At 62.0% G+C, this 115,343-nt stretch carries 88 protein-coding genes and 1 other RNA gene (1 of these 89 only partly in view); 47 read left to right on the top strand and 42 right to left on the bottom strand.

Going from position 1 to position 115,343, the window contains the following annotated elements:
* The 4 genes in view from G453_RS0109840 to G453_RS0109825 are tightly spaced (at most 31 nt apart) and all read right to left on the bottom strand, a layout consistent with a single transcriptional unit that may run on beyond the window.
* A protein-coding gene (locus G453_RS0109840; RefSeq protein ID WP_051272199.1) for an ATP-binding protein crosses the window boundary here: on the bottom strand, positions 1-1,003 show its 5' portion. 356 nt of this gene lie to the left of the window's left edge; the window shows 1,003 of its 1,359 coding nt (coding positions 1-1,003); the start codon lies at positions 1,001-1,003; its stop codon lies off the left edge, out of view.
* 31 nt (positions 1,004-1,034) lie between these two features.
* Entirely contained in the window at positions 1,035-1,433 is a 399-nt protein-coding gene (locus G453_RS23285; protein WP_051272196.1) for a PilZ domain-containing protein, read from the bottom strand.
* On the bottom strand, positions 1,430-2,170 hold the full coding sequence (locus G453_RS0109830) for an OmpA family protein (protein ID WP_027190935.1): 741 nt from the start codon (positions 2,168-2,170) through the stop codon (positions 1,430-1,432). Before G453_RS0109830 ends, G453_RS23285 begins: the two co-directional genes overlap by 4 nt.
* Positions 2,160-2,915 carry a motility protein A gene (locus tag G453_RS0109825; protein ID WP_027190934.1) on the bottom strand — a complete coding sequence of 252 codons (756 nt, stop codon included), beginning with the start codon at positions 2,913-2,915 and terminating at the stop codon, positions 2,160-2,162. The genes G453_RS0109830 and G453_RS0109825 overlap by 11 nt, the downstream gene beginning before the upstream one ends.
* A 42-nt stretch (positions 2,916-2,957) precedes the next feature.
* Here G453_RS0109825 and G453_RS0109820 point away from each other — a divergent pair, with 42 nt between their 5' ends.
* On the top strand, positions 2,958-3,812 hold the full coding sequence (locus tag G453_RS0109820) for a purine-nucleoside phosphorylase (protein WP_027190933.1): 855 nt from the start codon (positions 2,958-2,960) through the stop codon (positions 3,810-3,812).
* Between the two features lie 609 nt (positions 3,813-4,421).
* On the opposite strand, the gene G453_RS0109815 is transcribed toward G453_RS0109820, so the two are convergent.
* The 15 genes from G453_RS0109815 to G453_RS0109745 form a co-directional block, all read right to left on the bottom strand.
* Entirely contained in the window at positions 4,422-4,835 is a 414-nt protein-coding gene (locus G453_RS0109815; RefSeq protein ID WP_027190932.1) for a hypothetical protein, read from the bottom strand.
* A 2-nt stretch (positions 4,836-4,837) separates the two neighbouring features.
* Positions 4,838-5,167, bottom strand: a complete 330-nt coding sequence (locus G453_RS0109810; RefSeq protein WP_156920869.1) for a hypothetical protein — start codon at positions 5,165-5,167, stop codon at positions 4,838-4,840.
* Complete coding sequence (locus G453_RS0109805) at positions 5,167-5,916, bottom strand: flagellar basal body-associated FliL family protein (protein WP_051272193.1); 750 nt, start codon at positions 5,914-5,916, stop codon at positions 5,167-5,169. Before G453_RS0109805 ends, G453_RS0109810 begins: the two co-directional genes overlap by 1 nt.
* 36 nt (positions 5,917-5,952) lie before the next feature.
* Entirely contained in the window at positions 5,953-6,336 is a 384-nt protein-coding gene (locus G453_RS0109800) for a chemotaxis response regulator CheY (protein WP_027190929.1), read from the bottom strand.
* Positions 6,337-6,417: 81 nt separating this feature from the next.
* Positions 6,418-7,212 (bottom strand): FliA/WhiG family RNA polymerase sigma factor, encoded by a 795-nt coding sequence (locus G453_RS0109795; protein WP_027190928.1) that lies wholly within the window; start codon positions 7,210-7,212, stop codon positions 6,418-6,420.
* A complete protein-coding gene (locus G453_RS0109790) occupies positions 7,154-7,981 on the bottom strand; it encodes a MinD/ParA family protein (protein ID WP_027190927.1) in 828 nt (275 codons plus the stop codon). Before G453_RS0109790 ends, G453_RS0109795 begins: the two co-directional genes overlap by 59 nt.
* Before the next feature lie 14 nt (positions 7,982-7,995).
* On the bottom strand, positions 7,996-9,102 hold the full coding sequence (locus tag G453_RS23280; protein WP_084502219.1) for a flagellar biosynthesis protein FlhF: 1,107 nt from the start codon (positions 9,100-9,102) through the stop codon (positions 7,996-7,998).
* Positions 9,092-11,188: a flagellar biosynthesis protein FlhA gene (gene flhA, locus G453_RS0109780; protein WP_027190926.1), complete on the bottom strand. Its 2,097-nt coding sequence runs from the start codon at positions 11,186-11,188 to the stop codon at positions 9,092-9,094. Before flhA ends, G453_RS23280 begins: the two co-directional genes overlap by 11 nt.
* 18 nt (positions 11,189-11,206) lie before the next feature.
* A complete protein-coding gene (gene flhB / locus G453_RS0109775) occupies positions 11,207-12,280 on the bottom strand; it encodes a flagellar type III secretion system protein FlhB (RefSeq protein ID WP_027190925.1) in 1,074 nt (357 codons plus the stop codon).
* A 6-nt stretch (positions 12,281-12,286) separates the two neighbouring features.
* Positions 12,287-13,072 carry a flagellar biosynthetic protein FliR gene (gene fliR / locus G453_RS0109770; protein WP_027190924.1) on the bottom strand — a complete coding sequence of 262 codons (786 nt, stop codon included), beginning with the start codon at positions 13,070-13,072 and terminating at the stop codon, positions 12,287-12,289.
* Positions 13,073-13,273: 201 nt separating this feature from the next.
* Positions 13,274-14,158 carry a M23 family metallopeptidase gene (locus G453_RS0109765; protein ID WP_027190923.1) on the bottom strand — a complete coding sequence of 295 codons (885 nt, stop codon included), beginning with the start codon at positions 14,156-14,158 and terminating at the stop codon, positions 13,274-13,276.
* Between the two features lie 246 nt (positions 14,159-14,404).
* Entirely contained in the window at positions 14,405-15,166 is a 762-nt protein-coding gene (locus G453_RS0109760) for a tRNA lysidine(34) synthetase (RefSeq protein ID WP_235731735.1), read from the bottom strand.
* A 199-nt stretch (positions 15,167-15,365) separates the two neighbouring features.
* Complete coding sequence (locus G453_RS0109755; protein WP_027190921.1) at positions 15,366-15,767, bottom strand: PRC-barrel domain-containing protein; 402 nt, start codon at positions 15,765-15,767, stop codon at positions 15,366-15,368.
* A gap of 167 nt (positions 15,768-15,934) precedes the next feature.
* A complete protein-coding gene (locus tag G453_RS26230) occupies positions 15,935-16,576 on the bottom strand; it encodes an amphi-Trp domain-containing protein (protein ID WP_051272186.1) in 642 nt (213 codons plus the stop codon).
* 480 nt (positions 16,577-17,056) lie between these two features.
* A complete protein-coding gene (locus tag G453_RS0109745; RefSeq protein ID WP_043645282.1) occupies positions 17,057-17,548 on the bottom strand; it encodes an acyl-CoA thioesterase in 492 nt (163 codons plus the stop codon).
* Between the two features lie 137 nt (positions 17,549-17,685).
* Here G453_RS0109745 and G453_RS0109740 point away from each other — a divergent pair, with 137 nt between their 5' ends.
* Positions 17,686-19,347: an MBL fold metallo-hydrolase gene (locus tag G453_RS0109740; RefSeq protein ID WP_027190919.1), complete on the top strand. Its 1,662-nt coding sequence runs from the start codon at positions 17,686-17,688 to the stop codon at positions 19,345-19,347.
* Between the two features lie 64 nt (positions 19,348-19,411).
* Here G453_RS0109740 and G453_RS26225 read toward each other — a convergent pair whose 3' ends face one another.
* Complete coding sequence (locus G453_RS26225) at positions 19,412-21,340, bottom strand: PAS domain S-box protein (protein ID WP_051272183.1); 1,929 nt, start codon at positions 21,338-21,340, stop codon at positions 19,412-19,414.
* Positions 21,341-21,635: 295 nt separating this feature from the next.
* A complete protein-coding gene (locus tag G453_RS23265; protein WP_043645279.1) occupies positions 21,636-22,763 on the bottom strand; it encodes a hypothetical protein in 1,128 nt (375 codons plus the stop codon).
* A gap of 198 nt (positions 22,764-22,961) precedes the next feature.
* Here G453_RS23265 and G453_RS0109725 point away from each other — a divergent pair, with 198 nt between their 5' ends.
* The 9 genes from G453_RS0109725 to G453_RS23260 all read left to right on the top strand — a co-directional run bounded on the left by G453_RS0109725 (position 22,962) and on the right by G453_RS23260 (position 36,542).
* Positions 22,962-23,726, top strand: a complete 765-nt coding sequence (locus G453_RS0109725) for a biotin--[acetyl-CoA-carboxylase] ligase (RefSeq protein WP_051272180.1) — start codon at positions 22,962-22,964, stop codon at positions 23,724-23,726.
* A gap of 32 nt (positions 23,727-23,758) precedes the next feature.
* Positions 23,759-27,460: a pyruvate carboxylase gene (locus G453_RS0109720; RefSeq protein WP_027190917.1), complete on the top strand. Its 3,702-nt coding sequence runs from the start codon at positions 23,759-23,761 to the stop codon at positions 27,458-27,460.
* Between the two features lie 108 nt (positions 27,461-27,568).
* On the top strand, positions 27,569-31,117 hold the full coding sequence (locus G453_RS0109715; RefSeq protein WP_051272178.1) for a PEP/pyruvate-binding domain-containing protein: 3,549 nt from the start codon (positions 27,569-27,571) through the stop codon (positions 31,115-31,117).
* 147 nt (positions 31,118-31,264) lie between these two features.
* Positions 31,265-31,522 carry a type II toxin-antitoxin system HicA family toxin gene (locus G453_RS29015; RefSeq protein WP_084502216.1) on the top strand — a complete coding sequence of 86 codons (258 nt, stop codon included), beginning with the start codon at positions 31,265-31,267 and terminating at the stop codon, positions 31,520-31,522.
* Entirely contained in the window at positions 31,519-31,863 is a 345-nt protein-coding gene (locus G453_RS0109710) for a type II toxin-antitoxin system HicB family antitoxin (RefSeq protein WP_027190915.1), read from the top strand. The genes G453_RS29015 and G453_RS0109710 overlap by 4 nt, the downstream gene beginning before the upstream one ends.
* Before the next feature lie 81 nt (positions 31,864-31,944).
* A complete protein-coding gene (locus tag G453_RS0109705; RefSeq protein WP_027190914.1) occupies positions 31,945-33,930 on the top strand; it encodes a YgiQ family radical SAM protein in 1,986 nt (661 codons plus the stop codon).
* A 491-nt stretch (positions 33,931-34,421) separates the two neighbouring features.
* The gene (locus G453_RS0109700; protein ID WP_027190913.1) at positions 34,422-34,676 is read left to right on the top strand and encodes a hypothetical protein; all 255 of its coding nucleotides are present in this window, start codon (positions 34,422-34,424) and stop codon (positions 34,674-34,676) included.
* A gap of 35 nt (positions 34,677-34,711) precedes the next feature.
* Positions 34,712-35,875, top strand: a complete 1,164-nt coding sequence (msrB, locus tag G453_RS0109695) for a peptide-methionine (R)-S-oxide reductase MsrB (protein ID WP_027190912.1) — start codon at positions 34,712-34,714, stop codon at positions 35,873-35,875.
* Positions 35,876-35,885: 10 nt separating this feature from the next.
* The gene (locus G453_RS23260) at positions 35,886-36,542 is read left to right on the top strand and encodes a YceI family protein (protein WP_051272174.1); all 657 of its coding nucleotides are present in this window, start codon (positions 35,886-35,888) and stop codon (positions 36,540-36,542) included.
* A gap of 81 nt (positions 36,543-36,623) precedes the next feature.
* On the opposite strand, the gene G453_RS0109685 is transcribed toward G453_RS23260, so the two are convergent.
* Together G453_RS0109685 and G453_RS0109680 are read right to left on the bottom strand one after the other, a co-directional pair.
* Positions 36,624-37,043, bottom strand: coding sequence for a hypothetical protein (locus G453_RS0109685; RefSeq protein ID WP_027190911.1), 420 nt, complete (start codon positions 37,041-37,043; stop codon positions 36,624-36,626).
* 178 nt (positions 37,044-37,221) lie between these two features.
* Complete coding sequence (locus G453_RS0109680; RefSeq protein ID WP_027190910.1) at positions 37,222-38,520, bottom strand: M23 family metallopeptidase; 1,299 nt, start codon at positions 38,518-38,520, stop codon at positions 37,222-37,224.
* Between the two features lie 192 nt (positions 38,521-38,712).
* Here G453_RS0109680 and G453_RS23255 point away from each other — a divergent pair, with 192 nt between their 5' ends.
* The 7 genes from G453_RS23255 to G453_RS0109645 all read left to right on the top strand — a co-directional run bounded on the left by G453_RS23255 (position 38,713) and on the right by G453_RS0109645 (position 49,119).
* Positions 38,713-39,858 (top strand): efflux RND transporter periplasmic adaptor subunit, encoded by a 1,146-nt coding sequence (locus tag G453_RS23255; RefSeq protein ID WP_169725312.1) that lies wholly within the window; start codon positions 38,713-38,715, stop codon positions 39,856-39,858.
* Positions 39,855-42,935 carry an efflux RND transporter permease subunit gene (locus tag G453_RS0109670; protein WP_027190909.1) on the top strand — a complete coding sequence of 1,027 codons (3,081 nt, stop codon included), beginning with the start codon at positions 39,855-39,857 and terminating at the stop codon, positions 42,933-42,935. The genes G453_RS23255 and G453_RS0109670 overlap by 4 nt, the downstream gene beginning before the upstream one ends.
* 197 nt (positions 42,936-43,132) lie before the next feature.
* The gene (locus G453_RS0109665) at positions 43,133-44,074 is read left to right on the top strand and encodes a delta(1)-pyrroline-2-carboxylate reductase family protein (protein ID WP_027190908.1); all 942 of its coding nucleotides are present in this window, start codon (positions 43,133-43,135) and stop codon (positions 44,072-44,074) included.
* Between the two features lie 183 nt (positions 44,075-44,257).
* On the top strand, positions 44,258-45,943 hold the full coding sequence (gene ettA, locus G453_RS0109660; RefSeq protein ID WP_027190907.1) for an energy-dependent translational throttle protein EttA: 1,686 nt from the start codon (positions 44,258-44,260) through the stop codon (positions 45,941-45,943).
* A 415-nt stretch (positions 45,944-46,358) separates the two neighbouring features.
* Positions 46,359-47,075, top strand: a complete 717-nt coding sequence (locus tag G453_RS0109655; RefSeq protein ID WP_043645273.1) for a DUF6125 family protein — start codon at positions 46,359-46,361, stop codon at positions 47,073-47,075.
* Between the two features lie 7 nt (positions 47,076-47,082).
* Positions 47,083-48,657 carry a sigma-54 interaction domain-containing protein gene (locus G453_RS0109650; protein ID WP_027190905.1) on the top strand — a complete coding sequence of 525 codons (1,575 nt, stop codon included), beginning with the start codon at positions 47,083-47,085 and terminating at the stop codon, positions 48,655-48,657.
* A 123-nt stretch (positions 48,658-48,780) separates the two neighbouring features.
* Entirely contained in the window at positions 48,781-49,119 is a 339-nt protein-coding gene (locus G453_RS0109645) for a hypothetical protein (RefSeq protein ID WP_027190904.1), read from the top strand.
* 537 nt (positions 49,120-49,656) lie between these two features.
* Here G453_RS0109645 and G453_RS0109635 read toward each other — a convergent pair.
* Entirely contained in the window at positions 49,657-51,273 is a 1,617-nt protein-coding gene (locus G453_RS0109635) for an FAD-dependent oxidoreductase (protein ID WP_027190903.1), read from the bottom strand.
* 154 nt (positions 51,274-51,427) lie between these two features.
* Here G453_RS0109635 and G453_RS0109630 point away from each other — a divergent pair, with 154 nt between their 5' ends.
* The 9 genes from G453_RS0109630 (at position 51,428) to G453_RS0109590 (ending at position 62,024) form a co-directional block, all read left to right on the top strand.
* Positions 51,428-52,741, top strand: coding sequence for an O-acetylhomoserine aminocarboxypropyltransferase/cysteine synthase family protein (locus G453_RS0109630; protein ID WP_027190902.1), 1,314 nt, complete (start codon positions 51,428-51,430; stop codon positions 52,739-52,741).
* A complete protein-coding gene (gene rsmA / locus G453_RS0109625) occupies positions 52,738-53,523 on the top strand; it encodes a 16S rRNA (adenine(1518)-N(6)/adenine(1519)-N(6))-dimethyltransferase RsmA (RefSeq protein ID WP_027190901.1) in 786 nt (261 codons plus the stop codon). The genes G453_RS0109630 and rsmA overlap by 4 nt, the downstream gene beginning before the upstream one ends.
* Positions 53,524-53,772: 249 nt before the next feature.
* Positions 53,773-54,045: an HU family DNA-binding protein gene (locus G453_RS0109620; protein WP_027190900.1), complete on the top strand. Its 273-nt coding sequence runs from the start codon at positions 53,773-53,775 to the stop codon at positions 54,043-54,045.
* A 328-nt stretch (positions 54,046-54,373) separates the two neighbouring features.
* Positions 54,374-54,574, top strand: a complete 201-nt coding sequence (rpsU, locus tag G453_RS0109615; protein ID WP_027190899.1) for a 30S ribosomal protein S21 — start codon at positions 54,374-54,376, stop codon at positions 54,572-54,574.
* The gene (locus G453_RS0109610) at positions 54,574-55,020 is read left to right on the top strand and encodes a GatB/YqeY domain-containing protein (protein WP_027190898.1); all 447 of its coding nucleotides are present in this window, start codon (positions 54,574-54,576) and stop codon (positions 55,018-55,020) included. Before rpsU ends, G453_RS0109610 begins: the two co-directional genes overlap by 1 nt.
* Positions 55,021-55,394: 374 nt before the next feature.
* Positions 55,395-57,767 (top strand): endonuclease MutS2, encoded by a 2,373-nt coding sequence (locus G453_RS0109605; RefSeq protein ID WP_027190897.1) that lies wholly within the window; start codon positions 55,395-55,397, stop codon positions 57,765-57,767.
* A 67-nt stretch (positions 57,768-57,834) separates the two neighbouring features.
* Complete coding sequence (gene dnaG, locus G453_RS0109600) at positions 57,835-59,574, top strand: DNA primase (RefSeq protein ID WP_027190896.1); 1,740 nt, start codon at positions 57,835-57,837, stop codon at positions 59,572-59,574.
* Positions 59,571-61,343: an RNA polymerase sigma factor RpoD gene (rpoD, locus tag G453_RS0109595; protein WP_027190895.1), complete on the top strand. Its 1,773-nt coding sequence runs from the start codon at positions 59,571-59,573 to the stop codon at positions 61,341-61,343. Before dnaG ends, rpoD begins: the two co-directional genes overlap by 4 nt.
* Positions 61,344-61,550: 207 nt before the next feature.
* On the top strand, positions 61,551-62,024 hold the full coding sequence (locus G453_RS0109590) for a VOC family protein (protein WP_027190894.1): 474 nt from the start codon (positions 61,551-61,553) through the stop codon (positions 62,022-62,024).
* Between the two features lie 103 nt (positions 62,025-62,127).
* Here the strand turns inward: G453_RS0109590 and G453_RS0109585 are convergent, their stop codons facing one another.
* The 3 genes from G453_RS0109585 to G453_RS0109575 form a co-directional block, all read right to left on the bottom strand.
* On the bottom strand, positions 62,128-62,310 hold the full coding sequence (locus tag G453_RS0109585; protein ID WP_027190893.1) for a hypothetical protein: 183 nt from the start codon (positions 62,308-62,310) through the stop codon (positions 62,128-62,130).
* Between the two features lie 193 nt (positions 62,311-62,503).
* On the bottom strand, positions 62,504-63,961 hold the full coding sequence (locus G453_RS0109580; RefSeq protein ID WP_027190892.1) for a sigma-54-dependent transcriptional regulator: 1,458 nt from the start codon (positions 63,959-63,961) through the stop codon (positions 62,504-62,506).
* 41 nt (positions 63,962-64,002) lie between these two features.
* Entirely contained in the window at positions 64,003-65,910 is a 1,908-nt protein-coding gene (locus G453_RS0109575; protein ID WP_235731734.1) for a hybrid sensor histidine kinase/response regulator, read from the bottom strand.
* A 354-nt stretch (positions 65,911-66,264) separates the two neighbouring features.
* Here G453_RS0109575 and G453_RS0109570 point away from each other — a divergent pair, with 354 nt between their 5' ends.
* The 9 genes from G453_RS0109570 (at position 66,265) to G453_RS23245 (ending at position 78,701) form a co-directional block, all read left to right on the top strand.
* Complete coding sequence (locus G453_RS0109570) at positions 66,265-67,641, top strand: glutamine synthetase family protein (RefSeq protein ID WP_027190890.1); 1,377 nt, start codon at positions 66,265-66,267, stop codon at positions 67,639-67,641.
* Between the two features lie 87 nt (positions 67,642-67,728).
* Positions 67,729-68,829 carry an acyl-CoA--6-aminopenicillanic acid acyl-transferase gene (locus G453_RS0109565; protein WP_027190889.1) on the top strand — a complete coding sequence of 367 codons (1,101 nt, stop codon included), beginning with the start codon at positions 67,729-67,731 and terminating at the stop codon, positions 68,827-68,829.
* Between the two features lie 219 nt (positions 68,830-69,048).
* Positions 69,049-70,617: an ABC transporter substrate-binding protein gene (locus G453_RS0109560; RefSeq protein WP_027190888.1), complete on the top strand. Its 1,569-nt coding sequence runs from the start codon at positions 69,049-69,051 to the stop codon at positions 70,615-70,617.
* 225 nt (positions 70,618-70,842) lie between these two features.
* Entirely contained in the window at positions 70,843-71,814 is a 972-nt protein-coding gene (locus G453_RS23250; RefSeq protein ID WP_235731733.1) for a carbohydrate ABC transporter permease, read from the top strand.
* Complete coding sequence (locus tag G453_RS0109550) at positions 71,814-72,674, top strand: carbohydrate ABC transporter permease (RefSeq protein WP_027190887.1); 861 nt, start codon at positions 71,814-71,816, stop codon at positions 72,672-72,674. Before G453_RS23250 ends, G453_RS0109550 begins: the two co-directional genes overlap by 1 nt.
* Entirely contained in the window at positions 72,671-73,792 is a 1,122-nt protein-coding gene (locus G453_RS0109545; protein WP_027190886.1) for an ABC transporter ATP-binding protein, read from the top strand. The genes G453_RS0109550 and G453_RS0109545 overlap by 4 nt, the downstream gene beginning before the upstream one ends.
* Positions 73,789-74,910 carry an ABC transporter ATP-binding protein gene (locus G453_RS0109540; RefSeq protein ID WP_156920868.1) on the top strand — a complete coding sequence of 374 codons (1,122 nt, stop codon included), beginning with the start codon at positions 73,789-73,791 and terminating at the stop codon, positions 74,908-74,910. The genes G453_RS0109545 and G453_RS0109540 overlap by 4 nt, the downstream gene beginning before the upstream one ends.
* 114 nt (positions 74,911-75,024) lie before the next feature.
* Entirely contained in the window at positions 75,025-76,005 is a 981-nt protein-coding gene (locus G453_RS0109535; protein ID WP_027190884.1) for a radical SAM protein, read from the top strand.
* Positions 76,002-78,701, top strand: coding sequence for a molybdopterin-dependent oxidoreductase (locus G453_RS23245; RefSeq protein ID WP_043645265.1), 2,700 nt, complete (start codon positions 76,002-76,004; stop codon positions 78,699-78,701). The genes G453_RS0109535 and G453_RS23245 overlap by 4 nt, the downstream gene beginning before the upstream one ends.
* Before the next feature lie 212 nt (positions 78,702-78,913).
* Here G453_RS23245 and G453_RS23240 read toward each other — a convergent pair whose 3' ends face one another.
* The 9 genes from G453_RS23240 to G453_RS0109485 all read right to left on the bottom strand — a co-directional run bounded on the left by G453_RS23240 (position 78,914) and on the right by G453_RS0109485 (position 89,264).
* The gene (locus G453_RS23240) at positions 78,914-80,167 is read right to left on the bottom strand and encodes a phenylacetate--CoA ligase family protein (protein ID WP_043645260.1); all 1,254 of its coding nucleotides are present in this window, start codon (positions 80,165-80,167) and stop codon (positions 78,914-78,916) included.
* A 33-nt stretch (positions 80,168-80,200) separates the two neighbouring features.
* Positions 80,201-80,998, bottom strand: coding sequence for an ABC transporter ATP-binding protein (locus G453_RS0109520; protein WP_156920872.1), 798 nt, complete (start codon positions 80,996-80,998; stop codon positions 80,201-80,203).
* A 66-nt stretch (positions 80,999-81,064) separates the two neighbouring features.
* The gene (locus G453_RS0109515; protein ID WP_051272169.1) at positions 81,065-82,249 is read right to left on the bottom strand and encodes an ABC transporter substrate-binding protein; all 1,185 of its coding nucleotides are present in this window, start codon (positions 82,247-82,249) and stop codon (positions 81,065-81,067) included.
* A gap of 32 nt (positions 82,250-82,281) precedes the next feature.
* Positions 82,282-83,331, bottom strand: coding sequence for a branched-chain amino acid ABC transporter permease (locus tag G453_RS0109510; RefSeq protein ID WP_027190881.1), 1,050 nt, complete (start codon positions 83,329-83,331; stop codon positions 82,282-82,284).
* Position 83,332: 1 nt separating this feature from the next.
* Positions 83,333-84,220 (bottom strand): branched-chain amino acid ABC transporter permease, encoded by an 888-nt coding sequence (locus G453_RS0109505; protein ID WP_027190880.1) that lies wholly within the window; start codon positions 84,218-84,220, stop codon positions 83,333-83,335.
* 1 nt (position 84,221) lies between these two features.
* Entirely contained in the window at positions 84,222-86,114 is a 1,893-nt protein-coding gene (locus G453_RS0109500; protein ID WP_027190879.1) for an AMP-binding protein, read from the bottom strand.
* A gap of 7 nt (positions 86,115-86,121) precedes the next feature.
* On the bottom strand, positions 86,122-86,904 hold the full coding sequence (locus G453_RS0109495; RefSeq protein WP_027190878.1) for an ABC transporter ATP-binding protein: 783 nt from the start codon (positions 86,902-86,904) through the stop codon (positions 86,122-86,124).
* Positions 86,904-87,560: a CBS domain-containing protein gene (locus G453_RS0109490; RefSeq protein ID WP_027190877.1), complete on the bottom strand. Its 657-nt coding sequence runs from the start codon at positions 87,558-87,560 to the stop codon at positions 86,904-86,906. Before G453_RS0109490 ends, G453_RS0109495 begins: the two co-directional genes overlap by 1 nt.
* 1,008 nt (positions 87,561-88,568) lie before the next feature.
* Positions 88,569-89,264, bottom strand: a complete 696-nt coding sequence (locus G453_RS0109485) for an SOS response-associated peptidase (RefSeq protein ID WP_027190876.1) — start codon at positions 89,262-89,264, stop codon at positions 88,569-88,571.
* Between the two features lie 150 nt (positions 89,265-89,414).
* Here G453_RS0109485 and G453_RS0109480 point away from each other — a divergent pair, with 150 nt between their 5' ends.
* The 7 genes from G453_RS0109480 to G453_RS0109455 all read left to right on the top strand — a co-directional run bounded on the left by G453_RS0109480 (position 89,415) and on the right by G453_RS0109455 (position 100,679).
* Entirely contained in the window at positions 89,415-89,858 is a 444-nt protein-coding gene (locus G453_RS0109480; RefSeq protein WP_043645256.1) for a LexA family protein, read from the top strand.
* A 5-nt stretch (positions 89,859-89,863) separates the two neighbouring features.
* Positions 89,864-91,129, top strand: a complete 1,266-nt coding sequence (locus G453_RS0109475) for a Y-family DNA polymerase (protein ID WP_027190874.1) — start codon at positions 89,864-89,866, stop codon at positions 91,127-91,129.
* An 856-nt stretch (positions 91,130-91,985) separates the two neighbouring features.
* Positions 91,986-92,471: a hypothetical protein gene (locus G453_RS27900; RefSeq protein WP_156920867.1), complete on the top strand. Its 486-nt coding sequence runs from the start codon at positions 91,986-91,988 to the stop codon at positions 92,469-92,471.
* 504 nt (positions 92,472-92,975) lie between these two features.
* Complete coding sequence (locus G453_RS0109470; RefSeq protein WP_027190873.1) at positions 92,976-95,681, top strand: type I restriction-modification system subunit M; 2,706 nt, start codon at positions 92,976-92,978, stop codon at positions 95,679-95,681.
* Positions 95,672-96,913 (top strand): restriction endonuclease subunit S, encoded by a 1,242-nt coding sequence (locus tag G453_RS27155; RefSeq protein WP_084502213.1) that lies wholly within the window; start codon positions 95,672-95,674, stop codon positions 96,911-96,913. The genes G453_RS0109470 and G453_RS27155 overlap by 10 nt, the downstream gene beginning before the upstream one ends.
* A complete protein-coding gene (locus G453_RS0109460) occupies positions 96,910-99,963 on the top strand; it encodes a type I restriction endonuclease subunit R (protein ID WP_027190871.1) in 3,054 nt (1,017 codons plus the stop codon). The genes G453_RS27155 and G453_RS0109460 overlap by 4 nt, the downstream gene beginning before the upstream one ends.
* Before the next feature lie 32 nt (positions 99,964-99,995).
* Positions 99,996-100,679: a M48 family metallopeptidase gene (locus tag G453_RS0109455; RefSeq protein ID WP_205620061.1), complete on the top strand. Its 684-nt coding sequence runs from the start codon at positions 99,996-99,998 to the stop codon at positions 100,677-100,679.
* A gap of 1,069 nt (positions 100,680-101,748) precedes the next feature.
* Here the strand turns inward: G453_RS0109455 and G453_RS0109450 are convergent.
* The 5 genes from G453_RS0109450 to ssrA all read right to left on the bottom strand — a co-directional run bounded on the left by G453_RS0109450 (position 101,749) and on the right by ssrA (position 107,219).
* Positions 101,749-102,291, bottom strand: a complete 543-nt coding sequence (locus tag G453_RS0109450; RefSeq protein ID WP_027190869.1) for an ERCC4 domain-containing protein — start codon at positions 102,289-102,291, stop codon at positions 101,749-101,751.
* A 209-nt stretch (positions 102,292-102,500) separates the two neighbouring features.
* Complete coding sequence (locus tag G453_RS23235) at positions 102,501-104,345, bottom strand: hypothetical protein (RefSeq protein ID WP_051272163.1); 1,845 nt, start codon at positions 104,343-104,345, stop codon at positions 102,501-102,503.
* Positions 104,342-104,554 carry a helix-turn-helix transcriptional regulator gene (locus G453_RS0109440; RefSeq protein ID WP_051272160.1) on the bottom strand — a complete coding sequence of 71 codons (213 nt, stop codon included), beginning with the start codon at positions 104,552-104,554 and terminating at the stop codon, positions 104,342-104,344. The genes G453_RS23235 and G453_RS0109440 overlap by 4 nt, the downstream gene beginning before the upstream one ends.
* A gap of 877 nt (positions 104,555-105,431) precedes the next feature.
* On the bottom strand, positions 105,432-106,661 hold the full coding sequence (locus tag G453_RS0109430; RefSeq protein ID WP_027190866.1) for a tyrosine-type recombinase/integrase: 1,230 nt from the start codon (positions 106,659-106,661) through the stop codon (positions 105,432-105,434).
* A 207-nt stretch (positions 106,662-106,868) separates the two neighbouring features.
* Positions 106,869-107,219, bottom strand: a transfer-messenger RNA (tmRNA) gene (gene ssrA, locus G453_RS27150).
* Positions 107,220-107,343: 124 nt separating this feature from the next.
* Here ssrA and G453_RS0109425 point away from each other — a divergent pair.
* The 4 genes from G453_RS0109425 to G453_RS0109410 all read left to right on the top strand — a co-directional run bounded on the left by G453_RS0109425 (position 107,344) and on the right by G453_RS0109410 (position 113,049).
* Complete coding sequence (locus G453_RS0109425) at positions 107,344-107,904, top strand: helix-turn-helix domain-containing protein (RefSeq protein ID WP_027190865.1); 561 nt, start codon at positions 107,344-107,346, stop codon at positions 107,902-107,904.
* A gap of 11 nt (positions 107,905-107,915) precedes the next feature.
* Positions 107,916-109,580 (top strand): AMP-binding protein, encoded by a 1,665-nt coding sequence (locus tag G453_RS0109420; protein WP_027190864.1) that lies wholly within the window; start codon positions 107,916-107,918, stop codon positions 109,578-109,580.
* A 657-nt stretch (positions 109,581-110,237) separates the two neighbouring features.
* Positions 110,238-112,046, top strand: a complete 1,809-nt coding sequence (locus tag G453_RS23230) for a methyl-accepting chemotaxis protein (protein ID WP_169725311.1) — start codon at positions 110,238-110,240, stop codon at positions 112,044-112,046.
* 235 nt (positions 112,047-112,281) lie between these two features.
* Positions 112,282-113,049: a substrate-binding periplasmic protein gene (locus G453_RS0109410; RefSeq protein WP_027190863.1), complete on the top strand. Its 768-nt coding sequence runs from the start codon at positions 112,282-112,284 to the stop codon at positions 113,047-113,049.
* Between the two features lie 89 nt (positions 113,050-113,138).
* Here G453_RS0109410 and G453_RS26220 read toward each other — a convergent pair whose 3' ends face one another.
* Positions 113,139-114,893 (bottom strand): histidine kinase dimerization/phosphoacceptor domain -containing protein, encoded by a 1,755-nt coding sequence (locus G453_RS26220; protein ID WP_051272154.1) that lies wholly within the window; start codon positions 114,891-114,893, stop codon positions 113,139-113,141.
* Positions 114,894-115,343 lie beyond the last annotated feature (450 nt).

The following is a 115,343-nucleotide window of genomic DNA, read 5'->3' as shown; positions in this document are numbered from 1 at the left end:
TGAAGCCCATGGGCTCGCCCAGGCCCATGCGGATCTGCTCCTTGATGATGTCCACGCCGGCCTCGCCCTTGAGGCGCGCGATGGCGGCGGACACACCGTTCTCCACCTGGATGCGGGTGTTCACTTCCATGAGGAAGGGCTGGCCCGCCGGGGTGACGATCCATTCCCAGGTGCCCACGTTGTCGTAGCCGACCTCCTTGGCGATGGCCAGGGAGTAGCCGGTGATGTCCGTGATGACCTTGGCGGCGTCAAAGGAGTACCTGATCTGGTCCGGGGCGAATCCGGGGGCGATCTCCACGCGTTTCTGGCGGCCCGTGGACTGGATGGTGCAGTTGCGCGTGCCGAAGTGGGCTATGGAGCCGTGACGGTCGGCGGCGATCTGCACTTCCAGGTGGTTGAAGTTGAGGATGCGCTGTTCGATGAGCACGCCCTCGTCGTGGAACTGACGCTTGGAGTAGTTCCTGATGCGCCGGTACACGGTCTTGAAGTGGTCCAGGTTCATGACCTCTTCGATGCCCATGCCGCCGCCGCCCGCAGATGCCTTCACCAGCACGCGGGCGCTGTCGATTCCCTGTTCGGCCTGGAAGCGGAACAGGGAATCGGCGATCTCCTCGGCTTCCAGCTCGTCATAGACCGGCCGGTCCGAACCGGGCACGGTGGGTACGCCCAGGGAGCGGGCCAGACGCTTGGTGTTGATCTTGTCGCCCAGGGTGCGGATGACCTGCCAGCTGGGTCCGATCCAGACCATGGGGCGGGTGCGTTCGCTCACGCGCCGCGCGAAGCGGTAGTCCTCGGCGAAATAGCCGTATCCGGGGTGGACCGCCGTGGCTCCGGCGTGGTCGGCCGCAGACATGATCTCGTTGGCGTCGTGGTAGGAGCTGATGCGCAGCGTCTTGCCGCCGAGTTCGCGCGCCAGGGCCAGGTGCCCGGAGGCTTCGTCCTCGCGCGTGTAGACGCAAACAAAATCCAGGCCCAGCTTACGGCAGGCCTGGATGATGCGCATGGCTATCTCGCCACGGTTCGCAACCAATACGTTATGTCGTTTGCTCGTCGTCAATGTGGCTCCCGCCGTGTTTCAACTTGGATATGAGGTGCTTCTGGATCTCGAGCACCAGCTTGTCCAGGCGTTGCTCCTGGTGCTGGGTCAGGCCCGTGAACTTGAGGCCCGTGATCGCCTCGACATGCCTGGCCACTTCGGCCGACAGTCCCGCGATGATGGTGCGGTCCTTGATGAGGACGTCCAGTTTCAGAGCGTCCCCGGTCTTCAAAGCCCCAGCCGGGTCCTCAAGGGAGATGCCGCCCGCGCTGATGTCCCGCACAAGATACACCGCCTGAGTGGCGACGTCCTTGCCCAGAAGACCGGGCACCCGAGCCCGGTATGCCTGGCGCGGCAAGTCTGAGTCCGCTTCGTACGTGAATAACAGCTTGTTCATCCCTCAACCTGCACTTCCATGACAAAATCCAGTCGCCTGTTCTTGGCGCGGTATTCGTCGCTCGTGTTGGGGAGCAGCGGTTCTAAATCAGCTAACCCGGTGGATGTCAACCGATTCGCGGGGACCCCCTGCGACAGAAGAAATCGCAATGCTGCAACTGCCTGTAATGACGACACTTCCCAGTTGTTTTTGAATCGCGAATCCGGCGGGGGGGGCGTGTCGTCCGAATACCCCTTGATGTGTACGCGCTGGTCGGGGTGTTTGGCTATAAAGTCCTTGATGATCATAAGGCGCTGCTTGCCCAGGTCCGTCAGCTGCGTCACGTCCGTTTTGGCGAACATGCCGTCGATGGGCATGGAGATGGTCAGGCGCGGGCCGTCCAGTTTGGTCTGGATGTTGGATTCACCGCGCCCCTTGAAAAATGCGGTGAGGTCCTGGTGAACTTGGCGCTGGCGCAGGATAAGTTGTTCGCGCATGTTCACCTGTTCAAGCAGCTTCGACTTCATGGCGTCGGCGCCGGGCGTCTTCTTGGCGGGGCCAGCCTCCACGCGCAGACGCTGGCGGACGCTGTCCAGGGTCTCGTTGACGCTTTCCGGGCGCACTGTGGAAAGTGCGAACAAAAAGATGAAAAAGCTCATGAGCAGCATGGACAGGTCCGCAAGCGTCACCTGCCATATCTGGGGCATCTCCCCGTTGTCGTCGAGTTCGAGCTCGACCGGGTCCTGTTCAGCGGCCAAGGGTGCGCTCCTTGGGCGGGACGAAGGAGGACAGCTTGTCGCGCACCAGCAGCGGGTTGTTGTTCTGCAGGATGCAGCGCGCGCCCTCGAAGATGATCTCCAGGTTCAGCACCTCCTGCTGGGTGCGCGCCCGGAGCTTGCCCGCCACGGGCAGGAAAAACAGGTTGGACAACAGCGCCCCGTAGAACGTGGTGAGAAGAGCCACGGCCATGGCTGGCCCGAGGCTCTTGGGATTGTCCAGGCGGGCCAGCATCAGCACAAGGCCGATGAGCGTGCCGATCAGCCCGAAAGCCGGAGCGAATGTGCCCAGCGAGCGGAAAACCGTCTCGCCTATCTGGTGGCGTCTTTTCAGGGAGTGTATTTCGATGCGCAGGGTGTCCTGGATGATCTGCGGCCCGGCATTGTCCGCGATGAGCTTGCAGGCCTTTTTGAGCACCGCGTTGTCCGTGCGGATGTTCTCCAGGGCCAGGAGCCCCTCGCGCCGGGAAATCTCCGCGATGCGCACCATCACGTTGACCACTTCCTGAGCAGCCACCTTGCGCGACGCGAAAATCTTGAAGCCCGCGTTGAAGGCCTGTATCACCTCTTCCACGGGATGGCTCACGCAGATGGCCGCCAGCGTGCCTCCCAGCACGATCATGGCGCTGGGGGCATCGAGGAACTGGGTCAGGGAGCCGCCCATGAGGATTGCGCCCACAACCAGCCCCAGGCCGGTCGTCAACCCGACAAGCGTCGCGAAGTCCATTGCTTACCTCTTCAAACAACAGCAATTCTGAAGGCGCAGCACATGCAAGACAGGATCACGACGCAATACGCCGTCGACTGGATACGCGACCGGTTGCCGTCCGGCTTCACCCCGAAGAGCGCGATCGTGCTCGGAACGGGGCTCGGAGACGTGACTCACGCCCTGGATACGGTCGCAACCATCACCTACCAGGAGATACCCGGTTTTCCCCGCTCCACAGTGGAGGGGCATGCCGGGCAGCTTCTCGCCGGACGGTTGGCCGGGCTGCCCGTTCTGGTCTGGCAGGGCCGGTTTCACCTCTATGAAGGTTACTCCCCGGCACAGGTCTGCCTTGGCGTGCGCGTCTCGGCCCTGCTGGGAGCAACGATTCTCGTCGTCACCAACGCCGCAGGGGCGCTGGACCCGCTCTTCAGCCCAGGAGAGTTACTGGCCATCACCGACCATGTCAATCTTACCGGGAAATCATCGCTCGCCGGACCCAATATTGACGACTGGGGACCGCGTTTTCCGGATATGAGCCGGGTTTACTCGCAACGTCTGCTTGATCTGGCCGTTTCCGAGGCCATGCGCCTCGGTATCCGCCTGGAACGCGGCGTTTACGCGGGCGTACTCGGCCCACAACTGGAAACTCCAGCCGAAACCCGTATGCTTCGCCTGCTCGGCGCGGACGCCGTGGGCATGTCCACGGTCATGGAAGTCATCGCCGCCCGGCACATGGGCATGGAGGTGCTTGGATTGTCCTGTCTCGTGAACAAGAACCTGCCCGACTGCATGGCCGAAGTGACCCTCGACGAAGTCATCGCCGTGGCCGGGGTGGCCGGGAAGAAGCTGTCCGCGCTGGTGGAAGCCGTGGCCGGCGCGCTGGCTGGAGAGAGGGCGGATAGAAGAGAAGAGTAGCTGGGCTCCGCCCAGACCCGCCAGGGCTCTGCCCTGGACCCGCAAGGGGAGAAGCCTCCCCTTGACCCGGCTTTCCGCTTCGCGTCGTGTGCGGGAGGCTTGCGGCGGGACTGGGGGCTGTCCCGTTCGTGTCCTGGCGGGCGGGCTAGAACCGATTGGAAGACGATTCGTCGCCCGCCCGCCAGAACCCGACCAGGACAACCCCCAGCCCCTCTCGCTCCCAGGCTGCGTGCAGAAGGTGGACTTCGACGCCTCATGCTCCCAGCTCCGTCGAACGCACGCGCTCCCGTGTCAAAAATTCGTTCTGCCAGAATGAAAGCATGCTCTGCCACGATGAAACGTGAGTCAGGGCGAAGACGCATGTGATAGGTTGGGATCGTTGAATGCGACATAACCCGGCTACCAGCCCTCGTCGAATCCGGTGATTTCAAGAATAAAAAATCCCTGAAGCGCGGCTTTGCGCGCTTCAGGGATTTTATTGGGGCAAGAGTCTAAACTGTAGCAATACGTTACGCGAAGCTAATTGAGGGTCCAGGGGGATCATCCCCCTGGCGGGTCCAGGGCGGAGCCCTGGTGGGGTCTGGGGCGAAGCCCCAGCCTCTCCTGCCATTATCTCTGCGAAATAATCAACTCAACTTCGTCCTGCGTAAGTCCGGTGGCTTTGGCCAGTTCGCGTGCGGACTGGCCTTTTTTGAGTCCGTTCAGCACGACTTGGCGCAGAAAATCGGGCGAGCGGCTGATTTCCTCGGCCTGCTTGAGCAGCTTGCCCAGTTCACGGGCTCTGGCCGAGAGTTTGTCTTCCAGCCGGACGAGTTCACGCTGTCGGTCTTCGAAGGAGTCGATGAGTTCCTGTTCCATCTGGGCGCTGCGTTGCAGTTTGCCCATGAGTTCGGCCTGGTTTCCCTGGAGTGCGGAGAGCATGTCTTCGGAGCGGCGAAGCCGCGCGAAGAAGCCGACGACGAGGATGAGCAGCAGAAGTTCGCTGCCTGTGAGCACGATGAGAAGCCACTCCTGAAGCGACACTACTAGACCTTCCTGTTCACGAGATGCCCGAGCCACGGAGAGGACGAGGGCGGGGCGGCTTCTTCCTCCGGCTCGGCTTCCTGGTGGGCGTGGCGCTTGCGCTGGCGAAGCTCATGTTCTTCGCCGCGTTTGTTGTCCCTGTCTTCCTTGACGGCTTCGCTGCCATCCTGTTTTTCGACCTTCTGGACCTGCTGCTGCTGATTTTTCAGCGCCTCCTGGGCCATCTGCGCGGCAAAAATCTGCTGCGCCTCGGGATGGGCCTGCTGCGCCCCCGCGATTCCCTGAAGGTTGGGAAGCTGGGCTATGGAGGTGGCTATGTTGATGTCCGACATCATTTCACCAGCAGTTCTTCGAAGAGTATCTGGTCCACCTGTCCGACGTTGAGGTAGTTGTTCACGACGCCTTTGAGCTCCTCACGGAGGTGCTCGACGCCATCCTTATCGGTCAGCACGGCGAAAGATTTATTTTTTAAGTTATAATACAGACCGTCGCGCACGGCAAATGACTTGGCCTGGAGCTCGCGCTCCATCCTGGGGTCTTCCTTGTAGACCAGTTTGATCTTGAGGGTGAGCACCCGGGTTGCGCCCTTGGCGTCGACTGTCTCCACCAGGAACGGCTCCAGGGGGACGAAGACGTCCTGTGGTGGCGGCGGTGGCGGCGGCTCGACCGGTTTGGGCGGCTCGACGACGGGCGGCGGCGGTGGCGGCGGCGGTGGAGGGGCTTCGGCGCGCAGGAAGAACCACCACACAGCGAGGCCGATCAACAGCAGGAGCAGGCCGCCTCCGCTGATGACGATCTTTTTGTTTTTCCAGAGGGGCAGCCTGACCGGTTCCCCCAGGTCCTGCGGTTCCGAGGACGGGGGCATCTCCGGGGGCGGCGGTGGGGCTTCCTCTTCCTCGTCTTCCAGGAAGGGGGCGTCGTCGAGGTCGAGCTCCACCTTCTGGAGCGCGCGCGGAGAGCCGACGGCCAATTCGGTGTCGTCGAGCTTGGCCTTGGCCTGGTCGTCGCTTCCGGGAAGGGGGCCGCCCAGGCGGGAGCCTCCCGAAGCGTCTGAGCCGTCTGGCGGAGGAGGCGGGTGCATGGCTGGGGTGCGGCGGGGCCGTGGCCCCGCCGTTTATTATTTGTCGAAGATCTTGTCGATCTTCTGGCCCAGCGTTTCTGCTGTGAAGGGCTTGACGATGTAGTTGGAGACCTTGGCCTGCACGGCTTCGATGATGTTCTCCTGCTGCGCTTCGGCGGTGACCATCAGGAAGGGCATGTTGGCGAACTCTTCGCTGGCGCGGACTTTGCGCAGGAGTTCGATTCCGGGCATCTTGGGCATGTTCCAGTCCGAGATGACGAAGTCGATCTTGTCCTTGTTGAGGGTCTCCCAGGCGGTGGAGCCGTCGTCGGCTTCGATGATGTTGGTGAAGCCGAGTTGGCGCAGGATGTTCTTTATGATGCGCCGCATGGTGGAGAAATCGTCCACGACGAGTACGCGCATATCTTTGTTGTAGGCCACGATGTTCTCCTTTTGCGACCCGGCCGGGGAGCGCTGCTTCAGATTCTGGCGGCCCGGATGGGGTTGTGTTGCGTAAAGCTGCTACGCATCCACGATGCCGTACTGGGCGTTGAATTTGCCGCGCAGCTTGGCAAGTGCCTGCGAATGAAGCTGGGAAACGCGGCCCTCTGTGATGCCCATGACCTCGCTGGTCTCGCGCATGGTGAGTTCTTCCACGTAGTACAGGGACAGAACGAGCTGTTCCCTTGGCGTCAGTTCATCAATAAGCAGGGCCAGTTTGTCAACGATTTCTTTGAGTGCCGTCGATTTGTAAGGTTCGTTGTCGATCTGCTGCTGTTTGAAGGAGGTCAGGTTCTCGGTGATGGCGTCCAGGCTGAGGCAGAGCTGGCTTTGCATGGCTTCCATGGCCTGCGAGACTTCCTTGCGGGTGAGGCCGGTGGTTTCGGAGAGCTGCTCCACGCTTGGGGTCTCGTCGGAGACGGCCTCCAGCCTGCGGATGGCGTCGTCCACCACGCGCACGCGGTGGCGCTGTCCCCGGCTGAACCAGTCGAGCTTTCGCAACTCGTCCAGCATGGCGCCCTTGATGCGCGACTCCGCGAAGGTCTCGAACTTGATGCCCAGTTCCGGCTTGAAGCGGCCAAGGGCCTCCATGAGGCCCAGCGCCCCGGCGCTCAACAGTTCACCGAGCTCCACGCTGGGCGGGAGTTTGACCTTAAGACGCAGGGCCAGCAGCTTGATCTTGGGAGAGTAGTGCCTGACGATCTCCTGGCGATCCAGGGGAGAATAATCCTGCCAGGCCTTGGCTCCGGCCTCGAAGCTAAGCCACGGACTGCTCTTGGAAGAGGAGCTTTTTCCAGAAGAATTTGATGTTTCCATCGAGGTGCGCGTCGACGTCCCAGCTGGTGATTTTTCGCGCTATATCCGTGATCTTCAGGCTTGCCGGGGCCTGCGGGGCCATGTGGCAGAAAGGCACCTGTTTGATCACCGCCTGTCTCACCGTGGCATCATGCGGGATAAAGTCCACAAAATCCAGCGAAATTCCATCGAGAAAGTGATCGCACGCGGCGTAGAGTTTTCCAAACACCTGTTTGGCCGCCTTTTCACTGGGGGCCATGTTCACCACCACCCGGAAGCGATTCACCGCGTGGTTCAGGTGCATGACCTTCACCAGGGCGTAGGCGTCGGTGAGCGAGGTGGGTTCCGTGGTCAGCACCAGCAGCCGTTCGCGCGCGGCCAGGTTGAAATAAAGCACGTTGTCGCCGATGCCCGCGCCGGTATCCACAATAAGATAGTCGATCTTGTCTTCCAGGAAGTCCATGGCTTCCAGCAGCACGAGCTTCTGCCCCGTGGAGAGCGAGAGCATCTCGGCCACGCCGGAGGAGGCCGGGAGGATGTGGAAGCCGTAGGGCGTCTGGCACAGGACCTTCTGCAGGTTCATGCCTTTGTGGAACAGGTGGAACAGGTTCAGCTCCGGGGCCATGCCCAGCACCACGTCCACGTTGGCCAGGCCAAGGTCCGCGTCCAGGAGCACCACGCGCTTGCCCATTTTGGACAGGCTCACGGCCAGGTTGGCCGAGATGTTCGTCTTGCCGACGCCGCCCTTGCCGGAAGTGACGGAAAAAACCAGGGGGAGATTGCCTTGCATGGTCGGGTATCCGTTTACGCGGCCTGTTCCACGTGTGGGTTCGTCGCCTGGGCGCAGCCCGGCATCTGATGAGAGAAGAGCAGCCGCCACAGCGCCTGGGAATCGGCCTGGGCCATGGCGTCCACCACGCCGGGTCCGAAGGACAGCGCCGACGCTGGCAGGCCGGTCATCTGGGCCGTGTTGATCAGGCTGCCGAAAGTACCCGCTTCGTCCAATTTCGTCCAGATGATGCTTTTCACCAGATCCGCGCGGTGGCGCTCCCACACGGCCCGGTAGTGGGCCGGGGCGTAGTAGGGGGAGAGGGTCAGGTGTACGGCCACGTCGTCGCGGGGCAGGAGGCTTCTGTCCTTCAGCCACTGGTGCAGGGTCTGTCCGGGAGCCAGCGTGGGCAGGTCCACGAAGATTGCGTCAAAGTTCCGGCAAGCTAGGAGAACCTTGACGAAATCCTCGGGCTCGGCCGCTTCGGCGTAGGTCAGCCCGGAGAGCTCCGCGTAGCGCTTGAGGATGGCCTTGCCGCCGACCCCACGGCCGTCGCAGTTCAGCACGCCGATGCGCCGCGCGGGATCGGCACGCTTGGCGGCCAGGGCCATGCGGATGAGCGCGGTGGTCTTGCCCGAGCCGGAAGGCCCGGCTACCAGCTGGAATTTTTCGGGGAACGCGGAGAAGGGCTTCACGCGGGCCACTTTGCCGAGTTCCGCCAGCAGGGACACGGTCTTGCCGGTCTGGAGCTGGCGGAAGAGCCCCATGAGGATGGATTCGTCCACGCCTTCGCGCTCCAGATACTGCATGGCCAGCTTCTGGCGCGGGGGCAGGCTGTCCAGGTTCATGTGGGGCTTGAGGAGCGCGGAGAGGTGACCCTTCATCTCGCACCATTCCTGCTCCCAGCCGCCATGGCCGCCGGATGCCGTCTTGCCTGCGACGCCGGGCAGTCCGTCTTCGCCTGCGTCCGCGCGTTCGGCGGGGTCGTCCTCGGGTTCCACCGCAGCCATGATCTCGCAGACGGCCTTGCCGTTCTCGCGCTTGGTCTGGTTGGAGAGGATCACGGCGTCGGGGCCGAGTTCCTTCTTGATCTGGGCGATCACCTGTGCGGCGCTTGCGCCTCGAAACGTTTTAACCCGCATGGCTCATTCCTATTGTTGCAAGGGAGTGCAGCCTGATCTCAGCCGGGATTTCCGCCTGAGAGATGACCGGCAGCGTCGGAAGGAACCTATTCAAGAGCTGGGCCAAGTGGGGCCTGGTGACCGGAGAAACCAGCAGCACGGGCTGGCCTTCGCTTACGGCGGCCCGCTCCATGTTGCTGTTTATGCTTGAGATGATGGACTGCGCCGTGCCCGGTTCCATGGCCAGGTAGGACCCGTGGTCGGTGTGGCGTATGGCTTCCTGCACCAGCCCTTCCACCGCAGGAGAGAGGGTGAAGATGGGCAGGGTTGCGTCGCTGGTCAGGAAGGGCTTCACTATGGAGCGGCCCATGCGGGAGCGCACGTACTCGGTGAGCTGGTCCGGGTCCTTGGTGGCCAGGCCGTAGTCCGCCAAAGTTTCGACGATGGTCAGCATGTCGCGCACCGAGACGCTCTCGCGCACCAGATTCTGGAGCACCTTCTGGAGTATGCCCAGGCTCAAAACGCCCGGCACCAGCTCTTCCACGGCCTTGGGGGCGCGCTTGTGCAGGTTGTCCAGGAGGGCCTGCACTTCCTGGCGGCCCAGGAACTCGTGGAGGTTTCGCCTGAAGACTTCCGTCAGGTGGGTGGAGATGACCGTGGCCGGGTCCACCACGGTGTAGCCAGCCAGCATGGCCTCTTCCTTGGACGGTTCGGGAATCCACAGCGCGGGCAGGTTGAAGGCCGGCTCGCGGGTGTCCACGCCCTGGACGCGGTGCTTCACGTCGCCCGGGTCCATGGCCAGATAGTGGTCGATGAGGATCTCCGCCGAGGCCACCTCGTTGCCCTTGATGAGCACGGCGTACTGGCCGGGCTTGAGCTGGAGGTTGTCGCGCAGGTGCAGCGAGGGGATGATCACGCCCATGTCCAGGGCGAACTGGCGGCGGATGGAGCGTATGCGCGCCAGCAGGTTTCCGTTCTGGTCCTCGTCCACCAGGGGGATCAGGCCGTAGCCCACTTCCAGCTCCAGGGAGTCGAGCGGCAGGAGCTGCTGCACTTCCTCGGGGGTTTCCAGCTCCTGGGGGACGCCCTTTTCGGATTCCTGGCCTTCGGTGAGGATGTCCTTCTGCTTCTGGCTGACGCGCGACAGGAAGAACATCAGGCCCGCCAGGGATGCGAAGGGGAAGAAAGGCATGCCGGGCACCAGTCCGAACAGCAGCAGGATGCCGCTGACCAGCTTGAGGGCCTTGGGGTGGCCGGTGAGCTGGGCCAGGAATTCCTCGCCCATCTTGGCTTCGGCTGCGGCTCGCGAAACGATGAGGCCCGCCGATACCGAGATGATGATGGAGGGGATGATGGAGACCAGGCCGTCGCCGATGGTCAGGATGGTGTAGGTTTCGGCCGCGTGCCTCCAGTCCATGCCCTTCTGGAACACGCCGATGAGGAAGCCGCCCACGATGTTGATGGTGGTGATGAGCATGGTGGCTTTCACGTCACCGGAAACGAACTTGCTCGCGCCGTCCATGGCGCCGTAGAAGTCGGCCTCCTTGCGGATGGTCTCGCGGCGCTTGTTGGCCTCCTGCTCGGTGAGAAGGCCCGCGTTCAGGTCCGCCTCGATGGCCATCTGCTTGCCGGGCATGGCGTCCAGGGTGAAGCGTGCGGCTACTTCCGCGATGCGCGTGGTACCGGCGACGATCACGGTCTTGTTGAGCGAGAAGAGGATCAGGAACACCACCACGCCGATGACGTAGTTGCCGCCTACCACGAACTCGCCGAAGGCCCGGATCACCTGCCCTGCCGCACCCGTGCCCTCGTCGCCGTGCATGAGCACCAGGCGCGTGGAGGCCACGTTCAGGGCCAGGCGCAGCATGGTGGTAACCAGCAGGAGCGACGGGTAGATGGAGAATTCCAGGGGGGAGCTCATGAACATCGACGTGACAAGCACTACCAGGCTCACCGAAATCGACAGCGTGATCAGCATGTCGATGACGATGGTGGGCATGGGCACCAGCATGACGAACAGGATCAGCACCACGCCGCTGGCGAGCATGAGGTCGCCTTGCTTGGAGAACTTGGCGTAGTCGAAATTTACATCCAGTGATTTCGCCATAACTTTGACACCTTTTTCTTAGCGCGGGCCGCGGTTGCGGAACTTATCCAGTTGGGCCAGCATGGTGGCTACCGCCTGGAACAGGGCTTCGGGGATCATCTGCCCGACGTCGGCATCTTTATACAATGCCCGTGCCAGAGGCTTGTTCTCGCGGATGGGCACCCCGTTCTCCCGCGCTATTTCCTTGATCTTCTGGGCCATGTGGTCTGCGCCCATGGCCACCACGATGGGAGCCGGGGCCAGCAACGCATTGTACTGCAAGGCCACCGCGATGTGCGTCGGGTTGGTGATGACCACGTCCGCCTTGGGGACGTTCTGCAACATGCGCCTGCCCATGACCTGCATCATCTTCTGGCGCTGCTTCTGCTTGATCTCTGGGTCGCCCTCGGCGTTGCGGCGTTCGTCCTTGACTTCGCTCTTGGTCATCTTGAGGTTCTCTTCGTAGTCGTACCAGGTCCACCACACGTCCGCAGCAGCGATGAGCACCATGGGCACCATGGTGTACCAGAGCATGGTCAAAGCGTTGGAGAGAATGTAGGTCGCAAGGCCGTGGGCGTTGGTGTAGAACAATGGCATGAAGTTGCCGAATTCATTTTTCAGCACGACGTAGGGAGCGATGCCGATGGCGGCGGCCGAAGCGCACTGCTTCGCAAGCCGGATCAGTGTCTTGGGATCGATAAGGAGCTTCTTGATGCCTGCGACGGGGTTGAACATCTTGCCCCAGTCGAAGTTCTCCAGGTGATTGACCCACACCTTGCCCACCTGAAGCCGCATGACCGTGTAGGCGCAAATGGACAGGATGATAAGCGTGGGCAGGAGCATCTTGGCCATGCGCCAGCTCAGGTCCAGGAGCAGAGAATTGACGGTGGTGAAGGTGATCTGGAGCTTCATTCCCTCGGACAAATACCACCGAAAAATATCATTCATTTCGCGGTCGTAGATGCCGATGGTGTACTTGGTGGCCAGCATGCCGGCCATCAGGACCACCAGCTTGCCGAGCTCCGCGCTCTTGGGGACCGAGCCCTTCTTCCGGGCGTCACTGCGCCTTTTGCCCGTCGCTTGTTCTGTTCTTCCCGGTTCACGCTCGGCCATGTGCGCCTACCTTCCCGGAGCCCGGTGCATCACCGCCGTGAACATGGGGCCAAGCTCCATGATGTAGTCCCCCACGAAGTGGGACAGGGCGGTGAGGGTGAGGGTCATGAACAGAAATCCGACGCCGACCTTCAGCGGGAAGCCGATCTGGATCACGTTCATCTGGGGCGCGGCGCGCGACACCAGGGCCAGGGCCAGGTCCACCAGGAACAGCGAGGCGACGACCGGCGCGCTGATCTTGACGGCCAGCGAGAATATCTCGGCGGAGAACTTCAGCACGGAATCCGCCAGGCTGGGCGTGATGAAAAGCCCGCCCGGCGGCACCAGCTGGAAGCTTTCGGCCAGGCCGGTCAGCAGGAACAGATGCCCGTTCATGCTGAGGAACATCAGGATGGTGCACTGGTACATGAGCTGGGCCGTGACCGATTCGGAGGTGCCGGTCATGGGGTCCAGCACGTTCATCATGGCGAAACCCATGGAGAAGCCCACCATGTGTCCGCCGGTCATCACGGCGGCGAAGAGGAACCGGACGATGATGTCCAGCACCAGCCCCAGCACCAGCTCGCCCGCGAGCATGAGGATGAGGCCCAGGGTGTCCAGGGGCAGCAGGCTGCCCGGAAACGAGAGCCTGGGCCAGATGGCCAGGGAGAGCACCAGGCAGAACGCTCCCTTGACGGCGCCGGGGATGGGTCCGGCTCCGAAGAACGGCAGCAGGAAGACCACAATGCTTACGCGCATGAGGGTCAGGATGAAGCTGAAGAAGTCGGCTGCCTGGAGGTTGAAGAGTTCCATGGCGCACCGGAAAGCAATTCTCAGGCCAATGGCGCAGAGTCAGGAAGCGGCGGGCCGCAGGGGCGCGAGGAGCGCAGGGTGGTCGGCACGCAGGCGCGGGGCGTCACCGAAGTGGCGCATTCAGGAGGGAGTGCGGACGTCGAGGGCTCGGAATGCGCCGGAAGCCGGACGTCCGCGTGAGGCCCGGAAACACCCGTGCCGTCAAGGCAGGAATTTTTTCGGGTCTACGGGCACGCCGTGCAGGCGCACCTCGTAGTGCAGGTGCGGCCCGGTGGAGCGGCCTTCCTGCCCCACTGCGCCGATGTCCTGCCCGCGCGTCAGGCGCTCGCCGGTCTTCACGTCGATGCGCTGCATGTGGGAGAAGGTCGTCATGTAGCCGCCGCCGTGGTCCAGCACCAGGGCCAGGGACCCCTCGGCGTCTTCTCCGGCGAAACAGACGACCCCCGGCGCGGGGGCGCGTACCGGCGTCCCCGCCGGAGCCATGATGTCCACGCCCCGGTGGAACTCCTCCTGTCCGGCGAACGGCGAGAGCCTCATGCCGAACTCCGAGGAGATGACCCCCCGCACGGGCCACGCGTCCGGGGCAGCGCCCAGCGCGTGCGGTCCTGCGGCCAGCAGTTCCTGCGCTTCCTTGCCGTCCAGCGTGGCCAGACGCGCAGGCCGGTTGAGGGCGCGCAGGAAGGCTGCCTGGACTTCCATGCGGGTCAGCACGGTCTGGGTGTCGACCTTGGGCGGCGCGACATCCCCGGCGCTCTGGGCGGCCTTGCGGGCCTCCTTGTCCAGGTGGATCACCTCGCGCAGTTTGGAGTCCACTTCCTGGAGGCGTTTGACGCCCCCTTCGATCTCGGCGCCCTTCTCCGAGATGCGCTCCATGGTCTGGGCGCGGATCGCGGCCGCCTTGAAATGCTCCTCGAGCTCCTCCTCCTGGGAGGTGTGGGTCAATGACGCCGTGAGCCACCAGACGTTGCCCGCCGCCACCACGCAGAACAGCGCCGCAGCCACGGCCAGCAGCCGCCACCTGGGCGTGATGCGCGTGTAGTGGTTGTCCTGGTCGCGGAAGACCTCGAATCTGGATGAATTGGGCATCTGCCTTTACCGTACGGCCTCAAGCGGCATTACTGACTTTTCACGAAGGAAGGATGGAGCACCCTGATACCATGGGGGATTCCAAAGGGACGTGTCCCTTTGGCCGCCGGAGGCGTTCCTGTTCAGCCTTGTTGCGCATAGTGAGGATTGCGGCCTTGCGGTCCGTTCAAGCGCTGCCAACGACTCGTGCAAGAGAACCATTGGATTTTTTGGGAAACATAGTCATGGTTCCCACAAAAAGAAAAATTAGGCCGGGCGCAGGCCGCTGTCAAGCTGCCAGCGGGTGAGCGCGCCGAAGGCGTTGGCCCTGAATCGCTTGTCCTTGGCGAACATTTCCTTGAGCCAGCCCTCGAAGTCGGAGCGGCGCGTGTTGCCTGCGGACGGACAGGGGTTGGACCAGATGGGCAGGTCCCATTGCCTGGCGGCGCGCTTGATGTGCTCCTTCTCCAGGGTGAGCATGGGGCGGATCATCTGGAGCCTGCCCCCGAAGAACGGCTCGGACGCGGAGAGACCCTGGACCTTGCCGGTCTGGAACAGGTTCATGAAGAAGGTGACCACCAGGTCGTCGGCGTTGTGGCCGATGGCCAGGTGCGTCAGGCCGTATTGCTCGCAGAGCTGGAAGAGCCGGGTACGCCGCAGCATGGCGCAGTAGAAGCAGGCGGAAGCCTTGCGGTTCTCGGGGGAGTGCGCCTTGGGGCCGTGGTCGGTGACCTCGGCGTGCAGGGCCACGCCCTTGTCGGCGCACCAGTCGATGAGCGGCAGGTGCGAGGCCGCGTCGAAGCCGGGGTTCACGTGCAGGGCCAGGATGTCGAACTTGAAGGGCACGATGCGCTGGCGCAGGCGCAGGACGTTCAGCATGATGAAGCTGTCCACGCCGCCGGATATGGCCACGCCCACTTTCGAGCCGGGAGAGACCATCTCCAGCTGCTGCATGAGCTTGCCGGTCTGGCCCACGCAGACCTTCTGGGCGTAGGTGCCCTTTTCTTTCTTGATGCGTTTGAAAGACATGGAAATCCTCGTGCGGTGGTCGGGAAGGCAGCGGCGATGTACCTCTCGCAGGCGGGGATGGCAAGCGCAAGCGGTTTAGAAGACAAAAACGACGAGGCTGATCCAGGAGCTTGAAGGGTCCTGGCGTCAGGCCTCGTCGCGGGGGGCTGGCAATCGCGTCCTCCTGCCGCGCGCGGCAGGAGGACGCTGTCAGGTTCGATTACTCGGCGTACTTGAACTCAGGCATGGCCTTGACGGCTTCCTTGGTCGCGCCGGGCAGCACGATGCGCTTGTTCTGAATCTTGAACTGGTTGACGGGAATGACCACGTCGTGCTTCGCCATGCCCAGGAATCCGCCGGTGCTGACGATGGAGTAGGACAGGGCCTTGTCGGGCGTCACGATGATGTCCTCGATGACGCCGACTTTCTCGCTCGCCTCGTTGAAGACGTCCTTGCTCAGGATGTCCTTCTTGATGCTCCAGCCCTTGGCCAGGACCTTGATCTCGTCGGGGGTGATGCCGATGGTGCCGACGACCGGCGTGGTTTGGGCCAAGGCTGCGCCAGCAGCCAGGGAAAGCGACAGGATCATGGCCGCGACAACGGATTTGCAATAGAATTTCATGATTTTCTCCTCGGTTACAAGGTGCGATTTCGTCCGGCGCAAGCGGGGTGCCAGTCGTGGCCAATCTGATCCTGCAGAAGGGCAGGAGAGGGCGTCATTGCCCGCCGGACTGCGGGGGAGGCGTTTGGTGCGGCCCGCTTGTCCTCGGATGCGCCAGTGGCGGCTTCCTAGCTTGCGCCGGCAAATACAAGGCGGTTGTTCTGAACGATGAGTTGTTCCACGGGAATGACCATCTCGCGCCTTAGCTGGCCCAGGGCGTCGCCTGTTCCGATGACCGCCGAGGATACGGCCTGGTCCGGGGTCAGGATGAGGTCTTCCACGGTGCCGACTCTTTCGTTGGCGAAGTTGTAGACGTGTCGGCCCAGAAGGTCCTTCCTGGCGCGCGAGACGTTTGTGAAGAATATGTTCCCTTCACAGCTGAAGAACAGCCTCTCTTCGTTTGTGAGGACCGTCTCTTGTGCATTGACCAATGCGTTGGCCCCGCCGCCAGATACTGATGCCCCAGGACGGATTGATGCTGAATGTGCTTTCGAGGCGGCGTGGAAAGACGAATCCTTCCAGCGGAATTGCTCCGCTTCGCTATCCCACTTGAGTTCGATCACCAGCTTTTGTTTGCCCTTGCCGATGTCCGCCCGGATTTCGAACTCAAGATTCTCGGCCAGGGCCAAGGTCACGCCTGCCGCGCCTTCGCCGAGGCGGATGCTGCCATTTTTGAAGTCCCTCAGCATCCTTTCGAGCAGGACGGTCAGATCCGATCGGTGAATCCGTCCCTTGAGGGCGAGCCCTTTCTTCTTCGCGGTGTTCTTCATGGTGTTGCGTATTACAACAATCATGCCGCTTGTGGCGTTGTTCTAATGCATTAAAATGATGAAGCAAAAATATTGTGATGTTCCTGGTGGGCATGCATTTTTCACTCTGCAAGAGTCACGGAGTGACGAATTATCATGCAATGATAATCGCGCTGTTCGAACGCTAGGTGCGAACTGATGGGGGAGGCTGGTCCGGCTTGCGGCTGTGAAGACGAAAGTGGCCTGGACGCAAGGCTTAGGCAGAAGGGGGCGATGCCTGGAGGCGTGGCTGACGCAACGCCAGACTCGTCATGTGAAGTGGATTCAGGGAATGCTGCGGGCGGATGCAGTGAAAGCCCCCATGCAGGCCGACTGGACAATTGAATGCCCGTCGGGCTGCGCGGCTGTGAGGGCCGGATCAGAAGACTCCTTCGCTGCGCAGCATTCGCCGCACCTGTTCGGCGTCTCAACGATACATGCACACGTGAATGAGGGGCGACCCTAGCGCTCTGAGGGCAGCTCGCAGCAGCGGCGCATCTCGCGCCGTTTTTGGGCGGCGGCGTTGCGGCGGCGGTCCTCGTCGGTCTCCAGGATCAGCGGCGTGGCCGGGATGGGGCGCGCGTCCGGCCCCATGGCCACGAAGGTCAGGTAGGCGGTGGCTGTATGGCGCACGTCGCCGGAGAACAGGTTCTCCGACTCCACCCGCACGCCGACCTCCATGGAAGAGCGCCCCACGTGGTTCACCTGGGCCTTGAAGGTCACCAACTCCCCTACGCGCGACGGGGCAAGGAAGCTCACGCTGTCGATGGCCACGGTGACGGCGTTGCAGCGGCAGTGGCGCATGGCGGCCATGGCCGCTGCCGCGTCGATGTGCTTGAGGATGACCCCCCCGTGGATGGAGCCGTAGGGGTTGGCGTCCTGCGGGAGCATGGCCACGGACAGTTCTGTGTGGCTGGCCGCCACGGGCTTGCCAAGCGTCTGGGGTTCGTCCATATCCACCTCACTCGTGTCGCGCACATGAAAAGCATGAAAGGAAACGTGCAGTTGTTTTGAGCACGCCACCCTAGCCCAGGCCGGGGATACGTGCAATCGCGGCCTTGAGCCATCCTGGAGACCTGAAGGAGACGGCAATGGAACCTCGCTCGAATATCCCCGCGTGCGCGCCGGAAAGCGCCGTGGCCGACGCCCCCCTGTGCACCCTGGCCCGGCGCGAAGGCTCCTGGCTGGCGAGCTTCGTGGCCTGGTTCCCCGACAGGCCGGGCGCGCTGGCCGATCTGGCCGATCTGGCGGCGGGGCAGGGCGTCAACATCGAGCGCCTGCTGTTCGACCGTGGCCGCAACCCACACCGCGTGGAGCTTTCGCTTGCCGCAGCCCATGCCTCGCAGCTGGCGGCTGTGCTCGATTCGCTTGCCGCGCTGGGGCATCTGCCCGACGCCTCGCAAGCCTCCGGGGAAGCGCCCTCTGAGGAGGAACCCCTGTCAATCACGGACATGGCCGGGGTGCTCAGCTTCAAGGTGGCCGTGCAGAACCGTCCCGGCACGCTGGCCGCGCTGGCCGGGCGCTTCCGGGCGTTCGGGGCCAACGTCATCCATATGTGCTACGACATGGCCCAGGATCCGGACATGGCCGAGGCCTCCGTGGCCACAAGCGGGGCTCGCGAGGTGGCCGAACTCTTAAGCGAGCTGACGCGCGCCGGATATCATTACCATGTGCTGTGGCGCGGCGACCGGGATGCGGACGTGGACGAGGCCCTGGGTCTCTCCGGCGTGGAGGCGTTTCTTTTCAAGCTGCGCGCGGTGCTGCCGCCTGAGCGCATGAACAGCCTGGACGAGTTGTTCGGCACGTCGCAGGCGGTGCGTCAGGCCCTGGCGGAATTCAGGAGCGCTTCCGGCGTCTCGGGCGAGGCCCTGGCCGCCTCGGAGGTGTTCGCCAACATTCTGCGTCTGGCGGCGCTGGCGCTGGGCAGCACCGGGGACCGCTTCACCCTGCGCCTGTCCGGTCCGGTGCGCCTGAGCGAGCAGGTGGGCATGTACATGCTGTCCTGCCCGGAGGGGGCCAACAGCTACCTGTTGTGCCATCCTGGCGGCATGGCCATGCTGGACACGAATTTCGGAATCTATTTCGAGGACGTGATGGACTGGCTCGGCGCGCACGGGTTCGATCCCTCGCGTATCGACACGGTGCTGGCCACCCACCCGGACGCGGACCACGCGGGCTGGGCCGGGCGGCTCCAGGCGCAGTACGGGGCCAGGGTGCTCATGCACCCCGACGCCGCCCTGGTGTTCGAACAGGAGGACCGCACCTTGGGGCGCGGGCCGCTGGCTGGCATCAACCGACCCTTCACCCGTCTGGTGGGGCGGCTTTCCGGGCTGGTCGCGCCCGGAAATATCGAGGCGTTCGAGCCTGTGGGCCAGGACACTCCGGACATGATGGGCGGCTTCCGGGTGATCGGGCGCGCCAGCGTTGCCGACCTGGAGTTACTGGCGCTGGAGAGCCTCGGCGGGCACGCGGCGGCGCAGGTGTTCTACTTCAACCCGCAGCGCGGCATCATTTTCACGGGCGACTACCTGCTGGATGCGGCCAGCCTGTCGCCGCGCGACAGGGACGCGCTCTCGGTGCACAAGTCGCTTTTGACCAGCACCAACACGGATTCAGGGATATTCGCAAAGGAAATGGGGATGCTGCGCAACTTCATGACCGACGTGAGCCTGGAGCAGCACGCCAAGGGAGGCCGCGCCATGGTGTTTCCCGGCCACGGCGAGTTCTACGCCGTGGAGCAGGCGGGGTGGTAGGATGGCAATTGTTTGTGGGCAAACACCCGAAATACAGGAGGGCGCGTTGTTGGGTAGTGCGGCACTACTGGTTCGAAATGGGAAGAATAATGGTGAGCGTTGTTCCTGTCGTCGTTGATGTTGTGAATTCAATCCTGCCCCCGTGTGCCTTGACAATGAGTTGCGCGGAGTAGGTGCCAAGACCCGTGCCATGGTGTTTGCCGTAGGTGGTGTACTTTTCAAAAAAAATGTCACGAATCGATTCAGAAATTACGCCGAAATTGTGTATCGAAATGAATTGCTCGTTTTGATTCCTTTCCAAGGAAATGGTTACGGAACTTCCTTTTGGAGAAGCCTCGATTGCATTCTTGACTAAATTCATGATCGCATTTTCGATTAGAGATTCTTCTCCGAATAGCAATGTGTTGTTATCGTGCTTGCTGTTATCGAAAATTCCCGAGAATATTAACGATACTTGGTTTTCAATTGCTAAGTATTCGAGTGATAACTCGACGCTGCTCATGACATGGCGCAGGTCAAACCACTCGTTTTGTGGAAGATAGTCACCATTTTCCATCCTGATCATCTTTTCTGATGAATCAACGAGGCTGATTACTTGTCGGACGGCGTGCAAAAGTCCGGGGATCATCGCGCGCATGGAGTCGCTCAGTCGGCCTTTAAGGACAAGCTGGGCGATGCTGTGGAGCCCTATCAGGGGTGTTTTAATGTCGTGTCTTATGATGCGCTCGACGTTGTCCCGGAAGTGCTCTGCAAGTACCCGGTCAGTAATGTCTCTTCCAACGGATTGTATCTCAATTAGAGATCCTTTTTTGTCAAAAAATGCTCGATTTGAAAATTCTACCCACCGCACTTCTTTTCTGGAGTTCATTATGCGGTTTTCAATTATGACAATGGGGTTGTCCGGAGTGAGAGTGGCTATCTTGTTGTTTACATCCGGCAAGTCGTCCTCGAGGGCTACTGGTTGCCATTGGTTGCCCAGAAGTTCTTCACGAGTCTTGCCAACGAAGTTGCAATAGCTGTTGTTGACATATGTGAATCGACCATCTGGTGTGAAGCGGCTGACCAATTCTGTTTGGTCCTCAACCATGGTCCGATAGCGTTCCTCGCTATGCTGCAGTGCGTCTTTGACACGTTGCTGTGCCGTTATGTCTGTGAATATGCAGTGCGTTTTTAGAAAATCTCCGTTCTCATACAGCTGTACTCGCCCGTTGAATCTCGCGCGGACAATTCTCCCGTCCTTGGCGACGAGATTGAATTCAACACCATCGATCGTGTGATTTTGTTTGAATCTCGGGAAGGCGCATTCGAAGGCCTCGGTATGTCCTTCATCAAGAAACTCTCCGAACCAGTGGCCAAGCACCTCTCTTTTGGAATACCCAAGTGTACTCAGCCAAAGACGGTTCACCTCAATCAGATTCCCGTTTGCGTCCAGTGACTGGTAGGGGAGGGGGGCGTTTTCAAAGAGAAGGCGAAACTTGTTTTCACTTTCCCTGAGTGCGTTTTCAGCCCACTCGCGGTTGGAAATTTCTTGAAGGAGCTTTGCGTTTGTCTGTTTCTGAGCTGTGAGAAGAGATTGCAACTGTTCTGTATTGTCGAGAGCTTCTTGAGTACGACGATGTAATTCCAAAAGCACTCGAACTTTTGATAGAAGGATTTCCGGGTGATATGGTTTCAAAATGAAGTCGATCGCTCCAGATTTGTATCCTTGGAATAGCTGAATATTGTTTGAGTTGTACGCGGAGACAAATATAATTGGGGTGTGGGTGTTCTTGTGCTGTCTTCTGATTTCCTGGGCTAGCTGAAAACCGTCCATATTTGGCATCTGAACATCAAGAATTATCAGCGCAAAAGTCGTATCTCTTGAATGGATCAGGGCCTCTTCTCCTGATGTATCCTTCACAATCGCAATGTTGAGCGTGGAGAGGTATTTCTCCATGAATTTTATATCTATGAGCTTGTCGTCAACGATGAGAATGCTTGGCACGGCACTCATGTCGAATGCTCCTGTGTGATAAATGGTCCCAGCCATGGGCATCTTGGACCTCGCAGTGAGGCAGAAAGCATCTCAAATGGATTCAATCCGACCAGGAAATGTATTATATGTTATTGGGCGGATGCAGGTGCGCCGTTTTGTATTTGTTAGTGAGAAGCGTCATTTTCTGGGCTGTGTGATACAGGACTAGCGATTGCGTGTCGACATGCTTTCGTGTCTTTTGTGCCATGACTCGTGTTTATTATTGTGTGAATCGGGTGGCGTTGTCGTTCGGTGTGCTGTGAATCCTCCTCGCTTATTGGTGAGACTGGCTTGGTTTGTCAGTTCCTGCAAGCGCGTCACAGCGCATCTGCCGCAGCATCTCCCCGGACGCCTCCCCCATGTCGCGCTTGTCGTCGGGCAGGCGGACCTTCAGGACGGTCCGCAAGTCCCGCTTGGCCTTGGTGTAGAGTCCCGGATGGCCGTCCGCCGCAGCCAGCTTGAAGATCCGCGAGGTGAGCCGCTTGGCCTCCAGGCGCATGAGCAGGTCCACTTTCGTTCCGGGGCGCAGTTCGTCGTAATTGCCCGCCAGCATGTGCTCCACGGCGGCCATCTCACCCGCCTCGATGAACACCCTGGGCAGCCGTAGCCTGCGGCCCAGCGTCCTGGCCGGAACCTTTCCCAGCTTTTCGTGTCCGTGATGGCTCGGCCAGCCCTCCTGTGGGGTCAGGGCCTTGCCCAGGTCATGCGCCACGGCCATCCAGACCATGAGGGCGTCCCCGGCCAGCTGGTCCATCACCTGGCAGATGTGCCCGAACACGTCTTTGTCGTGATACTCGGGCGGCCCCGCAGGGACGTCGCAGCAGGCCAGCATTTCATCGAACCAGGGCGAGAGGCATCCGGCCAGCCGGAGAATCTCGAAAAACCGAGAGGGCTTGGGCGCGGCCAGGGCTTTTTGCAGCTCGCGCCCCACGCGCTCCGGGGCGTGGCTCTTCAGGCGGCCCTTCAGGGCGGCGGCGCGCATCTGCTCCAGGAGCTCGGGGCTCGGCGAGAAGTCCGGGAACTGGGCGGCGAAGCGCGCGGCCCGGAAAGCCCGCACCGGGTCGTCGTTTATGGACCACAGCGAGCATGGCCTGAGAACCCCGGCCTGGAGGTCGTTAAGTGCCTTGGGGTGGGCGTGGATCACGCCGTTTTCGTCCAGGGCGATTGCGTTTATGGTAAGGTCGCGCAGCTCCAGGTCCTTTTCCAGGGAGCCGCCTCTGGGCCATGCGTATTCGCTCCCGTCCAGGATGAACACGGGAAAGGACTTGCCGACAAGGCGGGCCGTGGGATACCGCCCTTGAAACAAATCTTGATCAGCGTGGTCGACAAGGTAGTCGCGGTCGGTGACGGGCCTTCCGAGCAGGAGGTCTCTCACCGCGCCGCCAATCAGGTATATTTCCATGGAGGTTTCTCATTCGTGGCGGAGCTTCATGGTCCCCAGGTTCCGGGGCCGGGCGTGCTCCTGTGGGCGCAGGGGCGAGAGGAACTGGCCGATCCGTTGGATCCTGTGGTTTTGGCGGGTTGCCATTCGATCTGGGAAGAGGATGCGCAGAGACTTGCGCCTTGGCAAGAAATTTCAGTTACCTGGTGTTCCTCCTGCGTGCAGGAGACCTGGTGGCTCTCGGAAGGCGGCCGCCGGGGCAGGGTGGTCGTGTGCGGGCGCTGCTCGTCCTCGCTGGACGTGGTGCGGCCCCTGGCCGAGAAACAAATGCTCGATCCGTGGGACTCCGTGCTGGCCGTCTCCCAGTGGGCGGGCAGGGGGCAGCTGCGGCGCGAATGGGATTCGCCGCCGGGCAACCTGTACGCGGCCCTGGTGCTGCCGCAGGTCCCCAAGGAGTTCGACAGCCTCCTGCCCTTGATGCTGGGCTACTGTCTGGCCGGATTCCTGCGCTCCAAGCGCATCCCCGTAGGCCTCAAGTGGCCCAACGATATTCTTTTGGGCAACGTGAAGATCGGGGGCGTCCTGGTTGAGGAGCGCCGGGGCGTGAGCCTTGCAGGCATCGGCCTCAACCTGACGAGCTCCCCCGCCGAGGTCAAGCTGCGCGAAGGGCACGCCGTGCCCGCCGGACATCTGCGGGCGGCGGGGCATTCTTTTACCCCCTTGAGCCTGTGGTGCGAACTTGTGGATTTTGTGAAAATCAGTTACGAAACCTGTCTTATTCAAGGCCCGCCCAGTAATGTGGCGGCCTTGGTCGAACCGCTCCTGTGCTGGCTGGGACAGGATGCCGTTATCCGGGAGGGCGCCGAAGCCCCCTGGACCGCGCGCATTCTCGGACTGGCCCCGGACGGGTCCCTCAGGGTCAAGCCCGCTGGCGGAGCGGGCGAGCGGCTTCTCACCTCCGGCAGCATCTGGCGGGCGTCATAGCCCGCACAAGCATCCAGGTTGGGTACATTTCAATGGGCGTGAAGACCTTTCAGGACGTTCTCAAGGAAATCCAGGGAAAACGAATCCTCGTAGCCAACCGCGGCATCACCGCGCGGCGCGTGCTGCGCTCCGTCCGGGAGCGCTTCCAGGCCGTGCCGGTGCTCACTGCCACCAAGGTGGACATGACCTCCCCCTCGGTGGCGGGCGCGCGCGAACTTATTCTCCTGGGCGAAGACCCCAGGGCCTATCTGGACCTGGACCTCATCATCCGTGAGGCCAAGGCCAAACGCATCGCGGCCATCCATCCCGGCTGGGGCTTTGCCTCCGAAGACCACGAATTCCCGAAGAAGTGCGCGGAAGCGGGCATCGTGTTCATCGGCCCCACTTCTGAGGCAATGAATCTCCTGGGCAACAAGGTTGCGGTGCGAAACGTCGCCAAGGCGCTCGGCATCCCCGTGGTGCCCGGCTCCGAGAACGCGGTCACCGTGCCCGAGGCCCGCGAGATCGCAAGCAGCATCACCTTCCCCATCATGCTCAAGGCCGAGGGCGGCGGCGGCGGGCGCGGCATCTACGTGGTGCACGAGCCCAAGCAGTTGGAGGAAGCCTTCTCCAAGGCGTCGGCCCTGGCCCAGGCCAGCTTCGGCAACCCCCGCCTGTATGTCGAAAAATACTTGCAGAGCGTGCGCCACATCGAGATCCAGGTCATCGCCGACAAGCACGGCAACGTCCTGGCCCTGGACGAACGCGACTGCACCGTGCAGCGCAACCACCAGAAGCTCGTGGAGATCACCCCGTCCCCCTGGAAGGGCATGACCGTGGAGCTGCGCGAGCAGCTCAAGGAGTGGTCCGAGAAGCTCATCAAGCACGTGGGCTACTACTCGCTGGCCACGGTGGAGTTCCTGGTGGAGCCCGACGGCACGCCCTACCTGATCGAGGTGAACACGCGCCTCCAGGTGGAGCACGGTATCACCGAGTGCCGCTACGGCATCGACCTGGTGGAAGAGCAGATCGCCGTGGCCTTCGGCTCCAAGCTGCGCTACAACAAATCCAACGCCAAGCCCTTCAACTGGGCCTTGCAGGTGCGCATCAACTGCGAAGACCCCCGCGCCGGGTTCACCCCCAACGCCGGGCTCATCACCCGCTACATCTCGCCCGGCGGCCCCGGTGTGCGCCTGGATTCGTGCATCTCCGCCGGATACGAGTTCCCCTCCCAGTACGACTCGGCCGGAGCGCTGCTCATGGCCTACGGCCGCACCTGGGACAAGGTCGTGGGCATCATGGACCGCGCGCTGCGCGAGTACATCGTGGGCGGCGTCAAGACCACCATCCCCTTCCACCTCCAGGTGATGGGCAACGCCCGCTTCCGCTCCGGCGATTACGACACCAACTTCATCGCCACCGCGCCCGAACTGCTGGACTACCGCGACGTGGAGCCCGAGCAGCTGCGCCTCTCCAAGCTGGTGGCCGAGATATCCGCCAAGGGCTACAACCCCCACGTGCAGCTGGGCGAGTACCGGGGTCGCCAGGACAAGCGCCTGGGCCGCTTCACTCCGGCCATGCCCATGCTGGATCACAAGTCCTGGGCCGCGCCCTATCCGCGCGGCGACCGCCAGGCCCTGCTGGACCAGATCCGCGACTCGGGCATCGTGCACTTCGTGGACACCACCACCCGCGACATCACCCAGTCCAACTCCGGCAACCGCTTCCGCCTGGCCGAGGACGCGCTGGTCGGCCCGTACCTGGACAACTGCGGCTTCCTGGCCCTGGAGAACGGCGGCGGCGCGCACTTCCACGTGGCCATGATGGCCAACATGACCTACCCGTTCACCGAAGCCGAACAGTGGAACTGCTTCGCTCCCAAGACCTGCAAGCAGATCCTGATCAGGTCCACCAACGTGCTCGGGTACAAGCCCCAGCCCAAGAACCTCATGCGCCTTACCGGCGAGATGATCTGCGAGCACTACGACATCATCCGCTGCTTCGACTTCCTGAACCACATCGAGAACATGCTCCCCTTCGCCGAAGTGGCGCTGAACTCCAAGGGCAACGTGTTCCAGCCCGCCATCTCGCTCAGCTGGGCCAAGGGCTTCGACGTGCACCATTACATGGGCGTGCTTGAGGACATCCTTGAAACCTGCGGCAAGGTCGCCGGGCTCTCCAAGAAGAAGGTCACGAAGATCATCACCCTGGGGCTTAAGGACATGGCCGGCGTGTGTCCGCCGCGCTTCATCTCCGCCCTGGTGACGGCCATCCGCGAGAAGTATCCGGACCTCATCATCGACTACCACCGCCACTACACCGACGGGCTGTTCGTGCCCGCCGTGGGCGCTGCCGCCAAGGCGGGCGCGCACATCGTGGACACGGCCATCGGCGCGTCCGTGCGCTGGTACGGCCAGGGCGAGGTGCTCTCCACCGCCGCCTACCTGGAAGACGAGCTGGGCCTGAAGACCAGCCTGAACAAGGAAATGATCCGCTCCTGCGGCTTCGCGCTCAAGCAGATCATGCCCTACTACGACAAATACACCGCACCCCACTTCCAGGGCATCGACTACGACGTGGTGGACCACGGCATGCCCGGCGGCGCCACCAGTTCCAGCCAGGAAGGGGCGCTCAAACAGGGCTACATCCATCTGCTGCCCTACATGTTGAAGTTTTTGGCGGGCACCCGGCGCATCGTGCGCTACCACGACGTGACCCCCGGTTCGCAGATCACCTGGAACACCGCGTTCCTGGCCGTGACCGGAGCCTACAAACGCGGTGGGGAAAGAGCGGTGCGCGACATGCTGGAAGTGCTCGACGCCACCAGCCAGCATCCCGACGAGTGCATCACCCCGGCCTGCCGGGACGACCGGCTCATGCTCTACGCGGACGCCAACGATGCCTTCCGCCAGCTGCTTCTGGGCAAGTACGGAAAGCTGCCCCTGGGCTGGCCGCCGGACTGGGTCTACGAGTCCGCCTTCGGCCCCGAGTGGAAGACTGCCGTGGAACAGCGCACCACGGAGTCGCCCCTGGCCGCCCTCAAGGACGTGGACCTCTCCGCCGAGTTCATCGCCCTGACCAAGCGCCTCCAGCGCGACCCCACGGGCGAAGAGTTCGTCATGTACCTGAACCACCCCGGCGACGCCCTGAAGACCATCGAATTCCGCACCAAGTATGGCGACCCCAACCGCCTGCCCCTGGATGTGTGGTTCGAGGGCCTGGAGCCCGGACAGGAGCTGTTCTTCGAGGACTCGCGCGGCAAGCCGCACACCTTCACGCTCCTGGACATCGCCGCCCCGGACCATCAGGGAATGAGCGTGGTGCGCTATGTGATGGACTCGGAAATCCTGTCCCATCAGGTCAAGGTGGCCGAGGCCGTGGGCGGCAAGTCCGACCTGTCCGTGGAGATGGCCGACCCCAGCAACCCTTATCATATCGCGGCCCCGTGCAACGGCGACCTGTGGGTCATGCACGTGAGCCCCGGCGATTTCCTGAAGCCCGGACAGGAAGTGCTCAACATCTCGGTGATGAAGCAGGAGAAGTCCATGCTGTCCCAGGTGGAGGGAGTGGTGAAGCGGGTGCTCAAGAACGCGGACTACTTCGAGGACAAGAAGATGGTCCCGGTGAAGGAAGGCGAGCTGCTGGTGGAGCTGATGCCCGTGGGCAAGGCCTGCCCCGGCTGCAAGGAGCCCCTGGCTACCGAGGACTTCCACTACTGTCCCTGGTGCGGTTACGGAATGGAGTATACGGATTAGGGGCGCGCGGCGGGTTTATCTTGCCCGCCGCCCCCTGTTTCTGATAGCGCGAAATTTATGAGGTTGGCGTCCTGGTGACGCCCTGTGGATATTCCAAGGAGGAATCGAATGGCTAAAGCCGCTCCCAAAGCTCCCGCCAAAGACAAGAAAGAGATAACCAAGAAGCTCATCCTCACCGGGGCCGACATTGCGGTCATTGGCGAGGAAGCCGAGCTGCTGGTGGGGGGCAAGAACTACAACACCGCCATCATCAGCCAGGTTGCTGGCATCCGTTCGCCCCAGTTCAGGGCTGTTTCCTCCATTGCCTTCCATAAGCTTCTCGACGAGACCAAGGTCAACGCGGCGCTTATCCGCCAGACCGTGGATCACGAATACAACCGCGTTGACTGGACCAGCGAAGAAGTCAACAAGGACCCGGAATTCCTGAAGCATTTCGTGCGCACCCTGGCCCAGGAAGTGAAGAACTCCGCCCAGGAGAAGGCCACGCTCATCAAGCTGCGCACCTTCATCAACAACGTGGTTGAAGGCTTCGCAACCTCTCCCGAGGGCATCGACCAGCTGCGCAAGAGAAGCGTGCTGGTGCAGGTGGCCATCCTCTGCGTGGAGATGCCCGAGGATGTGGCCGAGGCCGTGCGCAGCGCCTACCAGGACATCTGCAAGGACGCGGGCCTGGAAGACGTGCCCGTGGCCGTGCGCTCCTCCGCTGCGGGCGAGGACTCCTGCAAGAAGGCCTTCGCGGGCCTGCAGGACACCTACCTGAACGTCGTGGGCGACGACCGCGTGGTGGAAGCCTACCAGTGGGACTGCTCCTCCGCCTACAACCTGCGCTCCATGACCTACCGCCGCGAAGCCATCCTGGACGCCGTCCAGCTGGCTGAGCGCACCGGCGACGACACCATCGCCGAGACGGCCAAGCAGGAATGGGCCATTGAGAACACCTCCCTCTCGGTGTGCATCATGCGCATGATCAACCCCGTCATCTCCGGCACGGCCTTCTCCGCCGACACCTCCACCGGCTGCCAGGGCACCGACCGCAAGGACCTCGTGTCCATCGACTGCTCCTACGGCCTGGGCGAGGCGGTCGTTGGTGGCATGGTCACCCCGGACAAGCTCTATGTGTTCCAGGGCGACGACACCCGCGAGGTGGTCATCCGCTTCATGGGCTTCAAGGACAAGAAGATCATCTATGACGAGCGCGGCGGCACCAAGATCGTCCCCGTGGACGAGCTGGAAGCCTACCGCTGGGCGCTGTCCCTGGCCCAGGCCGAGGAAGTGGCCAAGGGCGTGCGTGCCATCTCGGCCGCCTATCGCGGCATGATCATGGACACCGAGTTCTGCATCGACCAGTCCGAGCGGCTCTGGTTCGTGCAGGCCCGGCCCGAGACCCGCTGGAACGAGGAATTCGAGCTGCACCCCAACACCATCTTCATGCGCCGCATGGAAGTGGACAAGACCGCCCTGGCGCGCGCCCAGGTCATCCTGGAAGGCAACGGCGCCTCGCGCGGCGCGGGACAGGGAACCGTGCGCTTCCTGCGCTCGGCCCTGGAGCTCAACAAGATCAACAAGGGCGACATCCTGGCCGCCGACCGCACCGACCCGGACATGGTCCCGGGCATGCGCGTGGCCTCGGCCATCCTGGCGGACGTTGGCGGCGACACCTCGCACGCGGCCATCACCTCGCGCGAGCTGGGCATCCCGGCGGTCATCGGCATCCAGCGCGCCGAGTTGCTGCGCTCGCTGGACGGTCAGGAAGTCACCGTGGACGGCTCGCGCGGCGTGGCCTATCGCGGCCTGCTGCCCCTGGTGGCCGTCGGCGGCGAGATGGACCTCTCCAAGCTGCCCAGCACCAAGACCAAGGTCGGCCTGATCCTGGCGGACGTGGGCCAGGCCCTGTTCCTGTCGCGCCTGCGCTCCATCCCGGACTTCGAGGTGGGCTTGCTTCGCGCCGAATTCATGCTGGGCAACATCGGCGTGCACCCCATGGCGCTTGAAGCCTACGACCAGGGCGTCCTCGGACAGCTGGTGGAGAAGAAACTCCAGGAGTACGAGCACAACCTGACCAAGGCCATCACCGAACAGATGGCTGCGGGCTACATCCCCATGGACCTGAAGCTGCGCCAGTACGTGGGTCTGGTCACCGGCCTGTCCAGGGAGCTCGAGAACCTCACCGAGCGCGAGGGCGCGCGCGGCACCGACGAGGTGCTGGCCATCCACCGCAAGCTGCGCGAGCTGGACAAGAAGCTCGACGAGTACCTGGGCAACGCCACCCGCCGCCTGGACGTGCTGAAGACCTCCATCAGCCTGGAAGACCACGTCGCGGTCATCATGGGCTACTGGGACGAGCTGAACGATCCCTCCACCCATGCCGAAGCCGTGAAGCGCCGCATGGAAGTGAAGGCCCACGTGGCCGAGCGCGCCCAGTCCGTGGCACACGAGCCGCTCATCATCGAGACCATCGAGAAGATCAAGGAGATGCGCGCCGAGATCGCCCGTCAGGTGGGCATCCAGCGCGACATGGAAGAAGTGCGCACCCTGCCCGCACGCATCGCCAAGCAGCTGCGTTCGCGCGGCTACCGCACCGGCAAGGAACTCTACGTCCAGACCCTGGCGCAGAACCTGTCGCTCTTTGCCATGGCCTTCTTCGGCAAGCCCATCATTTACCGCACGACCGACTTCAAATCCAACGAGTACCGCAACCTGGTCGGCGGCATGCTGTTCGAGAACTTCGAGGACAACCCCATGCTGGGTTATCGCGGCGTCTCGCGCAACATCCACGACTGGGAGATCGAGTCCTTCAAACTGGCGCGCGGCATCTTCGGCGGCAAGAACCTCCAGATGATGCTGCCCTTCGTGCGCACCCTGGAAGAAGCCCGCTCCATGCGCCGCTACCTGTCGCGCGTGCACCGCATGCGCTCCGGCGAGGACGGCCTGAAGCTGCACCTCATGAGCGAGATCCCCTCCAACGCCATCCTGGCCAAGGAGTTCATCGCGGAGTTCGACGGCTTCTCCATCGGCTCCAACGACATGACCCAGATGGTGCTGGCCACCGACCGCGACAACCCAAGCCTCAAGCACATCTACGACGAGGAAGACCCCGCCGTTGTGTGGGCCATCCTGGTGACCATCTTCACCGGCCAGAAGATGGGCAAGAAGGTCGGCTTCTGCGGACAGGGCGTGTCCAACAGCCTCATCCTTCGCGGCCTGGTGTCCATCGCTGGCATCGTCAGCGCCTCGGTGGTGCCCGATACCTACTACCAGACCAAGTTCGACATCGCGGCTGTTGAGGCTCTGAACATCCCCGTGTCCGGCCTTGGCGGCTGGGTGAGCGAGCAGCACCTGAATCGCCTGCACGAGATGCTTGTCTCCCACAAGTACGAGCACATCCTGAAGAAGTACAAGTCCTCCAAGGATCTGTCCGAATGGTACGAGGGCGAGCAGACCAGGCTTTCCACGCAGCTGCGCGACCACCTGGACACCCCCAAGGAGAACTTCTACCGCCAGGAGCTGGAGAAGTTCCGCGCCGCGTTCCACAAGCCTGTGATCTACGCCGCCTGGGACTGGGAAAGAACCGTCGCCGACGCCCTGTACCACGCCGGTTTCGAGGACTGGCAGGAGCAGGCCAAGGCTTTGGAAGAACAGCGCAAGAAGAAGTGGTAATCTGAGAGTGACGCCGCAGGCGAGAGCCTGCGGCGATCATGAGAGAATAGACAGCAAAAAGGCGGCTCCGCGAGGGGCCGCCTTTTTGCGTGCGTTGAAGAGCAGCGGGTATGTTGACTTTGTGCCAAATAGTGATACTATGATTGGGTGAACAGCCGAAATCGGAAAACGCTGCAAGCCCTGCTTACCAAGCCGGAACGAGGGGACATCCGGTGGAGCGACGTCGAGGCATTGCTGCTTGCTGTGGGATGCCGCAAGCTGGAAGGTGACGGGTCACGCGTCCGGTTCGTGTCTGAGGGTAAGCTGGTTTTGAGGCTTCACAGGCCGCACCCGGGGCCGGAAGTGGACAAAGGCGCAGTCAAGTCTATCCGGCGTTATCTGCAGGAGATGGGGATAAATCAATGAACGCTCTCCACCATAAACACTACTCTGGCGTCTTCGCCTACGAACCTGACGACGACACCTTCCACGGCGAGGTCGTCGGCATCCGGGATGTCGTCCATTTCTCCGGGCGCTCCATCGACGAACTGCGCGCCTCCTTCCAGGAGGCCGTGGACGACTACCTCGCCACCTGCGCCGAGATCGGCAAGCAGCCCGACAAGCCCTATTCGGGGCGGTTCGTGGTGCGCGTCTCGCCCGAGGTGCACCGTCTGGCCGAAACCGCCGCCAAGGCCAGCGGCAAGAGCCTGAACGCCTTTGCCTGCGAGGCTCTGGAGACCGCAGCCAGGAGCGTCCAGACCTCCTGAAGGTCGCCTGAAGCACTTTTGTCCACCTGATAAGGCGGCTTTCCCCTGGACGCGGCCGCGTCCGATGACCATACTCCCCCCATGTCGCGCACGCCTCTCACCCAACCCGATTTCCTCCCCATGACCCGCGCCGAGATGGACCGTCTCGGCTGGGACCAACTGGACATTCTTCTCGTCACCGGCGACGCATACGTGGACCACCCCTCCTTCGGCGCGCCGCTTCTGGGCCGCTGGCTCGTGGAGCACGGCTACCGGGTGGGCATCGTGGCCCAGCCACGCTGGGACGTCCCCGACGACGTGGCCGCCATGGGCCGTCCCCGCCTGTTCGCTGGCGTCACTGCCGGGGCGCTGGACTCCATGCTGGCCCACTACACGGCCTTCCGCAAGAAGCGCTCTGACGACGCCTACACCCCCGGCGGCAAGGCCGGAAACCGCCCCAACCGGGCGGTGATCGCCTACACCAACATCGTGCGTCGGGCCTTTCCGGGCATCCCGGTGATCCTGGGCGGCATCGAGGCCTCTCTGCGGCGCGTGTCGCACTACGATTTCTGGTCGGACTCGCTTCGGCGCTCGGTCCTGTTCGACAGCAAGGCCACGGCCATCCTCTACGGCATGGCGGACCAGTCCATCATCGACCTGGCCGAGGCCCTGGACTCGTCGCTGGAGGAGGGCGGCGACCTGCGCGCCGCCATGGCCTCTATCCAGGGCCTGGCCTTTGCCGGAAAGGCCGAAGACCTCCCGCCTGACGCCGACGTGCTGGAACTGCCGTCGCATGAATCCATGCTGGCCGACCGCACGCTGCTGGTGCAGGCCACCAAGCTGCTGGAGCGCCACGTGCACCAGGACCGCCAGATTGCCGTGCAGCCAACCGGCGACCGCCTGCTCATCCTGACCCCGCCCGGACCCGGCCTGGACGGCCCAGGCCTGGACAGGCTCTACGCCTTGCCGTTCTCGCGCCGGGCGCATCAGTCCTACACCGAGGCCATCCCGGCCACGGCCATGATCGCCACCAGCCTGAACACCCACCGGGGGTGCGCCGGGGGATGCTCCTTCTGCACCCTGGCCCTGCACCAGGGGCGGCGCATACGCTCGCGCAGCCGGGCATCGGTGCTGGCCGAAGCCCGGCGCATGGCCGCCCAGAAGGGGTTCACCGGCAGCGTCAGCGACGTGGGAGGCCCCAGCGCCAACATGTGGGGCGGGCATTGCGCGGGGGATACGTCCTCCTGCACGCGCCCAAGCTGCCTGACGCCGCGCATCTGCAAGCATTTCAAAGTGAACCAGAAGGACTTCGTGGAACTGTTGCGTGGAGTGTCCGGCCTGCCCGGAGTCAAGCACGTGCGTGTGGCCAGCGGCTGGCGCATGGATTTGGGGCTTGCCGACAAGACTGCGCTCGGCGTGATGATCCGCGAGTTCACGGGCGGGCAGGCCAAGGTTGCCCCGGAGCATCGCTCCGAGCACGTGCTGCGCCTGATGCGAAAGCCGTCGTTCACGCTGTTCGAGGAGTTCCTGCGCCTGTTCTCGGACGAGTCCCAGCGGGCGGGCAAGGAGCAGTACGTTGTGCCTTATCTCTTGAGCGCCTTCCCCGGCTGCACCGTGGAGGACATGCGCAGCCTGTCCGACTGGCTGGCCTCCAAGGGCTGGAAGCCGAGCCAGGTGCAGTGCTTCATACCGCTGCCCGGCACTGCCGCAGCCGCCATGTTCTTTGCCGGGACGGACATGGAGGGCAAGCCCATCCACGTGGCCGCCACCGACGCCGAGCGCCTGCAGCAGCACGGCATCCTGGCTCCGTCCAGGCCTGAGACCCCGTATGGAGGCGGACGGCGCGATGCACGCACCGGACGCGATGCACGCACCGGTCAGGGCGACGGGCGCGACGGGCGAACTGGACGCGATGACGCACGCGCCGGACGCGACGGGCGAAACGGGCGTGATGACGCACGCACCGGACGCGATGCACGCATTAGCCAGGGCGACGGACGTGACGCACGAAACGGGCGGGCAGGGGATCAGCGCCAGGGGCGGCGCGCCTCCGGAAGCGGACGCGGACCCAAGAGATCGGGAAAGTAAGGCGGTGGCAGTTGCCTCGCTGGATCGACCCGCGTGGTCGCGGCCAAGGCTGCCAAGTGCCGCGTCCTTGAAACACATGAACACGTCCTTCGAGGATAAATGCAATAATTTCGAAGTTTTTCCTTGAAATTAATACACATTTGAGGGCGTTGCCCGGTCGGCCCTGCGCCTGCTCATGCAGGCGCTGTCTGTTTGCGGTGGGTCGCCTGCGAGTTGATTTCATGTTCGCCGCGAAGGGGACCGGAAGCGCATCCGGTCCCCTTTCTTGTTTTATAAGGCGTAGAAATCACAAGGTTTGTCTTTAGGGCGCGCGCTTTCGTTCCTCGCAGGCCAGCGGTCTCTTTCAGGCCTTCCGCTTCTCGCTGCCAGTCATTTCGGGATCTGTTCCGCCGGAAATATAATTTTGCGTTGCCATCGCCTCGCAGTGTGATATGGGGAGACAGGATTCAATTTCCCCAGCAGCGGGCAAAACCGGCATAAGGAGGCTTGTCATGCGCGAATGGTTATCACTCCCAGTCGTCGACAACATGAGCGGCGAAGTCATCGGCATGATCCCCCCCAGGCAATGGCTGGTGACCAACCTCGGGACCATCCAGCACTACGACGGAGGAGGCGGGTTCGTCTTCGTGGATTCCAACGGCGTGGTGGCCCGGTACAGCGAGGCCACCCCCTGGGTGGAACTGGATGAAGCCGTCCGCTGGGGCTTCATGGAGCGCGATTATTCGATAACGGCCATGGCGGTCTGATTGGGTCGCAGTATCCTGTTTCCACGAGGAGATTCATGACGTCATTCGTTCGCAGCACGAGTTGGTTTTTGACGCTGGTCGCGATGGGCTGCATCTGGCCAATGGGCGAGGGAGCCGCCGCCGTGACCGCCCAGGACCTCAAGGCGGCCCCCGGGGAGTCCGTGGCGACTTTCGCAGGGGGCTGCTTCTGGTGCACCGAGTCCGATTTCGAGAAGGTGCCCGGCGTCATCCGGGTCATATCCGGGTACAGCGGCGGCAAGGAGCCCAACCCGACCTACAAGGAAGTCTCCGCAGGGGCCACCGGACACCTGGAGTCCATCCAGGTGTTCTTTGACCCCGGGAAAGTGAGCTATTCCCAACTGGTGGAATTTCTCTGGAAGCATATCGACCCCACGGACGCAGGGGGGCAGTTCGTGGACCGGGGCAAGCAGTACCGTTCCGCGATTTTCTACCACGACGACGAGCAGCGCAGGATCGCCGAGGAATCCAAGGAGCGGCTGGCAAAATCCGGCGTGTTCGGCGCAAAGCCCGTGGTCACGGAGATCCGGCCCTTCGAGTCTTTCTATCCCGCCGAGGATTACCACCAGGACTATTTCAAGAATAATCCCGTCCGCTACAACTACTACCGCTGGGGCTCCGGGCGCGACCAGTTCCTGAAGAAGACCTGGGGCGAAGGGGCCGCCGAGCCTGTGAACCCGGAGCAGCCACCCCAGAAGGCCCAGACAGCCGCGCAGGCAGGCGACGCGGCAGCGTCCCCCAAACCCTTCGTGAAGCCAACGGACGAACAGCTGAAAGCCATGCTTAACCCGCTTCAATACAAGGTGACGCAGCACGAGGGGACCGAGCCGCCCTTCAACAACGCCTACAACGACAACAAGCGCCCCGGCATCTACGTGGACATCGTGTCCGGCGAGCCCCTGTTCTCGTCACTCCAGAAGTACGACTCCGGCACGGGCTGGCCGAGCTTCTACGCGCCGCTGGAGCCGGGCAACATCGTCACCAAGGAGGACCGCTCGCTCTTCTCGGTGCGCATCGAGGTGCGCTCCAAGCTGGCGGACTCGCACCTGGGGCATGTCTTTGACGACGGCCCCAAGCCTACGGGGCTGCGCTACTGCATGAACTCGGCGGCGCTACGCTTCATCCCGCTGGAAGACCTCGAGAAGGAAGGCTACGGCCAGTATGTCAAGTTGTTCAAATAAAAGGAATATCATGAAAGGTGTCCTGCGCCTCGCTGTGCTTGCGGCATTTGTCGGATTTGCAGGCCTGGCTTTGGCCGCAGGGACTCAGACGCCTGTGGCCTCCGGTGCGGGGAGCGCCTTAGCGGCTTCAGGCGCGAAGGCGGAGCCCGCGCCCATCTGGGCCTTCGACCCGCCGCACTGCTCGGTGATGTTCTTCGTCAAGCACATACTGGCCCAGGTTCCGGGGCGTTTCGACAGTTATTCCGGAACGGTGCGCTTTGATCCAGCCAACCTCGGCGGCAGCTCCATCGATGTGAGCGTGGACATGGCCAGCGTGAACACCGGCATCTCCAAGCGCGACGAACACCTGAAGAGCCCGGACTTTTTCGAAACGGCCAAATATCCCGGCATGTGGTTCGTCAGCCAGCGCATCACCTCCAAGGGCGGCAACGAATACCTGGCCGAAGGCGACCTGACCATTAAGGACGTCACCAAACGCATCCAGCTCCCCTTCACCTATCTGGGGACCAAGCCTTCTCCCATGGAGCAGGGCAAGCAGGTTGCCGGGTTCGAGGCGCGCTTCTCCATCAACATGCTGGAGTACCATGTGGGCGACGGCAAGTTCCAGAAGATGGGCGTGCTGGGAGACACGGTGGATATCGTCATCAACCTGGAGATGGTTCGCTGAACATGTCTTGAAATTTGCGGAAGATCAGAAAAACAAAGGCCGCCGGAACATGTTCCGGCGGCCTTTCGTATTGTGCCTGGGCTATTTTTTCACGCGCTTGTATTCGACGAAGCCTGCCCGGGGGTTCGGTCCTCCCGCATGCAGGAAGTAGAACGTGAAGGCGTCCGGGCCTTCCATCTTGCCGATGCGCACTGCATCGGTGTGGCCCGCCATGTAGAAGGTGACGTTATCCTTGTCGATCACGCCGGAGAAGGTGTCCTTGCCGGGGGCCTTCCCGGCCCATTCCACCACGCCGTGAAATACCCGGCCCTTCTGGTCTGTGACGGTCAGCTTGGCCGAGTCCGCGTCGATGTTGATGAAACCCTGCTTGCCGTGGTGCAGATGACTTGTGCCGGCGATCCAGTTGCCGACCAGATTGGGGATTGCCGCGTCCTGCTGGGCGGCCATGGCGGATGCGGCCAGCATGGTGAGAAATAGCGAGGCAACGAGTGCTTTGATCATGTCGGCTCCTTGGGAAAGGGGTTCGGGACTCTTATCGTTATCTGCCCCAGACCGGCCAGGAGGTCAACGTGCCTCCTGCACCACCTCGATCATGGGGGTTGCGGACCTCAAATCCGAATGCCGGGGCCGGATACGGAAAGAGGCCCCGGCGCTTGCGCGGCGGGGCCTCCTGCTGGTTCTACTGGAACTTGCTGGTGATGTTGTCTTTGATCCAGTGCGGGTCCCACCATTCGATGGGCTGGACCTCTATGCCGTGCAGGGCGATGCCGAAGTGCAGGTGGTCGCCTGCGGCCAGGCCGGTGGCCCCGGTGTTGCCGATGATGGTCCCGCGCTTCACCTCGTCGCCTTCCTTCACGCTGATCTGGCTCATGTGCGAGTAGATGCTCTGAAGCCCCCAGCCGTGATCGATGATCACGGCGTTGCCGTAGATGCCGAAGAAGCCGGTGAAGATGACCTTGCCGTGGTTGGCGGCGGGAATCTGGGCGTTCTCCAGGGAGGCCAGGTCCACGCCCAGGTGGGTCTCCTCGTCGATCTTCTGGTTCTTGTACATGTAGGAGCGCCCGTCTCCGAAGCCCGCGCGCGGGGCGGCGTTGGGCAGGCGCAGGAAGGGACCCTCCCAGAGCATCTTGGGCGACGTCTTCTTGGCGAACTCGAAGAGCTTGGCCACGTTTTCCTTGCGCAGGTCCCGGTTGACCTTGATGTAGATCTGCACGGGGTCCTTGATGTCCGGGTACATGGCCTCGAACTGGGGCATCTTGGACTGCAAAAAGTCGTCGCCGACGTTTATGCTGTCGAACTTGAACTTGGTGGGCTTGGCGTTGTAGCGGAAGGATATGGACCGCTCGTTTCCGGCTGCGTCTTCGGCATAGAGCCTGGGCTGGAACTTGGAGAACTCCATATTCCAAGGAAAGGCGAACACGCAGGCGTAGTTGCCGGAATCGAGCTTGTAGCCGGGGAAGAAGTAGTCGCCCACCACCACGCCGGAACGCTCCACGTCCTTGTTCACCTGATAGACCACGCCGCACGCGCCGCCCTGCTTGATGTGGTGCGCCTGGGACAGCACCGAGATCACCGGGGCGCGGTTGTCCAGGGTCATGGTCTTGGTGATGCGCGTGGTGTTGCCCGCGCCGAAGTTGAACACGGACTTGTCCGTGACCACCACGACCAGGTCGAACTGGCCTTCGCGCAGTCCTGCCTGATCCAGGTTGAACTTCTCCACGAGCTCACGCGGTGCGGGTTCCAGGTTCTTCTGGACGATGGTGGTCTCTTTCTGGGCCTGGAGCACCGAAATCTTGATGGACTTGATTCCCGACGTGGGGTCGGAAGCCGTCACGGTGAACTCGCGCTTGCTGCCGGTGGCCGGGCGGTCAGGTGTGAGGACCACCTGCGGCGCGGTCATGTCCCTGGTGAAGAAATAAGCGCCGACGCCAAGTCCGGCGAGGATGAGTAACACAAGAACCGAGAGAAACTTGCCCATGCTGTGCCGTAATGATGTAAGTTGAGGTGTCGCGCCCGTGTCGGATATGAGGATGCGGGGCGCTGTTGGGTGACTCTAGTAGCTTGGGCGGGAGAGGAGCACAAGTCCCGCGAGGGGAAAACCCTCTCCGCTTTACGCATGTGGCCAAAAAGGATAAGAAACGGAAATGCAGAATTCTTTGGGGCGCATGTGGTGAAAATCGTTTTCATTGTCGTCATGGCGGCCATCCTGCTGCTGGGTTGCGAGAAAAAGAAGGACGCCCCGCCTGTTCGCCCGGTTCCGGTACGTGTGGTCAAAGCCGAACAGCGCGACGCCCCCATCACCGTGAGCGGCGTGGGAAACGTGGTCGCGGCGCGCACCGTGGCCGTGCAGCCCCAGGTGACCGGCAAGCTTCAGTCCCTGCATTTCCTGGAAGGGGCGCTGGTGCGCGAGGGGCAGTTGCTGGCCCGGCTCGACATGCAGCCCTTCGAGGCCAGGCTAAGCGAGGCCAGGGGCGCGCTGAACCGCGACTGGGCCAAGGCCGGACAGGCCGGGCGCGACTACCTGCGCTACAAGGACCTCATCCGCCAGCAGGTTGTCAGCCAGGACGAATACGAGCAGCGCCGCACGGACTTCGAATCCGGCTGGCAGCAGGTCAAGGCCGACCAGGGGGCAGTGGAAACGGCTCGCATCAACCTGGAATATTGCACCATCCTCTCGCCGGTAACCGGAGTGACCGGGTATCAGCAGGTCAAGCCAGGCAACACGGTCAGCGCCTACCAGTCCACGCTGGTCACCATCAACCAGGTCCAGCCCGTGCTGGTTCGCTTCTCGGTCAGCGAAGCGGAACTCGCCCTGGTGCGCCGCTATTACGGCAAGGAAACCATCCAGACCACTGTGCGCGTCCCCAAGGAGGAGCAGGACCTCAAGGAGCGGGGGACCCTGACGGCCATCGACAACGCCGTGGACCCCCAGACCGGCATGATCATGCTCCAGGCCCAGTTCGGGAACCAGTCCCTGGGCCTGTGGCCCGGCCAGTTCGTGAACGTTGTGGCCACACTGGCCGTGGACAAGGGCCGCACCGTGATCCCCTACGACGCGGTGATGACCCGCCAGGACGGCTCCTTCGTGTTCGTGGTCACGGACAAATCCACGGCCGAGCTGCGAAAGGTCGTCACCGGCCGAAACGTGGGCAAGAAGGACGTCGTGGTGCTTGAAGGGCTTTCTCCGGGCGAGACCGTGATCATCGACGGGATCATTCAGGTGGCTCCGGGCGGCCCGGTGACGATCAGGCAGGAGCAAAGCCAGCCTGAGCCTGCTGCGGCCCCGGAGCAGGGCGCTTCCGGTAAGCCTCAATGACCGACATCTTCATTAAGCGCCCCATCGCCACGGCGCTCATCACCTTCGGCCTGATCTTTTTGGGGCTGACGGCCTACAAGTCGCTGCCGGTGTCCGAGATGCCGGCCATCGACTTCCCCACCATCCAGGTGTCCGCCAACCTGCCCGGCGCGGACCCGGAGACCATGGCCTCCTCCGTGGCCACGCCCCTGGAAAAACAGCTGGCCACCATTTCCGGCATCACCTCCATGAACTCGGTGAACACCCTGGGCCAGACCAGCATCACCTTGCAGTTCGAACTGAACCGCAACATCGACGGCGCGGGCTCCGACGTACAGACCGCCATCTCGGCGGCCACGGGCTACCTGCCGCCCAACCTCCCCAACCCGCCCACCTACCAGAAGGTGAACCCCGCCGACGTCCCCGTGTTGTACATCGGCATGCGCTCGGCCACGCTGCCGCTGTACAAGCTGACGGAGTTCGCCAAGACCTTCGTGTCCCAGCGCATCTCCATGTCCTCTGGCGTGGCCCAGGTGATAATCTACGGCGACCAGACCTACTCCCCGCGTATCCGCCTGGACCCGGACAAGCTGGCCGCCTACAACCTGTCCATCAACCAGGTGGCCGAGGCCATCCAGTCCGAGAACGTGAACCTGCCCACGGGCTCGCTCTACGGCCAGGTGAAGCTCTTCACCATCAAGGCCCGGGGCATGCTCATGAACGCCAAGCACTACCTGAACCAGATAGTTGCCTGGCGCGGCTCCAAGCCCATCCGTATAAGCGACGTGGGCACCGCCGTGAACTCCACGATAAACGACAAGAACGCCTCCTTCCACAACCAGCAGCCCTCGCTGACCATCGCGGTCAGGCGCCAGCCCGGCACCAACACCATAAAAGTGGTGGACGACATCAAGGCCCTCCTTCCGTCCATCCAGGCAACGCTTCCCCAGTCTGTGGAGTTCGAGGTCATGTTCGACCGCTCCCAGACCATCCGGGAGTCCGTGGAGGACGTGAAGCTCACCATGGGGCTGGCCGTGTCCCTGGTGGTCGTGGTGGTGTTCCTGTTCCTGAAGAACATCCGGGCCACCATCATCGCGAGCCTTGCGCTCCCGGCGGCGCTTGTCGGCACGTTCGCCATCATGAAGGAGATGGGGTTCTCCCTTGATAACCTCTCGCTCATGGCGCTCACGCTGGCCGTGGGCTTCATCGTGGACGACGCCATCGTCATGCTGGAAAATATCGTGCGCCACATGGAGATGGGAAAGCCGCCCATGATGGCCTCGCTGGAGGGCGCGCGCCAGATTGGCTTCACCATCGTGTCCATGACGCTCTCGCTGGCCGTGGTGTTCGTGCCCATCATGTTCATGGCGGGCATTCTGGGTCGCATCCTGAACGAACTGGCCGTAACCATCACCATCGCCATCCTGGTGTCCGGATTCGTCACCCTGTCGTTCACGCCCATGCTATGCAGCCAGTTTCTGCGCCACGGCTCCGTGGGGCACTCGGGCAAGGTGTTCAAGTTCGTGGAGGGGCTCTACGAAACGAGCCTGCGCTTCGTGCTGCGCCACCGCTTCGCCACCCTCATGGCAAGCTTCGGGATTCTCGCGCTGACGCTGTGGCTCTTCACCAAGGTGCCCACCGGCTTCATCCCCACCACGGACACCGGTTTCATCTTCGGGTACGCCCAGGCCGAGCAGAGCGCCTCCTTCGAGACCATGAAGACCCGCCTGCTGGACGTGTCCGGGCGCATCTCGCCCAACCCCAACGTGCACAAGGTGGTGGGCATCGTGGGCGTGGGCGGCCCCAACACCTCCATGAACAACGCCGCCTTCTTCACGCTGGTGAAGCCCGCCTCGCAACGCGAGGACGACATCGACTCCGTGCTGAACCAGCTTCGCGGCGCGGTCTCCGGGGTGAGCAACCTGCGCGCCTTCATGTTCAACCCCCCGGCCATCCAGATCGGCGGCCGCAGCACGCGCGCGCTCTACCAGTTCACCATCCTCTCGCCCGAGGTGGAGAAGCTCTACGCCGCCGCGCGCGACATGGAACTGAAGATGCGCACACTGCCGCAGCTTCGCGACGTGAACTCCGACATGCAGATCGACGGACCCCAGGTGCGCCTGAACATCGACCGCGACAAGGCCGCCAGCTTCGGCATCTCGGCCAAGGCCATCGAGACCGCCCTGTGGTCGGCCTATGGCGCGCGCCAGATATCCAACGTCTACGCCACCACGGACACCTACCGCGTGGTCATCGAGGTGGAGCCGCAGTTCCAGACCGACCCGGGCATGCTCTCCAAGCTCTACGTGCAGCCGGACCTGGAGAACAACAAAGACAAGAACAAGGACAAGCTGGTCCCCCTGGACAACCTGGTGGAAATCGAGGAGACGGTGGGGCCGATCACCGTCAATCACACCGGACAGCTCACCAGCGTGACCATCTCCTTCAACACCGCCCCGGGCTATTCCCTGGGGCAGGCGGTCCGCGCCATCGAGGATCTTGCGGCCAAGGAGCTGCCCGGCGAGGTGAGCCACACCTTCGAGGGCCAGGCCACAGCCTTCAAGGAATCTGCGGCCAGCGTGCCCTTCCTGCTGCTCCTGGCCATCGTGGTCATCTACATCATCCTTGGCGTGCTCTACGAGAGCTTCATCCATCCCATCACCATCCTGTCCGGGCTGCCCTCGGCTGCCCTGGGTGGACTCATCACGCTGCTCATCTTCGGGCGCGAGCTGGACCTCTACGGCTTCGTGGGCATCATCATGCTGATCGGCATCGTGAAGAAGAACGCCATCATGGTCATCGACTTCGCCATCGAGAGCGAGAAGACCGGCAAGAGCGCCTATGACGCCGCCTTCGAGGGGTGTCTCACGCGTTTCAGGCCCATCATGATGACGACAGTGGCCGCCATCGCGGGCATCATGCCCATCGCCATGGCTTACGGGGCGGGCGGCGGGGCGCGCCAGCCGCTGGGGCTGGCCGTGGCCGGAGGGCTGGTGATCTCCCAGGTGGTGACGCTGTTCCTGACTCCGGTGATGTATACGTACCTGGACGAGTTGCAGAACTGGATGAAGCGCCGCTACGAAAGGGGCGAGGCGTAACGGGAGTGATGCGTGTGGGTGTTGCGGTGTCGCCTTCTCCTGAAATGGCCAGGAGAGATGGGCGTGGAAGAAGCCTCCGGCGGCCAAAGGGCTTCGCCCTTGTGGAATCCCCTGTGGGGTGCGTCGTAGGGAGGGCTTGATGCAGTGTGCGGATTATTTCTCTCGCTAAGTAACTCAAAATAAAAACAGGTATTGTCGTGAAAGTATATGATGCGGCGGCCACTGCCGCCCTGTTGCCCTATGTCCCCTTGAGCGAGGAAATTGCGGGCGTCCTTGCCGCGAAGAGCAGAGGCGAATTGAACGTGCCCGAGCGGTTGAGTCTGCCATTGCCGGGCGGCGGGGTGCTGTTGGTGATGCCCGCAACTGATGGGGTGCTGGCCGTCACCAAGCTGATAACGGTCAGCCCCGGAAATCCCGCCCTGGGTTTGCCGCTCATCCAGGGCGAGGTGGACGTGATGCGCGCCGCCACGGGCGAGCGCCTGGGGCTTTTGGACGGCCCGGAGGTCACGGCCCGGCGCACTGCTGGCGCGTCGCTCCTGGCGGCGGAGCTGCTGGCTCCTGAGCCGCAGGGGCCGCTTCTGGTGATCGGCTCCGGGGTGCAGGCCTTGTCGCACTCCATGGCCTTCCACGCGGGCCTGGGCGTGCAGGAGCTGTTCGTCTGCGCGCGGGATGGCGCGAAGGCCGAAGCCCTGGCCGAGCGCCTGCGCGGGGCGGGCGTCCCGGCGCGGAGTGTGGCGCGACCTGAAGACGTGTTGGACCGGGCCACGCTCATCGTCACGGCCACCAACAGCCCGACGCCGGTCATTCCTGAAACTGTGCGCGATGACGTATTCATAGCGGCAATCGGGTCCTTCAGCCCGGAGCGGGCTGAAATCCCGGCGTCCCTGGTCCGCCGTTGCCGCCTGTTCACGGACAGCCTGGAGGGCGCGCGCACCGAAGCCGGAGACCTCCTCCTGGCAGGCGTTGACTGGGCGGAGGTCACGCCGCTGGAACAGATGTGCATCGCGCGGAGCAGCCATGGCTGCCCAGGAAGGCCGGGAGATGTCGCGCTTGCGCATCAAGGCCCTGTGCTCTACAAGGCCGTGGGCTGCGCTGCGCTTGATCTTGCCGCCGCACGGCTGGCTTGTCAAAGAGGCTAGAGCATCGCAGTCTTGAACAATCCTGGCCTATGATCTATGGCCATCCCGCCAGATAAGCTGATGGGAAGCAGGCGGAGCAGGGTGCGTCGCCCTGGTCACGGTTATTGATGGTCGAATTTCATGTGTGAGATTTGCAGTGTATTTTGTCGTCGCTGATCATTTTGACTCCATATAGAAGGTAGTATGAGCAACGAACCCAACAAGATCATCTATTCCATGATCAAGGTTTCCAAGTTTCACGACAAGAAACCAATCCTTTCAAATATTTCGCTGTCCTACTTCTACGGCGCGAAGATCGGCGTGCTGGGCATGAACGGCTCGGGCAAGTCCACGCTCCTGAAGATCCTGGCCGGGGTGGACAAGGATTTCCAGGGCGAAACCGTACTCGCGCCGGGTTACACCATCGGCTATCTGGAGCAGGAGCCCCAGCTCGACGAAACCAGGACCGTCCGCGAGATCGTGGAGGAGGGCGTGGCCGAGACCATGGCCCTGGTCAAGGAGTTCGAGGAGATCAACGCCAGATTCGCAGAGCCCATGGACGACGACGAGATGAACGCCCTCATCGAGCGCCAGGGCCAGGTGCAGGAGAAGCTGGACGCCGTCAACGCCTGGGACATCGACTCGCGCCTGGACATGGCCATGGACGCCCTGCGCTGTCCGCCGCCCGACACCCTGGTCAAGGTGATCTCCGGCGGCGAGAAGCGCCGCGTGGCACTGTGCCGCCTGCTGCTCAAGCAGCCCGACATCCTGCTGCTGGACGAACCCACCAACCACCTGGACGCCGAGACCGTGGCCTGGCTGGAGCACCATCTGCACAGCTATCCCGGCACCATCATCGCCGTCACCCACGACCGCTACTTCCTGGACAATGTGGCGGGCTGGATTCTGGAGCTGGACCGGGGCCGGGGCATTCCCTGGAAGGGCAACTACTCTTCCTGGCTTGAGCAGAAGCAGGACCGCCTGAAGAACGAGGAAAAGGCCGAGGACGAGCGCCGCAAGACACTGGAACGCGAGCTCGAGTGGATCAGGATGAACCCCAAGGGCCGCCACGCCAAGAGCAAGGCCCGCGTCAGCGCTTACGAGGCCCTGGCCGCCCAGGACGCCGACAAGGTTTCCAAGGATCTGGAAATATTCATCCCCGCAGGTCCCCGCCTGGGCAACAAGGTCATCGAGGTCGAGCACGTGTGCAAGGCCTTCGGCGACAACATGCTGGTGGACGACCTCAACTTCATCGTCCCGCCCGGAGCGATCGTCGGCATCATCGGCCCCAACGGCGCGGGCAAGTCCACCTTGTTCCGGATGATCACCGGCGTCGAGAAGCCCGACTGCGGTGAGCTCAAGCTCGGTGAGACCGTGGTGTTGGCCCACGTGGACCAGTCCCGCGACGCGCTCAAGCCCGACATGAGCGTCTGGGAGGCCATCAGCGAAGGCAAGGACACCATCCCCCTGGGCAAGCGCGAGGTGAACTCGCGCGCCTACGTGTCCCGCTTCGGCATGACCGGCCCTGATCAGCAGAAGAAGGTCGGCGTGCTCTCCGGCGGTGAGCGCAACCGCGTGTTCCTGGCCCGCATGCTCAAAAGCGGCGCCAACGTCATCCTTCTGGACGAACCTACCAACGACCTGGACGTGAACACCATGCGCGCCCTGGAAGACGCGTTGGTGAACTTTGCGGGCTGCGCGCTCATCATCAGCCACGACCGCTGGTTCCTGGACCGCGTGGCCACGCATATCCTGGCTTTCGAGGGCGATTCCAAGGCCCTCTGGTTCGACGGCAACTACTCCGAGTACGAGGCCGACCGGAAGGAGCGCCTGGGCAAGGAGGCCGACCAGCCCCACAGGATCAAGTACCGCAAGTTCAGTCGCGCTTAAGAGATATGTTTGCGCAGGCGCCTGGGGCGTTGTCCCCAGGCCCCTGCCAGGGCTCTGCCCTGGACCCGCAAGGGGGGAAGTCCCCCCTGGACCCGGCTTTCCGCTTCGCGTCGTGTGCGTGGGGTATTGAGTTTCATTGCTGCGGCTGAAGGCTGTTCCGTTCGGGTCCTGGCGGGTGGGCTAGAACCGATTTGAAGACGATTCGTCGCCCACCCGCCAGAACCCGCTCGTGACAACCTTCAGCCATAGCCGCTACCACGTTCTGGCGCGTGGAATGCGAAGCTGCCAACCTGTACACGGTGTGCTGGTGACCGCTGCGCTTACGAACACCATTGCGAAGCGGAGAGGGTGTGCAGAGGGCGAAGCCCTTTGCCCGCCGGAGGCATATTCGTCTTTTCTTCCTGGAGGTCTGCCAGTGGACGCTGACGACGACACCACCGCCCTTGCTGCCGCCGCCCTTGAGCAAATCCGCCTCATGTCCGTCCACTACGGCCTCTGGTTCTCGGAGACCGTCCACCAGTTCGGGCTGGACGCCGCGCTCCAGGCCGAAAGCCGCGCTGGCGACCTGACCTGCGACATGGCCTTGAAACGCCTTTCCAACGCGTCAAATCCCTTCGCGAATCTCAGCAAAGATCAGCTTGAAACGTTTCTGGATACGTTCAGCAAACTCTGGCTCGGCATGGACGGAGTGTGGTTCCAGGCCGTGGAATCCCTGGAGGGCATGGACGGGGCCAAACGGGTGAACGACACCTGCTGGGCGCGATTCGCCCCGCTGGAGGCCGTTCGCCTGAAGGCCATGCTGAAGCTCCCTGAACACGGCGGACTTGATGCGCTGGAAGAAGCTCTGAAGTGGCGCATGAACAGCCGCGTGAACGAGGTGGCGATCACTCGTGAATCGGATTCGTTGATGTTCCGGGTGCTCACCTGTCGGGTGCAGGCCGCCCGCCGCCGCAAGGGCCTTGAGGATTATCCTTGCAAATCCGCCGGGGTGACCGAATACCGGGGGTTCGCCCGGCACGTGGACGCGCGCATCCGCACCGAATGTCTGGCCTGTCCGCCGGACGATCTTGCCCCGGACGAGTTCTGTTCCTGGCGCTTCACCCTGGAGAAAGACCAGTCCGACGGACAATGAGGCCTCCATGCTCGACAAGCTGTTGCAGTATACCCGCGCCATATTCGAGGACCTGGACACCAAGGCTCTTCAGCGCCGCTTCCTGGACGGGCTGCTGGCGGCCCAGAACGTGGAGCGCGGCTCGCTGTGGGTGAAGCGGGGCGGCGTCATCGCCTGCATCGAGGCCGCAGGCGAGCAGAGCGATCAGATCCTGGGTGTGGAGATCCCCGCCGACAAACCGAGCGTGGTGGGCTGGGTGATCGAAAACGCCCGCATGACCATCGCCGAGCCCGTCAAGGACCCCCGCCACTACAAGGAGATGGAGGACGGGCTGGAGGCCAAGAGCACGCTCATCCTGTGCTATCCGCTGGTGCTGCGCGACGGCACGGTCTACGGCGCGGTGGAGCTGATCGACACCTCGTCGCGGGGCAGCCGCCTCAACCTGCGCGCAGACTTCCTGGAACTGCTGGAGCATCTGGTGGCCGTTGGGGCCATCGCGCTTGGGCAGGCCCTGGCCTTCGACAACCTCGGGCGCGAGTGCCGGGGCTTGAAGTCCGCGCTGGAGCGTTTTCGCGGCCAGCCGCCGCTGGTGGGGCGCTCCCAGGTGGTGCGAGACGCCTTCAAGAAGGCCTGCTCCTACGCCCGCACAGATTATCCCGTGCTCATTACCGGCGAATCCGGCACCGGCAAGGAGCTTTTCGCCCAGGCGGTTCATCAGGCCAGCACGCGAAAGGACAAGCCGTTTTTCGTGCAGAACTGCTCGGCCATCCCTGAGACTCTTCTTGAGAGCGAACTGTTCGGCTACAAGAAAGGAGCCTTCACCGGCGCGGACCGCGACAAGGCCGGGCTGTTCGAGAACGCCGATGGCGGCACGGTCTTCCTGGACGAGATAGGCGACATGGCTCCGGCGCTTCAGGCCAAGATCCTGCGCCTCATCCAGAACAGCGAGGTCAAGCCGCTGGGCGGGGCCGCCACCCGCACCGTGGACGTTCGCATCGTCTCGGCCACCAACAAGGACCTGCGCCAGGCCATCGAAGAAGGCGAGTTCCGCGAGGACCTCTTCTACCGCCTGAACGTTTTGCCCCTGGAGTTGCCGCCGCTGCGCGAACGCGCCGAGGACATCCCCGAACTGCTGGACTACTTCATCCGGCGCGACTGCCTGCGCCTGGGGCTCCCCCCGAAGCGCATCGCCGCTCCGGCGCGCGCCCGGCTCCAGGGATACGCCTGGAAGGGCAACATCCGGGAGATGGAGAACCTGGTGAAGTATATCCTCACCGTGACCGAGGGCGACGTCATCGAAGAGCGCGACCTGCCTGCCCACATCGTGGGGGAGCAGGCTGGCTGTGCGCCGCGCGCCGGGTCAAGGCAGGCCGGGGCCGGGGCGGACACGCCGCAGGATTTCCCGGACGCTCCCGACGTTCCCGGTGCACCGGGCTGCGGACTCGGGCTCTCCGGCATGACCTGGGACCAGCTGGAACGCGCCTACACCCTGGAACTGTTGGAGAAACACAAGTGGAACATCACCAAGGCCGCTTCCAGCGCCGGGGTGAACAGGTCAACGTTCGATTCCCGCCTGAAGAAACTGGGCATCACCAAGGAGTGAGGCCGCTCGTTCGCCTGCCGAAAAGAAAGTGTGTAACCGTTGTTCGCATCCGGCGGACTTCATGGTGACTGTCCTGGCCGGAAACGGCTAGCGCAGCCGTCACGAACAACAAGGAGCACACTCATGAATCTCGCCAAACGCGGTCTATCAGCCTTATTCAGCCTGACCCTGGCGGTCGCCTTTCTTGCGGGCGGCCTGTCTTCGGACGCCCAGGCCTACAAGCGCCAGTCCACTGTGACCGGGGCGGACGGCAAGACCGCAACCCGGGAAGTGAACGCCAATCGCACCGCCACCGGGTACGAGCGCTCCTCGTCCACCACCGGCCCTGGCGGGAAATCCGCGAGTTCGGAATCCTCCGGCAATTACGACAAGGCCACCAACACCTGGACCAAGGACAAGTCCGTCACCGGTCCCGGCGGCAAGACCAAAAGCTGGCAGAAGTCGACCACAGTCACCAAGTAATCAGGGAGCTGGCGGAAGGCCGGAAGGGTCTGTCGCGTACGTGCGTGCTGCCTTGGCGAGTCCGGGGCAGCACGCCAGGGGAAAAAGGCAGGACTGTCGGAACACTGGTTTCGGACCCTTGTCTTTCGCTTGACACAAGGTGCGTTTGCGTCGCAGGAGGACATCATTAGGAAGTGTTGTCTCCACGGATCAGGGCACGATGCATGGCCCGGCCATGCTGGTGGATCTGGGAAGACGTATGACAACATTCGCCTGCACGGGAAGTTCCAGCGTGCGCAGAGGGCGAACGCCCTCTTCCGACAATGGCTCAAGCCGTACTGGTACTGATATGAACTGGCAGGGAGCCTGCCTCCCGCCAGAATCCCTCATGAGTCCCGGAGAGAATAGATATGGAAGCTGATTACGACGTCGTTTGCGCAATCGTGGCGATTCCCCTGTGCCTGGCTCTGCTTGCGCTGCTCGCCCTTCGCGAGGCGGGCGCGGCACTGAGCGCCTGCCGGTGTAGGGTGTGCGGCAGGCCGTAAGGCTCCTCGCGCTTCAGGGGTGCTCCCTGGCCATATCCTCGAAGATCTTCAGCGCAGCCGTGCCCCCCTGGCCCACAGCCGTGATGATCTGGCGCACGCCGCCGGTCACGTCGCCCGCCGCGTACACGCGGGGCACGTTGGTGCGCATGTCTGAGTCCACCACGATGTTGCCCTCCGGGGTGAGGACGCAGCCCAGGCGTGCGGCCACCTCGGAGTTGGGGGTCTCGCCGATGGCGATGAACACGCCGTCCGTGGGGATATCCTTCACCTCGCCGGTAGTCACGGACCGCGCTCGCACGGCGGTCACCTTCACGTCTCCCAGGATGGCCTCCACCACGCAGTTCAGGTGCAGGGGGATGTTCTCGCGTTCGACGGAATCCACCAGATGTTTCTCCGCCCGGAACTCCCCGCGCCGGTGCACCAGGGCCACGTTCACGCCCAGGTTCTTGAGATACAACGCGTCGGTGAGCGCCGTGTTGCCGCCCCCCACCACCAGCACGGTGCGCCCTTTGTAGAGATACCCGTCGCAGGTGGCGCAATAGTTCACGCCGTGGCCGAAGTATTCGGTCTCGCCGGGGACTTCCAGCTTGCGCCACTTGGCCCCGGTGGCGATCAGCAAAACTTTGGCCTTGATGGTGATGGACGCCGTGGCCGCCGTGACCCCCGCTTCTCCCGCGCTCAGGCTGACGGGCTCCTCGGGAAGAATCTCGCAGTACTGGCGCGCCTGCGCCGCCATGACCTCCATGAGGGCCAGGCCCGGAATGTTGGAGAAACCCGGGTAGTTCTCCACCACCGGGGTCACGGCAACCTGTCCGCCGATGGTGTCCTTCTCCAGGATGAGCGTCTTCAGGCCTGCGCGCCCGGCGTAGATTCCGGCAGTCAGCCCGGCTGGGCCAGCGCCCAGGATCAGGCAGTCCACGCTGACGGTTTCGCCGGGCTGATGCTTGGGGGCCAGAAGCTCGGCCTGCATGTCTTTCAACGTGACGAGCTCCATGGCGAAGCGGGTCTCCGGCTCCAGGCCGAGCACGGTCAGCTTCTCGTTGAAGACGGTGTGGGGCACGCTGCCCACGTTGTAGCGCTGGGCAAGCTCCACCATCTGCCCCGTCTCCACGCACCAGACGCTCACAAGGTCGGGGCGTTCCACGGCGCAACGGAAGGCGTTGACCGCCTGGGGCGGGCAGTAGGGACAGGTGGGGGAGGCGAACACCTTGACGGTGCGCTCCTCGTCCAGGGCTTTCAGGATGTCCTTGGTGGCGTCGGTGAGCCCCGATTCCCGTTGGGAGACCATCAGCAGTGCCGCAAGGAAGCTGCGTCCTTCCTCGCCCATGGGCGCGCCCACGAACCGAATGCGGTAGCGCTCCGGCTCCAGGAGCACCGTGGGCGAGTAGGTGACACCCCACTTCCTGGCGTCGTCGTCTCCGATGCGGTGCTGGTGCAGGATGATCTTGTCGCAGACACGGGCGATATCGGTGCTGAAGCGCCGCAGGTATTCGTTGAACACGTCTCCGGTTCCGGGCAGGGTGAAGATGTGCAGATTTACCGGGTGGAGCATGTCCACGAAGAGGGCTTTCAGCTGCTCCCGGCTTTTTTCCGGCAGGAACCAGTCCTGTTCGGGGGGGGGGGCTGGCATGTCCGAAACCTCCTGCTCATTCTGGCCGAATAATTTTTTGAGGATGTTCATATGTATGCCTTCCATACACGCATTCGCTGCGTTTGCTCAACTCCCTTTTCTTTTTCCCGCCCTGCGGGTAGAGAATGACGGACCATCAGCAAGGAGCAAATCCATGAGCGCCAAGCAACCCGGCATAGAGACCCTGGCACTGCACGCGGGGCAGACCCCGGACAGCCAGACCCGCTCCAGGGCCGTCCCCATCTACCAGACCACCTCGTTCACATTCCGCGACACCGAGCACGCAGCGAACCTCTTCGCGCTGAAGGAGTTCGGATTCATCTATTCGCGCATCATGAACCCCACCAACGACGTGCTGGAGAACCGTCTGGCCGCCATGCACGGAGCCGCCGCCGGGCTGGTGACTGCTTCGGGCATGTCAGCCATCTTCTACGCCGTGGCGGCCATCACCCAGGCCGGGCAGAACATCGTGTCAGGCTCGAACCTCTACGGCGGCACGGTGACGCTGTTCGCCCACACCCTCAAGCGCTTCGGCATCGAGGTGCGCTTCGTGGATTCGTCCGACCCGGCCAACTTCGCCAAGGCCATCGACGAGAATACGCGCCTCGTCTTCACCGAGTCCATCGGCAACCCGCGCTGCAACGTGGACGACCTGGAGGCCATCGCCCGCGTGGCCCACGAGCACGGCCTGCCGCTTATCGTGGACAACACCGTGTCCCCCCCGCCCATCCTGAATCCCTTCGATTTCGGGGCCGACATCTGCGTGTACTCGCTCACCAAGCTGATCGGCGGGCACGGCACCTCCATCGGCGGGGCCATCGTGGAGAAGGGCAGCTTCGACTGGTCCGCGAACGGGAAATATCCCGAGATCACCGAGCCCGATCCCACCTATAACGGCGTGAGCTTCTTCAAGAGCTTCTGCGGCCTGGACGAGAGCACGCTCAAGTGCATGGCCTACCTGCTCAAGGTGCGCTGCGGCCTGCTGCGCGACACCGGCGCGTGCCTGGCGCCCCAGAACGCCTTTCTGATCCTGCAAGGCGTCGAGACTCTGCCGCTTCGCGCCAGGGCGCACTGCGAAAACGCCATGGCCGTGGCCTCCTGGCTGGAAAAGCACCCGGCAGTGACGTTCGTGAACTACGCGGCCCTGCCCGGCCATCCGGACCACCAGCGGGCCATGAAATACTTCCCGAACGGCCCGGGCGCGGTGTTCGGCTTCGGCGTCAAGGGCGGCCTGGAGGCCGGGCGCAAGTTCATCGAGGCAGTGAAGCTGTGTTCGCATCTGGCCAACATCCTGGACGCCAAGACCCTGGTGATCCATCCTGCCTCCACCACCCACTCGCAGCTGACCCCCCAGGAGCAGCTGAACGCGGGCGTGCCACCGGATCTTGTACGCATCTCCGTGGGCCTGGAGACAGCCGAGGACATCATCGCCGATCTGGATCAGGCTCTGGCGGCGAGCCAGGCGTGAGTCAGCCCACTTTCAACAGGCCCAAACGCAGCCTCGGGCAGAACTTCCTGACCGACGCCAACGTGGCCCGGCGCATCGTGGATTCCCTGCGGATTCGTCCCGGCGACACGGTGCTGGAGATCGGTCCGGGCCGGGGCGCGCTCACGGGCTTTTTCATGGAGTCCGGGGCGGGGAGGGTGCTGGCGCTGGAGAAGGACTGCGACCTTGCTGCGGAGCTGGCGAAACGCTGGCCGGAGCTTGGCGTGGTGAACGCCGACGCCATGCAGTTCCCCTGGGAGCGCCTGGACAGGCTCCCCTCCGTGCGCATTGTGGGCAATCTTCCGTACAACGTGGCCTCGCCCATCATGTGGGACATCGCCCGGCGCGCCACGCGTTTTGAGCGCGCGGTGTTCATGGTGCAGCTTGAGGTGGCGGAGCGGATAGTGGCCAGGACGCGCACCGGGGATTACGGTGGTCTGAGCGTATGGCTGCAAAGTTTCGTGCGGGCCGAGAAGCTTTTCAAGGTGGGACCAGGTGTTTTCCACCCCAAACCCAAGGTGGACTCCGCCGTGGTCTCCTTTACGCCGAAGCCGCTATCTGAAAGGCCGGACGAACCGGAGCGTTTCGCAGGGTTCATCAAGCGGCTGTTCGGAATGCGAAGAAAACAGCTGGGACGAATTCTTGGTCCGGACTTATCGGTTTCTGGAAGAGAATATCTAGATTCAGAAGGTCTTGGAGCCACCAGCAGGCCTGAGGAGCTTTCGCCGGGAGTCATGTATAACCTCTGGAAAACCCTCGGATAACGGGAACTGGGGTGAAATTGGCCTTTCGGAAGGGCAAAATGGGGGGAAACCCGTAGATTAAGCAAAAACAGGGCTTTCCCGCTGGACATTGATCTTTGATTGCTTTAAGCCTGACCCGTCTTCCGCCGAGCGGTCGGACCCCGAAAAGGTCCGGCCTTACTGGCTTTCGAGGGCTTGAAGAACCAACCGAACACGCAAGCCTCGATACGCTTGAGACGTATCGCAACAGAACCGAGGAGGAGAGGACCGATGACGAAGGCTGATCTGGTAGTGAAAATCGCTGAGAAGGCCGGCATCACCAAGGCCAACGCCGAACGCGCCCTGAACGCCTTCCTGGAGGCTGTTGAGGCCACTCTGGTTTCCGACGGGAAACTGACCCTGACTGGCTTCGGCACCTTCATGGTGGAAGAGCGCCAGGCCCGCACTGGCCGCAACCCCCGCACTGGCGCGGAAATCAACATCCCCGCCTCCAAGGTGGTGAAGTTCCGCCCCGGCAAGCTGCTGAAAGACGCAGTAAAGTAGTTTTTTAGGGGTGGTTTCGTGCCGCGTCTGCGGCCGGTCCTCCTCTGCTGTTCCTGCATTGCGGGTGTTTCCTGTTGCCGTACGCTGTGTGTGTTCCACACGGTCGTAATCCGGTTGTACGGGAACTCCCCGATTGCCCGGGGTGGTTGCCTCGGTGGAGCAGATGGATTTGCGCCGCCCGGTCGAGAGGCCGGGCGGCATTATTTTGTGCTATTCGTGAAATAGTTCTTGATGCCGGCTCAAGTGCAGGCTAAAGAATCGGTCTTTACGCTTATGCCATTTTCGGGCGTCCAGCCTGATGGCTGGACCGAAAGAGGGGGTGATCTCTTTGCCCGGTGTTTACCTTGAAGAATCTGACAACTTCGACATCTCCCTGCGTCGTTTCAAGAAGCAGGTGGAAAAGGCCGGCGTTCTCTCCGAGCTGAAAAAACGTCAGCACTATGAAAAGCCGAGTGTCATGCGCAAGAAGAAGAAGGCTGCCGCCCGCAAGCGTCTGCTCAAGAAGATGCGCAAGATCAACCAAATGTAATGAATCTCCAAGAAAAAATCGAAAAAGACTTTCTGGCTGCCTATAAGGCCAAGGAAGAGGTTCGGGTGGCCGTCTTGAGGATGCTCAAGACGGCTGCCAAGAACCGCCAGGTGGAGCTGTTGCGTCCCCTCACCGACGAGGAGATGCTTGAAGTGATCGCCCGGCAGGTCAAGCAGCGCCAGGAGTCCATCGTCTCGTTCCGCCAGGCTGGCCGCAACGAGATGGCCGACCGTGAGGAGGCCGAAATGGCCGAACTCAAGGGCTATCTCCCCACCCAGCTCACTGCCGAGGAGACCGCCGCAGCCGTGGACGCAGCCATTGCCGAAACGGGCGCGACCTCCGTCAAGCAGATGGGCATGGTGATGCAGGCGGTCATGGGCAAGCACAAGGGGCGCATCGACGGCAAGGCTGTCGGCGAACTGGTCAAGGCCCGGCTGTCGGCCTGATTCGGCCTGGTCTGGTTTGTACCGGCCTCCCGGCCAGTTTTTCCCGGACGTTGCTTTCCGGTTTGCGCTGTTGGCCCAGACGACGTTGTGAGTGGGGTTTCGGACGCGTTCCGGCTCCACTTTCCCGTTTTACGATGAGTGTCCGGCAGCAGCCGACTGTGGCCGGAGCGTGTTTTCGGCGTGATGTGCGTGTTGATTCAATCCCTGGCTGGACGCGTCGCATGCCGCACGCACCGCCGGGGCCACGATCATTGCGGGGCCGTCACATGAGTATCGCTGTCACTGCCGGGCCGACAAGCCCTTTGCATTTTGTGTCGGTCCATTCCATCCCAGAGTCTGCATTTCCATCAGATTCTGTAGAGTAGGCGATTCCCATGCATTCCCGCGCCCTCGTTCAGCTCGAATTTCCCAAAGTCCTGGCCCACCTGTCCCGGCTCGCCGTGAGCGAACCCGGAGCCGAGGCCTGCCTTGCGCTGTCCCCCATGGAGAGCCCTGCCGCGCTGTCTGCCGCCCAGGAGCTGCTGCGCCAGGGCCTGGCCTGCGCAGTGGAAACCGGCCTTCGCGTCCAGGCCTTTCCCGCCCTGGACGGCGTCTTCCAGTATCTTTCCCAGGCGCACCGCACCCTGGACGCCGACGGCCTGTGGGCCGTGCGCGAGGTGCTGGACGCAGCCAGGATTCTTCGCGACCACTTCGAATCCTCCCGCGAGCCTTTGCGCTGGCCCACCCTGGCCGACACGGTGCTCTCCTGCGTCTGGCCCCAGCGCCTGCACCCCGCGCTGAAACGCTGCCTCTCCAAGGACGGCGGCCTGCGCGACGAATCGAGCCCCGAGCTCTTCTCCGTGCGCCAGGAGATCAGGCGCATCCATCAACGCTGCACCACCCAGGTCAAGGACTTCGTCTCCAAGGAGGGGCTCGCCCTGTTCCTGCAGGACGACTACATGACCATCTCCTCGGACCGCTACGTGCTGCCCGTGAAGACCAACTTCAAGGGGCGCATCCAGGGCATCCTGCACGACTACTCCCAGACCGGCGAGACCTGCTACGTGGAGCCGTTGTTCCTGGTGGAGGTCAACAACCGCCTCCAGGAGCTCAAGCGCGAGGAGCGCGAGGAGGAGCTGAAGGTCCTCCAGTTCCTCACGGGCCTGTGCCGCGCCGAGGAAGACGAGCTGCACGGAGTGTACACCCTGTCCGTGGACATCGACGTGCTGCTGGCCAAGGCCGCGCTATCCGGCCTGCTGGACGGGCAGGTGCCGTCCGTGGGCGGCGAGGGCTCCGTGGAACTTTTCGCGGCGCGCCATCCCCTGCTGGCCCTGTCCGAGCCGGGCAAGGCCCGCCCTGTGGATATTCTCCTGAAGCCCGACCAGCGCGCGCTCATCATCAGCGGAGCCAACGCCGCAGGCAAGACCGTGTGCCTGAAGACTCTGGGCCTGAACGCCGTCATGGCCCTTTCCGGCCTGCCGATCCCCGTGAAAGAGGGAAGCCGCCTGCCGTTCTGGACGGACGTCTCGGTGTTCATGGGCGACGAACAGAGCCTGGAAGACCATCTCTCCACCTTCACCGCGCAGATCAGCCACCTGAGCCGCTCCTGGCCGGACCTTGGCCCGGACTCGCTTGTGCTGCTGGACGAGTTCGGCGCGGGCACCGATCCCTCGCAGGGCGCGGCCCTGGCCCAGGCAGTGGTGGACAAGCTTTTGGAAAAGGGCGCTTTCGTGGCTGCGGCCACGCACTTTCCCGCGCTCAAGGCCTACGGGCTCACCAAGCCGGGCGTGCGCTCGGCGTCCATGCTCTTCGACCCGCGCAGCAAGAAGCCCCTGTACGTGCTGGCCTACGACCAGGTGGGCGCGTCCGTGGCCCTGGACGTGGCGCGCGACTGCGGCCTGGACGAGGGAGTGCTGGATCAGGCCCAGAAGTACCTGCTGCTTGGCGGCGAGGATTCGGCCAAGCTCTTCGAGCGGCTGAACGAGCTGGCCCTGGAGCGCGAGCTGGAGATTCAGGCTTTGGGCCGCGAGCGCCTCAAGCTGGAAGAGAAGCGCCGCAAGCTGGCGGAAAATTTTGAGAAGGAGCGCAAGGTCCTTCTGGACGAGTTGCGCGCCCAGGCCCGCACCCTGCTGCGCCAGGCCGAGACCGAGAAAATCGGGCGCAAGCAGGCCATGAAGGAACTGGCCGAAACCCGCAAGGCCGTGGAAAAGCTCGGCGCGGGTGAAACCCAGGGGGCTTCCGCCCCGTCCTGGTCATGGGAGGACTCCAAGCCCGGCGACCAGGTGCGCCTGAAGGGGTGGGACAAATCAGGGACCGTGCGCGAAAAGGACGACAAGCGCCGCGCCCTCAAGGTGGACATGGGGGGCGTCAGCCTCTGGGCCGCTTTCGAGGACGTGACCCCGGTCCATGGCTCCGGCCAGCAGGCTGCGTCTGCCCCGCCTCCCGTGTCCGGCAAGAAGGCCAAGGCCGCAGCGCAGCTGTCCGGCACGGCTCCGTCAGGCGAAGAGGGCAAGCCTTCCACTGGGCCGACGCTGGTGCTGGACATTCGCGGCATGCGCGCCGAGGAGGCCGTCGCGGACCTCTCCAGCTTTCTGGACAAGGCCATCCTGCGCGGCGTCAGCAGCCTGGAGATCGTCCACGGGCGCGGCACCGGTGCGCTTCGGCGCGAGGTGCACGCCTTCCTCAAGGACTTCCCCGCCGTGGCGTCGTTCGCCGTGGCCGCCGAGGATCGCGGCGGCGACGGAATGACCATGGTGGAACTGAAATAATGCTTCCGGGGGGTTGCCCCCGGCGAAAACGGACTTAGCTTGAGCGCAACCCCAACACTGGCGGATCATGAAGAGCGATCCCAGGGCCATTCAGGCCCTCAAGTCCCGGATGAATATTGCCGATGTGGTCAAGCGCTACCTCGCGCTTCGGCCCGCCGGGTCGCGTCTCGTGGGATTGTGTCCGTTTCACAACGAGAAAACCGCATCGTTTAGCGTCAACCCGGACAAGGGCGTCTTCTATTGCTTCGGCTGCCAGGCGTCCGGTGATGTGATAGACTTTTACTGCCGTATCAACGGCCTGGACTTCCGTGAGGGTTTGGAGCAATTGGCTCGTGAGGCGGGTATCGCCCTGGCCGAATTCAAACCGGATCCCCAGGAGGAAATGCGGCGAAAGCAGCGCCAGGCGGCCAGCGACATGCACGCCCACGCCAGGGACCACTACCGCGACAATCTTCGTGGCCCCCAAGGCGAGCTTGCGCGCGAATACCTGGAGCGTCGGGGCGTGTCCCAGGAGATGGCCGAGCGCTTCCAGCTGGGGTACTCACTGAACGATTTTCACGGGCTGGCGCAGCATCTGCAACGCAAGGGGTTCAAATCCCAGGACGCCGTGGCCGCCGGGCTCATGGTCAGGGGCGACAACGGCAACGTGTGGGACCGCTTCCGCGACAGGCTGATGTTCCCCATTCACGAGGTGTCCGGCAAGGTCGTGGCCTTTGGCGGGCGCGTGATGGGCGAGGGCGAGCCCAAGTATCTGAACAGCGCCGATTCGGTGGTCTACAAGAAGGGCGACCATCTTTTCGGCCTGCATCAGGCCAGGGCCAACCTGGCGCGGGCCGGGCGGGCGCTCATCACCGAGGGCTACCTGGACGTTATCGCCCTGCACCAGCACGGCTTCACCGAAGCCGTGGGTGTGCTGGGCACGGCGCTGACGCCGCATCAGGTCAAGCGCCTGACCGGCTTCACCCGTCAGATCACCCTGGTGTTCGACGGCGACCCGGCTGGCGAGAAGGCCGCGCTTCGAAGCGCCCAGATGCTGCTGTCGCAGGGCGCGGAGTGCCGGGTGGTGCTCCTGCCGCAAGGCGAGGACGCGGACAGCGTGCTCAAGTCCGGCGGCGCACCGGCGTTCCAGGCCTGCCTGGACGCGGCCCGCGAAGGGCTTGATTTCTGCCTGTCCACCATAAGGCGCACGCGCTCCCCCAAGGAGCTGGTGGAGTGGGCCTTTGAATTTCTGGACGGCCTGGACTCCGACGGGGTCAAGGCCGCCATGCTGACCCGGCTGGCCCACGGGCTCGGCCTTGGGGAGCATGAACTGCGCAACCTGAACGCCACGCGCGCCGCGTCCCGGACCGATGCCCGGTCCGGATCGCAGGCTGGGGGCAGGGCGTCCGGCAAGGCGCAGCCTCTGAGCGCCGAAGCCAAGAAGGACGCACAGGTGCTGGAATTTGCCATCCGCTGTCCGGGCTATATCCCGGAATTGGAGCGGATAGGGGTTTTTGAGACCCTGGCCACGGATCGGGCCAGGGCTTTTTGGCGTCTTCTCGCCCAGTTCGGCCAGTACGACGTGCTGCCCTACCTGGACGAGCGCCAGAAGAGCTTCTGGGGACAATGCGCCAGCAAGGAGCCTCTCTCCGAAGAGGAGGCAAAAGGCTGGTGGGAAGACATAACGGCCCATGCGAGCCGCGAGCGGGCCGATGGACGCAAGCGTGAACTCATAGAGGCCATGCGCGTGGCGCAGGACGCGGGCGACTCCGCCGAAGTCACCCGGCTATCCCAGGCGTTAAGCGAGCTTGTGGGGAGGAATCAGTGAGCAATATCAAAGACATTCAGCAGATCAAAACCCTCATCGCCAAGGGCAAGGAAAAGGGCTTTCTCACCTTCGAGGAAGTCAACAAGGCCTTGCCCACGGAGTTGTCCACCAATCCGGAGCAGATCGAGGAAGTAATCTCCATTTTCGATTCCATGGACATCGCCATCGTGGATTCCGAAAAGGAGATGCGCAAGATCGAGGTCATGCCCGCCGAGGGTGAGGAAGCCCCCGAAGAGGCTGGCCTTGAACTCACCGAGACCGAGGACGCGCTGGACTACTCCGCGCGCTCCACCGATCCGGTGCGCATGTATCTTCGCGAGATGGGCGCGGTGCCGCTCCTGGACCGCGACGGCGAAGTGACCATCGCCAAGAAGATCGAGAACGGCGAGCTGGACGTGCTCTTCGCCCTGGTGGAGGTTCCCGTCGCCCTGGAGGAGCTCATCCAGGTGGGCGAGGATCTGAAGCTTGGCCGCATCAAGCTGAAGGACGTGGTCAAGACCATCGAGGAGGACGACCCCTCCGAGGACGAGATGAACCAGCGCTCACGGGTCATCTACCTCCTGGACGAACTCAAGGGCATCTTCAAGAAGCGCCGCAAGGTCTACCACAAGCTCGACTCCTGCGCCTGCCTGGAACGCCGCGTGGCCGGCGTGCAGAAAGAGATCATGGCCTTCAAGGAAGAGGTGGTCAACCGCCTGCGCGACATCAAGCTGGAGAAGACCCTCATCGACCGCGTCATTGAGACCGTCGAGGACTACGTGCGCCAGATGCACAACTGCCAGCGCGACCTTTCCGCCTACATCCTCTCCACCGGCAAGACCCAGGTGGAGATCCAGGGGCTGTTCAAGCAGCTCGAAGCCCGCGAGATCAACCCCATGGTGGCCGCCGAGGGCCTGGGCATGACCGTGGAAGAGGTCTTCTCCTTCAAGGAGATGATCCTGGCCAAGATGGAAATCCTCCACCGCCTCCAGGACAAGTGCTGCCATCACGTGCACGACCTGGAAGAGGTGCTCTGGCGCATCAAGCGCGGCAACAACGCCGCCGCCCGCGCCAAGCAGGAGCTCATCCGCGCCAACCTGCGTCTGGTTGTGTCCATCGCCAAGAAGTACACCAACCGTGGCCTTCAGTTCCTGGACCTGATCCAGGAGGGCAACATCGGCCTGATGAAGGCCGTTGACAAGTTCGAGTACCAGCGCGGCTACAAGTTCTCCACCTACGCCACCTGGTGGATCAGGCAGGCCATCACCCGCGCCATCGCGGATCAGGCCCGCACCATCCGCATTCCCGTGCACATGATCGAGACCATCAACAAGCTGATCCGCACCTCGCGCTATCTGGTGCAGGAGCTGGGACGCGATCCCACGCCTGAAGAGATCGCCGAGCGCATGGATTATCCGCTGGAGAAGGTCAAGAAGGTCCTGAAGATCGCCAAGGAGCCCATTTCCCTTGAGACGCCCATCGGCGACGAAGAGGATTCGAGCCTGGGAGATTTCATCGAGGACAAGAAGGCCCTGGCCCCGGCTGAAGAGGTGGTGAACACCAAGCTCATGGAGCAGATCGCCCGGGTGTTGTCGGACCTGACCCCCAGGGAAGAACAGGTGCTCAGGAAGCGCTTCGGCATCGGCGAGAAGAGCGACCACACCCTGGAAGAAGTCGGCAAGCTGTTCAACGTGACGCGCGAACGCATCAGGCAGATCGAGGCCAAGGCCTTGCGGAAGCTCAGGCACCCGGTGCGGAGCCAGCATTTGCGGTCGTATTACGAAAGCTAAGTCGTAAAAAGACAAGCCGGACGGGGAGAAGCCTCCGGCGGCCAAATGGGCAAGCCCCTTTGGAATCCCATATTAAAAGCGCCGGGCGGTTATGCCGCCCGGCGCTTTTGTTTTGGGGCTGTCCCTTTTTCCCCCCATGGGCTAAGAGGGTAAGAATTTCCGAAGGAGCCGGGTTGCGGATGTCCCGGGCAACGCAAAGGAGGCACCATGCAAGCCATCACCCCGTGTCTGTGGTTCGACGGCAAGGCCGAGGAAGCGGCGAATTTCTATATTTCGGTTTTTAAGAACGCAAAACTCGGCGAGGTCATGCGTTACGGCGAGGCTGGTCCGGGCGAGAAAGGCAGCGTCCTGATGGTCACGTTCACACTGAACGGGCAGGAATTTTCGGCCTTGAACGGCGGCCCGGAGTTTCAGTTCACGCCGGCCATCTCGTTCGCCGTGCCCTGCGACACTCAGGAAGAGATCGATCATTACTGGACGCGCCTCCTCGAGGGCGGCGCGCCCATGGAATGCGGCTGGCTCTCGGACAAATTCGGTGTGTCGTGGCAGATCTTTCCCGCGATCCTGCCCGTCATGCTACGGGACAAAGATGCCAGGAAGGCCGACAACGTCATGCGGGCCATGCTGAAGATGGTAAAGCTGGATATCGCCCTGCTGAGGCAGGCCTACGAGGAGGCATGACCGGCGGAGGAAGGTGGCGGCCGAAGGGGCAAGCCCCTTTGGAATCCCATATAAAGCGCTGGGCGGTGTGGCCGCCCGGCGCTTTGTTGTTCAATGTGAAGGACTACCGCTCCCCCCGCCGGAACTGATCCTGCAAATCCCGAATCTCCTTGGGCAGCAGCATTCGCATCTTAAGCCCCTCAAAGAGCCACGCCGCCCGCCGTTCCATCGACCACGTCCCGTACTCGTTTATCATCTCCGGGGTCGGTTCGTGGTAAAAGTCCAGAAGAAGCTTTTTATCATCCAAGGGCCAGCCTTTTGATGTGTCATGGCTCCTGATATGTCATGTCCTGGAATACGTCACGCGCCATCCCGTGTACCCCTTCCTCCACCCGCCAACTCCAAACGCCGCACCGGCCAATCTAACAGCAAAACCAGCCTGCTACCCGGCGAGCCCCCAACCTGAAGGAAGTCTCAAGGCATCCGCCCGGACGGACACCTCACCGCTTGGCCTTGCTGCGCGTCGGTATCCCGGCCAGCCCGAGGTGTCGGTAGATGCTCGGCACGCTCAGGCCCGAGGTCTGGCTGGCCCTGGCGATGTCGTGGTCGCAGGCAGCCATGAGCTGCGTGAAATAGGCCGTGTCACGCAAGGATTTGTACTCTTCATAGGTCGGCACGGCGCGCACGCCAGCCGCCTCCGGAGAAGGGTCCCGCCCTGCGGGCGGTTGCCCCGGCGGCGCGTCGGGAGCCGTCCTTTCCCCCCTGTCTCCCGCAAGCCCTCTATCGGGAGTGTCCAGACAGGACATGCGCACGTTGCGGGGCAGGTGTTTGGGGTAGATCGCAGGGTCATCCCCGGCCTCGATCACAGCCGCCTCCATCACGTTGCCGAGCTCCCGGACGTTGCCCGGCCAGGTATAGCCCTCAAGCACCTTGCCGAGCTGCGGGGAGATGCGCTTGGGGGGCTGCCCGTAGCGTTCGCAGTATCTGGCCACGAAGTGGTCCGCCAGCAGCGTCACGTCGCTGTCGCGGTCGCGCAGGGGGGGCAGGGCGACCTCCACCGTGCGCAGCCGGAACAGCAGGTCGCTGCGGAAGTTGCCGCTGTGGGTCATGGATTCCAGGTCGCGGTTGGTGGCCGCCACCAGCCGGAAGTCGCTGGTTTGCTCCTGGGCCGCGCCCACCGCGCGGAAGCGGTGCTCCTGCAACACCCGCAGGAAGGACTTCTGGAGCGACGGCGGCAGCTCGCCGACCTCGTCCAGGAACAGCGTGCCGCCGTTGGCCCTGGCCACCAGCCCCTTGTGGTCGGTGTGCGCCCCGGTGAAGGCCCCTTTGGCGTGTCCGTACAGCAGGCTCTCCACCAGCGACTCGGAGAGGTTCGAGCAGTCCACCACCACGAACGGGCCTGCCCGGCGGCAGCTGTTGGCGTGGATGGCCTGGGCCACCAGTTCCTTGCCAACGCCGGTCTCGCCGAGGATCAGCACGCTGGCTTCGCTTTCCGCTGCGCGCGAGATAAGCCTCTTGGCGCGCTTCATGGAGGGCGAATCGCCGATGATACCGCACTCGTCGAACGCTGATTTGATCTTCAGGTTGGCGATGCGGTCCTTGCGGTAGTTCAGGGCGCTTTGCAGCGATGCCTTGACGATGTGGGGCGATGCCGGTTTGGTGATGTAGTCCCAGGCGCCGCTGGCCATGGTTTCCTGCGCGCCGTAGTTGTTGCCCATCCCCGTGATGACGATGATCTCCGGGAAGGGCGCGATGGCGGACAGGTCGTCGATGGCCTTCTTGCCGTCGCCGTCGGGGAGGCCAAGGTCCAGATAGATGATGTCCACGCCAGTCATGGCCAGCTCCATCCCGGCGCTCAGGCTGGCCGCCAGCAGTATCTCGTGTCCTCTGCCCGCAAAGCAGCGCGTCAGGCTGTTGCGGACGGATTCGTCGTCGTCGATGATCAGGATTCTGGCCATGGCAATCCCCTTTTGGGCCATTAAACGCTGAAGGCGCGCGTTTACCGGCAGTGCCTTCTGACGTTCTCCACCAGCGCGCGCGGGGTCATGGGCTTGAGCACGAATCCCGCGATGCCCGGCTTGTTTGCCAGCTTTTCCAGAGCGGGTTCGATGAACCCGGTGCAGATGAGGATCTTGGCTTTGTCGTCGCCGTCCAGGATGCGGTTGGCCATCTCGACGCCGTCCATGTCGGGCATGGACTGGTCCGCGAGGATCAGGTCGAAGTGTCCCTCGGCCTGTTGGTGGCACTCGAGCCCCTCCTGGCCGCTCCCGGCAGTGGTCACCCGGAATCCCGAGTGGCGCAGGACGCGGGCCATGGCGCGAAGCGCGCTCTTGTCGTCGTCCACCAGCAGGATGTGCCCGTCGTCGGTTCGCGTCTGGCGAGGCTGGGCCACGATCCTGGTCTCCACTGGTTCGGATGCGGGAAGGTAGGCCGTGAAGCTGGTCCCGGAGCCGGGCAGGCTTTCCACGTGCACGCTGCCGCCCATGCTGGTGACGATGGAGTGCACCACGGCGAGCCCCATGCCTGTGCCGCCGCTGCTCTTCTTGGTGGTGTAGAAGGGCTCGAAGATGCGCTCCAGCCTGTCCTGGGCGATGCCGAAGCCCGTGTCCGACACGCGCAGGATCACGTATTCGCCAAGGGTCAGGCCGGGGTAGGGCGCGCTTTTGAGCGACTCCACGAACACCGAGCCCACCTCGACGCTCAGGGTCCCACCGTCGGGCATGGCCTGCACGGCGTTGCGGCAGAGGTTCAGCAGCAGCTGCTGCATCTGGGCCGGATTGCCCATGATGCAGTACCGGAGTGCGCTGAAGTCTACCTCGATGGCCACGTTGGGGGGCAGGGAGACCTGGAGCAGCTCCAGGTTCTCCTTCACCAGGGGGACCAGTTGCAGCGGCGCGCGGCTGACGTTCTGCTGCCTGCTGTATTCCAGCACCTGCTCCACGAGGTCGGCGGCGCGGTAAGCCGCCCGCAGGGCTTCGTTCAGCGACTCGACGGTCTCCTGTTCCTCGGCCCTGCCCAGTGCGAAGTCGATGTTGAAGATGATCGGCAGCAGGTTGTTGTTCAGATCGTGGGCGATGCCTCCGGCCAGCACGCCGATGGCGCGCATTTTTTGCGCCTGGAACAGCTCCTTCTCCACCCGCTTGAGTTCCGTGACGTCTATGCCCAGCTCCACCACCAGCGGTTCGCCGAATTCGTCCTCGAAGGGATAGTCGTGCACGCGGAAGGTGCGGCCCTCGCAGTCTGTGAACTCCCAGTCTTCGGGGCTGCCGGTCTCGAACACGCGGAAGGTGGGGCAGAACGGACAGGGGGTGTCCCGGCCGCTGAACACTTCGTAGCAGAGCCGTCCCTGCGTCTCTCCGTAGAGGTTGCGGGTCTTTTTGTTGGAGTAGGCCACGGTGTAGTCGGGCCGCTGCATGTATACGTAGATGGGGATGTCCTCGATGATGCGGAAGAACAGCTCGCGCCCCCGCACCTTCATGAGCTCGGCCTGATGGCGGGCTGCACGCTCGGCGGCAAGGGCCTGTTGCAGGCCTTCCATGGCGGTCAGCTCCCGGACCTCGGCCATGACCTCGCCCTGGCATGCGCCGGAGGCGATGAACCTGCACGCGTACTGAATGGCGACTCCGCCCGTCTTGGCCTCCACGGTGATGTTCTGCTCCTGGCCGTCCTTCCGGACACGGTGAGCCCCCTCCGAGAGGGCGGCGCGCAACGAGGCGAGGGACTCCCCGGCATCTTTGGCTGAAAGGTCGCGCCCTGGGCCTGCGGGGGCAAGTTCGCGGAACGCCTTGTTGGCGTAGGACATCGTGCCGGACGCATCGAACACGGCCAGGGCGGTCGGGCAGTTCTCGGCATACCGGAGGAAGCCGCAGGAGGCGTTCAGGGGGGATTGAAGTTCTTTTTTTGACATTTTCGTCATCCTTGGTTTCTGCCTAGCCCGCCTGCTCCAGGAAATCAACTGCCAAATATTCTTAATAAAATGTTTTATCTTATATGTTTATGCTAGTAATCGGCGCTGTTGTATCATGTTTGAGAAAATTCTTCTCATTTCTTAGAAGTTGAGCTTGCCTTCTGCGCCTCCCCCCTGGCGTGGCCTGTGTCACGCAATCAACATAACATCCTGAAATGTATAGGCAGTGTTGAAGGGTGCGCATTTGGCACGCCCCTTGAATTAGTGGTCGTGATTTTACGGGAATGTAAAACGCCGCATGAGGGCGCTCGGGCCGGGACCACCAATTCAACACGGAATGGGAAACGTATGACCATGCTCCAGAATAAGTCCAGTCAGATCGATATCATCAAGAAAACGATCCGCGACCACGACATCCAGTTCATCCGCTTCGAACAGGCCGACCTGTACGGCGTTTCCCGGAGCAAAACCGTCCCCGTGGGCTGTTTCATGGATTACGTGGACAACGGCTTGAACTTCTACGGCGGCCTGCTGGGCCTGGACATTCAGTCCATGGTCCCGAGCGGCACCGGGTACGCCGAAGAGGTGGCCTACGCCGACCACTGCACCGTACCTGACCTCTCCACCTTCACGGTGCTGCCCTGGGTTCCCAACACGGCCAACATCACCGTGGACCCCTACTGGTACGACGGCTCCCCGGCCATGGCCTCGCCCCGCCTGCTGCTGAAGAAGATAATAAACGAATTCGACAAGATGGGGTACGTCTGCCGCCTGGGCTACGAGTTCGAGTTCTACGTCCTCGACGCCAAGACCAGGGAGCCCGCCTACACGGGCCAGCCCATCTTCGTGACCCTGAAGAACAACTTCGACATCAACTTCACCTACGACCTGATGCGCAAGATGGATCAGGCCGGGGTGCGCATCATCACCCAGAACTCCGAACACGGTCCCGGCCAGCAGGAGCTGAACCTCTACTACAAGGACGGCCTCGCCGCCGCAGACACGGCCTTCCTGTTCAAGAACGGCACCAAGGAGATCGCCCTCCAGCACGGCTACCTGGCCACCTGGATGACCAAGCCCTTCATCGATTCCAGCGGCTCCGGATCGCACTTCCACGTCAGCCTGATCGACAAGAAGACCGGCAGGAACGTCTTTGACGACCCCAGCGCCGAATACGGCCTGACGGATCTGGCCAAGAAATTCCTCGCTGGCGTGCTCAAACACGCCAGGGCCAACACCGTGTTCACCGCGCCCACCATCAACTGCTACAAGCGCTACCGCATAAACTCCTTCGCGCCCCACAGCGCCACCTGGGGCATGGAGAACCGCACCATCGGCGTGCGCCTGAAGGGATGCCGGGGGCAGAGCACCCATTTCGAGAACCGCCTGGCCTGCGGCGGCACCAACCCCTATCTGCTGGCGCTCAGCACCCTGGCCGCCGGGCTTGAGGGCATCCAGTCGTCGCCCGAGTTGCCCGCGCCCATCACGGACATCGCCTACCTGCGTGACGACGTGCCCAAGCTGCCCTTCAGCCTGGAAGAGGCTGTGGACGAATTTGAAAAAGACACCGCCCTGCACGCCGTGCTGGACCCGGAGTTCGTCAAGCTGGTCCTGGCCGTGAAGCGCTTCGAGGTGGAGAACGCCAAGAGCCGGTTCGAGGACTACGGCACCCCGGCCTTCAACAACCGGGTCGATCCCTGGGAATGGGACTACTACATGGAGCTTATCTAGTTCTGCCTGCCTGTACCGGTAGGGGGGAGGGCACGCCGCGCCCCTCCCCCCCAAGAACAGACATGTTTGAGATTCATGGAGATACGAATGCCTTCTTCCATACCTGTCCTGGACCTCTCAGGGTCGCCTTACGAGATCGGACTTGCGCACGGCAAGGCCATGAAGGACCTCATCACGGAGTTCGTGGCCTCCGTTACTGCCGTGCATCAGGCCAACAACACCTTCCTGAAGGCGGAGCGCCACTCCCTGATTTCGTTTTGCATGCGCAACCAGGGCTTCCTGGAAAAATTCTCCATGGACCTTCTTGATGAAATGCGCGGCATTGCCGCCGGAGCGGGCGTGCCCTTCGAGGACATCGTCTACCTGAACTGCTTCCTGGAGCTTGAAGACCTGCGCGCTCCGGGCCTGGGTGGAAAAGCCCTGCCCGACGCCCTGTGGGGGTGCACCACCTTCAACATCACGCGCTCGGCCAGCGCGGACGGTCGGGCCTACATCGGCCAGACCTACGACATGGAGAAGTACTACGAGCGCTTCCTGTGCGTGCTGCGCATCACCCCGGAGAGAGGCCCGGCCATGCTGGTGCTCACCTTCGCGGGCATCCTGGGCCTGAACGGCCTGAACGCCGCCGGAGTGGGGGCCGTGATCAACAAGGTAGCGGCCACGGACGCACGCCCCGGCGTGATCTATCCCTTCGTCATGCGCAAGGCCCTGGCCGCCGAGCGCATTGGCGACGCCCTGGGCGCGGTGATCTTTTCCCCGCGCGCCACGGGCATCACCTACCAGCTGGCCGGATCAGGCGTAGCCTTCTGCGCCGAGACCTCGGCCACCTACTACCAGCTGCTGGATATCGACGGGGCCGTGGCCCACACCAACCACTACGTGGGCCAGTTCATGCGCCGCTTCGAAACGCCCGGCTGGCTCTCCCACGGTGGGTCCATGGTGCGCAAACAGGTGGCGGACGGCTTCCTCAAGAAGCACCGGGGCGCTCTGACCCCGGAACTGCTGAAAGACTTGAGTCGCGACCACACCAACCATCCCCGCTGCATCTGCGCCCACGGGTTCCCCGGAGAGGACGAGAAGACCGCTTTCCATACGGTCTTCGGGATCGTGATGGACCCTGCGGCGGGCTGGTTCGACGTGTGCGCGGGCAACCCGTGCGAGAACGAGTATCAGCGGTGCAGTCTGTAGCGTTGCCGTTGTGAAGAGAATGAGCGGGATTGTTACGCTATGAAAATGGTTCTTTCGCGTTGTGATCGCAGGAAAGATTCTTGTTTAGGGCAAATGCGTTATGTGCGGCGAGGCCAGTGAGCGCATTCCGTCAGCGGAGAGCTTCCCGGTACAGGAACAACAGGCCAGGGCTTCATTGTTTGCAACAGTGTTACATAACTTCCTTTCGAGAGGTGTGACGTGGCAAAGACAAATCCTGAAATCGATGTGGTGCTCAACAAGTTCGACGCGGGCGGCATGAGCCGCAGGAGCTTTTTGAGCAAGATGACGGCCCTTGGCGTCACGGCCTTCGTGGCCAACGCGGTGAGCCTGTCGCCCCTGGGCGCGGTCAAGGCCTTTGCGGCCATCGGCGGCCCCGAGGAGCGCGCCTGGGAGCTGGCCAAGATCGCCGCCGCCAAGGCCACCAAGAAGTCCCTGACCCTCTTGATCCCCACCGGCTCCATCGGCAACATGACCCCCTACGCCGACAAGTGGAAGAACGAGCTGGGCATCACCCTGGAGTTCATCGAGGAGCCGGACGAGGTCATCCACACCAAGGGCATGCAGGAAGCCGTGGCCAAGACCGGCCGCTACGACGTCATGATGCCCACGGCCATGTCCTACCCCGACTGGATCGACTCGGGCGTGATCTATGACCTCACCGAGTGGACCGAGAAATACCAGCCCGACCTCTTCGACAAGGAGTGGGGCGTGGTCTTCCCGGCCAGCCACCACGCGCAGCTTTACAACGGACGCGTCGCTGGCCTCTTGAACGACGGCGACCAGATCACCCTCTTGTGCCGCGACGACTATCTGAAGAATCCCGACAAGGCCAAGGCCTTCGCCGACAAGTACGGCTACCCCCTGGCCGTGCCCAATACCTGGAAGGAATACTACAACCTCGCGCAGTTCATGCACGACCCGGCCAACAAGTTCTACGGCAGCCTGGAGTACCGCTCCCCGTATTACGTGAAGTGGATGTTCATGCAGCGCCTGGTGTCCAAGGGACGCCTGTACTTCGACCAGGACATGAACCCCACCTTCAACTCCGACGAGGGCGTCGCCGCGCTGGAAGACATGCTGGCGATGAACAAGTACCTGCACCCGGACGCCTTCAGCTTCACCTGGTCCTCCAACTACAACGCTTTCGGTCGCGGCGAAGGCTTCATGAACATCGTGTGGCCCTCCGGCTACAAGTACTCCAAGGCCCCCTCCACCGGACCCGCCACCTCAGGCAAGATCGCCGCCACCGTGATGCCCGCCGACACCCTGAAGGACGGCACCAAGCTCTACGCGGGCATGTTCTGCTGGGGCTACGGCTACGCGGTGTCCAAGTACTCCGCCAACCCGGAGCTGGCATACGCCTACTCCCAGTGGATGACCTCCCCCACCATCTCGGCGGACGCCATCCCGTACCTGGGCGGCTACTCGGACCCCTACCGCATCAACCACATGCTCAAGCCCACCCAGCGGCTGATCGACACCTACACGGTCCCCTACCTGCAAACCCTGTACGACAACATGGTCAACACCGTGCCCGACTTCTGCCTGCCCGGCGGCTTCGAGTACCAGGACGCCCTGGACAAGCAGGTGCACGCCTGCATGACCGGAGCGATCGCCCCCAAACCCGCCCTGGACAACGCCGCCCGCGCCTTTGACCGGATCACCAAGCGCATCGGTAAGGAAAAGGTGAAGAAGTCCTGGCTGGCGCTGACCAAGAACCTGGCCGAGCCCATCAAGAAGGCCAGCGGCGCGGACAAGTGGAGCTGACAGCCCGCCTTGAAAGTCGACTCTTGCAGCCTGTTCAATGAACTCGATGGCAAGGCGCAGGAAATACCAGGCCCGATGCGTATTGGGCATACGTGAGGGCTTGGCTGTTTCCAGGCAACGCAGCCGGCGGGGATTATTAATCAGGCTGCCAACCCCCATGCGGGCGGCCGCAGAAAATCTGGCCTGAGCCTTTTGCAGAGCCCAAACGGCCGCGAGGTATTCATAGTGGATGATCGAGTTGGAATCGCAACAACCGTCGATGCGCCGCCCTCCGAGGGGAAACCCTCGGGGGGGCGGCCCCAGGGGGGCCTTGGCAGCACGGCTGTGGCCCGCATCCTGACCCTGCCGGGGCAGGTGGTGTCCATCGTTGTTCTGGTGGTGCCGCTGATGGTCGCCCTGTACATGAGCTTCACGGACTGGTCGCCCACGCGCAGTTCCCTGCTGGACGCCCAGTTCGTGGGGTTCGACAACTACAGCGACCTGCTGATTTGGGATACGCGCTTCGTCTATGCCGTAGTCAGGACGCTGCTCATTTCGGCGGTGTGCCTGTCGCTGGAATTCGTGCTGGGGTTGGGGCTGGCTGTCCTCTTCCTGAGGGAGTTCAGGGGCAAGTCGCTCCTGTTTTCGGCCTTCCTCACACCCATGATGATCCTGCCCGTGGTGGTCGGCTACACGTTCTGGATGCTGTTCCAGTCCAACGGGCCGGTGAACCAGATCCTGGAATTCTTCCTGGGGTCGCAGGCCACGCTGGAGTGGTTCCGGCGCGCCCCGCTGGCCATTCTGGCGGTCATCATCACGGAGGTCTGGCACTGGACCCCGCTGTTCTTCCTGATCCTGCTCTCCGGGCTCAATTCCGTGCCGGAAAACCCGGTGCGCGCGGCGGTCATCCTGGGCGCGAACCCACGCCAGGTGTTCTGGCGGGTGGTGATGCCCATGATTAAGCCGGTCATCATCGTGGCCTTCGTCATCCGCTCCATGGAGATCATCAAGCTCTTCGACGAGGTATACATGCTGACCAGGGGCGGGCCGGGCTCCTCCACGGAGACCATCAGCCTCTACATCTACAAGCTGGCCTTTAACGACTTCCAGCTGGCCTACGGCGCGGCCGCCGCGTTCATCGTGCTGGTGGGGTCGCTCGCCCTGGTGCACCTGCTGCTCGCGCCGGTCCGCGACCAACTTCTGGAGGGCGGACGCTGATGCACGCCAAGAAGCTCTCTTTCCCCCTGGCCGTGGTCATGGGCGCGGCGCTCGTCCTGGTGCTGTTTCCGGTGTTCTGGATAGCCATGACGTCCATCAAGCCACCCATCGACTGGAACGCCTCGCCAGCGATCTGGCTGCCCTCGGAGCCCACGCTGATCAACTTCCAGACCCTCTTCAACCCCGACGCCATCCGCGAATACGGCGTAGGCGGCGTAAGCCAGGCCGCCACGAAGTCCGTTATCGGCTCCGTGCTGGCCTCGGTGGTGTCCACGGCGCTGTCGGTGCTCATCGGGCTGTTCTCAGCCATCGGCATCACGCGCTACGGCAGCGGCAGCAAGGCTACCCCGCTTATCATCCTGTCAGGCCGGATGTTCCCCCCGGCGGCCATCGCCGTGCCCTTCGTGATTATCTTCTCCAACGTGGGGCTGACAGACAGCTACACGGGCATCATCGCCATTTACGTGGCGGCCACGCTGCCGTTCTCCACCTGGATGCTCAAAAGCTTCGTGGAGGATCTCCCGCGCGAGATCGAGGAAGCGGCCATGATCGACGGTCGCTCCCGCCTGGCGGCCCACCTCACCGTGACGATCCCCCTGATCCGGGGCGGGCTGTTCGCCACCACCCTGTTCATCTTCATCCTCAACTGGTCGGAGTTCATGTTCGCGCTGGTGTTGTCCTACTCCAACGTCAGCACCATCCCGGTGCAGCTGGCCAAGTACGTAACGGCCACGGCGGGGACGCTCTACGGCGTGCAGGCGGCCCTGGCCGTGCTCGCCATGGTCCCCCTCATTCTCGCGGGCTATCTCATCCAGTCGCATCTTGCGCGCGGCATGACCTTTGGAGCGATCAAGAAATGAACAGGCCCAAATTGGAACTGGTTTCCCTCTGCAAGGAATACGGCGAAGGGTCCGTGCCAGCGGTGGACGGCATCGACCTGAGCATCGAGGCGGGCGAGACCATCGCCCTGCTGGGGCCTTCCGGCTGCGGGAAGTCCACCACCCTGAACATGATCGTCGGCCTGGAAAACCCCACCTCCGGCGACATCCAGATCGACGGCAAGTCCGTGGTGGGCATCCCGCCGGGCCAGCGCAACATCGGCTTGGTCTTCCAGGACTACGCGGTGTTCACGGCCATGACCGTGCGCCAGAATCTGGCCTTCGGCCTGGAGGTGCGCAAGGTCGCGGATCATGAAATCAAGCGCGCCGTGGACGAAGTGGCCGAGCTTTTGGGCATGTCCGACCGCCTGGACGCCAAGGCCAAGGAGCTGGGCGGGTCCGAGCTCCAGCGGGTGGCCATCGGGCGCACCCTGGTGACCAAGCCTGCCATCCTGCTGCTGGACGAGCCCCTCTCCAACCTGGAGACGGCGGCCCGGCTGGCCATGCGCCGCGAGCTGCGCCGCTTGCAGAGCGAGATCGGCCTGACCATCATCTACGTGACTCACGACCAGATCGAGGCTTTGTCCCTGGCGGACCGCATCGCGGTGATGCGCTCGGGCAAGATCCTCCAGGTGGAGAAGACGGCGCTCATCTGCGACAAGCCGGACCACGTGTTCGTGGCCGGATTCCTGGGGTCACCGCCCATGAACCTGATCTCGGGGGAACTTGCGGCCTCGGGCGAGGGCCTGCGCTTCGTCCAGGACGGCTTCTCGCTGCGGGTCGCGGACGGGGAGTGCGCCTCCGGGGTGCGCCCCTACAGCCGCTACACGCTTGGCATCAGGCCGGAGTCGCTGCGCGTGGTCCCGGAGAGCGGGGCAGAGCTTCGCGGCACGGTGCTCCTGGTGGAGACGCGCGGGCCGGAGGTGATCCTCACGGTGGCCGTGGGCTCCGTCAACCTGAAGATGGTGGCCCCGGCCCTGAGCCATCCGGCAGAGGGCGAAACCGTGGGCCTTTGGGTGGACAGCGACGCCCTGGTGTTCTTCTGCGGCAAGACCAGCCGCAGGATCGACGATCTTTTCACCGGGAGGGTGTGCGCATGAGCGGCGAGATGAAACCTTTGGACGTGTCCGTGCTCCACATGGGCGGCGTGAGCAAGAGCTTCCGGGGAAAACCGGCCCTGCGCGACGTGGAGTTTCACGTCCCGGCCTCCTCCCTGACCGTCATCCTCGGACCGGCGGGCGCGGGCAAGACCACCACCCTGCGCATGATCGCCGGGCTGGACAAGCCCGATGCGGGTACCGTGTCACTCAACGGCCAGGACGTGAGCGGATGGGAGCCGCGCGACCGCAACATCGCCATGATATTCGACAACCTGGCGCTCTATCCCGACAAGACCGGATTTGAGAACATCGCCAGCCCGCTGGTGATCCGTGGGGAGTCCAAGCACGTCATAAAAGAGAAGGTGGCCGGGATGGCCGCCAAGCTCAAGGTGTCGCACACCCTGGACCGGCTTCCAAAGACCATGAGCGGCGGCGAACGCCAGCGCATCGCCCTGGGGCGGGCGCTGATCCGCACCCCGGTGCTATTCCTGCTGGACGAGCCCCTCTCCAGCCTGGACGCCATGCTGCGCATCGAGTTGCGCGCGGAGCTCAAGCGCTTGCAGCGCGAATGCGGCTGCACCTTCCTGATGGCCACGCCGGACTACACCGAGGCCCTGGCCATCGCCGACACCGTGGTCATGCTGCGCGAGGGCCGGGTGGTGCAGATAGACGCCCCCCAGACCCTCTATGACCTGCCCGTGGACCGGGAGGTGGCGCAGTTCGTGGGCGCTCCCCAGATCAACCTGATCCGCGCGCGCATCGAGACGCTTGGGCACGGCGTCATCCTGGCCGCCGGCGCGGTCCTGCCCCTTCCGGAGCACTTGAAGGCCGGACTGTCCGGCTCGGAGCCCGACTTCGAACTGGGCATACGCCCCGAGAACCTTGCGCTTGCCGCAAACGATTCTGACGCACCCATCCGCGCGCAGGTGGTGGACGTGGAAGCCCTGGGCGTCAAATCCGTGCTCACCGTCCGCAACGACGCGGCGGAGCTGCGCCTGGTGGTGGAGAGCGTCCGCACGCTCGGGATGCGGGCGGGGCAGAACGTGGGCGTCGAAATAGTCAATCCTTCCGCCCTGCTGGCATTCAGCCTGGGAACCGGACGGCGTATCACGGCCTGAGCCCTCCCGGACGCATCGTGCTTATGCAAACCTGCACACGCGGCTCCAGCGCCTTGACCGGCTCGCGGCCTGGAAGCGGCGTTGTCTCCCGGACCTTAAGCGCTCGCACATGACATGATAAACATCTTCGTCACCTACCGATGCAACTTGGCCTGCCCTTACTGTTTTGCCAGGGGGCTCGCCCGTGCGTATCCGGCGGACATGACGCCGGAGAGTTTCAACGCGTTGCTGGGCTGGATGGAGTCGGCCCGGTTGCAGTCTGCGGCCTTCATCGGCGGCGAGCCCACGCTGCACCCGCATCTGGCGGACATGATCGAGCGGACGACGGCTGCCGGAATCCCGGCGGTGCTCTTCACCAACGGGCTGTTTCCCGCCCCCCTGGCCGAAAGGCTGGCCGGGAGCGTGTCCAACTTCGTGGTCAACTACAATGATCCGTCCCTGTACACGAGAGCCCAGAGCGCCGCGTTGCATGCCAACCTGTCGCTCTTGCGCGACCTGGGCGCGCGGATAACCTTCTCCAAGAACTTCTCCGCCGGACTGTGCGAATACGGCTACCTGCTGGAGGGGGTGGAGCGCTACGGCGTCCGGGCCGTGCGCTACGACATCTCCCGCCCCGACGCCGAGGCCGCCAACGAGCACCTGGGCCTGGAGCAGGCTTCCGGCATGGCCACGCACATCGTCGGGTTCGTGAGGGCCTGCGAGGAGCGGGGCGTGCGCACCGGGCTTGATTGCTGCGTGCGCCTTTGCGATCTGCCCGAGCCCGACCGGCGCTATCTGGAGCAGGTGTCCATGAAGTTCCGGGGCATCTGCCATCCCTCCATCGACGTGCATCCGGACCTGGGCGCGTCCTACTGTCTGCCGCTGCACGACGTGCGCGTGCCGGACGTGACCGCCTTCGAAGGCGAGCAGGCCCTGATGGGCCATTTCGCCGAAATCACGCGCCCCATCCGGTTCTCCGGCTCCGAAGCCCGCTGCGGCGGCTGCGCCGAGTTCAAGCGCCATTGCCAGGGCGGCTGCATGGCCCTCACCCGGCCCCGTGTTCCCGACGTCAATCCGAGCCCTCACATTCTCTTGCCTGGAGCATCACTGCAATGAGCGACATCAAGACCATCGTCACCACCTGCACCCGCGACTGCGCCAACACCTGCGGTCTGGTCGCCACGGTGGAAAACGGACGCCTGATCAAACTGACCGGCGATCCCGACCATCCGCTGACCAGGGGGCTGGCCTGCCACAAGACGGCGAAATACGTAACGCGCGTCTACAGCCCGGAGCGCGTCACGCATCCCATGATGCGCCGCAACGGCGAGTGGGAGCGCGTCACCTGGGACGAGGCCCTGGACCATATCGCCCAGCGCATGAAGTCGATCCGCGACGAGTCCGGCAACGAGGCCATCCTGTACTACCAGGGCTACGGCGAACGCACGGCGCTCAAACTGCTGAACCGCTATTTCTTCAACCTGTTCGGAGGCGTGACCACGCTCCGGGGCTCGCTCTGCGGAGGAGCGGGGCAGGCGTCGCAGAACCTGGACGTGGGGGAGCGCGTCTCCCACGACCCGCTGGACCACCACAACAGTGCGTCCATGATCCTCTGGGCCAGGAACCCGGTGTCCACCAACATAAGCCTTGTGCCCATCATGCGCGAGATACGCAAACGGGGCGGGCGGGTCATCGTGATCGATCCCATGCGCAACCGGTCGGCCCCGCTGGCGGACAGGCACATCGCCCCGCAGCCAGGCCGCGACGCGTACCTGGCCCTGGCCGCCGCGAAGCTGATTTTCCAGGCCGGGAAAGAGGACCGGGATTTCCTGGAGCGCTGCGCCGAGGGTGCGCGCGAGTTCCGGCGTCTGGTGGACAGCTACTCCCTGGAGCAGCTGTGCGAGCTGGCCGGAGTGCCCGTGGAGGACGCGCAGTACCTGGCCGAGACGCTCATGGAGCAGAAACCCACAGCCACACTGATGGGCTGGGGGCTGCACCGTCACGAGTACGCGCACCAGTCAATTCGTGCGGTGGACGCCCTGGGCGCGGTGTCCGGCAACATCGGCGTGCCTGGCGGCGGCGTGAGCCAGGGGTTCGAGGAGTACGGCCCCTATGACCAGCAATATTGGGGCGACGGGCTGAATCCTCCCCGGCGCACGCTCCTATTGCCCAGGGTCGGCGAAGAGATCCTGAACGCCGTGGACCCGGAGATCCGCATGATCTTCGTGACCGCCGCCAACCCGGTCTGCATGGCTGCCAACTCCGAAAGGGTGGCCCAGGCCTTCAGGAAGGCGGCGTTCGTGGTCTATTCCGGCCACTTCCTGGACGACACCGCCGACTATGCCGACGTCTTCCTGCCTGCCACCACCTTTCTGGAAGAAGAAGACGTGATGGCCAGCTACGGCCACAACTACGTGGGGGCGGTGAACAAGGCCATCGAGCCGGTGGGCGAGTGCAAATCGGAATTTCGCATGTTCTTTGAGCTGTCCTCGCGCTTTCCCTTCGCCCATTTCTACCGGCGCAGCGAAGAGGACTGGTTGCATGATTTGTGCGCGCCCATGCGCGACAAGGGCTGCGACTTGAAGGCCCTGAAAACGACACCATTCCGTTATCCGGCTCCCATGGTGCCGTATGCCGACCGCACGTTCGCGACCCCATCGGGAAAGTTCCGGCTGCTGACGGCCCTGGACCCCGCAGCCTTGTCAGGGACCGATCCGGAGTTTCCCTACAGGCTCCTGACCATCGCCCCCCACGGCTACATCTGCTCCGAGCGGACCATGGCCGAGCACGAACCCCTCCCCGAAATCCGTCTCAATGATCGCGAGGCCATGAAGGCCGGGCTGCGCGACGGCATGAACGTGATGGTCCGAAGCGCCGTGGGCCAGGTCAAGGCGGTCCTGCGGTGCGACGCGAACCAGCGCCCCGATGTGGTGGTCGCGGAGCGCGGCGGCTGGATCAAGGCCGGTCACGGCCTGAACCGCCTGACCAGGGATCTCGCCAGCAAGGTGGGCATGGGAACCCCGTATTACGAAACCTGTGTGAACGTCGGTCCCTGGCCGGAAGTCGGCGTGGCCGGGGCGAAGATTCTGGTGGTGCAGCACAGCGACATCGCGCCCGGCGGCAACTTCTGCAAGGCGCTCCTGCGTCAGGGGGCCGTGCTGGACGTGTTGCATCCCGTGAAGGGCGACGCGCTGCCGGATTCCCCTCAGGACTACGCAGGGCTCGTGGTGCTGGGCGGGCCGCAACACGCCTTTGACGACGCCTCGTGCGCGCATTTTGCGCCGCTCATGCAGTTGATGCGCGATTTTGACGCTCTGGGACGGCCCGTGGCGGGCATCTGCCTGGGCTGCCAGCTGCTGGCAAGGGCCTATGGTGGCCGCGTGTGGACCATGGAGGCACTGGAGTTCGGATTCGTCAGCCATGCGTTCACCCCGGAGGGCGCCCTCGACCCGGTGGTGGGGGGCGATCGCCAGCCGCCGCCGCTCATGGAGTTCCATCAGGACAGCTTCGACCTGCCCGAGGGGGCCACGGCCCTGATTCAGGGCGACGCCTGCCGGCAGCAGTGCTTCAAGGTGGGGAGGGCGGCCTACGGGTTCCAATTCCACCTGGAAGTGGATTCAGCCATCGTAAGCAGCTGGATCAGGAAATTCCGCAACGGCGAGATCGACGTCTACAAGGAGGACGCCGCCCAGTACGGCGAGGAGTACTTCAGGAAGATGGTCGAAAAGCTGCCCGCAACCGTCGCCAGATCCGAGGCGTTCTGCGCCCAGGTCGCTCAGCGCTGGCTGGAGCTCACCCGTTCCGGGAGCTGACCGGCTGGGAAAAAGCAGGGCTCGAAAAAGAAATGTCTGGGATTGCCTCTCTCCTTAGGATGCGCCGTTGATCTCGCCTTAAGCAATCCATGCCCGGAACGCGGGAGGCGGCTGAGAGAGGGGAAACCTGCATGGACTCCGTGGAAGCGTTTCGAGCTGCCAAAGAGGCAACAAAGGCGACCCGAGACCATGAAGGCGTGGTTTCATTGGGATCATTCATACACTCTAAGGTCGACAAGCTTTTTCCCCTCATCCTGGAAATCATCGGCTTCGCACGCTTCCAACTCCGGGCGCAACTTGCATAGCGCCTGGAACTGTTCCCGCAGTGCGTCCTCATCCATGTCGGCGCCACAGGCATAGCGCAGCCGCAGCCTGTCCTTGCCTCCGGGGTTGTCCACCACGACCTGCCAGGCGGAAATCGCCGGGAAAAGGGCCACGGCCTGGGCCACTTGGGCGACGTAGAGGAACTGTCCCTTGACCTTTGCCGTGTCGTCTACGCGGCCAAGGATACCCCTGAGCTTGGGCGCGGTGCGCCCGCAGGGGCAGACGTCCAGGCTGAAGGCGGAGAGATCGCCCGTGGCCAGACGGATGAGAGGGTAGTCCTTGCAGAAAGGCGTGAACACCACCTCGCCGATCTCGCCTGCCTCCACCGGAAGGCCGGACTGCGGGTCGCAAATCTCCACAATGCCCCGGCTGGTGGCGTGCATGCCGCCCAGTTCCCGGCACTCGTAGGCGATGGCCCCCACGTCCGCCGTGCCGTAGCCCTGGCGGATGACCATGCCGAACATGGCCTCCACCTCGGATCGCAGCGACTCGGAGAGCCGCTCGGCGGCCACGAACCCCACTTGAAGTTGGAAATCCCTCTTGGGATCGAGTCCCATTTCCAGCGCCTTCTCGCCAATGGCGCGCAGGTAGCTGGTCATGCCCACGAAGCCAGTCACCGGCAGGCGAGATAAAAGCTCGATCTGGACCGGGGTGTTGCCCGGTCCGGCTGGAATCACGGCGCAGCCGAGCTCATGCAGGGGTTCCTCGAACATCATGCCCGCCGGGGTGAGGTGGTAGCTGAAGGTGTTCTGCACCAGGCCGCCCGGACGGAACCCGGCAGCGTGGAACGCCTCGGTCCAGCCCCAGGAGTCAGGCTCGCGGCTCTCCGGGTCGTAGATCGGGCCGGGCGACTGATACACGTGGCGAAGCCGCCCGAAATCCACGCCCAAGAGTCCGCCCAGCCGCACTCCCTGGGCCTGGGCGGCCATCAGGTCCTTTTTGCGCAGCACCGGGATGCGCGCGAAGGCGTCCATGCCGGTTATGTCGGCGGGGGAAAGCCCGGCCTGCTCCATGCGGACGCGAAAGGCTGGCGCGTTGGCCCAGGCGTGGGCGGTAAGCTCCTGAACGCGCGACAGCAGCAGGGCCTCGCGCTCTGCTGCCGGGAGGGTTTCGACGTCGTGGTAGGGACGCTCCGTGGTCATGCAGTCCTCCTGCGGGAAAATGGAAATATCCGGTTAACCCAGCCAGCGCTTGCGCCTGCGGTAGTGCTTGACGTCACGGTAATCGCGTTTCAAGCCGCCGTGGGACAGCCCCAGGTAGAATTCCTGGACGTCGGGGTTGTTCAGCAGCGTCTGGGACTCGCCCTCCAGCACGATGCGCCCGTTTTCCATGATGTAGCCGTTGTGGGCGATGTTCAGCGCCGCCCTGGCGTTCTGCTCCACCAGGAGGATTGTGGCCCCGGCTTCGCGGTTGACCCGGGCGATTATCTCGAAGATCTCCTCCACCAGCAGCGGGGCCAGCCCCAGCGACGGCTCGTCCAGCAGCAGCAGCCTGGGCTTGGCCATGAGCGCGCGCCCGATGGCCAGCATTTGCTGCTCCCCGCCGGACATGTAGCCAGCCAGCTGTTTGCGGCGTTCCTTGAGGCGGGGGAAGTAGCCGTAAACCATGTCCAGGGACTCGGTCCGCTCGGAACCTGGACGGGTGTAGCCTCCGCAGCGCAGGTTTTCCTCCACGGTCATGTCCTGGAAGACCCGCCTGCCCTCCATCACCTGGAACACTCCGGCGCGCACGATGCGCTCCGGCGGCTGGTTGTGGATGGGCGCGCCGTCCAGAAGCACACGCCCGTCCGTTATCTTGCCTTCCTCGCCCATCAGGAGCCCGGAGATGGCCTTGAGGGTGGTGGATTTCCCTGCCCCGTTGGCCCCCAGGAGGGCGGTGATCCGCCCGTCGCCACAGGTGAGCGACAGGCCTTTGAGCACCAGGATCACGTCGTTGTACACGACCTCGAGATTTTCAACGCAGAGCAGATCCACCAGGGCCTCCAGGCTGTTCAAGCGGACAATCGGACGTGGCGGGCGTGGCGCGCGCCTCGCCCAAGGCTATTTGCCCAGCCATTCCTTTTTGCGCTCCAGGGACTGTTTGGCCAAAAGCTCCATCTTGCCGCCCTTGAACACGTAGAGGTAGGCGGTCATGTTGGGGCGATGGTCGTCCGGGAAGTAGCTGATGGGCGCGGTGAGTCCCATGGGGTCGAAGTCGCGCAGGGTTTCAAGCGCCGCCTTGATCTCCTCGCCGCCGAGCTTGCCCTTGGCCTGGGCGCGCTTGATGCCCTCGGCCATGACCAGCATGCTGGCGAAGCCGCGCACGTAGTGGGTCATCTGGGGTTTGCCGCCGGTCAGCTTCTCGATGGCCTTCATGCCGGGCACGTCCTGCCCGTAGGCCACGGCAGCCTGGAGGGAAATGACGCCCTCTGCGGCGGGACCGGCCAGGGGCGGCAGGTTCTCGTCCGCGCCCCAGATGTTGGTGAAGAACTGGGTCTTGAGGTTGAGCTTCTGGGCGTCCTTCAAGATCACCGCCGTGCTCTGGGTGGTGCCGCCGATCCAGGTGAAGTCCGGAGCGGCCTTGGCCAGGCGCAACAACTGAGCCGTGGCGTCCATGGCCTTCAGGTCCACGATCTCCTCGCCCACCAGTTCGAAACCCAGCTCCTTGGCGTATTCCTTGGCCGGGGGAATGGAGGCCAGCCCGTAAGGCACGTTGGGATACATGAGGGCCAGCTTGGGAGCGCGGGACTCTTTCCAGTTGTCCTTGAAGTACTTGAGGGCCGCGCGGACCTGGGTGGAGTAGTCCGCAGCGATGAAGAAGTTGTACGGGGCCTTGCTCGGGTCGGTGAGGTGGGCCGAGTAGGAGGCCGAGATGGTGGGGATTTTGTCCTTGGTGACGAACTGGGTCAGGGCCTCGGTGTCCTGGGTGCCCCAGCCCTGCAGGAAGAGGATGTTGTCCTGCGAGGTGAACTTCTTGTAGGCCGAGAGCGCCTGCTGGGCGTTGTAGGCGTAGTCCACCAGGGTGAACTTCAGCTTGGCCGCGCCCAGGAGTCCTGCCTCGTTGATGTATTTCGCGCCGTCGCGCAGGCCGCTGGCGTAAGGGGTGCTGACGTCGGCGGTGGGGCCGGACAGGTCCGCCAGCATGCCGATGCTGATTTCCTGGGCCAGGGCCGCCGGGGCCGCAAGCACCACGATGAGTGCAAGGGCGGCCAGGGCGCGCGCGAGTCGCCTGAGGGGATGTTTCACGGCGTTCCTCCTGTGTTGTTGATGGCTGCAGGTTAATGGGCGAAGGGGTAGAGCTTCCAGTAGGCCTTGGCCATGCGCCAGCGCTGGGCCAGCCCGTCCGGCTCGAAGATAAGAAACAGGGTCAGCACTAGGCCGAACACGCCGCCCTTGAGGGCGGCCAGGCTGGCCGTGGGGTCGCCGCCGAGCATCTGGCCCGCCAGCGCGGCCACCGCGTTCAGGGCCTCGGGCAGCACGGTCAGGAAAACGGCCCCGAAGACGGCCCCCAGCACGCTGCCAAGGCCGCCGATGATGATCATGGCCAGATAGTTGATGGACAGGCCGATGTTGAACTGCTCCGGGGTGATGAAGTTGGTGTAGTGGGCCCACAGGCAGCCGCCCACTCCGGCCAGGAAGGAGCTCAGCCCGAAGGCCTGGAGCTTCCCGGCGAACAGGTTCACCCCCACGATCTCCGCCGAGAGATAGTGGTCGCGGATGGCCACGAAGGCGCGCCCGGGCCGGGTGCGGGTGATGTTGGACACGGCCAGCACGGTCAGCGCGGCCACGGCCAGGGTGAGGTAGAACATCTTGATGTCCGAATCGAACTTCAGGCCGAAGATCTCCGGGGCCATGAGCATAAGCCCGTTGGACCCTCCGGTCATGGATTCCCAGTGCAGGAACACGTACTCCAGGATGAGCTGCGCGGCCAGGCTTGCGATGGCCAGATAGATGCCCTTGAGCCGAAGCGAAGGCAGCCCGAAGGCCATGCCCGCCAGCGCGGCAACCGCGCCGGATGCGGGCAGCGTGACGAGGAACGGCACGCCCTTGGCCGCCAGGATGCCCGCCGTGTACGCGCCCACCCCGAAAAAGGCCCCGTGCCCAAGCGAAATCTGTCCGCACAGCCCGGTGAGCAGGTTGAGCGACACCGCGCCGATCACCGCGATGTTCATCAGGCAGAGGATGGATACATAGTAGCTGTTGATGCCCAGGGGAATGATGACCAGAGCCAGGAGAAACGCCGCGAGGCAGGCTCGCTGGAATCCGCTGGGGAACAGGGCCGACTCGGCCCGGTAGGAACAGAAGAACAGCCCGCACTTGTCCTGCATGCTAGACCCTCTCTATCTCATGGGTGCCGAACAGCCCGTGGGGTTTTATCATCAGCACGATCACCAGCACCACGAAGGCCGCCACGTCCCTGAAGCCGTCCAGCCCCAGGATGTCCTTGGCCAGACCGTCGCAGACGTTCTCCAGGATTCCGATGATGAGCCCGCCCAGGGCCGCGCCCAGCATGCTGTCCAGCCCGCCCAGGATGACCGCCGGGAACACCTTGAGCCCCAGATAGCCCAGCTGGGAGTTGATGCCGTTGATGTTGCCCAGGATGACCCCGCCGATGGCCGAGACCACCGCCGCGATGCACCAGGACATTGCGAAGATGCGTTTGATGGAGATGCCCATGGAGGCGGCTGCGGCCTGATCGTAGGCCGTGGCCCGCATGGCGATGCCGGTGCGCGAGTACTTGAAGAAGGCCGAGAAGGCCACGAAGAGCGCAAGCGACAGGGCGAAGGCCACGATGTACACCGGTGCCACGGGCAGCCCGCCGATCGTGACCGGGGCCACGGGCAGCACCTGGGGGAACACCCTGATCTGGGTGCCCCAGACGAACTGCACCAGCGACTTGAGCACCGAGGACAGCCCGATGGTGACCATGACCACGCTTATTATGGGTTGCCCGATGAGGGGCCTAAGCGCCAGGCGCTCAACCGTCAGGCCCAGCACAAGCGAGAAGCAGAGCGTCAGCAGGAAGGCGGCCGGAAACGGCAGGCCGTACTCCACGGTGAGCGAGAAGCATACGTAAGCGCCCAGCATCAAGAGCTCGCCCTGGGCGAAGTTGACCACCTTGGTGGCCTTGTAGATGATCACGAAGCCCAGAGCCACCAGCGAGTAGATGGAGCCCACCACCAGCCCGGATATGAACACCTGGAGATAATATTCCACGCTAGGCTCCTTCTTCCATGGTCTCGAGCCGGATGGGCCCGGCCATGCGCCGCGAGCGGCCGTCCTGGTATTGGATGGACACGGTCAGGTCCACGCCTTCCTGGCTGGTGAACAGGGCCTCCACCAGCGGCTGGTAACGCTCCTCCACGATCTGGCGGCGCACTTTGCGGGTGCGGGTCATCTCCCCGTCGTCGGGGTCGAACTCCTTGAAGAGCAGGGCGAAGCGCCGCACGCGGATGTCTGCGGGCAGCACCGCGTTGATCCTGGCCACCTCCTCTTTCACGAGCCCGTACACCTCGGGCTTGGCGGCCAGGTCCTGGTAGGTGGTGTAGGTGATCTGGCGTCCCTCGGCCCAGCGCCCGGCGATCTCGCCGTCGATGCAGATGATGGCCGTCAGGTAGTCGCGCCCGCGCCCGAGCACCGAGGCCTCCTTGATGAAGGGCGAGAACTTGAGCTTGTTCTCCACGAACTGCGGGGAGAAGCGCGTGCCCCCGGCCAGGAGCATCACGTCCTTCAGCCGGTCGATGACCACCAGTCGCCCCTGCTCGTCGAAGTGTCCGGCGTCGCCGGAACGCAGCCAGCCGTCCTCAAGGGTTTCGGCGGTGGCCTTCTCGTTCTTGTAATAGCCCAGGAACACCGCCGGGCTGCGCGAGAGGATCTCGCCCTCCTCGGAGAGCCTGATCTCGGTCTCCGGAATGGGCTTGCCCACGGAAAGGTAATCCACCTTGCCGTTCTCGTGGATGCAGGAGATGCCCGCAATTTCCGTCTGGCCGTAGATCTGCTTGAGGTTCACCCCGATGGCGTGGAAGAACTTCATGGTGTCCGGCCCTAGCGCCGCGCCGCCCGTGCTGGCGGAGCGCACGCGCGAAAAGCCCAGCCGGTCCTTGAGCGCGCGAAACAGCATCGCTTCGGCCAGGGCGTAGGCCAGGCCCAGCAAGAGGCCGGGCTTGCCGCCTTCGAAGCGCACCTGCGCGTAGCGTTCGCCCACCGGCATGAACAGGTTGAAGAGCGCCCGCTTGAACGGGGTGGTCTCCATGATCTTCACCCGAACTCTGGCCGCCAGATTCTCCCACACGCGCGGCGGCGAGAAGAGGATATGCGGGCCGATCTCGCGGATGTTTTCTTGCACCGTGTCCGGCTCTTCGGGAAAACTCACGCAGAAGCCGAACAGCAGGGCCGAGGCCACGGCCATCATCTGTTCGCCCATCCAGGCCAGGGGCAGGAAGGACACGAACTCGTCGCCGGGGCGCTTGGGGTCCACCTGCCCCAGGTTGGAGGCCATGGACAACAGGTTCCTGTGGGAGAGCACGGCCAGCTTGGGCCGCCCCGTGGTGCCGGACGTGGTGGCGATCAGGCAGGGGTCCTCCGGGGAGAGGGCCGCCACCCGCGCCTCGAAGTCCCGGACGGCGGACTCGTCCTTGCGGCACACGTCCTCGAAGCGCATCAGGCCGTCGCTTGAGTACCCGGCCATGCCCTTGGGGTCGTGGTAGACGATGTGGCGCAGGTCCGCGAGCGAGTCGCGTATGGAGAGGATCTTGTCCACCTGCTCCTGGTCCTCGGCCACCACCAGCTTGGCCTGGGACAGTTCGAACACGTAGGCGATCTCGTCGGCGGGGGCGTCCTGGTAGAGGCCCAGAGCCATGCCGCCCAGCGACTGGATGGCCAGCTCCGCGAACAGCCACTCCGGGCGGTTGTCGCCGATGAGGATCACGATGTCGCCCTTGCCAAGGCCCAGCTCGGCGAGCCCGGCGGCAAACTGCGCGGCGGTGTCCAGGTACTGCCGCCAGCTGACGGTCTGCCAGATGCCCAGCTCCTTCTCGCGCAGCGCGGACTGGTTGGGCCTGGCCTTGGCCTGATCGATCAGCAGCCCGGGGAGTGTCTTGTGGTAGGTCATGCGTGCTTCACCTGCCCAGGAAGGTCGCGTCTTCGCTTCCCAGGTATGCGGCCAGCACCTTGGGGTCGGCCTGCACGGCCTCCGGCGCGCCCTGGGCCAGCACCTGCCCGAAGTCCAGCACCACCACCTGATGCGAAATGTTCATGACCACGCCCATGTCGTGCTCCACCAGGAGCACGGTCAGGCCCCACTCCTCGTTGATGTCCAGGACGAAGCGGGCCATGTCCTCGGTCTCCTCCAGGTTCATCCCGGCCATTGGCTCGTCGAGCAGCAGAAGCCGGGGCTCGGCCGCCAGCGCACGCCCTAGCTCCACGCGCTTCTGCAGGCCGTAGGGCAGAAGCCCGGCGGGCTGGTGGCGGTAGGGGGAGAGGTTCAGAAAGTCGATGATCTCTTCCACCCTGCGTCGGTGGGCGTCCTCAGCCCGGCGGGCCGCGCCGAAGTAGAGGATGGAGGACAAAAGGCCGTATTTCAGCTGCGCGTGGCGGCCCACCATGAGGTTGTCCAGCACTGAGAGGCCCCGGAACAGGGCGATGTTCTGGAAGGTGCGCGAGAGCCCCATGGAGGTGCGCCGATGGGTCGGGACCTTGAGGAGCTCGCTTCCGGCCAAGGTGATGGAGCCAGCCTCCGGGTGGTAGCGCCCGGAGATGCAGTTGAGCATGCTGGTCTTGCCCGCCCCGTTGGGGCCGATGAGCGAGACGATCTGCCCCTCCTCCACCTGGAAGCAGACGCTCACCAGCGCGGCGATGCCCTTGAAGGTCAGGGTGACGTCAGAAACGTCCAGCAGGGTCATCAGCGTGCCCACTCTCCGGAAAAATCATCCGGGGTGTTCATGCGATAGCCCTGGGCCTCCAGTTCGGCGATGATCTCGGAGGGATCGTCCGTGGCCAGGCGAATGACCAGTTGACGCTTGCCGCCCAAGGGGAAGGTCGCCGTGGAGATGATGGAGACGCCCTTGTCCTTGATGACGCCCGCGATGGCGTGGAGCACGCCGCGTTTGTCCTCCACCTCGAAGAATATTCGCGAACCGCCCTGGCGAAAGCCCATCTCCTCTATCAGGAAATCGAGCATGACCGTTCGGTTGATGTAGCCGACGAGTTTTCCGGTGGAATCCACCACGGCAAGCCCGGAGAGCTTCTTCTGGTACATCATCTCGGCGGCGGCCTCGATCTCCATCTCCGGGTGCACGGTGACGATGTCGCGGTGCATGATCTTGTCAACGGTCAGCCTGGAGAGCAGATACAGGGCCTCGTGCTTCTCCAGGGTGGACATCACCGAGGGCAGGGCGGCGGACACGTCCGCCTTGCGCACATAGCCCACGGCCTTGTCGCCTTCGGTTACCAGAAGCATGCCCAACGCCTGCTTTTCGAGCAGATCCTGCACTTTCGCCACGGGCGTCTTCGGAGTGACCGTGACAAAGTCTTTCAGCATTTTCAGACCGACGTACATGGCGACCTCCACTGAGTTCACCATTCATGACCTGTCTGATTGTTTGAAGCAAAAACTATTCGATCAACGGCATGATTCCTTCCGTGAACGGACGATTGTATACCTTGTTGGTGTGATATTGGTAGGGCATTGTTACTTTGGTGACACTGGAACTCGTGACTGTTTGGGAATGCCTCGTTTAGAGTTGAGAATAAATTACATGTGTAATATAAGCATGTTAGATTTATGGTCGAAGCCAACTGCCCCGGTAGCTCTGCGAGGCAGAAATCAAGGGAGAGTCGTTGCGTGCTAAAATTCTTGGATAAATGATGAATATTGGCAAATTAATCATACCATACTGGTATGGATTTGTATGGCAGTCAACTGATCCAGGAGCGTGAGGCAGTCGTCATACTCATGCCTCAACTCAGAGATATATTGGCTGTCAACGGCCCAAAACGGACGAAGGCGGCCCTTGCGGACCGCCTTTTTCCTTAAATTCCTGGGGGATGTGGACTTTGTCGGACTGTACTGGAAGTCCTGTTGGTGGGGCGGGGGGAATCGAGTTGTCCTGTAAGTGCCTGAAAAAAAATAATAAAAAATATTATATAAATGTAGTTACCCGAAAAGTTACCCGCCCTGAGAGCCGTCTGCAAAATATTCCAGGATATGCTGGACGAGGGGGGGAGCCCCCCGATCCCGGCTCATAGGTTCCATCCACCAGGTGTTGTCGCTGGTGGAACGTCCGCAGGGAGTGGCAAAACGACTCCAGCTTATCCATCGCAGACAGGCAAATTTTTGCGTCTATCCCCCTGGCCGGGGTCTACGCAAGCAAAGCGAGCCAGGAGCGTTTTTCGAGCCTTCTTTGTACTGTGTTGCTTGGTCGTTTCGCCGTTATTCCGTGAACCACCTCGCCCCCTGGCCCGCTTGAACGGGGTGGGGGGGGACCTCCGGCACCCGATCAGCGGTTCCATCCACCCGGTAAAGGTTCCATGGCAACGTCCGCACAGAGACCTGGAAAATGGACCGTCAGTTTTCCGGTACATCATCCTGCTGGCCTGACATCATCTCGATTAATCCCGAATCGTCGTTCTTCGGTGAATTTACCCTAGTGCTCACACGATACGCCAGCATGCCCGGCCAGGGACGGCTGGTCAGGATGTCCGCCACCTGGGCTGGGTCGCTTTGTTTCGGGTCCAGCCAGCGGGCATCGTCCTTCGGGACGACGATCACAGGCATGCGGTCGTGCAGCGGCGAGACCAGCTCGTTGGCTTGGCAGGTGATGATAGCCACGCTTTCGATGATCTCTCCTTCTTGGCTCTCATAGTGTTCCCAAATCCCGGCCAGGGCCAGGACATCCTCCGGGTTGCGGGAGGTGATGAACCAGGGCTGGCGGTGGCCGTTCTCGTCGTGCCATTCGTAGAATCCCTGAGCCGGGATCAGGCAGCGTCTGCGCCGCATGGCAGTCTTGAAGGATGGCTTCTCCGCCACGGTCTCCGCTCGGGCGTTGATCATCTTGTAGCCGATGGACTTGTCCTTAGCCCAGGAAGGAATCAGCCCCCACTTCAGCAGGCGCATCTCCCTGCGCTCGGGAGTCTGCACGACAGCCTCCACCAGCTGGCCGGGCGCGATGTTGTAGCGGGCCGGGGCCTGCGGCACTTCGGCCAGCTCGAAGCGCTCCTGCAGGCGCTTACGCGGTATGCCCAGCGCGAATCGTCCGCACATCGAACACCTCCCTGGCGATCTCACTCTCAGCCATCGGAACAATTTTCATGATCTAAGCCCTGGCCCAGATTCAGTATCCGTGTCTTGCCCGTCAATACTTTGTAAGCTTATTCTTGCCAATGTAAAGTCGCGCTGGTACATCGCAGCCCTATGAGCTCCCTGCAACATCATCCGAGTTTCCAGGTCCTGAGATGTGAGTCCGGCAAGCCGCTGGAGCTGCCGCTGCTACTCTCGCTGATCCCGGCGGGCTTTCCGTCGCCTGCCGAGGACTACATCGACCAGCATCTGGACCTTAACGACCACCTGGTGTCCCACCCGGCTGCGACCTTCTTCGTCCGGGTGGTAGGCGAATCCATGGCCGGAGACAACATCCAGCCGGGGGACATCCTGGTGGTGGACCGCGCCCTGGACGCGGTCAACGGCAGGATCGTCATAGCAGTTGTGGATGGGGATTTCACCGTCAAACGGTTGCGCCGCAAGAACGGGCGCATATTCCTTGAGCCCGCCAACCATGCCTTCAAGTCCGTTGAGATCACCCCGGAGACGGATTTCGCGGTGTGGGGAGTGGTAACCTTCATCATTCACAAGGCCTGACCGTCATGCCCGTGTTTGCCCTGGTGGACTGCAACAACTTCTACGTCTCGTGCGAGCGGGTGTTCGCCCCGCACCTGAACGGTCGCCCGGTGGTAGTGCTGACCAACAACGACGGCTGTATCATTGCACGTTCCCCGGAGGCCAAGGCTCTGGGCTTTAAGATGGCCGAACCTGAGTTCCAGGCGCGGGCGCGGCTCAAGCGCCACGGCGTGGCCGTGTTTTCCTCCAACTACGCCCTGTACGGAGACCTCTCCGCACGGGTGATGGCGACGCTGTCCATGTTCACGCCGGACATGGAAATATACTCCATCGACGAGGCCTTCCTGAATTTGGCCGGGCTCCAGGAGAACGTGCGCGGGTATGCCGCGCATATCCGCGTAACCGTGCGCAAGTGGACGGGCATCCCGGTGTCCATCGGCGTCGGGCCGACCAAGACCCTGGCTAAGACCGCTAACAAGCTGGCTAAGAAGCGCCCGGAGTTCGAGGGCGTGCTGGATCTGATGCATCGGCCTGACAAGGACGCGCTCCTGGCATCGCTGGACGTGGAGGACGTCTGGGGCATCGGGCATCGCCACGCCAGGCGGTTGAAGGAGCGCGGCGTCATGACGGCCTTGGATTTCATGGGGCTGTCGCGCGAATGGGTGCAGAAGAAGATGACGGTGGCCGGACTGCACACCTGGTTGGAGCTGCACGGCGTGCCCTGTATCGCCATGCAGCATGCGGAAGCGCCCAAGAAGACCATCGTGTCCTCACGGTCGTTTGGCAGGCCTGTCACGACGCTGGAGGAGATGGAACAGGCCATGACCCGGCACGCCAGCCGCGCCGCCGAGAAGCTGCGCGCTCAGGGCGGGCAGGCCAACAGCATCCTGGTGTTCATCCAGACCAACACCTTCATTGAGGGGGAGCCGCAGTACTGCCAGGCAACGAGCATGGCGCTGGTGCCCCCCACGTCGCATACGGCTGAGATCGTGCGCCGTGGCGGCGAGGCGCTGAAGCGGATCTTCCGGGCAGGCTTCCGCTATAAGAAGGTGGGGGTGATGCTTTCAGGCATCGAGTACGAGGGGACGGCCCAGTTGTCGCTGCTACGCGAGCCGGACGAGCGGGGCAAGCAACTGATGGGGGTGCTGGACAGGGTGAACACCAAATGGGGCCGGGAAACGCTGTTTGTGGCGTCTACCGGCACGGAGAGAAAGTGGAACATGCGGCAGGATTACAGGTCGCCGAGGTTTACGACGGTTTGGGGGGAGATTCCTAGCGTGACAATCAGCTGAGAAGAAGGCTCAGAATTCTCAGACTAAATTGAAGGAATTCTCAAACTGTTTTGCGCGTTCCCTAGTTCATATTCTTTCGGACAATTAATCTTCCTTGCATCCCAGCCCCCAATTAGTGGTTCCATCCACCTGGAAGCGGTTGAAGTAGCCTCTTCCAGCCCCGACCAGAGGTTCCATCCACCCGGTAAAGGTGCAGGTGGAACGTCCGCAGGGGGAGGCAAAAACAACTACAGATTATCCAGCGCAGACAGGCAAATTTCTGCGTCTATCTCCCTTGCCGGGGTACTACGTAGGCAAAGTGAGCCAGGATCGTTTTTCGAGCCTTCTTTGTACTGTGTTGCTTGGTAGTTTTGCCGCTTTTCCGTGAACCACTCCTCCCTCTGGCCCACTTGAATAGGGTGGGGGGGCTCCCCCGGCCCCCAGGTCAGCGGTTCCATCCACCCGGCAAGGGTTCCATGGGAACGTCCGCAGGGGCAGGTGGTGAAACGCATTTTTCCCATCCAATCCCCCCGTGTAAAACGATTCTGATGACTCCGGGCAGGGAAGTGTTGGCAAGGCGATCCAGATGCGTTTTCTGGGTTGGCTGCCTACTCAGCTCTGCGGCCAGATCGTCGAACAATCGCCGGGAAGTTCGACGTCGTACACCCAGTCCTGTCGAGACCAGGGGCCGAGAGGTGATTCTCGCCTGAAGTGACGAAAATCGTCTTGGGGGCATGTCTTTAGGCAAGGATGCTGTAACCTGCCAGTATTAAATACAATTTTCCTTTCCCTGGCTCCCGTATGTGTTATGCTGGCCCCAATTCGGCCTTGGATGCTCACTTGCTGGGAATTGATTAACACGGAAAGGGGGTATTTAATGGAAATTGGTGCAGTTACAAGTTTGGCGGCAGTGAGGCTTGCACTTCGTGTCAGGCTGGATGGTGCAAATGTGAGTGCAGAGACTGCAAAAGTTGCTAAAGCAATAAGCGTGTCTGAGCACATTGTAAGTGAGATATGTTCAGGGTCACTTGACCCAAGCCTTGATCTGCAAGAGAAAATTGCTGAACATTACGGGATGCCACTTGCTACGTTTATAGCAGATGGGCACGATAGAATGGTGAAGCGTCATGGTTGGAAATACGTAACGCCAAGTAATGCTACTGGCTTAAGCAAGGCCGAGACACTCACGCATGCGGTTGAATCTGCTGAGTCAAAATTTGGTATAGACGAATACTTGGGGGCAAGGAGCGAACTTGTACAGCTTGGTGTTGATGGTGGAATGAGTGAAGAGACTATACACGCTTTGTCTATGGCAATTTGCGAGGAGTTTGTGCGACGTGTCGCGTTAAAGAATGGAATGTGACGAAGTGCAATAAGTGCATTTGCTGGTGTTGACTGTGAATAATTACGACGATACAGTGGTGTGCTGGATGCGATACGCCAGGAGATGGTGATCAACAGCGAGATTTTCGTTTCCCACGCCCTTGATCGAAGTAGGAGATCACACTCCGCTGTCTGACTCTGCGATGAATGATTTGATGGACATGGCGGCGTGACATAATGAGGGGAGGGAGGGCAGCCCCCTCCCCTCATGAATGGTTCCATCCACCCCAAGAGATTCTGGTGCAACGTCCGCACAGGGGCTGCGCGGTTCCTGTTGCGTGTCCATACCGGTGTGCCATCCGCCATGTCGTGTGATGACACACTCCAGCCCGGCAGCATATTCCGCACTTTCGTATTACTCTTTCCACTCGTCTATAATCCTTGACAGTTTTCGACTGATGGGGTTTCCCTATCAGCTTGCTTCGAGTGAAGCACACAAGACAGCCTCCTCAATTCTCAAGGATTAATCAGGAATATCAGCAGTATGGCCCTCAAGAAGTCCGAACTTTACTCGTCCCTCTGGCAATCCTGCGACGAACTTCGCGGCGGCATGGATGCCAGTCAGTACAAGGATTACGTCCTCGTCCTGCTTTTCATCAAGTATGTCAGCGACAAATACGCCGACCTGTCGTATGCGCCGATCACCATCCCGGCGGGAGCCAGCTTCGCGGACATGGTGGCGCTCAAGGGCAAGTCAGACATTGGCGACCAGATCAACAAGAAGATCATCGCCCCCCTGGCTGACGCCAACAAGCTCTCTGACATGCCGGACTTCGACGACGCCACAAAGCTCGGAACCGGCAAGGAGAAGGTGGAGCGGCTTACCAACCTCATCGCCATCTTCGAGAACAAGGCCCTCGACTTCTCAAAGAACCGGGCAGACGGCGACGACATTCTCGGGGATGCCTACGAATACCTGATGCGCCACTTCGCCACGGAGAGCGGTAAGAGCAAGGGCCAGTTCTACACCCCTGCTGAAGTCAGCCGCGTCATGGCGAAGATCATCGGCATCCGCGAAGCTCAGACAACCAAGAGCACAACTGTCTATGATCCCACCTGCGGGTCCGGGTCCTTATTGTTGAAGGTGGCAGACGAGGCTACCACCAAGGTTACGCCCTACGGGCAGGAGAAGGATGCGGCCACGAGTGGCCTCGCTCGTATGAACATGATCCTGCACGACAACCCCGATGCTGAAATTGTCCAGGGAAACACCCTGGCAGCCCCCCGATTCAAGGAGGGAGGCACGCTCAAGACCTTCGACTTCGTGGTCGCCAACCCGCCCTTCAGCGACAAGCGCTGGAGCACCGGCATTGACCCGCTGCACGATCCCTACGACCGTTTCCAACCGTTCGGCACGCCTCCTGCCAAGCAGGGCGACTACGCCTACCTGCTGCACATCATCCGCTCGCTCAAAAGCACGGGCAAGGGCGCGTGCATCCTGCCGCACGGCGTCCTGTTCCGGGGCAACGCAGAAGCCGACATTCGCCGGGCGCTCATCCGAAAGGGCTACATAAAGGGCATCATCGGCCTCCCCGCGAACCTCTTTTACGGCACGGGCATCCCGGCCTGCATCGTGGTGGTGGACAAGCTGGACGCCCATGCCCGCAAGGGTGTCTTCATGATCGACGCCAGCTCTGGCTTCATGAAGGATGGCCCCAAGAACCGTTTGCGCGACCAGGACATCCACAAGATCGTGGACGTCTTCAACAAGTGCATCGAGGTCCCCAGATACTCTCGCATGGTGCCAGTGGAGGAGATCGAGAAGAACGAGTTCAACCTCAACCTGCCGCGCTACATCGACAGCCAGCAGGCCGAGGACCTCCAGGACATCGAGGGGCACTTGAAGGGCGGCATCCCGGTTGCCGACGTGGACGCCCTCCAGCGTTACTGGGACGTCTGCCCGCAGCTCAAGCAGGCCCTGTTCAAGGACAACCGCCCCGGCTACCTGGACCTCGCCGTGGACAAGGCCGTCATCAAATCGGCCATCTACGAGCATCCCCAGTTTGCCGACTTCATCACCGGCATGAACGCCCACTTCGACGCATGGAGGCAGAAGAGCGCCGCAACGCTCAAACAGTTGCAGGTTGGCTGCCATCCCAAGGACGTTATCACCGCGCTGGCCGAGGACCTGCTTGTCCACTATACCGGCAAGCCCCTCATCGACCCCTACGACGTCTACCAGCACCTGATGAACTACTGGGCCGAGACCATGCAGGATGACTGCTACCTCATCGCTTCCGACGGGTGGAAGGCCGAGACCAGCCGCATCATCGTGAAGAACAAGCAGGGCAAGGAGAAGGACAAAGGGTGGACCTGCGACCTTGTGCCCAAGGGTCTGGTCGTGGCCCGCTATTTCGCCAAGGAGCAGGAGGCCATTGACCAACTCGCAGCCGACCTGGAGGCTGTCAGCGCCAGCATGGCCGAGCTGGAAGAGGAGCACGGGGGCGATGGTGGGGCACTCAATGGAGTTGCAAGTAAAGTCGATGCTGTTTCCTCCCTCAAAGAAGCAATGTTGAGCGCTTGGGAAGTTGTGATGCCTGATACGTTCAGGAGCTATTCGGATGCACAGAAGAAGCATGACGAGATTCAAGAAGTTTTTGCTGAATTATGTAGAGATATCCGCATTAAATCTCTTGCAGGAGCAAGAGGAAAGCCCACAAAGTCAAAAATTAATGCCAGGATAAAGAATACAAATGACATCGAAGAACGCGCGCTACTACAAGAGTATAATAATGCGTTTGCAACACAACAAGAATTAAAGCAGCTCGTCGACGCTATTTTTGAGTCATCCATGAGTTGTATGATGGACAAGCTCCAGCATGAGCCTATCCATGAAGAACTTATTGACCCTCAGGTGCTTAACGCGTTCATTGAATTGACCGAACAAATCCATGCAAATAAGCAAGCGCTAAAGGATGCTAAAGCTGAACTCGATGCCCTAGCCTACGCGAAATATCCCAGGCTCACCGAGGCCGACGTCCAGACGCTGGTGGTGGACGACAAATGGCTTGCCGCGCTGGACGGAGCCATCCATGGCGAGATGGACCGGGTGAGTCAGTCGCTCACCCAGCGGGTGAAGGAATTGGCGGAACGGTACGAAGCTCCGCTGCCAGAGATGGTCAGCCGCGTGGCTGAACTGGAAGAGAGGGTAAACAAGCACCTGGAGAGGATGGGTTTCTCATGGACGTGAAGCCCGGCTACAAGCAGACAGAGGTAGGGGTGATCCCGGAGGACTGGGAGTTATCCCAACTCGGTAACAACCTCCGCGAACCCATCAGAAATGGTTACAGCCCTGTGTGCTCCTCCCAGCCGACAGGGGTATGGATACTATCTTTGTCTGCCGTATCACCCAATGGGCTTAACCCTTCGGGGGTAAAGCACGCTCCGGCCAACGACCCACGTGTTTTGCAGAACCTGCTAGTCGTCGATGATGTCGTTGTTAGCAGGTCGAATACACCTGATCGCGTCGGATTGGCGGGCGTTTATCGAGGGGAACCGACCCCCTGTGCATATCCTGATCTTCTTATGAGGATAAGACTGGGGGACTCATTAAATCCCGAGTATCTCTTGTTCTGCCTTTTGTCGTCCCCTGGGAGGCGATATTTTTCCGATAATGCTCGTGGTTCCAGCAACTCGATGGTTAAGATTGATCGAACGATTCTTGAATCATTTCCAATTCCCCTCCCCCCCACCAAGGCAGAGCAAGAAGCCATCGCCGCCGCACTCTCCGATGCGGACGCCCTCATCGAATCCCTGGAGCAACTCATCGCCAAGAAACGCAACATCAAGCAGGGGGCGATGCAGGAGTTGCTTACCGGCAGCAAGCGGTTGCTGGGATTCTGTGGGGAGTGGAAAGTCAAACGAATTGCAGAAATTGCTTCGCCAAAATGCGAAAAAAACAGTTTGGGTGAGCAACTGACCGTCTTGACCTGCTCAAAGCACCTTGGCTTCGTCGATTCGCTAGGCTACTTCAAGAACCAAGTATTTAGCAGAGACACCAGTGGCTACAAAATCATCAAGAGAGGAGAGATTGGCTACCCAGCGAACCATGTCGAGGAAGGGTCAATTGGACTTCAGAGCTTCTACGACAGGGCACTCGTCAGCCCAATTTATGTTGTATTCTCAGTAAACGAAGAGGTCGATAGTTATTTTTTGCATAGGCTGTTAAAATTAGAATGTTATCGTCAGAAGTTCGAAACTGCGACATGCTCTTCTGTAGATCGTAGAGGCAGCTTAAGATGGCCTGCTTTCTCGGAAATTACAGTAAGCCTTCCTCCCCTCGCCGAACAAACCGCCATCTCTGCAATCCTCTCCGACATGGACGCCGAACTCTCCACTCTGGAGTCAAAGCTATCCAAGGCCCGCCAGATCAAGCAAGGCATGATGCAGGAACTTCTTACTGGGAGGGTCCGACTCATATGAGCGACATCGGCAAATCCGAGCGTGTCACCCAGAACCGCGTCATCGCTCTGTTCCGCGATGAGATGGGTTACAGCAACCTTGGCGACTGGTCAGACCGTGAAGGCAACACCAACGTCGAGGAGGGTTTGCTTACCGCCCACCTGAAGAAGTGCGGCTACACCTCTTCCCAGATCAGCAGAGCCATTCACTTGCTCCGCACCGAGGTCAACAACCCCGGGCGCAGCCTCTACGGGAACAATAAGGCCGTCTACAGCCTGCTGCGCTACGGCGTGCCGGTAAAGACCGAAGCTGGCAAGCCCACTGAGACCGTCCATCTCATCAACTGGGAGGAGCCGCAAAAGAACGACTTCGCCATCGCGGAGGAGGTGACCCTCAAGGGCAACTGGGAGCGGCGTCCTGACATCGTGCTGTACGTGAACGGCATCGCCATTGGCGTGCTGGAGTTGAAGAACAGCCGCACCACCATCGGCGACGGCATTCGCCAGAATCTGTCCAACCAGCGTCCCGAGTTCAACGCGTGGTTTTTCAGCACGGTGCAGTTCGTCTTCGCGGGGAGCGACTCCGAGGGAATGCGATATGGCACCGTCGGCACAGAGGAGAAGTACTTCCTGAAGTGGAAGGAAGACGAACAGGACAACACCCGGTACAAGCTGGACAAGTACCTGCTGAAGATGTGCAGCAAGGACCGGCTGATCGAGCTGATGCACGACTTCGTGCTCTTCGACGGCGGCTGGAAGAAGCTGCCCCGCGTCCACCAGTATTTCGGGATCAAGGCCGCGCAACGCCATGTCCGCGAGCGCAAGGGCGGCATCATCTGGCACACTCAGGGCAGCGGTAAAAGCATCGTGATGGTGCTGCTAGCGAAATGGATTCTGGAGAACAATCCGCACGCCCGAATCGCTATCATCACTGACCGCGATGAGCTGGACAAGCAGATCGAGCGCGTCTTCATGGAAGCGGGAGAGCCGATCAAACGTACCAGCAGCGGACGAGAGTTGATCAGCCAGCTCGGACAGGCCACCCCGCGTCTCTTGTGCTCCCTGGTCCACAAGTTTGGGCGCAAGGACGTGGACGACTTCGATGCCTTCATCAAGGAACTGGAAGCCCAGCCCAGTCAGACTGTGGGCGAGGTGTTCGTCTTCGTGGACGAGTGCCACCGCACGCAGACCGGCAAGCTGCACCAGGTGATGAAGGCCATGATGCCAAACGCCGTATTTATCGGCTTTACGGGCACGCCGCTCCTGAAGAAGGACAAGAAGACCAGCCTGGAAGTGTTTGGCGGTTACATCCATACCTACAAGTTCAGCGAGGGCGTCGAGGACGGGGTAGTGCTGGACCTGCTTTACGAGGCGCGGGACATCGACCAGCGCCTTGGTTCGGGGTTCAGGATCGACATGCTGTTCGACGCCAAAACAAAATTTCTCAATGACTGGCAGAAGGACGAGCTTAAGAAGCACTGGGGCACGATGGAGCATGTGCTTTCGTCAAAGTCCCGGATGGCAAGGGTGGTGGACGACATAGAGTACGACTTCAGCCTGAAGCCCCGCCTATCCGATCATCGCGGCAACGCCATCCTCGTGGCTTCGAGCATTTACGAGGCGTGCAAGTATTTCAAGCTATTCCAGGCCTCATCTTTCAAGGACAAATGCGCGGTGGTGACCTCCTACAACCCGCTGGTGAAAGATGTGACCAAGGAGGAGACTGGGGACAACAAAGATACCGACAAGAAATTCGTCTTTAATACCTACACAGAGCTGCTCAAGGATGTCGAAGCCAAGCCGGGCATGACCAAGACAGAGACCTACGAGGAGTGGGCCAAGGAACTGTTCATCAAGGAACCGGCGAACATGAAGCTGCTGGTGGTGGTGGACAAACTGCTCACCGGATTCGACGCGCCGTCCTGCACCTATCTCTACATCGACAAATCCATGCAGGATCACGGCCTGTTCCAGGCCATCTGCCGCACGAACCGGCTGGACGGCGAGGACAAGAGCTTCGGCTACATCGTGGACTACAAGGACCTGTTCAAGAAGGTCGAAAACGCCATCGCGGTCTACACCTCCGAACTGGATCATAGTGCGGAAGGGGTCAGTCCCGAAGTGCTTCTGCACGATCGCCTCAAGACGGGGAAAGAACGGCTCGATGCCACCCTGGAATCCATCATCCTGCTCTGCGAACCGGTCAAGCCGCCGAAAGGGGAGCTGGAGCATATCCACTATTTCTGCGGTAACACCGAGATCGCATCGGACTTGAAGGAACATGAGCCACAACGTGCCGCGCTCTACAAGGCCACGGTGGCGCTGATCCGCGCCTACGCCAACATCGCCGATGAGATGGAACCCGCAGGGTACACGCCAGTCGACGTCAGCCGCATCAAGCAGCAACTGGATCACTTCCTGAAAGTCCGGGATGTTGTGCGAAAGGCCAGTGGGGAAGAGCTTGACCTGAAGGCTTACGAGGCGGACATGCGGCACTTGATCGACACCTACATCGAAGCCGACATGCCGAGGCCGATTTCCCCCTTCGACAACATGGGCCTGCTGGAACTGATCGTGAAGACCGGCATCGCTAAGGCCATCAATGAGCGTCTCGCCGGGATGAAGGGCAACAAGAATGCCGTGGCCGAGACCATCGAGAACAACGTCCGCAGCAAGATCATCAAGGGGCATCTGAGCGACCCGGACTACTACGAAAAGATGTCCGAGCTGCTGGACGAAATCATCGCCGCGCGCAAGGCGAAGGCCATCGAATACGAGGAGTACCTGAAACGTATCGCCGCGCTGGCAAAGCAGGTCGAGGCCGGGCAATCGGAAGAGACGCCGAAGACGCTGGACACGCCGGGTAGGCGGGCGCTGTACAACAACCTGAATCAGAATGAGGAGCTGGCCCTGAAGTTGGACCAAGCGATTAAGGATACGCGCCCCGATGGCTGGCGGGGACACCTCGCCAAGGAGAACATCATCAAGGCGGCGCTGCTGCCACTCTTGGATGGCGACAAGGCAGAGGTGGAGCGCATATTCCTCATCATCAAGGCGCAGAGCGAATATTGATGGTCACTCAGATCAACCTCGGAGATATTGAGGTGGACGTCGTGCTGAAGGACATCAAGAACATCCACTTGAGCGTCTACCCCCCGCACGGCAAGGTCCGCGTTGCCGCCCCATCGCGCATGGACCTGGACACCATCCGCGTTTTCACCATCTCGAAGCTCGACTGGATCAGGAAGCAGCAGAAGAAGTTCCGTGACCAGGAACGGGAGACCCCCCGCGAATATCTTGAACGGGAAAGCCATTTCCTCTGGGGGCGACGCTACCTTATGCGAGTGGTCGAAGTGGATGAGGCTCCCCGTGTCGAGCTTGAACACCGCACGATGACCCTGAAAGTCCGCCCCGGAACGGATGAAGAAAAGCGTCAGGCGATTGTCGATGGGTGGTATCGGGGCCAGGTGAAAGCGGCGGCTCCTCCGCTGATAAAGAAATGGGAGAAGCGCATCGGGGTGCAGGTCGAACGGTTTTTCGTGCGCAGGATGAAGACCCGATGGGGGAGCTGCAACCCGGCGACCCGCTGCATCCGGTTCAACACCGACCTTGCCAAGAAGCCCAAGGACTGCCTGGAGTATCTCGTCGTCCATGAACTGGCCCACTTGCTGGAACCCACGCACAACCCGCGCTTCGTCGCTCTCATGGACCGGCTCATGCCGAAGTGGCGGTTCTACCGGGAGCAGCTCAACCGTCTGCCGGTCAGCCATGAGGAGTGGTTGTATTGATGGTCTGGGCAGCCGACGTCCTGGCATAGATCATCATCAGCGCCTGCTGCTGGCCCGATCAAGCCAAGGGTGACCACTTTTGGGGTCACAGGCTGATCACACGCTGACCTCACCTGACCACGGTGACCACATTCCTGCGCATGCGGGGAAGTTCAGGCTGTCCACAAAAGTGTCCACAGACTGTCCACACGGTGTCCACAACTGTCCACACGGTGTCCACAACTGTCCACACTGTCCACAGTTCGGCACAAGGGGTGATGTTCGGGGGCGTCCACCGGAATGTCCACGGACTGTCCAGAAGCAGTCCATTACTGTCCACGCTGTCCACAACTCGGCACAGCGGGTGAAGATCAGGGTGTCCGCAGGGGCGTCCGCAGACTGTCCGAATGCTGTCCGCAAGTGTCCGCACTGTCCGCAACCGATGATAGCCGCAGGGAAGAATATGGAGTCCGTGCCATCATCTCGGATGAAGTCGCGTGTCCGATTGTTTGTCCGAGACCCGTCCGATGGGTGTCCGATCCTGTCCGATCTGTCCGATTGCCACCGGCCAAGCTCTACGTGAGCGCTTCCCTCTCCCGAGCTTCCTTTCGCCCAGCGGCCCCTTCGAAATGCTTACTGTTGTAGTAGCTATCCCGACCTGAAAAACGTCGCAAACCTCCAGGGTATATGGAAGGTCGGCTTAGCCGCTAGGATGATTATTTTGCCTTTCTGATTACTGTAAATAGGGCCAGATAGCGGGGGAGGATAGATCAGGCTTCGAGGGCCATGTGCGCCCACGGTCCCGTGCCATAAAAAAGGGCCAGGGGGGACGCCAACGGGGGACGGGCGGCAAACCGAGATCAGGTCGAATTTTGGTCAACACGTAACACCCATGCTACGGATTAATTGCAACACCCGTGTTACGTAACGTCGGAGTTACGTATGCCTGGAGGAGGCGAGGCTCCGGTGCGATTGTCCGACCCAGGTGGGTGTCCACATCCAGGCAGCATCTTTTTAATAAGGGAAAAACGACACCTATTCATAAAACAGGAACGCCGGACCCCTTTCGGAATCCGGCATTTCCTGCTTTTCAGTTGGCCCTCGGTGCTCGACCTCGTTTCGGAGCCTGTGACTCTCCACTGGCCCTCACGTTCTCGGCAGGCGGAGTATCCCCCTTGGCGGATTCCTGCTCTCGCTTGAACTTCTCAAGCATCCAGTAGGTCGCGTATTCCGCATTGGCCCTTGATCCGGCCCACACGAATTGAGTGCCGTAACGTACCTGAAAAGCAATTATACTCTGGAGCGCGGCATGAGGGTTAATCCGACTTCGGTATCTTCCCTCCCTCACCTCTTGCATGGTCCCTTCCACGATGACGGCGAAGAGGTCGAGCCCCTTGGCCCTGGCAAGTTCGCGCTCGAAGCGATCCCGGCCAGTGGTGAGGCAGCCGATCAGATCATCCAAGGATTTACGCTCGAAGGCCACACGATCTTCGTACCCGGCCAGGGAGTAATCCCCGGTCTTCAGGGTATGCCGGATGGCTTCCACGTCGTACTTCTCGAACTGATAGGGGCGCTGCTCACGGGTATCTACCACGATCCGAAGCGGGGCGTATGGGATGGTTTTACTCGCCATGCTGGCACTCACGCCCATATTGGCCCCGATCTTGGTTAAGATACCTGATCTCTGCAAGACCGAATTCAGGAAGGCTGTGTCTCAAAGCTGCGTGTCCTTGTCTTGTTTTCATCCTGAATGTTTTGTCGCTTTTGATGGTTTGTTTCACCACCTGTATATAAACTGTCCTGATACTTCTCATACGTGGGGGTAGAGAACCGTCAAAACCGTCAAAACCGATCATGCCCACTTCCAACGGGTATGACCTTCCAATGGACCCTGCTGGAGCTTGAATGCTGTTCCACCCTTAGACCATTCGCGATCCGGCCAATGTTGCGTTTGAGCCAGTGCCCCAGCCTCCTGGCGTTAATCTCACTGCGATCCCCAGCGATGGCATCGAGAATTTCATACAACATCCCATCATGATCAGCGGTAGCGACTCCAATAACCTCCTTCACGGTCTTTGGGGTACGCCCAAAAATCTTGTGCCACTCAACAAGCATCTCCTTAAGCAACTGGGCATCTGGGTCTCCTTCGATGACAGCCACCCGGCTTTTGCACGGATCGACCATCCCAGCCCAAACCAATGGCGACCGGACCAGTGCCGACCACCGTTCGAAGCTGCCAAAGGGGGTAAGCCCCATGTTGGGCTTGCCCGCTGCAAGATAGCCTCTCACGATGGTCAGGACAGCTTCGACGTACAAGGTCCGAGTCGCAAGGGCCAACGCGACTGGATCAAAGGGGAATGTCCGTTCCTCTGGACGCTCGAGGCCGGGGTCCAGTTTGCACAGGATGGTCCGACGAGCAAGGTCCCCGCTGACAGTTAGGTTGTTGCCGTTGGCGCAAAACAGGGCTGTGTTGGGAATTTCAATCTGACCGCTTCCACCAAGAGGACGGATTCTCAGAGATTCCGAAGTGACAGCCTGGCAAAGCAAATCGGACTCTAGCGTACCGTTAATATTGTCCATGTTGACCATGGGGTCTCCCCCTATAAGGCATCCCGTAAGTCGTTTTTCGAACTCCTCCCGATCGGTTGTCGAGGACAGAACGGTACTCCTGCGTCCCTGTGAGATGGCAGAACAGATGTCGGCCAAAGTGCTCTTACCACTACCGCGAGTCGTTGCGGAGATTACCGACAATGGGGCGCAATCTAGTGCAGACCGGATGACAGAGGTCATGATAAGGCTCAGGGCTACAGAACGGTCTTCATCTCCGACGAACGAGAAGCCAGAGAGTAGGTTGATCAGTTTCTTGAGGGCGTTCTGGACATCCTTCGCCGAAGGTTCATCAGCGAGGTTGATCCTCAGACTATGAGCTAGGAAGTACCCGCTTATTTGATCATACCCTGGTGCGGCGATGACCGTCCCGTCGGCCCGAAGCGTTGGGCAGTTCAAGACCCCACGCAGAACAGGAACCTTCCAGAAACCTTTCCGAGCAAGGACAATCTCCGCAACCTCTTTTGGCGGATTGCATGGCTGTCGTCTCCCTGTACGTCTGTCAAAACGAGTAAAGCGGGCGTATCGGGAGAGGATGTCCAGGAGGTAATGGCGTGTCACTTCAAGTATCGCGGCGGATCGCTTTGAGTTCGAGGGATCCGTGTCGAAATCCGCCGCTGGCAGGGTCACGGCCCGCACGAGTTTTCCCCCTCGCTGAAAGATGCGACTCTCTTGAGGGAGTCCGGGATCGGCGAGAATCTCTTCGCACCTGTCCGCCACCTCGGCCATATTATCTTCACGGATGAAGATTGCCTTTCCTTCCTGATCAGGAACCGAGCGCGGATTGCTCCTGCCCGCCTTGATGCTGCTCCTGATCGCAGAGAGAGCTTCGTCTTCATCCACGCCAGCGATTCGTGCAGTATCAACAAGTTCAGCCTCAACACGCTTCGCATCAAGGCTTCCGCCCCCCACGAATCGGCCCAGAGAGTACGCGGCCTTGTTCAAGGCGTCGTCTCTTTGTTCAGCAGAGGCGGTTGCAACGGCCTCAAGCTCATCTTGCAATACCGTTTGGGCGTAGGCACCGGTAGCGACATCCCCCCTCCTGGCACCACTTTCTTCACCAATACTCTGTCCGTTCACTCTTGCGCTCCCTTGCTGCCGATGAAGGCTTGCACCTGAGAACTGAGCCATACGGAAGTACGGGGGCCGAACTTCATTGGTGCCAGGAACTTCCCTTCGCCGATGAACTTGTAGAGCGTAGATTTGCTGATGCCGAGAAGAAAACAGACCTCCTTGGCGCGGAGATAACGATCCCCCCCCACGGGGGCAGAACAATTCGTAAGGCTCATCAGTTTCCGTTCTCCTTCTGAAACTTCTCCTGCGCGACCTTAGTGTGGTCGGGCATTTGGTTGTACCCGAGACTCTCGGTATTGACGGTGCTAATAGCCCGACAGAGTCCTTTGCTCACAGTCATCACTGTGGCGTCATTACGATTGCGCAGCTGAAGTAGCTGCCCCATGTGCGAATAATACACCATAAAACTCCTATACATGTTATTTGTTTATGAAACTTGCCCTTGCCTACACACATCATTGAGCGCCCCGAGCGACCCGTCGCGTTGCCTTCGATTCTAGAGGCCCTGCCCCTTGGGATTAGTCCATCAGGCGCACCACGCAGGACGCGATCTTCTTCCTTGTCTCGTTGCCAAGATTCCTAAGGCCTTCATGGCCTCAAGCTCTCCCCGAACACTGCATGGCATTCAGCTTCCAGATTGTCGCGGACAAACCAGTTTACCTGACCTGATAAGGCCAGAGGCATTCGAGAGATAGGAAAATTAAATCCTTCTCTCTATGATCTTATGGAGAAATCAGAGTAACGCGGAGCGCCAGGGCACTCGCTAAATGCGGATGGAGCAGCTTCTGACGAAATTGCAGCAAATTGTCAAGAAATAGTTCTCTGCTATGGTCGAAAATCGCTAGGCATAACACTCTATTAGGTGCTTCCTGGGTTCCAGTGCGTTAGTGATGCGTCAAATTAATACCTGTACGGCCAAAAAGGAAAGCCCTGAACCGAAGTCCAGGGCCGATTGAGGCGTGATGATGGGCGGGCGGAATCAAGAACTGGATCATGCCGCTTGCCTGCGAACATCATCATGAGAAGCGGATCGATGGAGGGTCGCATCTCCCCCTCCTGGTCGATTATGCTATCCGTCCGAGGTGGACGGGTTCAGCCGGTAGCTTCTTGGAAGAGCGGGGTTACCTTCGCGCCAGTTTTCAGCGAATCAAGGTAGTCAGCCCAGGCCTGCATCATCTTTCGCCGCTCAGGCAGGAACTCCGCGTAGTTGTAAGCCGCTCGGATGTTGTCACGCTCTGCATGGGCAAGCTGGCGCTCGATGGCGTCTCGATTCCACCCCTGTTCGTTGAGCAGGGTAGAGGCCATGGAACGGAAGCCGTGGCCGGTCAATTCGTCCTTGGTGTACCCCAGGCGTCGCAGTGCGCCGTTGACAGTGTTCTCACTCATGGGGCGATCCAGGGTCCGCATGGAGGGGAAGAGATACTTCCCGTGGCCGGTGAGGGGGTGAAGCTCCTCAATGATGACGAGAGCCTGCCGGGCCAGCGGGACGATGTGCTGTTCGCGCATCTTCATCTTGTGGCCGGGGATTCGCCATTCCTTGGCCTCGATGTTGATTTCAGCCCATTCCGCGTGCCGAAGCTCGCCAGGGCGAACGAACACCAGTGGGGCCAGTCGCAGGGCGCAGCCCGTGATTGGTGAACCCTGGTAGGCATCCATTGCGCGAAGGAGTGGGGCGATGGCCTTCGGGTCCGTGATGCTTGGGTGATGCTTCTCTTTTACTGGTGGGAGAGCGCCGCGAAGGTCGGCGGCAGGATTCCTCTCGCACCTGCCAGTGGCGATGCCGTAGCGAAAGATTTGACCGCAACCCTGGATGGTCCTGTGGGCCATCTCTAGGGCTCCGCGCGACTCGATGCGGCGAGCCAGCTTCAGAATTTCGGGGGCGGTGATGTCCTTGATGGGACGCGAGCCGATCCAGGGGAAGACATTTAGCTCCAGGCGGCGAAGGATTTGCCCGCCGTGTTCCTCGGTCCAGGTCGGCTGAAACTTGGCCCACCACTCTCTTGCGATGCGCTCAAAGGTTTCACCGTTCTCAGCCTCCTCTGTCTTCGCAGACTTCCTGGCCTGAGCGGGGTCAATCCCCTGTGAGATTAACCTGCGGGTTTCGTCGCGGCGGTCCCTGGCGTCCTTCAGGGTGACGTCCGGGTAGACTCCGAGAGAGAGCATGTTCTCGCGCCCGTTGAGCTTGTAGCGGAACCGCCACCACTTGCGTGGTTTGCCATCTTTCCCAGCGCTCACCTCCAGGAAGAGCCCACGCTCGTCCCTGAGCCTGATTTTCTTCTCTCCGGGCTTCGCGTTTCTCACTGCGATGTCGGTCAGGGGCATGGCGGGTAACCTCTCAATCCTGGACTGGCGCGGGCTTCGCAGTTACCCACCGCAAAGTTACCCGCTGGCCTGTGTTACCCGCGCAGTTACCCACTCAGATCGTGGATGTCAACGGACCAAAACGGACGAAGGCGGCCCTTGCGGACCGCCTTTTTCCTTAAATTCCTGGGGGATGTGGACTTTGTCGGACTGTACTGGAAGTCCTGTTGGTGGAGGCGGGGGGAATCGAACCCCCGTCCGAGAACGCTCGGGCAAAGCATCTACAGGCGTAGGCCGGAAATTGATCTCGGTTCGGACGTGCCTTCCGGCCGGGCGTCCCGAACCCAGACCGTTTAAGTTCTCACGCTCGCTTCAACGGACAACTGCGAGCGCCAGCTTGGTGGGGTGTCCCCCGCATCCGACTTACCAGGCGTGGGTCAGAGGGAGGCTGGCCTTAAGCGGCCAGGGCGTATTCGTAATCGTTGGCGATTAACTTGGTTCCACGTTTTTTACGAGGCCTCGTGGATCCTCGGCCCGCAACTTTGTCGTCACTATCCCCGTCGAAACCAGTGCGCCCCCAGGGATGTCCAAAAGACTATCTAAGGCCTTTTCCGGCGTTCGGCAAGTGCCAAGAGTGTGAAAAAATCTCGTATTTCAGACCAATTTAGGCTATCCGGCCCTCCAGCAACGCAAGGAGGAGCAAATGAGCCTGCCGACAACCATCGATCGCGACATCTCCCGGCGTATCAAGGACCTGCGCGACGCCCTGAGCCTTTCTCCGGAGGAACTGGCCGCCCGAGCGGGAGTCCCCGTGGAGGACGTCCTCACCTTCGAATCCGGAACCCGAGAGGTTCCTGTCAGCTATCTGTACGCCGTGGCCAAGGCCACCGGAGTGGACCTGACCGCCCTCATCACCGGCTCGGAGGCCAAGCTGCATCAGTTCAGCCTGGTGAAGAAGGGGGAGGGGCTGTCCGTCACGCGCCGCAAGGCCTACAAGTACCAGTCCCTGGCTTACCGCTTCAGCCGCCCCGGCATGGAGCCGTTCCTGGTGTCCGTTCCTCCTCGCGAGCACAGCGCGCTGGAGTTCAACCAGCATGCGGGCGAGGAGTTCATCTTCCTTCTGCAGGGCCGCATGGAGGTAACGCTCGGCAAGGAGTCCGTGGTGATGGAGCCCCAGGACAGCCTGTATTTCAGCTCCACCATTCCCCATGCCATGCGTGCCCTGGACGGCAAAGAGGCCGTGTTTCTGGACGTGATCATTTAGAGGAGGCGGCGATGCAGCCCGAGTTCAAGCGTTACGACACTTTTGAAGAGTATTCTGCCCAGTACGCCGTGAAAGCCCCCTCCGGGTACAACTTCGCGTTCGATTTCCTCGACAAGGAGGCCGCCCTTCATCCCGACCGCCCAGCCATGGTCCACATCGGACCCGACGGCACCCGGCGCGATCTGGATCTGGCCTTCTTCAGCACCCAGTCCTCGCGCATGGCCAACGCCTTCAAGGCCATGGGCATCGCCAAGGGCGACAAGGTCATGCTGGTTCTGCAGCGCCGCGTGGAGTTCTGGGTTACCACCCTGGCCCTGCACAAGCTGGGCGCGGTGCCGGTGCCGTCGCCGCACCTGCTGACGGCCCATGACGTGGAGTTCCGCGTCAACAAGGCCGGGATCAGGGCCTGCGTCGTGGAAGAGGATTTCGTGGAGCGCATCGACGCCGTGAAGGACGCCTGTCCCTCTCTGTCGGTGCTGGTACGCGTAGGGGACATGCCCGCCGGCGACGGCTGGAACGCCTACGAGGCCGGTCTGGCCGCAGCGTCCCCGGAATTCCCCCGCCCCGAGGACGCCGCCTGCGGCGAGGACGTCTCCTTCATCTTCTTCTCCTCCGGCACCACGGGCATGCCCAAGATGGTGGTGCACAACCATAACTATCCCCTGGGGCACATCACCACCGGCGTCTACTGGCACGACCTGCGCCCCGGCGACCTGCACCTCACCGTGGCGGACACCGGCTGGGCCAAGTCCATCTGGGGCAAGTTCTTCGGCCAGTGGATGGCCGGGGCAAGTGTGTTCACCTGGGACTATCGCGGCAAGTTCGTTCCCGCCGAGTTGTTGCGCGTGATGGCCGAGCACGGCGTGACCACCTTCTGCGCCCCGCCCACCATCTACCGCTTCCTCATCCGGGAGGACCTCACGCAGTTCGACCTTTCCAAGTTGCGCCACTGCACCACCGCAGGGGAGCTGCTGAACGAGGGTGTGTTTCACGCCTGGAAGGAGGCCACCGGGCTCACCATCTACGAGGGCTACGGCCAGACCGAGACCACCCTGCAGATCGCAGCCTTCCCCAACATGCCCGTGAGGCCTGGGTCCATAGGCAAGCCGTGTCCCGGCTGGGACATCGTTCTCCTGGACGCCAAGGGCCACCCCTGTCCGCCGGGCGAGGAGGGTGAAATCTGCATCCGCGTGGGCAACGGCAAGGAGCTCGGCCTGTTCGAGGGCTACCTGTACGAGCCCGAGAAAACGGCCTCCGTCCTGTTTGGCGGCTACTACCACACCGGCGACAAGGCCTGGCGCGACGAGGACGGCTACTTCTGGTTCCTTGGCCGCAACGACGACCTCATCAAGTCCAGCGGCTATCGCATCGGACCCTTCGAGGTGGAGAGCGCCCTGGTGACGCACCCTGCCGTGATCGAGGCGGCGGTTACCGGCGTGCCTGACCCTGAACGCGGACAGGCCGTCAAGGCCACCGTGGTGCTCGGCGCAGGCTTTGAGCCCTCGCCCGAACTGGTGAAGGACATTCAGAATCATGTGAAGCGGGTCACCGCTCCGTACAAGTATCCCCGCATCGTGGAGTTTCTGCCCGAACTGCCCAAGACCATAAGCGGCAAGATCAAGCGCGCCGAGATCCGTGCCAAGGATGAGGGCAAGGCCCCAGAAGCCACCAGCTAGCCGTTTGTCCCTCATTCCCCTGCGTATCCAGCCGCCGCTGTCCGTCGAATTCGGCCAGCGGCGGCTGGTCGCGCTTCAGGCCCGAAGGCGTCTGCGTTCGGCCTGGAATAGCCTTCGCCAACCTTTCGGATTCATCCGCCACCCTACCGCCTGCTGTGCAGAGCCGCACCGAAGTGCGGGGCGTCTGCCGACGAGCTTCTGCAAAAAATGCTACGAATCCTACCGCCAAGGTTCCATGGTCGCTCAAAATGCCTCCTGGGAGGCAAGGCCGGAGAGGCGCGGCCCAGATTGTGAAAGACGTAGAATGTCGATGCAATATCGTGTTCCACATTTATTTTTGTGTTGCATGCAGTTGTGTTGTACGGGCTGTTTGGATGTGGTGCGTTCAATGTGTTTTCCGTGATCCCGTTTTACGGCCACCGATGGGAAGGGTTCGGCTCGTGCGTTCTCATCTTGAAGGCCGTGAGAACGGTCGCTGCGTGTGTGTCTATTCGCTGGCCGCATGAGAACAGCTGGAAAGTATTGAGTTTTCTCCTTTTCCTACCTTTTGAGGGGGGCATGGTGTGTGGTAGGGGTCCCTGCTATACGGATGGTATTCAATTGCACGCATCGACTGGCGCGCGGTTCATCTGTGTCTACAAACGCAGGGGGGGCTACATGAAATGGTCTGATATGCGGATCGGGCAGAAAATCCGTGCGGGTTTTTTTTGCGTAACGGCAATATTTGTCCTGGTGCTCGTGGTGGCGGCTCGCGAGGTGGGCGACGTCGAAAACCACACCAAGGCGGCTGTCCAGAAGTACGACCTGTCCATGAGCCTCCTGCAGCGCGAAATCGACCACCTGAAGTGGGCGCAGACCCTGGGGCAGTTCGTGCATGACCACAAGGCCACGGAATTTTCCGTCTCCTCAGACGCCAGGAAGTGCGCCTTCGGGCGCTGGTTCTACAGCGAGGAACGAGCCAGCCTGGAGACGGTCAGCCCGGAACTGAAGCCCCTGTTGGCGTCCATCGAAGAACCGCACGTCAGACTCCACGAAACCTCCATCACCATCCAGAAGCTCAAGAAGGAAGGTCGCCAGGAAGCTGCCGAGGAAGCCTACAACACCGAGACCCTCAAGTCTCTCGTCCAGGTGCAGGAAAACCTCCAGGCCATGCGCGAGAAGGTGAAGACCGGCATCGAAAAGGACCGCACCGCACTGTTTGCAGACATAGATTTCATGAAACTGCTGGTCTACGTCTCCACCGTAGTGTCCGTGGGACTGGCCATTCTGTTGAGCCTTTTCATCTCCAGGGCGATCTCAAGGCCCCTGAAGTTCCTGGCTGATTGTTCCACCAGTATCGCAGACGGCGACCTCTCCAAAGAGTGCCGGTTGCCCCAGCAGGACGAACTCGGGCAGTTGTCGCAGTCCATGGAGACCATGGTGGAGAGCCTGCGCAGCAAGATCGCCGAGGCAGACCACAAGGCCGTCGAGGCCGACGGGCACGCCCGGCAGGCCAAGGACGCCCTGGCCCAGGCCGAATCCAAGGAAGTGCAGATCAAGCAGATGCTGGACCTCATCCGGTCCATCGCCAGCGAATCCATGGGGCTCTCCGACAGCCTGAGCGATTACGCGGCGCGGTTGTCCGCCCAGGTCGACCAGGTGCAGCGCGGCACACAGACCCAGAAGAACCGGCTCTCCGAGGCCGCCTCGGCCATGGAGCAGATGAACGCCACGGTCCTCGAGGTGGCGCGAAACGCCAGCGAGGCAGCAGAGAGCGCGGGACAGGCGCAGGGCAAGGCGCGTGAGGGGGCGGACATCGTCATCGAAAGCGTGGCCGCTATCGGACAGGTCAGCCGCGTGTCCGAACAGCTTCGCCAGAACATGAACGAGCTGGGGGCCCAGGCTCAGTCCATCGGCCAGGTGATGAACGTCATTTCCGACATAGCCGACCAGACCAACCTGCTGGCGCTGAACGCCGCCATCGAGGCCGCCAGGGCCGGAGACGCCGGGCGCGGGTTCGCGGTGGTGGCCGACGAAGTGCGCAAGCTGGCTGAAAAAACCATGGGCGCGACCCACGAGGTGGGCGAGAAGATCAAGGCTATCCAGGATTCCGTCAGCCTTTCGGTGCGCGACATGGAGGAGGCTGGCAAGGCTGTGATCCGTTCAAATGATCTGGCCGGGGCCTCGGGGAATTCGCTCAAGCAGATCGTGAACCTGACCGACGTGAACACCCGAAACGTGCAGAGCATCGCCACCGCAGCCGAGGAGCAGTCCTCCGCCTCGGAGCACATCACCATGAGTCTGGCCGAGGTCAACGGTGTGGCCCACGATACCGAGGCAGGCATGGCAGAGACTGTGGATATCGTTCATAACCTCGCGGACATGGCCCGGCAGCTCAAAGGTCTGATCGCCCAGATGCAGGCCAGCGACGACGCCGCTGCGCCTGCTTCACGTACCGGCTTCCCAGGAGGCAGGGCTTTAGCGTAGGGTAAGTTTGGGGACGTTTCTTCATGTGTCCGGTTTCGTGTGCCGGGAAAAAGCGTCGGTCTCCGGCGCTTTTTTCGTTCACGTCCGTGAGGTGGTCCCACCGGGAGCGTACGACGGCAAGGCAAGACGTTGTCGGCCGTGGCAATTCGACCCGCGCGGGATAAAGACGTTCCCGTGAGTCTGAACTCGGCAGGCGCTCAGCGGATTGAAAGTGATACAGCCCCTCGGAGGAGAAATGTCCCTCTCGTCACGGCTCTGCATATCGCTTTGCGTGTTGGCGATTCTCTTCTCGCGGCAACCTGCCCATGCAAAGCAGTTCACTGTCCTGACAGGTGAGTGGCTCCCCTACGTCTCGGAGACTCTGGAAGGGGGTGGGGCGATGGCCTGCATCATCGAGAAGTCCGTGGAGGCCGCGGGACACTCCGTTAATTTCAGCTTCGTGCCCTGGCCCCGCAACCAGATTGAAGTGCAGTCGGGCGCGGCCCTGGCATCCTTCCCGTGGTCACGCACCGAATCCTTTGAGGAAACCTGTCATGTCTCGGACCCGCTGGGCATGCACCGGATGGTCTTTTTCTATCTCAAGGACAAACTGCCAGGTTGGGACTACACGGGGTTTGAGGATCTGAAGCAGCTCCGGGTAGGCGGCTCACGAGGCTATGCCTATGTTGAGATGTTCGAAAAGGCCGGAGTCCGGGCGGATTACGCCCAGGATGCCGAGAAGTCCTTCGCGAAGCTGTTGAGTGACAGGGTCGATGTGGTTCCAGAAAGCGAGGCGGTGGGCTGGACCATCCTGGAGGCAAGGCATCTGAAGGATTTCGACCGGGTGGCCGTGGCCCGGACGCCGCTGTTCGAGCTGCCCCTGCACCTTATGGTCTCGAAAAAACATCCTGACGGGAGCGAGTTTCTGAAGGTTTTCGAGCGAGGCTTGGCCATCATCAAGGAAGACGGGCGCTATGAGGAGATTCTCCTGAAGGGTGAGTGCGTTTCATCTGCAGTCCGCTGACGGCCACTCCCTCGCCGGAGGGGCGCGCCCCGGAAAGGGGGCAGGCTCCTGGCGCTGGAACAATCGAACTCGACGCCACGCGCCAAGCGTCATGCGGCCATCGGGAAACGCAGCCGGAAACAGGTCCCGGGACCTGACGTCATGGTGAGGTCGCCGTGCAGCTGTCCGATGAGCAAGGTCACGATCTGAAGGCCCAGGGTGTTCTGTTTCTCCAACATGAATCCAGGCGGCAGCCCTATCCCGTTGTCCTCGACCGAAAGGTTGATCACGCCTTCGCTCAGGGTGGCCGCGATGCTGATAACGCCCGTGATGCGTTCCCTGAACCCGTGCTTGAGGGCGTTGGTGGTCAGTTCGTTCATGATGAGCCCGAAAGGAATAGCCTGGTCCAGAGAGATAGGGATGGGGTGCAGGTCCAGGCGCAGGGCGATGTCCCGCTTGCCTTTATATGTCTGGATCAGGCGCGGGAGGAGTTGGCGCAGGTATTCCTCCATGCCTATCTCCGCAAAATTTCCGGAGTGGTACAGCTGGTCGTGAATGAGCGCCATCGACATGATGCGGCCACGACTCTCGGCCAGCACGTCCAGCATGCCGAGGTCGCTCAGCTTCTGTTCCTGCAGGCTGAGCAGGCTGGAGATGATCTGGAGGTTGTTCTTCACGCGGTGGTGGATTTCCTTCAGCAGGATTTCCTTCTCGTGCAGTGATCTGGCCATGACCTCTTCGGCCCGCTTGCGCTCGGTTATGTCCCGGGAAATTCCCAGCAAGGCCGCCTCGGAGCCCATATCGACGTACACGACACGGAGCTCCACGGGGAATTCGTGCCCGTCCTTGTGGCGGTTCCAGGTTTCGAACGAAGCCTTGCGGGTTTGCGTGATCTTGCGAACGAGTTCCGAAAGCGCTTCCAGGGGGAGGTGTGTCGCGTTCAGGTCCAGGACGTTCATGTTCAGGAGTTCTTCACGCGAATACCCTGTTTGCCGCTCTGATTCGTAATTCACGCGCAAGAGGCGTCCCTGCAGGTCGGAGAGGTATATTGCGTCGCCGGCGTTGTTGATGAGCAGCCGGAATCGTTCCTCGCTCTCCCAGGCTTTTTCCTCGGACAGCCTTATGGACGTCTCAGATTTGTTCCTGAAACGTTCGTGCCGCACCATGACGATTATTGTAGACAATATGAGGAGGGACCCGACTGCAAAAAAAGTCAGGTAGCGCCGCAGTATTTGCATTTTGGGTTCATTCAGGCTGGAGAAATATTTGTCCATGGGAACGGTCACGCTGATTCCTCCCCGTATCTCCCCTTCCTTGTAGCCTTGTTTGGCGTGGCATCTCAGACACGCTTTTTCAGTAATCATCGGGCGCATGAACCGCAGCGTCTGTTTCCCGTCCGTCGCTCCGATCTCGTGAGCCTCGGGGGCGCCGTCATAGAACGATTTCAAGGCTTTCGTCTCCCATTCATCCGGCGCGTTCTCCGGGCGGATGGGGTTGAGACTCGTTATGTGAGCCTTCAATCCGGCTTCCTCGTCCATGATTGTGTGGACCATGCGCGTCATGTAGGCCGGATTTATCAGGGTGAGCACTTTTCCTGATTCGGTCACTACGTCGCGCTCGGGAACGTCCAGGTATGGGTTGGGGGTCAATGCGTCCGATACTTCAGCGTAAACTCCCCCCAGTCTGGCTGACCAACGCCGGTAGGTGATGTCCTTTTCGTAAGCGATGCGGGCTTCTACGAGGGCCTGATGATACTGGTTTTCGAGCAGGCTGCTGGCAGCCACAGTGTACAAATGGTAGACGAATGCAGTCCAGGTCGCAGTGAGAATCACTCCCAGAATGATCAGTTTTCCATAGCTTTTCATAGGTGCTCTCGGCCAAACGGCGGCCCGGATAAATAGCTGCGCGCAGCATATGCCACGCCGGGGTCATGCCGCCTGCCGTCGCGCTGACGAATGCGGGCGCAATCCCAGGGTGGTCTGAATTCTCCAATGCGTCCGGGATGACGTGAACAATTCCGACCTCTGCAGTGCCCAGAGTCTGAAACGATGAGAGGCGCTGCGGCGTTACTGTTTCATGAGACCCGCATGCAGTCAATTACAGTCGCACGTTTGGCGGAAGTCGCTGGATTCGCCTGCGGCGACAGGGAGCAGCCGCAGGTGTGCATCAGGCAGTAGAGCCGCGCCGCAAGCGTTCTGTGGGCAAGATCAACGTAAGGGCGTCGGCGGTGTGCCGGAAGCTGCGCAAATCAGTGCCAAATCGCGCGCCGACTTACATGCCCGTGCAGCCTTACCTAAAAGGAACCGAGGAGAAGG

This window comes from Fundidesulfovibrio putealis DSM 16056 (assembly GCF_000429325.1).
GTDB classification, from domain to species: Bacteria; Desulfobacterota; Desulfovibrionia; order Desulfovibrionales; family Desulfovibrionaceae; genus Fundidesulfovibrio; species Fundidesulfovibrio putealis.
Note: the sequence above shows the minus strand (reverse complement) of the source record. Positions and strands in the feature narration are given on the sequence as shown.

Coding starts and splice junctions, on each gene's coding strand:
- G453_RS0109485 (WP_027190876.1), bottom strand. CDS start 89,264: ATGTGCGGACGATTCGCGCTGGGCATACCGCGTAAGCGCCTGCAGGAG.
- G453_RS0109765 (WP_027190923.1), bottom strand. CDS start 14,158: ATGCCCAATTCATCCAGATTCGAGGTCTTCCGCGACCAGGACAACCAC.
- G453_RS23245 (WP_043645265.1), top strand. CDS start 76,002: ATGAGCGACATCAAGACCATCGTCACCACCTGCACCCGCGACTGCGCC.
- G453_RS0109475 (WP_027190874.1), top strand. CDS start 89,864: ATGCCCGTGTTTGCCCTGGTGGACTGCAACAACTTCTACGTCTCGTGC.
- G453_RS0109610 (WP_027190898.1), top strand. CDS start 54,574: ATGAATCTCCAAGAAAAAATCGAAAAAGACTTTCTGGCTGCCTATAAG.
- G453_RS0109710 (WP_027190915.1), top strand. CDS start 31,519: ATGAACGCTCTCCACCATAAACACTACTCTGGCGTCTTCGCCTACGAA.
- G453_RS26230 (WP_051272186.1), bottom strand. CDS start 16,576: ATGAAGAACACCGCGAAGAAGAAAGGGCTCGCCCTCAAGGGACGGATT.
- G453_RS0109740 (WP_027190919.1), top strand. CDS start 17,686: ATGGAACCTCGCTCGAATATCCCCGCGTGCGCGCCGGAAAGCGCCGTG.
- G453_RS0109540 (WP_156920868.1), top strand. CDS start 73,789: ATGAGCGGCGAGATGAAACCTTTGGACGTGTCCGTGCTCCACATGGGC.
- G453_RS0109545 (WP_027190886.1), top strand. CDS start 72,671: ATGAACAGGCCCAAATTGGAACTGGTTTCCCTCTGCAAGGAATACGGC.
- G453_RS0109700 (WP_027190913.1), top strand. CDS start 34,422: ATGCGCGAATGGTTATCACTCCCAGTCGTCGACAACATGAGCGGCGAA.
- G453_RS0109810 (WP_156920869.1), bottom strand. CDS start 5,167: ATGTCGGACATCAACATAGCCACCTCCATAGCCCAGCTTCCCAACCTT.
- G453_RS0109620 (WP_027190900.1), top strand. CDS start 53,773: ATGACGAAGGCTGATCTGGTAGTGAAAATCGCTGAGAAGGCCGGCATC.
- G453_RS0109480 (WP_043645256.1), top strand. CDS start 89,415: ATGAGCTCCCTGCAACATCATCCGAGTTTCCAGGTCCTGAGATGTGAG.
- G453_RS0109645 (WP_027190904.1), top strand. CDS start 48,781: ATGAATCTCGCCAAACGCGGTCTATCAGCCTTATTCAGCCTGACCCTG.
- G453_RS0109440 (WP_051272160.1), bottom strand. CDS start 104,554: ATGAGCCTTACGAATTGTTCTGCCCCCGTGGGGGGGGATCGTTATCTC.
- G453_RS23230 (WP_169725311.1), top strand. CDS start 110,238: ATGAAATGGTCTGATATGCGGATCGGGCAGAAAATCCGTGCGGGTTTT.
- G453_RS0109795 (WP_027190928.1), bottom strand. CDS start 7,212: ATGGAAACATCAAATTCTTCTGGAAAAAGCTCCTCTTCCAAGAGCAGT.
- G453_RS0109670 (WP_027190909.1), top strand. CDS start 39,855: ATGACCGACATCTTCATTAAGCGCCCCATCGCCACGGCGCTCATCACC.
- G453_RS0109565 (WP_027190889.1), top strand. CDS start 67,729: ATGCCTTCTTCCATACCTGTCCTGGACCTCTCAGGGTCGCCTTACGAG.
- G453_RS0109460 (WP_027190871.1), top strand. CDS start 96,910: ATGAGCGACATCGGCAAATCCGAGCGTGTCACCCAGAACCGCGTCATC.
- G453_RS23240 (WP_043645260.1), bottom strand. CDS start 80,167: ATGACCACGGAGCGTCCCTACCACGACGTCGAAACCCTCCCGGCAGCA.
- G453_RS0109790 (WP_027190927.1), bottom strand. CDS start 7,981: ATGCAAGGCAATCTCCCCCTGGTTTTTTCCGTCACTTCCGGCAAGGGC.
- G453_RS0109550 (WP_027190887.1), top strand. CDS start 71,814: ATGCACGCCAAGAAGCTCTCTTTCCCCCTGGCCGTGGTCATGGGCGCG.
- G453_RS0109575 (WP_235731734.1), bottom strand. CDS start 65,910: ATGTCAAAAAAAGAACTTCAATCCCCCCTGAACGCCTCCTGCGGCTTC.
- G453_RS23260 (WP_051272174.1), top strand. CDS start 35,886: ATGAAAGGTGTCCTGCGCCTCGCTGTGCTTGCGGCATTTGTCGGATTT.
- G453_RS0109490 (WP_027190877.1), bottom strand. CDS start 87,560: ATGTACGTCGGTCTGAAAATGCTGAAAGACTTTGTCACGGTCACTCCG.
- G453_RS0109705 (WP_027190914.1), top strand. CDS start 31,945: ATGTCGCGCACGCCTCTCACCCAACCCGATTTCCTCCCCATGACCCGC.
- G453_RS0109805 (WP_051272193.1), bottom strand. CDS start 5,916: ATGCACCCGCCTCCTCCGCCAGACGGCTCAGACGCTTCGGGAGGCTCC.
- G453_RS0109650 (WP_027190905.1), top strand. CDS start 47,083: ATGCTCGACAAGCTGTTGCAGTATACCCGCGCCATATTCGAGGACCTG.
- msrB (WP_027190912.1), top strand. CDS start 34,712: ATGACGTCATTCGTTCGCAGCACGAGTTGGTTTTTGACGCTGGTCGCG.
- G453_RS0109820 (WP_027190933.1), top strand. CDS start 2,958: ATGCAAGACAGGATCACGACGCAATACGCCGTCGACTGGATACGCGAC.
- G453_RS0109605 (WP_027190897.1), top strand. CDS start 55,395: ATGCATTCCCGCGCCCTCGTTCAGCTCGAATTTCCCAAAGTCCTGGCC.
- G453_RS0109425 (WP_027190865.1), top strand. CDS start 107,344: ATGAGCCTGCCGACAACCATCGATCGCGACATCTCCCGGCGTATCAAG.
- flhA (WP_027190926.1), bottom strand. CDS start 11,188: ATGGCGAAATCACTGGATGTAAATTTCGACTACGCCAAGTTCTCCAAG.
- G453_RS0109535 (WP_027190884.1), top strand. CDS start 75,025: ATGATAAACATCTTCGTCACCTACCGATGCAACTTGGCCTGCCCTTAC.
- G453_RS26220 (WP_051272154.1), bottom strand. CDS start 114,893: ATGAAAAGCTATGGAAAACTGATCATTCTGGGAGTGATTCTCACTGCG.
- G453_RS0109495 (WP_027190878.1), bottom strand. CDS start 86,904: ATGACCCTGCTGGACGTTTCTGACGTCACCCTGACCTTCAAGGGCATC.
- G453_RS0109500 (WP_027190879.1), bottom strand. CDS start 86,114: ATGACCTACCACAAGACACTCCCCGGGCTGCTGATCGATCAGGCCAAG.
- flhB (WP_027190925.1), bottom strand. CDS start 12,280: ATGGCCGAGCGTGAACCGGGAAGAACAGAACAAGCGACGGGCAAAAGG.
- G453_RS0109510 (WP_027190881.1), bottom strand. CDS start 83,331: ATGCAGGACAAGTGCGGGCTGTTCTTCTGTTCCTACCGGGCCGAGTCG.
- G453_RS23265 (WP_043645279.1), bottom strand. CDS start 22,763: ATGGAAATATACCTGATTGGCGGCGCGGTGAGAGACCTCCTGCTCGGA.
- G453_RS0109570 (WP_027190890.1), top strand. CDS start 66,265: ATGCTCCAGAATAAGTCCAGTCAGATCGATATCATCAAGAAAACGATC.
- G453_RS0109715 (WP_051272178.1), top strand. CDS start 27,569: ATGGCTAAAGCCGCTCCCAAAGCTCCCGCCAAAGACAAGAAAGAGATA.
- fliR (WP_027190924.1), bottom strand. CDS start 13,072: ATGGAACTCTTCAACCTCCAGGCAGCCGACTTCTTCAGCTTCATCCTG.
- G453_RS0109420 (WP_027190864.1), top strand. CDS start 107,916: ATGCAGCCCGAGTTCAAGCGTTACGACACTTTTGAAGAGTATTCTGCC.
- G453_RS0109825 (WP_027190934.1), bottom strand. CDS start 2,915: ATGGACTTCGCGACGCTTGTCGGGTTGACGACCGGCCTGGGGCTGGTT.
- G453_RS0109720 (WP_027190917.1), top strand. CDS start 23,759: ATGGGCGTGAAGACCTTTCAGGACGTTCTCAAGGAAATCCAGGGAAAA.
- G453_RS0109680 (WP_027190910.1), bottom strand. CDS start 38,520: ATGGGCAAGTTTCTCTCGGTTCTTGTGTTACTCATCCTCGCCGGACTT.
- ettA (WP_027190907.1), top strand. CDS start 44,258: ATGAGCAACGAACCCAACAAGATCATCTATTCCATGATCAAGGTTTCC.
- G453_RS26225 (WP_051272183.1), bottom strand. CDS start 21,340: ATGAGTGCCGTGCCAAGCATTCTCATCGTTGACGACAAGCTCATAGAT.
- G453_RS0109760 (WP_235731735.1), bottom strand. CDS start 15,166: ATGTCTTTCAAACGCATCAAGAAAGAAAAGGGCACCTACGCCCAGAAG.
- G453_RS23280 (WP_084502219.1), bottom strand. CDS start 9,102: ATGCGGGTTAAAACGTTTCGAGGCGCAAGCGCCGCACAGGTGATCGCC.
- G453_RS0109590 (WP_027190894.1), top strand. CDS start 61,551: ATGCAAGCCATCACCCCGTGTCTGTGGTTCGACGGCAAGGCCGAGGAA.
- G453_RS0109630 (WP_027190902.1), top strand. CDS start 51,428: ATGAGCGCCAAGCAACCCGGCATAGAGACCCTGGCACTGCACGCGGGG.
- G453_RS0109430 (WP_027190866.1), bottom strand. CDS start 106,661: ATGCCCCTGACCGACATCGCAGTGAGAAACGCGAAGCCCGGAGAGAAG.
- G453_RS0109470 (WP_027190873.1), top strand. CDS start 92,976: ATGGCCCTCAAGAAGTCCGAACTTTACTCGTCCCTCTGGCAATCCTGC.
- G453_RS0109580 (WP_027190892.1), bottom strand. CDS start 63,961: ATGGCCAGAATCCTGATCATCGACGACGACGAATCCGTCCGCAACAGC.
- G453_RS0109745 (WP_043645282.1), bottom strand. CDS start 17,548: ATGGACGAACCCCAGACGCTTGGCAAGCCCGTGGCGGCCAGCCACACA.
- G453_RS0109635 (WP_027190903.1), bottom strand. CDS start 51,273: ATGCCAGCCCCCCCCCCCGAACAGGACTGGTTCCTGCCGGAAAAAAGC.
- G453_RS0109685 (WP_027190911.1), bottom strand. CDS start 37,043: ATGATCAAAGCACTCGTTGCCTCGCTATTTCTCACCATGCTGGCCGCA.
- G453_RS27155 (WP_084502213.1), top strand. CDS start 95,672: ATGGACGTGAAGCCCGGCTACAAGCAGACAGAGGTAGGGGTGATCCCG.
- G453_RS23285 (WP_051272196.1), bottom strand. CDS start 1,433: ATGAACAAGCTGTTATTCACGTACGAAGCGGACTCAGACTTGCCGCGC.
- G453_RS27900 (WP_156920867.1), top strand. CDS start 91,986: ATGGAAATTGGTGCAGTTACAAGTTTGGCGGCAGTGAGGCTTGCACTT.
- G453_RS0109755 (WP_027190921.1), bottom strand. CDS start 15,767: ATGAAATTCTATTGCAAATCCGTTGTCGCGGCCATGATCCTGTCGCTT.
- dnaG (WP_027190896.1), top strand. CDS start 57,835: ATGAAGAGCGATCCCAGGGCCATTCAGGCCCTCAAGTCCCGGATGAAT.
- G453_RS0109410 (WP_027190863.1), top strand. CDS start 112,282: ATGTCCCTCTCGTCACGGCTCTGCATATCGCTTTGCGTGTTGGCGATT.
- G453_RS0109450 (WP_027190869.1), bottom strand. CDS start 102,291: ATGGCGAGTAAAACCATCCCATACGCCCCGCTTCGGATCGTGGTAGAT.